The 110,134-nt window shown below is 48.1% G+C and carries 78 protein-coding genes, 1 tRNA gene and 1 pseudogene; 39 read left to right on the top strand and 41 right to left on the bottom strand.

Annotated elements, in window-relative coordinates; translation table 11 throughout:
* Positions 1-72: 72 nt before the first annotated feature.
* Together ACFO3I_RS03455 and ACFO3I_RS03450 are read left to right on the top strand one after the other, a co-directional pair.
* Positions 73-525 (top strand): LabA-like NYN domain-containing protein, encoded by a 453-nt coding sequence (locus tag ACFO3I_RS03455; RefSeq protein ID WP_377331775.1) that lies wholly within the window; start codon positions 73-75, stop codon positions 523-525.
* A 95-nt stretch (positions 526-620) separates the two neighbouring features.
* Positions 621-1,973 (top strand): GGDEF domain-containing protein, encoded by a 1,353-nt coding sequence (locus ACFO3I_RS03450; RefSeq protein ID WP_377331773.1) that lies wholly within the window; start codon positions 621-623, stop codon positions 1,971-1,973.
* 42 nt (positions 1,974-2,015) lie between these two features.
* Here the strand turns inward: ACFO3I_RS03450 and yjgA are convergent, their stop codons facing one another.
* On the bottom strand, positions 2,016-2,543 hold the full coding sequence (gene yjgA, locus ACFO3I_RS03445) for a ribosome biogenesis factor YjgA (protein WP_377331771.1): 528 nt from the start codon (positions 2,541-2,543) through the stop codon (positions 2,016-2,018).
* 128 nt (positions 2,544-2,671) lie between these two features.
* On the opposite strand from yjgA, the gene pmbA reads away from it, so the two are divergent.
* Positions 2,672-4,018: a metalloprotease PmbA gene (pmbA, locus tag ACFO3I_RS03440; protein WP_377331768.1), complete on the top strand. Its 1,347-nt coding sequence runs from the start codon at positions 2,672-2,674 to the stop codon at positions 4,016-4,018.
* A gap of 160 nt (positions 4,019-4,178) precedes the next feature.
* Complete coding sequence (locus ACFO3I_RS03435) at positions 4,179-5,669, top strand: acetyl-CoA hydrolase/transferase family protein (protein ID WP_377331766.1); 1,491 nt, start codon at positions 4,179-4,181, stop codon at positions 5,667-5,669.
* Positions 5,670-5,780: 111 nt separating this feature from the next.
* On the opposite strand, the gene ACFO3I_RS03430 is transcribed toward ACFO3I_RS03435, so the two are convergent.
* The gene (locus ACFO3I_RS03430) at positions 5,781-7,961 is read right to left on the bottom strand and encodes a M3 family metallopeptidase (protein WP_377331764.1); all 2,181 of its coding nucleotides are present in this window, start codon (positions 7,959-7,961) and stop codon (positions 5,781-5,783) included.
* A 451-nt stretch (positions 7,962-8,412) separates the two neighbouring features.
* On the opposite strand from ACFO3I_RS03430, the pseudogene ACFO3I_RS03425 reads away from it, so the two are divergent.
* Together ACFO3I_RS03425 and rnk are read left to right on the top strand one after the other, a co-directional pair.
* Positions 8,413-8,811 (top strand): annotated as a pseudogene (locus ACFO3I_RS03425) (GreA/GreB family elongation factor); the annotation flags it as partial.
* Between the two features lie 90 nt (positions 8,812-8,901).
* The gene (rnk, locus tag ACFO3I_RS03420; RefSeq protein ID WP_377331779.1) at positions 8,902-9,315 is read left to right on the top strand and encodes a nucleoside diphosphate kinase regulator; all 414 of its coding nucleotides are present in this window, start codon (positions 8,902-8,904) and stop codon (positions 9,313-9,315) included.
* 148 nt (positions 9,316-9,463) lie between these two features.
* On the opposite strand, the gene ACFO3I_RS03415 is transcribed toward rnk, so the two are convergent.
* The gene (locus tag ACFO3I_RS03415) at positions 9,464-10,279 is read right to left on the bottom strand and encodes a hypothetical protein (RefSeq protein ID WP_377331763.1); all 816 of its coding nucleotides are present in this window, start codon (positions 10,277-10,279) and stop codon (positions 9,464-9,466) included.
* A 118-nt stretch (positions 10,280-10,397) separates the two neighbouring features.
* Between ACFO3I_RS03415 and ACFO3I_RS03410 the strand changes: the two genes are divergently transcribed.
* The gene (locus tag ACFO3I_RS03410) at positions 10,398-12,398 is read left to right on the top strand and encodes a winged helix-turn-helix domain-containing protein (protein WP_377331761.1); all 2,001 of its coding nucleotides are present in this window, start codon (positions 10,398-10,400) and stop codon (positions 12,396-12,398) included.
* A gap of 49 nt (positions 12,399-12,447) precedes the next feature.
* Here ACFO3I_RS03410 and ACFO3I_RS03405 read toward each other — a convergent pair whose 3' ends face one another.
* Positions 12,448-14,367, bottom strand: coding sequence for a methyl-accepting chemotaxis protein (locus tag ACFO3I_RS03405; RefSeq protein WP_377331759.1), 1,920 nt, complete (start codon positions 14,365-14,367; stop codon positions 12,448-12,450).
* A 160-nt stretch (positions 14,368-14,527) separates the two neighbouring features.
* A complete protein-coding gene (locus tag ACFO3I_RS03400; protein WP_377331758.1) occupies positions 14,528-16,090 on the bottom strand; it encodes an L-lactate permease in 1,563 nt (520 codons plus the stop codon).
* 217 nt (positions 16,091-16,307) lie between these two features.
* On the opposite strand from ACFO3I_RS03400, the gene ACFO3I_RS03395 reads away from it, so the two are divergent.
* From ACFO3I_RS03395 to ACFO3I_RS03365, 7 genes are all read left to right on the top strand, one after another.
* A tRNA-Arg gene (locus ACFO3I_RS03395) sits at positions 16,308-16,384 on the top strand.
* 211 nt (positions 16,385-16,595) lie between these two features.
* On the top strand, positions 16,596-18,188 hold the full coding sequence (gene dptF / locus ACFO3I_RS03390) for a DNA phosphorothioation-dependent restriction protein DptF (RefSeq protein WP_377331757.1): 1,593 nt from the start codon (positions 16,596-16,598) through the stop codon (positions 18,186-18,188).
* A gap of 4 nt (positions 18,189-18,192) precedes the next feature.
* Complete coding sequence (gene dptG, locus ACFO3I_RS03385; RefSeq protein WP_377331755.1) at positions 18,193-19,497, top strand: DNA phosphorothioation-dependent restriction protein DptG; 1,305 nt, start codon at positions 18,193-18,195, stop codon at positions 19,495-19,497.
* Complete coding sequence (gene dptH, locus ACFO3I_RS03380; protein ID WP_377331753.1) at positions 19,478-24,601, top strand: DNA phosphorothioation-dependent restriction protein DptH; 5,124 nt, start codon at positions 19,478-19,480, stop codon at positions 24,599-24,601. Before dptG ends, dptH begins: the two co-directional genes overlap by 20 nt.
* Before the next feature lie 17 nt (positions 24,602-24,618).
* A complete protein-coding gene (locus ACFO3I_RS03375) occupies positions 24,619-24,963 on the top strand; it encodes a hypothetical protein (protein WP_377331751.1) in 345 nt (114 codons plus the stop codon).
* Positions 24,964-25,040: 77 nt separating this feature from the next.
* Positions 25,041-25,655: a hypothetical protein gene (locus tag ACFO3I_RS03370; RefSeq protein WP_377331750.1), complete on the top strand. Its 615-nt coding sequence runs from the start codon at positions 25,041-25,043 to the stop codon at positions 25,653-25,655.
* Between the two features lies 1 nt (position 25,656).
* Positions 25,657-26,826 (top strand): DGQHR domain-containing protein, encoded by a 1,170-nt coding sequence (locus tag ACFO3I_RS03365; RefSeq protein WP_377331749.1) that lies wholly within the window; start codon positions 25,657-25,659, stop codon positions 26,824-26,826.
* A 544-nt stretch (positions 26,827-27,370) separates the two neighbouring features.
* On the opposite strand, the gene ACFO3I_RS03360 is transcribed toward ACFO3I_RS03365, so the two are convergent.
* The 8 genes from ACFO3I_RS03360 to ACFO3I_RS03325 all read right to left on the bottom strand — a co-directional run bounded on the left by ACFO3I_RS03360 (position 27,371) and on the right by ACFO3I_RS03325 (position 36,828).
* Positions 27,371-28,735: a class I SAM-dependent methyltransferase gene (locus tag ACFO3I_RS03360; RefSeq protein ID WP_377331747.1), complete on the bottom strand. Its 1,365-nt coding sequence runs from the start codon at positions 28,733-28,735 to the stop codon at positions 27,371-27,373.
* Positions 28,736-28,737: 2 nt separating this feature from the next.
* Positions 28,738-29,085 (bottom strand): DndE family protein, encoded by a 348-nt coding sequence (locus ACFO3I_RS03355; protein ID WP_377331745.1) that lies wholly within the window; start codon positions 29,083-29,085, stop codon positions 28,738-28,740.
* A complete protein-coding gene (gene dndD / locus ACFO3I_RS03350; protein ID WP_377331743.1) occupies positions 29,085-31,076 on the bottom strand; it encodes a DNA sulfur modification protein DndD in 1,992 nt (663 codons plus the stop codon). The genes ACFO3I_RS03355 and dndD overlap by 1 nt, the downstream gene beginning before the upstream one ends.
* Positions 31,073-32,710: a DNA phosphorothioation system sulfurtransferase DndC gene (locus ACFO3I_RS03345; RefSeq protein ID WP_377331741.1), complete on the bottom strand. Its 1,638-nt coding sequence runs from the start codon at positions 32,708-32,710 to the stop codon at positions 31,073-31,075. Before ACFO3I_RS03345 ends, dndD begins: the two co-directional genes overlap by 4 nt.
* A complete protein-coding gene (dndB, locus tag ACFO3I_RS03340) occupies positions 32,707-33,792 on the bottom strand; it encodes a DNA sulfur modification protein DndB (RefSeq protein WP_377331740.1) in 1,086 nt (361 codons plus the stop codon). Before dndB ends, ACFO3I_RS03345 begins: the two co-directional genes overlap by 4 nt.
* A gap of 141 nt (positions 33,793-33,933) precedes the next feature.
* Entirely contained in the window at positions 33,934-35,796 is a 1,863-nt protein-coding gene (locus tag ACFO3I_RS03335; protein ID WP_377331738.1) for a DNA phosphorothioation-associated putative methyltransferase, read from the bottom strand.
* Between the two features lie 2 nt (positions 35,797-35,798).
* A complete protein-coding gene (locus ACFO3I_RS03330; protein WP_377331736.1) occupies positions 35,799-36,071 on the bottom strand; it encodes a hypothetical protein in 273 nt (90 codons plus the stop codon).
* Between the two features lie 529 nt (positions 36,072-36,600).
* Complete coding sequence (locus tag ACFO3I_RS03325; RefSeq protein WP_377331734.1) at positions 36,601-36,828, bottom strand: helix-turn-helix domain-containing protein; 228 nt, start codon at positions 36,826-36,828, stop codon at positions 36,601-36,603.
* A gap of 152 nt (positions 36,829-36,980) precedes the next feature.
* On the opposite strand from ACFO3I_RS03325, the gene ACFO3I_RS03320 reads away from it, so the two are divergent.
* The 9 genes from ACFO3I_RS03320 to ACFO3I_RS03280 all read left to right on the top strand — a co-directional run bounded on the left by ACFO3I_RS03320 (position 36,981) and on the right by ACFO3I_RS03280 (position 45,322).
* Complete coding sequence (locus ACFO3I_RS03320) at positions 36,981-37,211, top strand: hypothetical protein (protein ID WP_377331732.1); 231 nt, start codon at positions 36,981-36,983, stop codon at positions 37,209-37,211.
* On the top strand, positions 37,204-38,376 hold the full coding sequence (locus tag ACFO3I_RS03315; protein ID WP_377331730.1) for an Arm DNA-binding domain-containing protein: 1,173 nt from the start codon (positions 37,204-37,206) through the stop codon (positions 38,374-38,376). Before ACFO3I_RS03320 ends, ACFO3I_RS03315 begins: the two co-directional genes overlap by 8 nt.
* On the top strand, positions 38,376-38,678 hold the full coding sequence (locus ACFO3I_RS03310) for a hypothetical protein (protein ID WP_377331728.1): 303 nt from the start codon (positions 38,376-38,378) through the stop codon (positions 38,676-38,678). The genes ACFO3I_RS03315 and ACFO3I_RS03310 overlap by 1 nt, the downstream gene beginning before the upstream one ends.
* Complete coding sequence (locus tag ACFO3I_RS03305) at positions 38,675-39,199, top strand: hypothetical protein (RefSeq protein ID WP_377331726.1); 525 nt, start codon at positions 38,675-38,677, stop codon at positions 39,197-39,199. The genes ACFO3I_RS03310 and ACFO3I_RS03305 overlap by 4 nt, the downstream gene beginning before the upstream one ends.
* A gap of 15 nt (positions 39,200-39,214) precedes the next feature.
* Positions 39,215-39,589, top strand: a complete 375-nt coding sequence (locus tag ACFO3I_RS03300; RefSeq protein WP_377331725.1) for a hypothetical protein — start codon at positions 39,215-39,217, stop codon at positions 39,587-39,589.
* A 522-nt stretch (positions 39,590-40,111) separates the two neighbouring features.
* Positions 40,112-40,735 (top strand): hypothetical protein, encoded by a 624-nt coding sequence (locus ACFO3I_RS03295; protein ID WP_377331723.1) that lies wholly within the window; start codon positions 40,112-40,114, stop codon positions 40,733-40,735.
* 132 nt (positions 40,736-40,867) lie between these two features.
* Positions 40,868-42,358: a hypothetical protein gene (locus ACFO3I_RS03290; protein ID WP_377331721.1), complete on the top strand. Its 1,491-nt coding sequence runs from the start codon at positions 40,868-40,870 to the stop codon at positions 42,356-42,358.
* 8 nt (positions 42,359-42,366) lie between these two features.
* Entirely contained in the window at positions 42,367-44,136 is a 1,770-nt protein-coding gene (locus ACFO3I_RS03285) for a S8 family serine peptidase (protein WP_377331720.1), read from the top strand.
* A 151-nt stretch (positions 44,137-44,287) separates the two neighbouring features.
* Complete coding sequence (locus tag ACFO3I_RS03280) at positions 44,288-45,322, top strand: DUF6685 family protein (protein WP_377331718.1); 1,035 nt, start codon at positions 44,288-44,290, stop codon at positions 45,320-45,322.
* A gap of 351 nt (positions 45,323-45,673) precedes the next feature.
* On the opposite strand, the gene ACFO3I_RS03275 is transcribed toward ACFO3I_RS03280, so the two are convergent.
* Genes ACFO3I_RS03275 through ACFO3I_RS03265 form a run of 3 tightly spaced genes read right to left on the bottom strand, consistent with a single transcriptional unit; the run spans position 45,674 to position 52,347 of the window.
* Positions 45,674-49,285 (bottom strand): hypothetical protein, encoded by a 3,612-nt coding sequence (locus tag ACFO3I_RS03275; protein ID WP_377331716.1) that lies wholly within the window; start codon positions 49,283-49,285, stop codon positions 45,674-45,676.
* Entirely contained in the window at positions 49,282-51,780 is a 2,499-nt protein-coding gene (locus tag ACFO3I_RS03270) for a hypothetical protein (RefSeq protein WP_377331714.1), read from the bottom strand. Before ACFO3I_RS03270 ends, ACFO3I_RS03275 begins: the two co-directional genes overlap by 4 nt.
* Positions 51,781-51,786: 6 nt before the next feature.
* Entirely contained in the window at positions 51,787-52,347 is a 561-nt protein-coding gene (locus tag ACFO3I_RS03265) for a hypothetical protein (RefSeq protein WP_377331712.1), read from the bottom strand.
* Between the two features lie 364 nt (positions 52,348-52,711).
* On the opposite strand from ACFO3I_RS03265, the gene ACFO3I_RS03260 reads away from it, so the two are divergent.
* Positions 52,712-54,649 carry an ATP-dependent helicase gene (locus tag ACFO3I_RS03260; RefSeq protein ID WP_377331710.1) on the top strand — a complete coding sequence of 646 codons (1,938 nt, stop codon included), beginning with the start codon at positions 52,712-52,714 and terminating at the stop codon, positions 54,647-54,649.
* 32 nt (positions 54,650-54,681) lie between these two features.
* Here the strand turns inward: ACFO3I_RS03260 and ACFO3I_RS03255 are convergent.
* The 3 genes from ACFO3I_RS03255 to ACFO3I_RS03245 all read right to left on the bottom strand — a co-directional run bounded on the left by ACFO3I_RS03255 (position 54,682) and on the right by ACFO3I_RS03245 (position 57,362).
* A protein-coding gene (locus ACFO3I_RS03255) for an IS3 family transposase (protein ID WP_377331777.1) occupies positions 54,682-55,804 on the bottom strand; the annotation gives its coding sequence in 2 pieces (ribosomal slippage) (positions 54,682-54,913 and positions 54,912-55,804; 1,125 coding nt in all).
* 109 nt (positions 55,805-55,913) lie between these two features.
* Entirely contained in the window at positions 55,914-56,855 is a 942-nt protein-coding gene (locus tag ACFO3I_RS03250; RefSeq protein WP_377331709.1) for a hypothetical protein, read from the bottom strand.
* A 6-nt stretch (positions 56,856-56,861) separates the two neighbouring features.
* On the bottom strand, positions 56,862-57,362 hold the full coding sequence (locus tag ACFO3I_RS03245) for a hypothetical protein (protein WP_377331707.1): 501 nt from the start codon (positions 57,360-57,362) through the stop codon (positions 56,862-56,864).
* A 234-nt stretch (positions 57,363-57,596) separates the two neighbouring features.
* Here ACFO3I_RS03245 and ACFO3I_RS03240 point away from each other — a divergent pair, with 234 nt between their 5' ends.
* Positions 57,597-58,202 (top strand): DUF6988 family protein, encoded by a 606-nt coding sequence (locus tag ACFO3I_RS03240; protein ID WP_377331706.1) that lies wholly within the window; start codon positions 57,597-57,599, stop codon positions 58,200-58,202.
* 123 nt (positions 58,203-58,325) lie between these two features.
* Here the strand turns inward: ACFO3I_RS03240 and ACFO3I_RS03235 are convergent, their stop codons facing one another.
* Positions 58,326-59,174, bottom strand: a complete 849-nt coding sequence (locus tag ACFO3I_RS03235) for an alpha/beta hydrolase family protein (protein ID WP_377331705.1) — start codon at positions 59,172-59,174, stop codon at positions 58,326-58,328.
* A 228-nt stretch (positions 59,175-59,402) separates the two neighbouring features.
* Between ACFO3I_RS03235 and ACFO3I_RS03230 the strand changes: the two genes are divergently transcribed.
* From ACFO3I_RS03230 to nagB, 5 genes are all read left to right on the top strand, one after another.
* On the top strand, positions 59,403-60,110 hold the full coding sequence (locus ACFO3I_RS03230) for a transcriptional regulator NanR (RefSeq protein ID WP_377331703.1): 708 nt from the start codon (positions 59,403-59,405) through the stop codon (positions 60,108-60,110).
* Positions 60,111-60,245: 135 nt separating this feature from the next.
* Positions 60,246-62,732 (top strand): sodium:solute symporter family protein, encoded by a 2,487-nt coding sequence (locus tag ACFO3I_RS03225; protein WP_377331702.1) that lies wholly within the window; start codon positions 60,246-60,248, stop codon positions 62,730-62,732.
* A complete protein-coding gene (locus ACFO3I_RS03220; protein ID WP_377331701.1) occupies positions 62,729-63,427 on the top strand; it encodes an N-acetylmannosamine-6-phosphate 2-epimerase in 699 nt (232 codons plus the stop codon). Before ACFO3I_RS03225 ends, ACFO3I_RS03220 begins: the two co-directional genes overlap by 4 nt.
* The gene (locus tag ACFO3I_RS03215; RefSeq protein WP_377331700.1) at positions 63,424-64,326 is read left to right on the top strand and encodes an ROK family protein; all 903 of its coding nucleotides are present in this window, start codon (positions 63,424-63,426) and stop codon (positions 64,324-64,326) included. Before ACFO3I_RS03220 ends, ACFO3I_RS03215 begins: the two co-directional genes overlap by 4 nt.
* Before the next feature lie 39 nt (positions 64,327-64,365).
* The gene (nagB, locus tag ACFO3I_RS03210) at positions 64,366-65,184 is read left to right on the top strand and encodes a glucosamine-6-phosphate deaminase (RefSeq protein ID WP_377331698.1); all 819 of its coding nucleotides are present in this window, start codon (positions 64,366-64,368) and stop codon (positions 65,182-65,184) included.
* Between the two features lie 472 nt (positions 65,185-65,656).
* Here nagB and ACFO3I_RS03205 read toward each other — a convergent pair whose 3' ends face one another.
* Genes ACFO3I_RS03205 through ACFO3I_RS03195 form a run of 3 tightly spaced genes read right to left on the bottom strand, consistent with a single transcriptional unit; the run spans position 65,657 to position 68,081 of the window.
* Positions 65,657-67,051: a histidine kinase dimerization/phospho-acceptor domain-containing protein gene (locus tag ACFO3I_RS03205; RefSeq protein WP_377331696.1), complete on the bottom strand. Its 1,395-nt coding sequence runs from the start codon at positions 67,049-67,051 to the stop codon at positions 65,657-65,659.
* Positions 67,041-67,709 (bottom strand): response regulator, encoded by a 669-nt coding sequence (locus tag ACFO3I_RS03200; protein WP_377331695.1) that lies wholly within the window; start codon positions 67,707-67,709, stop codon positions 67,041-67,043. Before ACFO3I_RS03200 ends, ACFO3I_RS03205 begins: the two co-directional genes overlap by 11 nt.
* A gap of 15 nt (positions 67,710-67,724) precedes the next feature.
* Positions 67,725-68,081 (bottom strand): diacylglycerol kinase, encoded by a 357-nt coding sequence (locus ACFO3I_RS03195; protein ID WP_377331694.1) that lies wholly within the window; start codon positions 68,079-68,081, stop codon positions 67,725-67,727.
* Positions 68,082-68,349: 268 nt separating this feature from the next.
* Between ACFO3I_RS03195 and ACFO3I_RS03190 the strand changes: the two genes are divergently transcribed.
* The 4 genes from ACFO3I_RS03190 (at position 68,350) to ACFO3I_RS03175 (ending at position 74,575) form a co-directional block, all read left to right on the top strand.
* Entirely contained in the window at positions 68,350-70,167 is a 1,818-nt protein-coding gene (locus ACFO3I_RS03190) for an LTA synthase family protein (RefSeq protein ID WP_377331693.1), read from the top strand.
* A 118-nt stretch (positions 70,168-70,285) separates the two neighbouring features.
* Complete coding sequence (locus ACFO3I_RS03185) at positions 70,286-71,011, top strand: phosphatase PAP2 family protein (protein ID WP_377331692.1); 726 nt, start codon at positions 70,286-70,288, stop codon at positions 71,009-71,011.
* Positions 71,004-72,659, top strand: coding sequence for a phosphoethanolamine transferase (locus ACFO3I_RS03180; RefSeq protein ID WP_377331690.1), 1,656 nt, complete (start codon positions 71,004-71,006; stop codon positions 72,657-72,659). The genes ACFO3I_RS03185 and ACFO3I_RS03180 overlap by 8 nt, the downstream gene beginning before the upstream one ends.
* 65 nt (positions 72,660-72,724) lie before the next feature.
* Positions 72,725-74,575: a BamA/TamA family outer membrane protein gene (locus ACFO3I_RS03175; RefSeq protein ID WP_377331689.1), complete on the top strand. Its 1,851-nt coding sequence runs from the start codon at positions 72,725-72,727 to the stop codon at positions 74,573-74,575.
* Between the two features lie 375 nt (positions 74,576-74,950).
* On the opposite strand, the gene ACFO3I_RS03170 is transcribed toward ACFO3I_RS03175, so the two are convergent.
* The 8 genes from ACFO3I_RS03170 to ACFO3I_RS03135 form a co-directional block, all read right to left on the bottom strand.
* On the bottom strand, positions 74,951-77,272 hold the full coding sequence (locus ACFO3I_RS03170) for an exo-alpha-sialidase (protein WP_377331687.1): 2,322 nt from the start codon (positions 77,270-77,272) through the stop codon (positions 74,951-74,953).
* Positions 77,273-77,491: 219 nt separating this feature from the next.
* A complete protein-coding gene (locus ACFO3I_RS03165; RefSeq protein WP_377331686.1) occupies positions 77,492-78,412 on the bottom strand; it encodes a dihydrodipicolinate synthase family protein in 921 nt (306 codons plus the stop codon).
* Positions 78,399-79,538: an N-acetylglucosamine-6-phosphate deacetylase gene (gene nagA, locus ACFO3I_RS03160; RefSeq protein WP_377331684.1), complete on the bottom strand. Its 1,140-nt coding sequence runs from the start codon at positions 79,536-79,538 to the stop codon at positions 78,399-78,401. Before nagA ends, ACFO3I_RS03165 begins: the two co-directional genes overlap by 14 nt.
* Positions 79,539-79,611: 73 nt before the next feature.
* Positions 79,612-82,320: a TonB-dependent receptor domain-containing protein gene (locus ACFO3I_RS03155; protein WP_377331682.1), complete on the bottom strand. Its 2,709-nt coding sequence runs from the start codon at positions 82,318-82,320 to the stop codon at positions 79,612-79,614.
* Positions 82,321-82,600: 280 nt separating this feature from the next.
* Positions 82,601-83,788 (bottom strand): cyclically-permuted mutarotase family protein, encoded by a 1,188-nt coding sequence (locus ACFO3I_RS03150; protein ID WP_377331680.1) that lies wholly within the window; start codon positions 83,786-83,788, stop codon positions 82,601-82,603.
* Positions 83,789-83,909: 121 nt separating this feature from the next.
* Complete coding sequence (locus ACFO3I_RS03145; protein ID WP_377331678.1) at positions 83,910-86,765, bottom strand: TonB-dependent receptor domain-containing protein; 2,856 nt, start codon at positions 86,763-86,765, stop codon at positions 83,910-83,912.
* A gap of 1,015 nt (positions 86,766-87,780) precedes the next feature.
* Positions 87,781-89,352: a hypothetical protein gene (locus tag ACFO3I_RS03140; RefSeq protein WP_377331677.1), complete on the bottom strand. Its 1,572-nt coding sequence runs from the start codon at positions 89,350-89,352 to the stop codon at positions 87,781-87,783.
* 31 nt (positions 89,353-89,383) lie between these two features.
* Positions 89,384-89,515: a hypothetical protein gene (locus ACFO3I_RS03135; RefSeq protein ID WP_377331676.1), complete on the bottom strand. Its 132-nt coding sequence runs from the start codon at positions 89,513-89,515 to the stop codon at positions 89,384-89,386.
* Between the two features lie 239 nt (positions 89,516-89,754).
* Here ACFO3I_RS03135 and ACFO3I_RS03130 point away from each other — a divergent pair, with 239 nt between their 5' ends.
* Positions 89,755-90,627, top strand: coding sequence for a BrxR family helix-turn-helix transcriptional regulator (locus ACFO3I_RS03130; protein ID WP_377331674.1), 873 nt, complete (start codon positions 89,755-89,757; stop codon positions 90,625-90,627).
* Positions 90,628-90,879: 252 nt separating this feature from the next.
* Here ACFO3I_RS03130 and ACFO3I_RS03125 read toward each other — a convergent pair whose 3' ends face one another.
* The 10 genes from ACFO3I_RS03125 to ACFO3I_RS03080 form a co-directional block, all read right to left on the bottom strand.
* Positions 90,880-92,031 carry a coiled-coil domain-containing protein gene (locus ACFO3I_RS03125; protein WP_377331672.1) on the bottom strand — a complete coding sequence of 384 codons (1,152 nt, stop codon included), beginning with the start codon at positions 92,029-92,031 and terminating at the stop codon, positions 90,880-90,882.
* A 2-nt stretch (positions 92,032-92,033) separates the two neighbouring features.
* Entirely contained in the window at positions 92,034-93,590 is a 1,557-nt protein-coding gene (locus ACFO3I_RS03120) for an AI-2E family transporter (RefSeq protein WP_377331670.1), read from the bottom strand.
* A gap of 96 nt (positions 93,591-93,686) precedes the next feature.
* On the bottom strand, positions 93,687-96,809 hold the full coding sequence (locus ACFO3I_RS03115) for a type I restriction endonuclease subunit R (protein WP_377331668.1): 3,123 nt from the start codon (positions 96,807-96,809) through the stop codon (positions 93,687-93,689).
* A gap of 15 nt (positions 96,810-96,824) precedes the next feature.
* Positions 96,825-98,156 (bottom strand): McrC family protein, encoded by a 1,332-nt coding sequence (locus tag ACFO3I_RS03110; protein ID WP_377331667.1) that lies wholly within the window; start codon positions 98,154-98,156, stop codon positions 96,825-96,827.
* Positions 98,153-100,843: an McrB family protein gene (locus tag ACFO3I_RS03105; RefSeq protein ID WP_377331665.1), complete on the bottom strand. Its 2,691-nt coding sequence runs from the start codon at positions 100,841-100,843 to the stop codon at positions 98,153-98,155. The genes ACFO3I_RS03110 and ACFO3I_RS03105 overlap by 4 nt, the downstream gene beginning before the upstream one ends.
* A gap of 20 nt (positions 100,844-100,863) precedes the next feature.
* The gene (locus tag ACFO3I_RS03100) at positions 100,864-101,892 is read right to left on the bottom strand and encodes a DUF4917 family protein (RefSeq protein WP_377331663.1); all 1,029 of its coding nucleotides are present in this window, start codon (positions 101,890-101,892) and stop codon (positions 100,864-100,866) included.
* Positions 101,892-103,226 (bottom strand): restriction endonuclease subunit S, encoded by a 1,335-nt coding sequence (locus tag ACFO3I_RS03095; protein ID WP_377331661.1) that lies wholly within the window; start codon positions 103,224-103,226, stop codon positions 101,892-101,894. The genes ACFO3I_RS03100 and ACFO3I_RS03095 overlap by 1 nt, the downstream gene beginning before the upstream one ends.
* Complete coding sequence (locus ACFO3I_RS03090) at positions 103,216-104,802, bottom strand: class I SAM-dependent DNA methyltransferase (RefSeq protein ID WP_377331659.1); 1,587 nt, start codon at positions 104,800-104,802, stop codon at positions 103,216-103,218. The genes ACFO3I_RS03095 and ACFO3I_RS03090 overlap by 11 nt, the downstream gene beginning before the upstream one ends.
* Positions 104,803-104,967: 165 nt before the next feature.
* Positions 104,968-105,792: an NUDIX hydrolase gene (locus ACFO3I_RS03085; protein ID WP_377331657.1), complete on the bottom strand. Its 825-nt coding sequence runs from the start codon at positions 105,790-105,792 to the stop codon at positions 104,968-104,970.
* A 15-nt stretch (positions 105,793-105,807) separates the two neighbouring features.
* Complete coding sequence (locus ACFO3I_RS03080) at positions 105,808-106,806, bottom strand: hypothetical protein (RefSeq protein WP_377331655.1); 999 nt, start codon at positions 106,804-106,806, stop codon at positions 105,808-105,810.
* A gap of 249 nt (positions 106,807-107,055) precedes the next feature.
* On the opposite strand from ACFO3I_RS03080, the gene ACFO3I_RS03075 reads away from it, so the two are divergent.
* The 4 genes from ACFO3I_RS03075 to ACFO3I_RS03060 all read left to right on the top strand — a co-directional run bounded on the left by ACFO3I_RS03075 (position 107,056) and on the right by ACFO3I_RS03060 (position 110,051).
* Positions 107,056-107,481 carry a hypothetical protein gene (locus ACFO3I_RS03075; RefSeq protein WP_377331654.1) on the top strand — a complete coding sequence of 142 codons (426 nt, stop codon included), beginning with the start codon at positions 107,056-107,058 and terminating at the stop codon, positions 107,479-107,481.
* A 199-nt stretch (positions 107,482-107,680) separates the two neighbouring features.
* Positions 107,681-108,355, top strand: a complete 675-nt coding sequence (locus tag ACFO3I_RS03070) for a hypothetical protein (protein WP_377331652.1) — start codon at positions 107,681-107,683, stop codon at positions 108,353-108,355.
* A 126-nt stretch (positions 108,356-108,481) separates the two neighbouring features.
* A complete protein-coding gene (locus tag ACFO3I_RS03065; protein ID WP_377331651.1) occupies positions 108,482-109,432 on the top strand; it encodes an FtsZ/tubulin family protein in 951 nt (316 codons plus the stop codon).
* 34 nt (positions 109,433-109,466) lie between these two features.
* Positions 109,467-110,051 carry a helix-turn-helix transcriptional regulator gene (locus tag ACFO3I_RS03060; RefSeq protein WP_377331649.1) on the top strand — a complete coding sequence of 195 codons (585 nt, stop codon included), beginning with the start codon at positions 109,467-109,469 and terminating at the stop codon, positions 110,049-110,051.
* The last annotated feature ends 83 nt before the right edge of the window (positions 110,052-110,134 follow it).

Raw genomic sequence — 110,134 nt, 5'->3', positions numbered from 1 at the left:
TGAGGCCACATCACTATAACGGTGGTTTGGCTCCGAATGAATCCGAGCGCAGATACTGGCTTGGCTACAACGATGTGGCCAAAATTAGTTGACCACTACAGACAGGCGTATGGGCGTAATTTCGATTACAACAAGTTTTGGGCGCGGGTGACCGAAAACCGGCAGGTGGTAACCGCTATTGCCTATGCCATAGATAAAGGCGACAAGAAGCAACGGGAGTTTCAGAATATTCTGCGGGCCATTGGCTTTGAGGTGAAATTAAAGCCATTTATTACCAGAGCCGACGGGTCGGCGAAGGGGGATTGGGATGTCGGTATCACTATCGACGTGCTCGATCACTCAGCGGCTGCAGATGTGGTGGTGCTGGTGTCCGGTGATGGCGACTTTGACCGGCTGGTAGACCGTGTGCGTTCAGTCCCTGGCAAAACTGTTGAGGTGTATGGCGTGCCCGCCTTAACAGCGACATCCCTTATGAACGCCGCCAGCCAGTTTATGCCCATTGAGCAGGAGCTTTTGTTAGGCTAGCTACTTATTGCGGCGGCAGGGCGCAGTAAACAGCGTCACAGAATCAGTGCAGGGGTGGTAGAATTGCCCTGTGCTCTGCTCTTACGGAACTCTTTATGCAGCAATGGTTTAATGTGTCTTTACAGCGAAAAATCAGTGGGTTACTGGTGGTCTTGCTGTCCTTTTTATTTGTAGTGATTCTGTATTCCATCTACAAACTCAAGCTCATCGATGCTGAAATGCACGAAGTGGCCGAAATTGATGTGCCGCTGACTGAGATGGTCAGTGAGCTGGAAATGATGCAGCTCAGGCAGCATTTGCTGATGGAGCAGTTCCGCCTGAATGGCGATACTGCGAAGGTGGCGCTAAAACCAGAACAAGCTTTTGCGGCCCAGCGGGATGGCCTGAAACAAATCCTGGCGAAAGCACAGCGGGTACTGAATAAAAGTTTACAGCGCCATCAGGTCCGTTTTGCTGCTACGGAGCATCAGCAAATTCTGGCCAGCATTGAACAGTTTCATCAGCAAAGTGACAGTTTTGAACAGCAACTGAAGTTGGCTTTGCAGCAAGACCAGACGAATAATGAGCAGTGGCTTAAGTTTGAAGCAGAAGCGGCCACTTTAGATCAGAGTATTGTGGCCATTCTAAGACATATGGAAACGCTGACACTCGAAGCCAGCCGCTATACCGACAAACACGAAAATGAATTTATGCTGGTCAATACCGGACTGGGGCTGTGTGCCTTTGCCATAGGTGTGTACCTGACCTTTTATATCCTGCAAATTTTTCGCCAGCGTATTGGCCGTATTCAGGCTCAAATTAAAAACGTGCAGCAATCAATTGAACAGGGTGAACCCATCAGTAACCCTGAATTTGTTCAGCCAGAGCACAAGGATGAACTGACGGAACTGGAACATGATTTAAAAATGATGGTGCAGCGTTTATCGGAAGAGATCAGTAACAGGCAGGAAATAGAGCAACAACTGCTGGTGCTGGCAACGAGGGACAAGTTAACCGGGGCTTACAACAGGCACAAATGGGATGAGCAATTGCGGATGGAACTGGGCCTGGCAGAGCGTGGTGGTGTGTTTAGTATTGCGCTGTTGGACGTCGACTTTTTCAAAAAGGTGAATGATCAGTTTGGCCATCATACCGGCGACAAAGTGCTGCAAGCCTTAACCGCTAATCTCAGCCAACGCCTGCGTAAAACGGATACCTTGTTCCGCTTGGGCGGTGAAGAATTTGCGATTTTGCTACCTCAACAAAAAGTCGAAATGGCCTGTCAGTTTGCTGAACTGTTAAGAGAACAAGTTGCCAGTTTGCAGGTGCCGGATTTACCCGCTTTTACTATCAGCATTGGGGTGACTCAGTATCAGCCGCAAGACGATGCCGATTCAATTTTAAGCCGGGCAGATCGGGCTTTATACCTGGCGAAGCACTCGGGCCGTAACCGGGTGGAAGCGGGCTGACAAGCAGCTCTTGGATAAACTGCTTGTCAGGGTAGCTGGTGATTACTCTTCCAGAATCGAAGGTTTAATCAGCTGGAACAGCTCGCGAAAGGCTTTGGGCGGCTGGTTTTTTTCCTGCTCTTTTTTCGCGTTGCGAATTAAGGTGCGCAGCTGCTGCACGTCCACTTCTGGGTATTGCTCAACAAATGCTGTCAGCGCGCTGCTGTCGGCAATCAGTTTGTCGCGCCAGTCTTCCACCAGGTGGAACTTGCGGGTGGCGGCCTGGTTGGTATTGCGAATAAGTGCCAGCGCCCGTTCAATCGGTTCAATGTCGCGGGTACGCATCAGGCGGCCGATAAACTGTATATGGCGGCGCAGCGCTTCGCGTTTAGTTTTCAGCTTGTCAGCCAGTGCCAGCGCGTCTTTCAGCTCGTCGTCCATCTCAATTTTGGCGCGCGCTACCGGGCTTAATGCCACCAGCTCTTCACCCAGAGCCTGCAACTGGTGCATCTCCTGCTTCACCTGGGTTTTGCTTTTGCCTTCTTCGACATCCCAGTCATCGCCATGGGTAAAGTCGGTCATATCTGCCATATATCACGCTCTGTAGCCGGTAAAATTGCGCTAAGTATACCGCAACGCCGTTCTGGCAGCGAGTGGGCAAATGACGGCTTGGCGGCGGCTGTGGTAAGCTTTGGCAAAATTTTTTCCGGGTGACCCTTATGAGTACGACAACCACTGAGATTTGGCAGGAACTGGACGAAGTAAAAGCTGCGGTACAGCAGGTGCTGCAGCATGCCAAAACCTTAGGCGCCACCAGCGCTGAGGCCTCAATGAACCGCACCCGTGGCCTGAGCGTAGAAACCCGCCACGGTGAAGTGGAAACGGTGGAGTTTAACCAGGACGGTGGTTTGGGCATCAGCGTCTATGTTGGTCAGCGCAAAGGCTCGGCGTCCACCGCCGATTTAAGCCCGGCGGCGCTGAAACGCACCGTAGAAGCGGCGGTCGATATTGCCCGTTACACCTCAGAAGACCCTTACGCTGGTTTGCCGGACGCGGCGTCGCTGGAACTGAACCCGCCGGATCTGGATTTGTTTCACCCGGCCAGCGTCACCACAGAGCAAGCCATTGAATGGTGTAAAGCCTCGGAAGAAGCTGCATTTGCATTAGACGCCCGTATTACCAATTCAGAAGGCGCTTCTTTTACCTCACATCAGGGGCTGAAGGTGTATGGCAACAGCCATGGCCAGATTGTTGGCTACCCGTCCAGCCGCCACAGCTTAAGCTGTGTGGTGATAGGTGAAGAAGGCGACGACATGCAGCGCGACTACAGCTACAGCGTAGCGCGTGAACTGAGTGAGCTGATGAGCCCTGAACAGATTGGCCGCGAAGCGGCGCAGGAAACCGTGGCGCGTTTAAATGGCCGCAAACTGGGCACGCAAAAAGTGCCGGTGATTTTCCGTGCCGACATTGCCAGCAGCCTGTTTGGCCACCTGGTGTCGGCGATCAGCGGCGGTGCTATCTACCGTAAATCGAGCTTTTTGCTGGATAAAGTCGGTCAGCCAGTCATGTCAGACAAAGTCACTATTCTGGAGCGGCCGCACCTGAAGCGTGCTTTGGCTTCAAGCCCGTTTGACAGTGAAGGGGTAAAAACCTCAGACCGCACTATTCTGGACGCCGGTGTACTGACCGGCTACCTGACCACCAGTTATTCTGGCCGCAAGCTGGGCCTGCCAAGCACAGGTCATGCCGGTGGTATTCATAACTGGCTGGTGCAGCATGGCGACGCCGATTTAGCTCAGCTGTGCCGCGATATGGGCACAGGCCTGCTGGTGACCGAGCTGATGGGCCAGGGCGTCAACACAGTAACGGGCGACTATTCGCGCGGTGCTGCGGGTTTCTGGGTGGAGAATGGTGTCATTACCTATCCGGTGTCAGAAATTACCATAGCCGGTACTTTGCAGCAGATGTTTATGGACATTCAGGCCATTGGCAAAGACGTAGACCCACGCGGTGGCGTGCTGACAGGTTCAGTCCTGCTCGGCCAGATGCAAATCGCCGGGCATTAACCCTTCTTCCATTGGGGTCAGGTCTTGTATTTTGCATTGAAACGCAAAATACAAGACCTGACCCCAACGTACTTCTTTTCAGCGCAATTACGACTTAAGTCTAAATGGCACCTTAGCGGCCAGCCCCTAGAATGACGCCAGTTTTAGTTTGGGGGGCTTTATGCAATTAGAACGGATCCGGCTGGCCAGTTTGCATCAAAAAGTGATGTCGGCCGCAGAGGCAACCGGCTTTATTCAAGATGGGATGACAGTCGGCATGAGTGGCTTCACCCGTGCGGGTGAGGCCAAAGCGGTGCCGCGAGCGCTGGCAGAAAAAGCCCGCATGCAGCCGCTGAAAATCAGCCTGATGACAGGGGCATCTCTTGGGAATGACCTGGACAAAGCGCTGACCGAAGCCGGCGTGTTGGCGCGGCGGATGCCGTTTCAGGTGGACAATACCCTGCGCAAAGCCATCAATAATGGCGAGGTGATGTTTATCGACCAGCACTTGTCGGAGACGGTTGAGCAATTACGCAACCATCAGCTGAAGCTGCCTGATATTGCCGTGATTGAAGCAGTGGCCATTACCGAACAGGGCCATATAGTACCGACGACCTCTGTGGGTAATTCGGCCAGTTTTGCCATTTTTGCCAAGCAGGTGATTGTGGAGATCAACACCTCGCATCAGAGCGAGCTCGAAGGCCTGCACGATATTTATATTCCAAGCTACCGACCGACCCGCACGCCGGTGCCGCTGGTCAGCGTGGATCAGCGGATTGGCGGCACGGCCATTCCAATAGACCCCGCCAAAATTGTTGGCATTGTGTTTACCGAACAACCGGATTCGTTTTCGACAGTGACAGACCCGGATGCAGAAACTCAGGCCATTGCCGATCATCTGGTGCAATTCTTCCGTGCCGAAGTGGCCGCAGAACGGCTAGCGCCGAATCTTGCCCCCTTGCAGGCGGGCATCGGCAGCATTGCCAATGCGGTGATGATGGGCTTGCTGAATTCGGAATTCACGGACTTGTCGATGTATTCTGAAGTGCTGCAGGATTCCACCTTTGCCCTGATGGACGCCGGCAAGCTGACTTTTGCATCGGGCAGCTCGATAACCTTGTCTGAGCGTTGCCACAAGCAGGTGTTTGGTCAGCTCTGCCACTACAAAGACAGGTTGGTGCTGCGGCCACAGGAAATCTCTAATCATCCGGAGCTGGTGCGCCGTCTGGGCATTATCGCCATTAATACCGCGCTGGAGTTTGACCTGTACGGCAATGTGAACTCAACCCATGTCGGTGGCCGCAATATGATGAATGGCATTGGCGGCTCAGGCGATTTTGCCCGCAACGCGCATTTGTCGATTTTTGTCACCAAGTCGACTGCCAAAGCTGGCGCTATTTCCAGTGTGGTGCCTATGGTCAGTCATGTGGACCATACCGAACACGACGTGGATATTCTGGTGACAGAGCAGGGGCTGGCCGATTTACGGGGTTTGGCACCGCGCGAACGGGCTGTGCAGGTGATTCAGCATTGTGTGCACCCGGATTACCGTGCTCAGCTACAGGACTACTTCGACCGCGCTCTCAAGCGTGGTGGTCATACGCCGCATCTGCTGGAAGAAGCCTTTAGCTGGCACCTGAAGCTGGAACAACAGGGCAGTATGAAAGCCTAACTAGCTTGGGGGTCAGGTCCTGTATTTTGCGTTTCAATGCAAAATACAGGACCTGACCCCGTTAAGAAAAAGCCAGTCACGAGGACTGGCTTTTTGATCGCTGGACAGCGCTTAGTTAATGCCGGTTTTTAAGCCGCGGCGGATTAACAGCGCGTCTGTGGTTGGTGCCTGACCACGGAAGGCTTTGTAAGCTTCCATTGGGTCTTTGGTGTCGCCAATCGACAGAATGTTTTTACGGAAGTTAATGCCGTTCTCCAGCTTCAGGCCACCTTGCTGTTGCACGAAGGCGTAAGCATCAGCTGCCAGAATTTCTGACCACATGTAGGCGTAGTAACTGGCTGAGTAACCACCGGCAAACACGTGCGCGAAGTAGGTCGACTTGTAACGTGGTGGGACCGCTGGAAGGTCAATGCCGTGTTTTTTCAGTGCAGCGGCTTCAAACGTCTTCACGTCTTGCAGTGGCGCATCGGCTGGCAGTGAATGCCATTCCATATCCACTAAAGCAGCTGCCATGTATTCCAGTGTGTCGAAACCCTGATTGAAGCTGCGTGACTTGATGATTTTCGCCAGCAGTTCAGCTGGGATCGCCTCACCTGTTTTGTAGTGTTTGGCGTAGTTGCCAATCACGTCCGGGTGCGCCGCCCAGTCTTCCTGGAAGGTGGACGGGAATTCAACGAAGTCGCGAGAAACCGAAGTACCTGACTGAGAAGGGTATTTCACGTTCGAGAACAAACCATGCACGCCATGACCAAACTCGTGGAAGATGGTGGTCACATTGTCATAGCTCACCAGCGTAGGTTCGCCTGCGGCGCCTTTAGGAATGTTCATGACGTTGACAACGACTGGTTTCTTGTTCAGCAGTTCGCTCTGGCTGACAAAAGAACTCATCCAGGCGCCGCCACGTTTGCCTTCACGGGCAAAATAGTCACCGTAGAAAATAGCGATGCTGGTGCCGTCGGCGTCAAACACTTCATAGGCTTTTACGTCCGGGTGGTACACCGGCAGATCAGGGCGTGGTTTTAAGGTAATACCGAACAGCTTGTTCATGGTGAACAGCAGGCCGTCGTTAAAGACGCGGTCAAATTCAAAGTACTGACGTACTTCGTTTTCATCCAGATCGAATTTGGCTTTACGCACTTTCTCTGCGTAGAACTCCCAATCCCAAGGTTGCAGTTCAAAGTCACCACCGGTTTCTTTGATCATGGCCTGAATAGCGGCAGCTTCGTTGTTGGTGTTGGCCACTACGGCTGGCACCATAGACCCCAGCATGTCGTACACAGCTTTTGGTGTTTTGGCCATGGTGTTATCTAACTGATAATCGGCCCAGCTGTTGAAGCCCAGCAGTTTGGCGCGTTCAGCACGCAGTTGCGCTAAACGGGCTACGATAGGTTGTTGGTCTGTTTCACCTGAAGTACCACGGTTGGCTGAGGCTTCCCAGATTTTTTGCCGCAGTTCGCGGTTTTCCAGCTGAGCCAGTACCGGCTGGCGGGTGGTGTTGGTCAGCTCAATAATGAATTTACCTTCCTGGCCACGGGCTTTGGCGCCTTCGGCTGCGGCAGCAATTTCGGCGTCAGACAGGCCGGCCAGGTCTTCTTTTTTATCCACAAAAACAGCGATGTCTTTGGTGATCTTCATCAGGTTTTGCTGGTACTTGTTGGTCAGCTTGGACTGTTCTTCGTTCAGCGCGCGAATTTGGTTTTTCTGTTCTTCCGTCAGCAGGGCTCCTGCGCGGACAAAACCAGTGTAACGGTCTTCCACCAGGCGGGTGGCAGCTTCGTCCAGGCCCAGAGTGGCGCGTGCATCGTAAATGGCTTTAATGCGGGCGAACAGTTTTGGGTTCAGGTTGATATTGTCTGAGTGTGCCGCCAGTTTTGGTGCCAGCTCGCCCTGGATCTTCTGAATTTCCGGGTTGCTGATGGTGCCAGTCATATTGAAGAACACACCAGCCGCGCGGTCTAACAGGTCACCGCTTTTTTCCATTGCCACAATAGTGTTGTCAAAAGTGGCTGGCTCCGGGTTGTTGGCAATGGCTTCAATTTCAGCCAGGTGTTGCTTCATGCCTTCTTCAATAGCTGGCTGGTAGTGCTCCACTTTAATCAGGTCAAATGGTGGCGCTTCGTATTGCAGCGGGCTTTTGGTCAGCAGCGGGTTGCTGCTGGTGGCAGCGGCCGCTTCAGGGGCTGCTGCGGCTTGTTCAGCCACAGCACCGGCAGTTTGTTGTTCTGGTTGTTTTGAGCAGGCGGCTAATACCACCGCGGCGCCAATGGCGCTGGCTAACAGAGTTTTGCGCATCTGGATTCTTCCTTTGGACCTTAAAGAGGTTAAGTTTTTTGTAATGGACTCACTGCAATAATGTAACACTATAACTGGTCGAGTATGCCAAAAGGCACCCCGAAAAAACAGGATTTGCAATCAACGGTCATATTTGCGGGATAAAAGGGTGGCCAGCCGTCGGAACGCCTCTTCGGCTGTTTGCTGCATAGTGGCCACACTCAACTGCAGTGCCTGCTCCGGCACGGGCGCCGGTTATTGATTTCGCCGTTTTGCCTTAGGCTGAGCAAAAAGTCAGACCTAAGTAAGGACTGGCTTTGAATTTTATTCACCAATACCTTATGGTATGCCTAGTGTTCATTTTTCCATAGCCCAGAGACGGAGGTTGTTTTTGTTTAAGCCAGCAATAAAATCGCCGTCTTATCACGCTGCGTTTTCTACCGTCTTCCATTTCTGAGCCGGTTCCATCTGAATGGAACCGGCTGAGCCTTATGCGCTCACTCCCCTTGTTCATTTGAGCCACACTTATGGAAAACGTATGTTTATTAAGAAAAAATCGGGTTCTACCGATGCGTCAGCTATGTTTTGGCTGGCGGCCTCAGCGATCCAACCTTTGCCCCCATGGCAATTGCAGCAGCTGTTGCAGCAGCTGGAATTGCATCAGCACAAAAAACGCACATCGTTAACTGAAAGCGGTATGTTGCCGGGTTGTTCTGCGCGTGTACTGAATTTATCCGATCAGACCGAAGCTTGGCTGACATTAGTGTACCCACAACAGGCCGATCCGGTTCGCGGCTTTATTTCCGTGTTGTCTCCCTTAGGCGCAGTGTTGCTGGGTAAAAATGTCGGCGAGGTCGCTCAGCTGCGGCTGCTTCGCCGCTCTATGCGATTTTTGCTATGTGATTTGATGGCGGTGAAACATCCGCCTGCTTTTACCTTTACCCCAGTGCAGGAGAAAATGATGAATCCAATGTTGCCTGAATTAACCTTGTCCAGTTTGGATCTGGACCGTTTAGAACTATTACTCCGGAGCTTGTCAGCCTCAGATCCCAGCCGGCTGGCCCTTGAACCTGAGTTAAACAGAGCCACAGTGTTAGAGCCTGCTGCTGTACCTGACAATGTGGTGACTATGAACTCCACTATCCGGCTGAGGTTATTAAAAAGTGGTGAAGAGCCTTGCCTGACGCTGGTGTATCCAAAGGACCTGGATGCTTCGGGTCAGAAGGTATCTGTACTGGCTCCTGTAGGATCCGCTGTGTTGGGGCTAAAGGAAGGCGATCGGATCCACTGGCCTATGCCAGATGGGGATATACAGCAGATCCAGGTAGTCCAAGTACTCTACCAGCCGGAGCGCTCTGGCCATCTGCACAGATAACAAAAACACCAGTCGGTACCGCTGACTGGTGTTACCGCCCACAAATTCATTGTTATCACGTCTGAGTATAAGCAGACCAGGCAGGACAGCGTTTTAATCAGGACGACGTCATGGGGAGGTGCTGGTTAAAGATGGGCTGAGCCTCCCCTTATTCAAAAGGGCAACTTTGTTTGCTACTCAGTAACTGAGCTGTGATCTGTTGCAGCTTTGCCTGCTCTGCAGTTGAGCCGGGCAAGCTGCTCTGTTCTGGCAGCAGTTCGGCACTTTGTCCTGTGATCACCTGATACAACACATAAGCGCTAAGTAACGAACCCAACGCATTGGCATGATTGCCGTCATTGCTGTGCAGTCGCGGCACACCGGGCTGAAGCAGGGCCAGATCCCAGACCGGGCCTACCGGGGCGACACAGCTTGATTGCTGCCGGGCTATACCCAGATGCAACTGGTAGACCCGCTGGCCTTCTGCGCTGTCGCCATACTGTGGATGTTCGGGAAACAGAATGGTCTGGCTACCGGCCGCTTTGCCCTTATCCAGCAAAAACTCGGTTTCGCTGGTGGGGTAGTCGACAATGCCGGATTGTGAATACTTTTGGCCCTGCAGGATCAGATGAGTCCAGCCACCTTGCTGAATTTGCTGCAGGGCGCTGCTACTGGCTGCGGCACTGTCCAGAAACACAAAGCCGATAAAACTCAGTTCGTTGTCGTTTGCTGGCAACCCCAACTGCAGTAAACGACTTAACTGAGGCGCAACACCGGATGCGTGGCTGTTGCCAATCAGCAGTACCCGGATTGGCCTGGCCTGTCGCCTGTCCGGCACCTGCAGGTTGGCTGCCGGAGGGGAGATAACCCCGGTGCCAGGTTCTTCACCCGGCACAACGGCCTGACTGCTGCCGCCACCACCACAGGCTGCCAGCAGCAATGCCGACACGGCCCACAACCCCTGTTGAACCCCAAAACCTTGCATAGACTTACTCCTGTTAACGCTTGGATTCAGACTAAAACTGCGGTTGCAAAGCGTCGACAATCAAGCAACAATCTTTTAATAATGAAATAGTAATTTCAAATAAAATCATGGGTTTGCAATGGACTATCAGATAGGCGCTGTCCGGCTCTGTCAGCGCAGCGCACAACTGGAAAAAGACGGACAGTGGTTGCACTGCGAACCCAAAATCTATGCCTTGCTGCTGTATTTCTGCCAGCAGCCCGACCGGGCCATCAGCCGGCAGGAACTGATAGACCAGGTCTGGCAAGGCCGTATTGTCAGTGATGCGGCGGTAAACCGCGCTGTGGCTGAGCTACGCAAACTGCTGGAGCCCGAGCCAAAACAACCAGTGTATTTGCGCACTGTCAGTAAGCTGGGCTATCAGATGACCGGCGTGACGCCGCTGACTGACAGCATGTCACCGGAAGCTGAATTGCCGGCACCGAAGCCGTCGCAGCAGCGGTCCAGAGTTCGTTGGGGGCTATGGGGGGCTGTGCTGCCTGGTTTGGCTCTGCTGTTGGCGCTGATACTGCTATGGCCGGCCAAGCCACCACAGTATCAGCTGAGCGATGCGGAGCCGCTGACCCGGCTGGCTGGTGAAAGCTACAAAGCGCTGGCACAAGGGCCGCAAAAGTTGTGGTTTTTACACAGGGCAGAACCACAGGAACCGCTGCAACTCTGGCTGCAACAGGGAACAGTGGCTAAAGCCGTTACTGCCGACTCGTTTCTGTATCTGGATTTTGCGCTGATCGATGAAGATACCGCCGTGGCCGTGCGCTGGTCGAATGCCGAGCAGCGCCAGTGCGAGCTGGTCTGGCTGGACTTGAACACAGGCCAAAGCCAGCCGCTCAGCCCCTGCCCACAGGCATCGGCTAACCAACTGGCGTACGCCGCCTCATCAGGCTGGCTGTATTTTAATGAACGGCCTGACATTTCGGCTCCTTATGCATTACATGCCTTGCACCTGGCCAGTGGCCAGCGCCGGCAGTTGACGCAACCGCTGGCGGCAGGCAATGGCTCGGGTCATTACCTGTTTGCCTTGTCGGCAGCAGAAGATCAGCTGGTGCTGCTGGAATACCAGGATGGTCAACAAGTGCTGTTAAAGCGGCTGGATGCAGAAGGTCGCGTGCTGCAGCAACTACCTTTGGCATTAATGCCGACTTCAGTGCTCTGGCTGCAGCCGGAGCAGCTGCTGCTGACCACTGCACAGGCGGTGTACCTGCTGAGCCTGACTGATGGCCATTTGCAGTTGCTAAAGCAGGAAGCTGGCTGGTCGAGGTTTGGTCTGCTGGAGTCAGGCAAGCTGCTGGCAGAACGTTTTGATTACCTGAGCCAGATTGAAAGCCACAGTTTTAGCGGCCAACAGCTGGCGTTGTACCCGCAAAGCGCAGGCAGGTTCAGCAGCCCGGCCGTCAGTCCCGACGGGACTCTGGCTTTCGTCGCGGCGAACAGTCAAGGCACTCAGCTGTTTCGCCAGAAACAAGGCATGGCGGCAGAGCCATTGCCTGTGCCGGAGCCTTTGCAATTTGTCTCGGCACTGAGCTGGTCGCCGGATGGCAAGGCTCTGCTGCTGGCGGCCAATGACACCTTGTTTCTTTGGCAGCAGCAAAGCTGGCAGCAGCTGGTTAAAGATAGCTCTGTGGTGCATTACGCTGCATTTGCAACAGATGGTGCCGTGTTGTTCAGTGCGCTGCAACAAGGGATCTGGCGTTTGTTCCGCCTTGAACCCGGCGCTGCCGGGCCAGAACTGCTGCCACCCGCTGAAGGCTACAGCGTTCAGGGGCCTGACCAGCAGGGGTTTTATTACTACACAGCGTTCTCTAAGCCAGGTTTATTCCGCTGGCGGCCCGGTCAGAGCGCCGGGCTGGTGCTGGAGGATTTTCCGGTGCACGGCTGGCAGAACTGGCAGTTGCAGGGCCAGCAGCTGTTGGCGCAGTACAACGGAAGCTGGTGGTTGCAGCCCTTGGGGCAAGGTGAGCCACAACGGCTGACCACTGAAGGGCGGCAATGCCGGTTGCTGGCAGAGCAGGGGCTGGTGTGTGCCCGTAACAGCCACCAACAACGGCAGATCTGGTCGTTAAAACTGCAGCCCGTTGAATAAACAAAAAAAGCCGGGTTGCCCCGGCTTTTTTGATGTTTCGCACCACAGTTTAAATGCGGTAACGGCCCAGAATGGCCTTCAGCTCTGCAGCCAGCTGGCTGACTGCATGGCTGGCTTGTTGGGTGCTGCTGACATTTTGTTTGTGGTTTTGCACCAGGTGCAGCATTTGTTCGGCTTGCCGCTCCACAGTGCTGGCAATGCCATTTTGCTGCGACGCCAGTTCACTGATACCGGTATTGAGCGTGGCAATTTCTTCCGCCGACTGCATGGCCTGGCCAAGCGCAGAGCAGGCATTATTTAATTGCTCAGTACTGGCTTGCAGGCCTTGCTGGTAATGGTTATTCAGCGAGTGGACCTGATGGACACCTTGTTGTAACTGCTCAATCATGCCTTTGATTTCAACGGTGGAAGACTGAGTGCGGGCCGCTAAAGAACGCACCTCGTCAGCCACCACGCTGAAGCCGCGGCCCTGATCGCCAGCCCGTGCCGCTTCAATAGCGGCATTCAGCGCCAGCAGGTTGGTTTGTTCGGCAATATTACTGATCACATCCAACACAGAGCCAATTTGATTGCTGGCATTAACCAGTTGAGAAATGGCCTGTTCGGTCTGCTCCATGTCCTGGTATTGTTGCTGAGTGCTTTGCTCCAGCTGCCGCAGTGACTGACGGGACTGCGCCATCACCTGTGACACCTGCAGACTGCTTTGTCTGGCCTGATCGGTATTCGCACTGACCTGGGCGGACAAATCATACAGCTGGCCCGTGGTAGAGGAGGTGTCGGCAATTTGTTGATGCAACTGTGCCATTTCCTGTTCGGAATGGGTGGATATAGTCGTCAGTTGCAAGGCGGAAGCAGCCATTTGGTTGGATTGGCCACCCAGTTGTTCAACCATCTGATGCAGCTGGTCCAGCAGGGTGTCAAAGCTTTTCGCCATAGCACCAAATTCGTCAGCGCTGTAGGTGGAGAAACGGCGGGTTAAATCGCCTTCACCCTGGGTAATGGCCGTCAGCGCCTGAATAGTCGCCTGCACCCGGCTGACCACCACTTGCTTTAACAGCCAGTAGATAGTCAGCAGCAGCACTGCTGTAATTAGCAGGATCACGGCGCCAATACTTAACACGCTGTAACGGATTAACGCATTCAGTTCTTCATCCGGGTAGGCCAGGGTGACTTTATAGCCCCAGGGGGCAAAGTTTTGCTGCACCAGGTGCCAGTCTTCCGGTTGCTTCAGAATGGCTTCAATTTCTGCATTCTTGTAGTGATCGGAATGAGTTCTGAGCTGGCCTTTGGCGTCCTGCAACGCAATAAAACCGCGGCTGAGAATACGACTGCTGCTGATCAATTTATTTAACTGGTCTAAATCGGCTTTGTAACCGACATAAGCAATACCAATGGTGTTACCAGAGGGGTCGTTCAGTGGTTCATAGGCGGTGACATAAGGGTGGCCCAGAATGTCCACCGCACCATAAAAAGGCTGTTGCTGCAAAATGGCTTTGGCAGCGGCCCCGGCTGGTGCCAGTTCAGTGCCAGTGGCCCGGCCATTTTCTGTCTGCACATTGGTGGAAACCCGGATAAAGCGGTCGCCAGTGCGGCTGAACAGGGTAGCGGTGCCGTCCATAATGTCAGTCAGATCATCCACTAACTGAAATTGATTGGCCTGTGGCTGATTGCCTATCAGTAAATCAGGCACAGACTCCTGCCCTACCTGGGTGTTGCTGCCTGAGCTGACTGCACCTTGCTGTTTAATCCGGTGCAGCAACAGTTTAATGCTGCTTTGCACCCTGGCTGTTAACTGAGAGTCAGTCAATTGCAGCGCCGTTAACACTTCGCGGCTTTGCTGAGCGATTTGCTGGTCTAATTCTTCACGGATTTCTTGCTGTCGCAGGCTTGCGACCAGGACCAGACAAAGCACTGTAATCACCAGGATAAACCCGGCGATTATGCTCATAAACTTATGTTGGATACTCATTAGGGGGGCTCCAGCCTAAAACGTGGTGTAATTATGGTTGGTAAATCTAAGAGTAAGGGGCGTTATTATTCTGAAAAAAATGATAATGCAATTGTTAAGTTAAGTCTATGAAGCATTAGACGATTCTTCCTGCCGTCGCTGCCAGTCCTTAGATTTGGCGTTAAAACCAGTGGCTGGCTGTACCGACCAGCAGCAGGTAAAGCAGCATAGGCAGCAGGGTGTAGCGCAGTATTTTGCCTTCCTGCTGCTGCAGTTTCACCACGGCGCAGGCCGCCACAATATTCACCACACAAATCATATTGCCGGCATTGGCGCCAAGCATTTGCAGCGCTAATACCAATTGAGGAGCGACCCCGGCCTGAGCGGCCACTTCAAGCTGCAGCTGGGCAAACATCAGGTTGGAAAAAGTGGCGGAGCCTGCAATAAAAGACCCTAAAGCGCCCAACACCGGGGCGCACCACAGCCACAGCTGCTGCAAATGACCGGCGGCCCAGTCCGCCAGATAAACTGGCATGGCCGGTAAACCAGACTGATTTAAATCTGAATGAATAAATACCCGCACCATAGGGACGGCGCTGGCCAGTGTCAGGGCGGCCGGGCCAATTTTTTGCAGGCTTTGCCGGCATAAAGCCAGTAACTGCGGGGCCGCACTGCGGTTTTTCGGCAAAAACAGCAGCACAGTCAGGACAAACAAAGTGCCGGGTAAATACAAAGGCTGCAGGCTGGTGGAAATGGCGCTGCCAAGCAGCGCATCAAACTGCCACTGGTAACTTTGCAGCCAGTTTTTCACTGGCAGCTCGGGTAACCGGCTCAGGACCAACAGGCTGATCAGACACAGATAAGGCAGCCAGGCAGCTATGAGTTGCCGTGCAGTGCTGTTTACTGCGCCGTTCATTGAGACGTTCGCTGTGGTGTGACGCTGCTGGCGTAACTTCAATATCACAGCCAGCAGCACCATAGTGCTGAGGGCGGCCAGCACTGTAGGAAACTCAGGCCCGAGCCAGCGGGCGGCCAGCCAGGCACTGAGCGCATAAATCACTCCACAACACAAAGCCCAGGGCAGCGCAGGCCAGAAATAACGCCAACTTTTTTCGGCACTGAAAAACCGGCAATACAGCGCCAGCATATAGACAGGGATCCAAGGCGCTGCCAACAGATCAATGCTGGCGGCCTGTACTGCAATGTCCTGCACCGCCAGAGGTGTGTCTATGCCCTGCGCAATACCCACCAGCACCGGGGTGCCGATGGCACCAAATGACACAGGCACAGAATCGGCAATCAGCGCGAGCGTGACTGCCGCCAGCGGCTGAAAACCCAGGCTGACCAGTAAGGGCGCGGCAATGGCGGCAGGAGTGCCAAAACCAGCCACACCTTCCAGAAAGGCCACCAACAGAAAGCCCACCAGCAACAGCTGTTGCCGGGGATCGGCTGTGAGCTGGCAAAAACTCTGCCGGATCAGGTCAAAGCGGCCTTGCTGCTGCAGCTGGTGCAACAGCAGCATGGCGCCAAACACAATCCACAACACAGAGCAGGCAATCACCCAGCCTTCCAGCACCGCCGCAGCCAGCTGCAACCACTGAACCCGCCAGACCAACGCAGCCAGCAGCGCGGTTCCTGCTAAACCAATAGCCATAGCGAGGCGGGCTGAAAGTTGCAGCACCGCCAGCAGAAACAAAATGCTTAGCACAGGAAACAGAGCAGTGAGTAAATAGAGTGCAGACATAGAAAATCCTTTTCCCGGGGCTTTTCATTACGTTAACGGCATGGGCGACCACAGAAAAGGGTTTTGTGTATTTTTTGTGCGCTGTTTTGCGCCCGGTCAACTGAAGCTACTGTTGCCGTGTTGCTGGTTTTTTGTGCCATCACACTCAGGCGGCGCTATTAAACTAATCAGCTGGCTGGACATTAATAACAAAGCTCCATAAAATGCCCAGCGTCGCGCACCCATAGCTCAGCTGGATAGAGCGCTGCCCTCCGGAGGCAGAGGTCTCAGGTTCGAATCCTGATGGGTGCGCCAATTAAATTAACCACTTAGAGGCAACTCAAGTGGTTTTTTTATGCCCTGTGACCAAACGGTGACCATATTGTGACTTTTCATATTTTTCGAGTCTGCACTTTCAGCTAAATTTTGACCCTTGCCCTCAGTACCTTTTATGGTAATCTCAAATCCATATTGTTTACCAGGGAGCGGTAACAAAGCCGCTTAAATCAATAAGGTAGTTCACTATATGCGGCTTAGAGAAGTTCTTGGAGTCCTTTCCAAATCCTCACCTTATGCAGTTTCGACTGAGAATAAATATACTGAGCCGCACAACCCGCTTGATCAAATCAAGATGGACTTGTACGTCACCATGCCGATTGAGCATAAAGTCGACGAAGTCATTACTTTATTAAACTCAGCACCTAGGCAGGTTTTTTTCTTACGTGGCAGTAGTGGTGATGGTAAGTCTGAATTACTGGTCCAATCTAAAAAGAAAGCGTGTGAGCATGTTCGTTTTCACTTTGATGCTACCCACAGTTTTGACCCGCACGAAAATGCAGTGCAAACCCTGGATAAGCTGTTTGACGAATTTGAGCAAGGTGAGTTTTCTCTAGTTGTCGGCATTAATGTCGGCATGCTCGGTAACTACGAGCAAGAAGGGCGAAATACGCTTTTCAAATCTGCGATAAAAGCGTATCAGCACAATAAGACACAAATGGCGGGTTTTACCTTCGTCAACTTTGAAGATTATCCGAAATTCCAAATCACCCCAAACGGAATCCAGGCCGATTTTGCCCGCAAGATATTGGCCCGTATAACATCAGCCAACTCGTTGTTGTTCAAAACTTTTCAGCAAGAGAGCGCCAATCAGCTGGATGCTGACAGCCTACGTCTGGTTATAAATTATCGCCTACTGTGCTTAGCTGAGGTACAGGACGTTATCGTTGAGTTGCTGTTTAAAGCGCGCTTGGTACGAGATCAATTTCTTACCGCCAGAGGGCTGTTAGATTTTGTCTATCAACTCCTTACTGGTGCGGGCTATTTGTTCGATAACCTGTTTAGCGGTGGTGATAATGAGCTAGCCGATAAGTTGGTGGAGTTTGACCCTGCATTGCTTCGTACAAAAGCGATAGACCGCTTTTTAATGGCAGCAGATCTTAAACTGGAAAATGAGCAATTTGATGCGTTTTGTACTGAAGTCACAGAAAAATATGGTCTTCCCCACCTTTCGAATCCAAAGTCATATATCAGGTTGTTTTACATCCTGAAAAATAGCGAATTAGCGGCTAATTTCCCTCAGCAGTTTCAGCATGATTTTGCGCAGCGCCTGCTAAAAGACTATCTCGATGTTTATCGTTTGCATGTGTTTTATGAAGACACGCCAGCATGTCGGGAAAAACTAAAAGTCTTTTATAACAAGCAGCTAATATCTGCGCTGCGCCTCTATATTAACCGTAATGCTCCACAGCTTTCTAATAAACAGTTTTTGGTAGCACAACTTGATACATACAAAATAGCGGCACAGCTTGATTTAAAACCTGAAATAGTGGCAATTAAAGCTAATTCAGTAGTTAAGCAACATGCTTTTGTGGCTCAGCTTAAAGTTGGGGATGAGGTGTTAGCTATAGAGATCAACATTAACTTATTTGAGCTGTTAGAACGGATTAATGCCGGATACCGGCCGAGTAAGAATGACCGTAGTGCAGTTATTCTGCTTAATGAAGTCGCCAGCAAAATTGCCCTTATCGCCCGCGAATCAAGCGAATTGCTAATAAGTTCAGAGTCTGCACAGTACAAATTCAGCCTGGATGATGACTACATTGAAGCTGAGGAGTTATAACAAGATGCCGTTAAGTGATAATTTAACGCCTCAAATCAATAGTGCCGCAACCTATTTTCCGATCTCTGCCCGCAGCGATAGAAGCAACGAGTTCGATTGGGAAATTGTAAACCGCTTCTTTGTCGGCGATTTATTTTCGATTTCTGCCAACGACAAGAAACTTGCGCAGTTTCAACAACGCTGTAAAGCGCACTTTCTACATAAACTAAGTGACCCGGCAATGTGGGATGTGGTTGAGAGCATTTATTTCTCTAAGCGCAGCATTAAAAATATTGCTCCGGAAATGCAAATTTTTAGCGGCAGTTGGGCCGATGACGCCAACCCTGCGCCAGCCAATCGTATTGCCAATGTGTTAATGACCATGCTGGGTGATCTGCAGCTTAGCGCTTCAGCTGACGTGAGGCTGAACTTTATTGAAAAGGAAATTCGCACTGCTTTTCAAGCCGAATTTAAGCCAGAAAAATCTGCGGTTAAGGGACCGGCGTTATTACCTTACCTGCCGCCACTGGCAGAGGTTTTTAGTGCGGATTTACACTACTTGCTTAGCAAACAGCATTACTTTCTGGCACACCTTACGCACTTTTTGCGGTTCTACGTCTTTATTTACACCTGCCAGATGGCATTATCGATAAACAGCTGGAAGGATGGTGAGCCGCAAAAGCTGAAAAATTGTTATTTTATATTGGATAATGAAAAAGCCAGCAAAGAGCGCAGCATGCTGCGCGAGCGTGGCTGTAAGCAGGTTGAAAAAGGCATAGAGTCTTTATTTCCGGTGCTGGCAATGAACGAGTCTTTGCAAGACAAAGAACTGGGTATAATTCCGCTGTGGGCCTTATACCCGCAGCTAACCGATGATGCGCTAAGCAGATTGGTAGAGTATGCGGTTGCCTTTGCCGCAGACAGAGAGCTTAATTTTGATCCTGCAAATATCACAACATTAGATCAAGCCTTAATAGCATTACTCGATTTATCAAAACGGCAGTTTGATAAGGGCGAGACACGCTCTGCAGCCGGTAATAAATTTATCAATTTCACTAAGTCAGCGTTATGCAGCAACTTTACCCGCACCCGGGGCAGTGCAGGTAAGGTCTTTGTAATTGATCAGGAATACTTATTATTACTCACCAACTTGGCGATTGGCGAACAAAGTAAATTGCGCTTACACGAGTTAATTATTGAATTTCAAAAGCGTGGTGTATTTTTCGACCGGGAAAGCCAAACAGCCTTGGTCGAGTTTTATGAGCGATTGGGTAATGTTGAACGCTTAAGTGATAGCGGGGATGCAGTGTATGTCAAAGCTACAATATGAAGATTTTCTGGTAGCGCGCTTTTGTAACTGGGCAGCGCAAAATCTGCGTATTGGTGAACGTATTCATTTTCGCTCCCCGGATGATGCAAATAGCTTATTGCTATATGAGGCCTTTATCAGGCAGGCGCTGGCAGAGTTTGCGGTTGTCATTGAGCAAAAAACCAGATACTTGCCTTACTTACAGATTGGTAGTTATCAAGTTATTCCGGTATTACATGCCGAGCGTGGAGTTGGTTTTACCGATAGCTATATTTCAACTCTGCGAGACTTGGTTTCTGCGTCACAGGGGCCGTTAAAAAACAGCATTTTGCTGATTATCCATAACTCGTCTTTGGATACGCTAAATAACTCGTCGCGCAATTTGTGTCTGGCCGAGCATGATGTTTGGAACCCTGCAGTCATCCGTGATGCGCTGAAAGATATGATTGATCCGCATGCAGCAAGCCGGACGATTTCAGAAGCGCTGCTGGATCACCAGTTCAATGCAATCCTGGCCGACGGCGCGACCATGTTTGGTTTTCGTGACCTTTACAATGCTGTGCAAGATGGTCATATCGAATTTAAAGAGCTTAACTTGCTGGACGACCCGGCAATTGGCGGTTGGGATAACGCTGCTGCTATCGACAAACGTCTGGCAGAGAATAAAAAGCTTAAAGACCAAATTGAACACCTGGTAGAGCAGTATCCGTCCGAGCTACATGAAAAGTTGAAAGAGCTGGATTTCAGCGAAAAGTTTATAAAACAACATTTCCCGGATGGTGATCTGGCAAGCTGGCGCAGCACGCTGGATTATGGCGAATGTAAAACGGAACAGCAGAAAAACAGAGAAAACCTGCTGGAATTAGAAAGCGAAAGCGTCGATTTCGGCCACAAAGTTTACCCCGGTTCAAAAGCTGATAGCGGCGCAGGTGCCAGAGAGCGCTACTTTATTATTGAAATTCCTGACGCTGAGCCGCAATTCAAACTGAATTTAAGTTTTATTAATGGTCAAATCAAAGACGACCAGGTCAAGCTTAGGCCGCAAGATAAAAACATCTCTGTGACGGTCAATAAGCGCTCAAATAAGCGCAATGTCATTGAAGTCTCCGGCAGCTTTAGCGGCAGCCCAACCTTTTTTAGTCTTGAGCTAAAGCGCAGTAAACCGCAGGAAAATTACCGTTATCGCGTACTATTGTTACCTGCAAACGCTTTTTATGTGCCGGGTTTTGCCACTAACTTTGTATTGGTGCCAGCTAAGAGTAAAATTGTCCTGCAAACCGATAGTACAGCTATGCAGCTGGCTGAAAGTGGCCCTGCGGTAACAATGACAGAAAATGGCCAGGAGTTTGATGTAAATACAACGGGCGCAGTAGATTACGAAACGCTGGTTAATGCGACTGACCGCTTAAACTTTAAAATTCGCAGTGCTGAGCATGTTTTACAGTTTGATGTTGAAGGTGCCGTATCATCAGACTCCCTATCCTTGCCATTGCTGTTAGACAAAGATCTGCACACGCGCTTATTTAACGATGACTTTTACGGTGTGTTTAATCCGATAAACGGCAAGGTAGCGCTGGATGGCAAAGAGCTAAAACCGCGCACAGAGCATCGTAAATTTCTGATTTCTGAAGCCACTTTGTTGCAGCAACAATTACTGTCTGATGCCGTTGCAGGGCGCGCAGCTATTTATCTAAACGATTTAGCTAAGCCATATCCGGATTTATTTGCCGACTACACCGAATTATTTACTTATTTAAACAGCAGGCGCAGTTTGTTAAGCCTGTCTGCTTGGGGAGAGGTCATTGCGGCTATTATTAAGCGGTTGGTAAATAATTACATTACGGCGTTACAGCAAATTCAAACCACACGGTTGTTAAGTGCCGAAGAGCAATTACTGGTTAATCTTGGCTTTGCCAATACTGAAGACGAAGAATATTTAACGCCTTACCACCCGTTAAACCTGGCTTATTTCGCCTCGCTAACCGATGCGCTGCAGGCCGATGACACTAAATCCTACAAAACACTGCCACTACCAACAGTGCGGCGGCTGAATGCCGAAGGTTTATTGCCATTTAACTGGCATAACTACCATGACTTTAGCTACAGCCAGGTCGTGAAAGAAAACCCAATGTGGCTGCAGGTGGTACCGTCCCGCCAAACACAGCTGGATTATATTCAGCGCTTGGTTCGTGACAAAACAAAAGAATTTGTTGAAGCGTTCTCAACCCTGTTTGCCAGTGGCGAGAAAGATACTTTATTGATCAACTCGATTAATAACGGCCATAACAAAGAAGTGTTATTGGGGCTGGTAGAGTTTTTCAAAAAACGCAAACCGGAGCAAACAAGCCGTATCCATATCAACTTGTATGATGAGCAGTTGCAGCATACTTACTTTGATCAGGTGGCCGATGCGGAAACCTTAGACGAAGTAAAACGGCTATGTGAGCTAACAGCTGACAAAGACGATGCCGATAGCGCTATTGATATGCTGCGCAGGCGTATTACCTACAGCAAATTCCGCTTACCACAAGTTGGCGATAGCTTTAACTATGCGCATTTAAGTTTTGTTAGAAACAACACCCCGGTGATGAAATCTCCGGTTGATATTATGGCCGAGAAAAGTGGTATCGCCTGCCATGGCTTACTGGCAGGTGAGACATCTTACAGCGAACAACACGATTACTTTACCACTGCCGGCCTTGAAAAAATTAGCCTGGACGACGCGCCGCAGCTGCAGGTCATGCAAAAGTACAGCGCCCTGTGTAAAGCAGCCTGGCTGGGGGAGAAGTACAGCGAAACCAGCAGCCTGGCGCTTAAAGTGTCAAACCAGCTGCAGCAATTGCTGGAAGCGGTGTATGAGGACAGTATCTGGACCACCATTATCGATCCTAAAGTCACGCTGAAGTTTTTTAAAAGCCAAAAAGATGTGGTGTTAATTCATTACTCAGATAACTATACCAACTCCGCTAACTACGATGCCATTACCGTTACAAAGCGGCGTGATTTTTATGATCAAATTCTGGCGCAAGGTAATCAGGGCCTGATAGACGAGTTCAATGCCTTTAACGGCGAATGGCTGCTGAAAATGCTTACTCTGCCCGACAATGAGCGGCGGGAGAAAAAGAGTATTATCGCCGCTTATAAGTACATTAACTGCCTGTTGTTCCACAGCGATATTACTTGGGTACCGCTAAGCGTGGCAGAAATGCTGCGCGTGGCCGGTAATATTGGCCTGAAAATGAGCGACGCTGACTTTAGTCGTTATTCACAGGGCGTGCGCCAGGGCGCCATTTCGGACGATGTGCTGTTTGTCGGTTTTAAACAGCAGCAAATGTATTTGCTGCCGCTGGAAGTCAAAGTTGGTAAAAAGCAAAAGCATGACAAAGGTGTACGCCAGGCCAAAGAGTTAAAACGTTACTTAGTCGAGCAGCTATTTGGCCGGCCAGACTTAGCCGGTCATTTATACCGTGGTTTATTTATCCGGCAAATTTTTATGCAGATAGATAAATATGAGCTGTACCGCGTATATGCAGAACAGTATTTTACCCCGCTAAAAGCCGAGCGTGAATGGTGGTTACAGGGCGACTATAACCTTGCTGATATCGCAGGCTACCCACAAGGTTTTGTGCTGGCCTTTATCGAGGGAGATTACTGCAACGAGCAATACGAGCTGGACCAGAACATTTTGCAGATCAAACTGCCCAGTGGCTATCAAGCGAAGTTTGTTAGCACGCCAATGCAAACCTTACTAGCCGACTGCAACTGCAAAGCGCTGGGTTTTATTGATGGCAATTACATCCTGCAAGGCGAAACCACGCCGGTTGCCATAGAGTGGACTGCAGAAGCTGTTGAAGTTGAAGAGTATGAAGACGAGAAGTCACCGGTAACCGTCGAATCCGACAACGTTATCGCCTTTCCGGACAATCATCTGCCAGAGCCAGCGCTAAGCAGCCAAGTTGCTCAAACAGAGCCTAACTACGTGCCTGTGGCGGATAAGCTAGAAAATTGCCGGGTGTTAATTGGCCACTCGCCAAAATCACAAGAGGCCATTTACTGGGAGTATGGCCATAAAGATCTGGCTAACAGGCATCTGATAATCTTTGGTAACTCAGGCCAGGGTAAAACCTACTGTATTCAGGGTTTGCTGATGGAGCTGGCGAAGCATTCCATTAACTCTATGGTGGTTGACTACACCAATGGCTTCTTGCCGGAGCATTTAGAGGCGGAATTTATTGGCAGTGTAAAACCCAGAACCGATTTAATTGCCGATAAACCATTAAAACTAAACCCATTTAAAAAACAGAAGAACATCGTAGCGGGTACAGAGCTGACCGATAAGGCTTACGACGTGGCAACGCGGGTAGCATCGGTATTTAAATCGGTGTATTCCAGCATCGGTGATCAGCAGTTGCCAACCTTAATCCGGGTTATTGAAGAGGGGCTGGAAACCTACGGCGAGCAGTATAGCTTTGAGCATATGTTGCAAGCCTTGGAGGATTACGACCAAACCGGTATTAAGGTAGCCAATAAGCTATTGCCATTGGTCAAAGCCAATATCTTTGCCTTTGATAATACTGAAGGCTGGAATGATATTTACCAATCCAAAGACTCGGTATGCCGGCTTATTCAAATGGCGCGTTTATCACGCGATGTATGGCTGGCGGCGGTCGAGTTTATTTTGTGGGACCTGTATTCCTATGCCTGCCTGCATGGCGATAAAAACTCGCCCTTGCCAATAGTGCTGGACGAAGTACAAAACCTGGATCATCGCTTGGAAAGCCCTCTTGGCAAAATGCTGACCGAGGGCCGCAAATACGGTATCTCGCTTATTTTGGCTACCCAAACTATGAGTAACCTAGGTAAAGACGAGCAAGACCGGTTATTCCAAGCTTCGCACAAACTGTTTTTCGCACCAGCCATGACAGAAGTGCAAACCTACGCCAAGTTGTTAGAGCAAGCCTTGCCGGGTTCTGACAAAAAGTACTGGTTGTCTGAATTATCAAAGCTGAAAAAAGGTGAATGTATTTCAGTGGGCATGCACGCTAATGCAAATGGAGTGCTGGTGCAGTCGGCGAGGCATCTAAAAGTGGCTCAGCTAGGTGCCAGGTTGGCCAATAATGAATAAGGACGTAAGGGATTATTGTGGCTAAAGAAAAAATAATGATTGACCGTAATTCAGAAGAAGTTTTGGCTCGTAAACGGGAAATTGCAGAGGCAAAGCGTGCTGCAGAAATTGTTACATTGCGTGAGTGGTACGACACTACACCCGAGCACTCGCCAGAAATTCAAGAGTATATGAAGCACTTTAGCCAGCTTGGACGCTTGGGCAAAGAACTGCACAATCGCGGAGTAAAGCGTGTTACAGAGCGGTTTGGTGATGATGTTAGAACGCTGGTTGAAGCCACTTATGTGAGAGGTGAATTAGATTTAGCCGCACCACTTTGCGCGATGGCCTGTTTATTTAAGAAACAAATGAATACTGTTTAAATTGCTGTGGTGAACAACAGCAAAAGGTATGAATAAGAACTTAATATATCGATTTATCTTGGGGAATTAGGGCTTTTATGGCTGATAAAATAAGCAACCTTAAAAAGGCAGCTGAAGAATGGTTCTGGATGACTTTGGCATCACTTTCACCAATTTTTTTAATCTGGCTTTTTTTCATATTTAAAGAAAATTGGGTAGATTTTAAATTTTTCATTACTAACATATTTCTGGATGGACCTATTTTCGCTTACGTATCAACTCTTTTAGCGCCGTTTCTTTTTATAGCAGCAAAAAAGCTAAGTGGTAGATTTAAAGATGATATATCACTAGGTGGTTTGTCATTGTTGTTTGCTGTCATGGTGACAGTCGTATCAATCATGCTTTTTTATCAAAAACAGGATTCAATGTATCTGAGTCGGGAAGCTAATTATCAGAATAGTGTTATCGTGAAAAATATTCCGCAAGAGTACTTGGAGAATCTTTTAAAAAATATTGAGTTTAAGGGTGAGTCTAGAAGCGAAATTGATTTCAAAGGATGGTTGTCAATACTATGTTACATAATGTCTTTGTCGCTCTATTTATATTCGTTATATATATTGCAGAAAGAAAGATCGCCCACAGACCCTGCTGCATTATCTAGAAAGAATGCAAAAACCTTAAGTCGAAACGTGACTGAGGTATTTGGAGAGTAAGATGAATATACCTATTTCAATTAATGCAATTAAGATTCGTCAGCAAATCGGAGAGTTTTTTGTTGCAAAAATAAAGGCAAGTGACTTAGTTAAAATCACATATTCTGATGTTCGAGAGTTACAGCAGGAGAGAGAAGTAGAGACTTATTTAGGTATTCAAAGGCCATTGAGCGAAGCTCGTGCAAAAGAGATTCAAGACTACGTAAAAAATTATGATGCGACCTTTCCCAGTAGCGTTATTTTACATATAAATCAAGATTTTATTGAGTGGGATGAGTCGAATCTAGTACTGAGAATTGATGTTGGTGGAGCGGAAAGCCCTGCAAAGATACTTGATGGTCAGCATCGGATTGCCGGTTTTATGGATCTTAAAACGGGTAAGCCTTTACTAAACGTTTGTCAATTTGAACGTAATGGTGAGATGTTTGATTTTGAATTTATTATTACAATATTTATTGGTTTAGATCTTTCAGAACAAGCAAATATTTTTTCGACCGTGAACCTAAAACATACTAAAGTCGGCAAAAGCTTGGTCTACGATCTTGAATCATATACTAAGACCAGAAGCCCACAAAAAACTGCCCATGAAATAGTTGTTGCTCTAGACCAAAATAAAAGCAGTCCATTCTATGGTAGAGTGAAAAGGCTTGGTTTTAAAAATGGTAATGAGGAAAATCTAACACAAGCCATGCTCGTTGAAGAGATACTCAAGCTCATATCAAAAGATCCAATGAAAGATAGAGACATTCTGATTAGGCAAGAGAAAAAATCCTTCTCAAGTTTTAGAAAAGCCGAGTTAGAGGTTTATCCTATTGCGGATGGTAAGGTATATAGAGACTTCTTCATAAAAGATGATGACAAGTTTATTATTCTTTCAATTATTGCATTTTTTAAATCTGTGCTGAAAAAATGGCCTCAATCCTGGCTTGTTAGTAATAAAAAATCAGTTTTGAATAAGACAGTTGGTGTGAAGGCTTTGTTTAGGATTTTGAAGTACATTTTAGTAAACGAAATGAAATCTTCTGAAGAGATTGAAGAGCAAGCTGTAAAGGTCGAATTTTACAACAAGTGGCTAGATAGAGTTGAGATTGACGATAACTATTTTAGCGAGCTTGATGCTGTCTCTGTCAGTGAAGGAAAGATATTTAACGCAATAAAAGATTCATTTTAGCGAGGGCTGTCACATTCTACATGCATCACTTATGTGAGCCGCCTAAGCCGCCCATAGCTCTTCATCAGTAAAATCTGGATCACGTTGCTGCTTAGGAAGTAACTCCGTCGCCAGCTGGGCATGCCCAGCCAGGTGACTTAATCTAGCTTTAACGTACCGTTTAACTGCACTTGCTGGCTTTTGTCATAGACAAAACCAGCTTCAATTGATTTGAAAAGGGCGATACGCACTGCTAGGTTGGGAGTAATGCCGTTTAGTACTATATAGCTCCTTCTGCTTTTTAAGCTTATCCGCCATGGCATTATTTTGCCACATAATATTCGGTAGCATTACTCTGCCTCCTGAATGGCATCTTGCCAGAAGTAGTATTTTTTCACCGCAGACTGGGAGTTTACTGGTCAATTTCAAAGGCATGGGAGATATTATGAGAACTGAGGGCAGAGATTTAATTATTAAAACCTATATAGATATTGCTTTGTCAGCTATTTGACAACATTGAGTATATTACCCATAGCATAGTAGGACTTTATACAACTGAGTATCCTCAGATTTTAGGCCTTTGGTATAAGTAGTTTTTAAAAGTTTCGTTGTCACTCAATGCGCTACCAGACTCCCATATTTCAACTTCAGTTAATTTATATCTGGTTGCAAGCAGCTCATGTATATAATCATCACCATAAGTGTAAAAATCTCGTTCAGCTGTCTTTGAGTTATCTATTTTTTTCTTCAGTGAAAAATAGAAGTAACCATCTGGTCCCAATGTTTTTACTAATCGAGAAATTGCATTCTCAAACTCAGATTCATTTAGGTGTAGAAGTGACGCACACGCCCAGACAAGGTCAAATGTGGGTGGGTAATCTATGTCTGCAAAACTTTTTTGTTCACAAAATGCAAAAGGGTATTGGTTGCACAGCTCAACCATTCTTGCCGAAGCATCGAATGACGAAACTTTAAAACCGTGCCGAATAAAGTATTGAGTGTCTCTTCCAACGCCACAACCGGCATCTAGTACGCTGCCACCGTTTGGGACGTAAGCGCGCACTTTTTTATAGATCTCTGTCATATCTATTGAGAAAGTCGAGTCGAAATAACTGCTTGCGTTCTCATCATAGAAAGCGATGGTTTTGTTTTTGACAACCTTTAGAGGTTTGTCATCTACTTTTTTAATTAATCTCAGAAGCTTTGATATTTCACTATTAATTGCACCATTGATTTCCAATGGGAATACAATGCTTTCCAGATCTTCGCTTTGTCCGTGTAGTTTCCCTTCAGACGCAGTCTTAATTACGCGATAATGTGCAGCAAGTTTTCCAAGTAGAATATGCAAAGCTGGGTTATCTACATAACCGCTTTGAGATTCGATAAGGTTAATCACCTTATCTGAAATGATTAATATATGTTTAAAGAGTTCTTGATCACTCTTTTTAAATCTGTCCAATCCTTGTCGTGTATTATCAGGGTTATCAGTAAGAAATCTTAACGTTCTAAAGTAACTGCCTTCGGCTTTAAGTTTTTCCTTTTCTTCTAATGCGAAGTAAGAATAAATAACTCTCGACTCTTCCAGAAGTGAGTTCAAAGGTCCATAGAACTTTTCAATTTTTTCCTTAGCTTTCGCTACTCTGTCTAAATGCTTGTCACGTTCCAGCAACTGCGTCTGGTGTTTGGAATCTTTTGAGTACTTCCTGATTGTTGAGAAAGCTACGGCTAGTGAGAAAATAACGGTTAAGAAAGAACCAACAGCTGTTATATCAGCACCAAAAATTGTTGATGATGGTTTAGAGCTCTGTGGCTCGCTTTTTATAATAATCAGCTCTTTGGAGGCAGATGCATGATGTTCCGATGTGTGATTGTCAGTTGTTACAACCTTATCGAGTGCTATGCCATCTGTTTTTACGAGCTGCTCTGACACGGTTATACCTTGATCTTTGTAGAACTAGGACTGATGCTACCTTCAGATGTTACCGCTATGGCAATATGAGCTGCCCAGGCTGTCCATAACTCTTTATCAGTAAAATCTGGATAGCGTTGCTTAAGTAGCAGCTCAGTCGCCAGCTGGGTCATGCCCAGCCAGGTGACTTTATCAAGCTTTAAGGTACCGTTTAACTGCACTTGCTGGCTTTTGTCATAGACAAAGCCAGCTTCAATCGATTTAAAGAATGCAATACGTGCTGCTACGTTGGGTGTAATGCCGGTTATTTCCTTCTGCCGCTTTAGCTCATCTTCCACGGCTTTATTTAGCCACATGGTATTCGGTAGCATTACACTGCCTCCTGAATTTTGTCTTGCCAGAAGTAGCCTTCTTTTACTGTTGAGCTACGAGTTTGCTGGTTAAACTCAATCTCAAAGGCGTGGGAGATGTTAGGTGCTAAGGCTTGGTAGAAATCTTCATCAACCTCAGTGTCGGTAGACAGCAAAATAACCTGCTCGCTGGCTTCCGGGAAGTAGTTACGCACCAACTTGCCGCGGTGGATAGAATCCAACCGGCCAAGCGGGGTATCTACCACTACCGGTAGTACCCGGCCGGATAATTTACCCAGCGCTTCTAAAATGGCAAAGGCAAAAATCTGCTTTTCACCGGCAGACAGTGATTTACGATTAATGGTAACACCGGCACTATCTACCAGATTTACATCAAAGGTTTTCACGTCAATTTTGGCAGAGAACTTTAAGTCTTCCTTTCTGGCCAGTTTGCGATAAGCATCAATAAATAGCTGCTCTAACTGGGTGACTCTGAGTTTAATCAGTTCTTCTTTAAACTCTGCCAGCGCGCTTTGGCTTTGCTCTACTCGCAATGTAGCTTTATCTGCCGAGTGGTTGTTTTTTAAACCGGCGTAAAGTTTCTCTAATCGCTTGGCGCAGTCAAGCTCGGTTTGTTTATGGGCTTTAGCCTTTAGCATTAAGCCGATATATTCGCGGCTAACCGTGTCACGTTCTTTTTCCAACTGGCGCAAGCTTTGATATAGCTCGCGTAGGGTATCGGCATCAGGGGCGCGCTCAATCCGCACAGATAGCTGATCCAGCTCCGCCTGAACATCGGTTAGTTTCTTATTTAACTTATCAACGTTGGCTTTAGCGATGCCGCCATCGGCAATTTGTGCTTCCAGCAGGGCAAAATCAGCATCAGTGATATCCAACTTTGGCGTTTGCAGGGCCATGTCATTAATAATCTGGCCGAAATAACGCTGCATTTCGTTGTATGCAGCTTCACCTTGTTTATCCAGGGTTGACTGCAAGCGTTGACGTAAACCGTCAAGATGGCTGGTTAACTCGTTGCTAAAAGCCTTGGCTTGCTTAATCTTCTGATCAGCCTGCAGTTGGCTCAGTAACGCTTGCATAGCCGTTGGTGCCAATGCAAGCGGGTAGTTGCCATTTACTTCGCTTTTTAGCTCGGCCTGTAAATCTTGTTTTTTTGCTAACAGGTCATTTAACCTGGCGTGTGCGGCATCTTTATCTTTGGCCCAGACACCGTCGTTTTCCTGAATCAGCAGTTCTTGTCTTTTTATCTCTTTCTTTAAATCGATTATATCTGTTGAGAGTGCGTCAGCTTCGCTACGAAATTTATGACTTAATTTCTTTGCTTCATGTTTTTCAGATTCAGCGACCTTAATTTTATTTAAGGTGTCTTTGTCGGCGGTTTTGCTGCCTTTATCTTTAAGGTAGATATCCAGATCGTTACTTAGTCGATTCAGAATATCGATACCCAGTAAGCGCTGTACAGCCTCTTTTAGGTAGCGGCCGGTATCGTCTTCTGCCAGTTCGGCTATTTTTTCGCCATCAAAGAAAAACAGATCACCAATGCCTGGTGGCACCACTTCATGCAAAAAGGCTTGTACTTGCTCAGTAGTTAGCGTGCTATCTGGCTCACCATTTACTGAAAGTGTAAGGTGCTCGTCAGAATGGCTTTGCCAACTGCGGGTAATCTCATATTGTTTATGCACGCCATGATGAGTATAGGTAAATGCCAGCGTGATTTTAGCGCTACTGGCTGCATCACAGCCAATAGCCGTTTTGTTGATCTGCTCGGCTAAGTACGCTTGGTAGTCTTTCTTGCTGATTACATCGCTAACTGCACGTTTGCCCAATAAGGCTAAGCGAATAGCGGTTAAGATTGAAGTTTTACCGGCCCCGTTTAAGCCACCAAACAGTACTACCGGCTGGTGGTATACGCCAGCTTTACGTGGTGTCAGATCAATATGTTCTGTGCCGTGAAATACGCGGAAATTCTCCAGTATCAATTGCTTAAAAATCATTTAATGCCCTCCGCTTCAAGTAGCGCATTAATCTGCTTAAGCTCTTGCTCCAGCTGTTTTACTTCATTACTTTGCCGTATTTGGTTTTGGCGCATTTTTAAATTGCTGGCGATGATATCTTCAGCGCTTTCCCAGTCTTGCTGGATCAGGCTACCAATTTTGCTGAAAATGCCGCTACGGCGCACCAGTCCACTCATGTTAGTTTCTAAGTCGATTAATTTTTTCAGCATCTGTGGCGATATGCCATGCTTAGGCGCAATTTGGTTTAGCAGCTCGCCTTCGGCCTGGCCAAACTGGTTGGTATCATCAACGCTCCAATCCAACGTCATGCCCAGCTCGGCAAAGACTATTTTTGGCAGCGAGTCATCCCAATCAGGCTCATTCGGGTCATTAAGCCATTCATGGCGCACCGCATGTAATTCAGGTACGGTAATTAACTCGACATTACGCTTGGCATCGTTAAATTGCTTTTGAATACGCAGCAGTAAGCGCATCGCCAATTGCCGGTACTTCAGTTTGTACGGGCCGGTGGTGTAATCGTCGGTTAATACCCGCTCTTTATCTTCTCGCAGAGTTTTAAACGCCAGCCGGCCGTCACGACGGATATGGTTGCGGTATTTTTTCTTCAGCTTAGGTGAAGTGCTGCGCGATAAAATATTGCGGTACTTTAACAATGGCTGCATCCACTCTTCGCCGTTTTGGATCAGGCTTTCCATGGCGCGGTCTTTAGTAACTACTGTGCAGGTCCAGCAGCCAAAACGTGAATTACCACAAGATGGCGTGGTTTCGTCAATTACCAGTGGGCATTCGCCCTGACCAGAAGAATCTTTATACAGGTTCCATAAAATAAGATTACGGCTTCCCCAAGGTGTTTCCCATTCCAGGTCGTATTTGTCTATCCACTTATTTTTGACAATTTCTTTGCCTGCATAGCTGGTTGATTGCGAATCTAAATGACATAAGCGCAGTATTTTCCAGACATCATCAGTATGCCAGGTATCAATAGGGGTGTAGATGAACGCATTGGCTAAAGTGGTATGTACTGCTAAATCTGAGCCGTTGATTTTATGCTTTTTAATTACCTGGGCACGCGAGGCGCTTTCTTGTGATCGCGAGCCCAGTACGACAATGACTTCATTGTAATTACTGACTTTATCTTTAATGAACTTACTGACCGGGTCTATCTTCATCCGCTCGGTACACCAGCGGAAACTGCGCGTCGGCGCAGGGTAGCCCTTACCCAGTAAATTAGCCCAAAAGGTATTATTCGATTCCGGCATTACTTTATGACAAGTGATGGGTAACTCATGACGCTTAGAACCTTGCTCGATAGCCTTTAGTGAATTATTTACATGGTCAACTACCATTGGCGTTTCCACTAAGGTGTCAGACGCTACAACAAATACTGGTTTATGTCGCTGCTCGGGCTTTAATCCTAACAAGGCGAAATACACTAAGGTCATTACCGCAGAGGAGTCTTTACCACCGCTGTAACCAATTACCCAAGGTCTATCATCAGCACGGTAGACGCGCTGAGTATCGGCAACAAACTCACTGAGAAAACGGCCGGTAAATTGCTCGTTTTCAATAAAGTCGATGTAATCCTGTAAGTCGTGCTGATTCAGTAGTTTCATTTACCTAAGTATTCTTTTTCTCTGGCAAGTTCTTGCTCAGAGATATTCATATTAATTTCGCGTTTGATTTGCAGACTGGTTAAGAAAATATTCGTTAACGCCTTAGACAACCTGCCATGTTGCATTGCTCTGTTAGCCCAAGTGGGGTTGCTCTTAGACCAATCAAGCTGACCAATAGCTGCCAACTTTGAGCTTTTTTCAGCGCTAGGGTAACAGAGTAGCTCTTTGCCAACCATGGCTAATGACTGCAAACCAATACCATGGGCAATAATGCTGTCCCGCCTTAACTCAGTGGCAGAGAGTTGCTTGTTTTGCAGTTGTTGCCATTCAGGAATGTAGTCGAATAGTTCGGTCCAGAATTCAGCTACTGCATTTTTTTCTGCTTCTGAAAAGCCTTCTTTGGCACTTTTGCCGGTTAAGATTCGTGAGGCTTGCTTGATACTGCTAAGGGTGAACAGTTTACTACTTTTGACAGGTATAGAGGAACCTTCAAATTCTGTGTAACCTCGAAAAGGCTTACAGTTAAACGCCAGATATCTTGCCAGCTCTGATGCTTGATCTCGGTGGTCATACATGGTTGCCAATGATGGGCTGGGGCGCACGGCGTATTTATTCAGATCGGCAAAGAGCTGTTGGCTGCGTGCTAAACCTTCATCGACAAAAAACAACACAGCGATATTGTCCTGACTTAACTCGGGCCGCTCTTTTAACGCTTCTTCAATAGCCGCGCGGCGGTGCTGGCCGTCATTGATCAATATCTGAGCTTCCATCGGTATGGTTAGTGTGCCTAAATTGCTGCCTTTTACGTGCTCAGTAAAGGTAACAGTTTGACTAACAGAAGCAGTAATCGCTGAAAACACATAGTCTGTTGGCCCATCGACTAAATATCTAGCCATTTCCGGAATGCGGCTTTTGTTAAGCGTGCGCTGTGCCCGCAGCTCAACTGGCAGCTCCTCTTCGTCATATATAAATATTTTCGGTATTAGCCGGAGCGGGCAGGTGGTGATATAGAACGGTTTTTGCGCTTGCTGGCCTCTTACTGCAGGGAAGTTGTAGCTAAACCCGCTATCAGTGTCTGTCATTTGTCCTACCTAGCTTGCTATCAGTTACGTAAAATTATTACGTATGTTACGTAATCTTCCAGTGAAAAATAATCTTGAAATTGGATCTGAAAGATAAAAGCATGATTGTTGGGCGGTTATATATTGTGCTTTTGTTAGTGGTTAGCTGATAAATAGCTGTTTATCGGGCAGTGCTGGACGGTGCGCGGTGTCTACGTAATCGAAAAAGTCGACCCTTTGCTCCGCCATTTTTATTTTCACTCTTTCAGCCAATAAAGGGATGGCTTTGGTAAAGTCGTCATAACCCAGAAGGGTAAGCTTGCCCGATTTTAAGTGGATTTTAATCAGATCAATATCATCCAGCTCGCCATACAATTGCAGTGCAGCGCCGGTATAAACCCGCAGTAACGGGGTTAACTTGGTCAGATAGGTTTTATGAAATGTCAGGCTGTGAGGGGTTTCGTCTTCCAGCTCTAGTTTGCTGGGAATTTGTAGCTGAAGCTTTAGGCAGGAGTCTGTAATAGCTTGCTGATCTGCAATACTAAATAGCAGCTCCTTGGATTGCGTTAACGCTACATTGAAGTTACCGAAGAATGCCTTGATATCACGCTTTAAGCTTTCCGGCTGCTGAGTATAGCTTTTGTACTTTTGAAACTGTGCTAAGGCAAAATACACTAGCATGTCTTCCTTGCGCATAGTGGCGGCTTGCTCTAGCTCTTCCCAGTTGAACCATTTACTTACTAAACGCAGTGCTTTTTTTGGTGAGCCTGCTACTTCGGTTAGTTGCTTGTACTGGGTAAATTCATCCTCAGCTGGCAATCGGCCAAGCTCGAGGCTGCATTTCCAAAACGCCTCGAATAAGGGGTGGTATTGAGTAAACAAAAAGCGTGCCTGGCTCTCAGAAACTGGCTCGGGTGCAGTTAAATGTCGCCATTCGTAATGCCGCTTTTGCCGGCTTTGTTGAAATAGCTGCTCAAGGTTTTTGCAACGAAACACATAAAAAATGCCGGGGCCGATAGCGATGGCATTTTCATCGACCGCGGTTTCGATAAACTCTTTTAACTCGCTTTGGCTGTAATATTTTTGAAAGGTGTTGCGAGAGGTAATAACGCCGTCTTTATAAGATTGAAACTGTGCAATATAACTCTCGTTGGCCAGCATAGTCGACACAACCAGCAGTTTTTGGGTTAACTCCCAGCTACCGAGTAGAGCATCTAAACGCTCGTCTTTATCTTCAATAACATTGATGACAAATCCAATATTTACGATGTCAGAACGGACTTTTTCGGCGTCTGGCCGAAAGTTTGGGTCCCACCCTAACGCGTCTAAGCCATGCGCTTCCAGTTCACGTAAATCATCGCCTCGGCCGCAGCCATAATCAAAAATTGAATAATCTCCCTGCAAAAAGCCATGTTTCACCAGAGTTTTCATTGGTGCAGATAGTTCATGTCGCACAAGAGCGGTTTTGTACCGATCAATATTTTGCTCATCTTCAGCACCGAGCAATGCAGAGCTGCGAAACAAGCGGCCATCAACCAGCTCGTAGCCATGTTTGGCAATCAACCGCTGCCAGCTGGCTTTAAAGCCAATCATTCTTGGGTTGTCATATAAACCTGCCGTTTCACCTTCCAGAGTGATCATGCAAAAGCTTTCATATTCCGGGTGGTCCGGCAAAATAAAGTGTTCTTTACGATGTAGTATGGGCGGATTGTCGTGCTCACCATAGTGAGTAACTCTATGTTGCAGCTTGGCTAAATCTACCGTAACGCTTTGCTGTAGTGCCGGGTAGGCATCGGTGTAAAAGTCGGGGTAATTTAGCAGTGACAAACGAAAGTTAGTTTTAAACAGCTTAACGATATTCCAGTCAGATTCCGGCACTTTAAGTGCTGTAGAAACAACACTGACAAATTTCGCCAACACTGGTGGCAAAGCGTTAAAAGCATCCTTATGGATGTAAATTGCATCTGGTAGTTTTTTTCCAGCATGGACTTGCATTACTAACTGATTAAACAGAGATGCATTCATGGTTAAAGCTTTTTAACTAGGTCTAACACGTTATAGCCATAAGCTCTTTTACCAGGATAACACCTGCCTTTTTCACTTTGATGCATTACTTGTAAATGCCTCAAGGGGTTGTTGGATATGCTAATGTGAATTGGTCTATCTCGACCATAAAAGTAAAGCTTGTCGAAGCTTAGTTGCTGACAAATAAACTGCGCGATGCGCTGCATGTCTTCTTCATAACCGTTAACAACAAAATCGCAGGCTGCACCTGGTCGATTGCAAATTTCGTGTCCCATGGAGTTTACCTCTACACAGGCATGCTGATCTAAACTTGGAGCTGTACCCGCTCGTGACAAGCGTTGTATATACCGACTGAGCTCTGAGCCAGTAAAACCGTAGGTGATGTGTATATTGCCAAAATGTGCTGATACTGGGAGTAGTATCTGATTCGTGAGTTGAGCTAAAAAAAATCTGAAGCCGGTATTGGCTTGTTGTCGCCAGCAAATTGATGCTTGGCTTTGTGCCAGTCTAATAGCTGTCGGTACAACTCTTCGTAGCTTTGCAGCACGTTAAGTCTCATGCTTCTTATGTATGAAGTATAAAAAGCGGTTACCGTCTTTACGATACTGCAACTTTCCAGCTAAACGCATGTGCATTAGATGGCAACCCGAAACTTTTAGTGTCTTTTTTGCCTCTGTGCTGGTGAGCCAAGTGCCGTCATTGTCACTTTTATCTCCCCTTTCGTTAGCCTCCATACGCTTCACTCCGTCTAAAAAAAACCTGAAGAACCACCTTTGTTTTTGGAACTGTGGCCCTGTAAACAGTTCACGATTCGTCAGCGGTATGCGATGCCACTTTATCCAGTTCGACCCCAAAATACACGCAAAGCTTATCCAACACGTCTGTAGTTGTATTGTAGCCTTTTTGGTTCGCGATTTTTGACAGTGTGGTTCTGTGGATCCCTGTGCTTTTTGACAGCTCGTCAAAAGTGATCCGTCTGTTCTCGTTAAATTCTTTGTCTGCAATCAGCTCTTTGAGCCTGAATCTGATCATGCTTTGCCCCTCAATCAACCCCCTTATTCTACACAAAAAACGCGTTTGATCATTAATTGATGTGTAAAAGCTACAAAAGTTGCTTGACAGTGATATTTATATCCGCATAATGATGAGTATGCGCTACATTTGTTTATCAGGAGGTGTTTACGATGCTTAAAACCTACTTAACCACTGAAGAGTTGGCTGAACTCATCAAGTACGACGCCAGAACAATTCGCGAGTCGTTGAAAGACCGGGTGTTGTTTGAAGGTGTCCACTACATCCGTCCATTTGGTGGCCGCAAGATTTTGTATATCTGGGAAGCCATTCAGAAGGACATCAATAAACCTCAATCGAGGACATTCATCCCAATGGCAAATGGAGGTATGGCACATGGGTAGTGTAAGAAAGCGTGATTCCGGCACATTGCAGCTGGATTTCAGATACCAAGGCATTCGTTGCCGCGAGCAAACGGCGCTGCCGGATACGCCGGTAAACCGCAAAACGCTGACGAAGCTGATGGAGAAGATTGAAGCGGAGATCTTGCTGGGCACCTTCGTTTACAGCAATTACTTTCCGAACAGCAAGCTCGTCAGCAAGTTTGAAAAAATGGCGCAGCAACGTTTGGCCGTGAATGCGGCTGGCAAAGAGCCAAAGTTTGCTGAGTTTGCGGACATCTGGTTGGATGAAATGGCGGTCAGCTGGCGGGTTTCGTACCAAGAAACCATGCAGGTGGTGGTTAACAACCGGCTGAAACCTTACTTCGGTAGCAAGTTGATCAGCAGCATCACTAAAGCGGACATCATCCAATTTCGCGCCTCACTCGGCAAAGTACGTCGCGAAGATGGACAAGGGTTGTCTGCCGGCTATATCAACCGGAACATAAAAGTACTTTTTATGATCCTCAATGAAGCCGCCGATCGCTATCAGTTTACTGCGCCCGAGCGTTTAAAACCACTGAAAACCCCGAAGTCGGATGTCGACCCAATGACACTGGAGGAAGTTGAGCAGTTTCTGCGCCATGTCGAAGCCAAATTTCGCGATTACTACATAGTGCGGTTTTTCTCCGGTATGCGTACCGCCGAAATTGATGGTCTGCAGTGGCGTTATATCGACTGGGACAATCGTCGTATTTTGGTGCGTGAAACCTGGGTGAAAAACCGTATGGAGTACACAAAAAACGATGGTAGTCAGCGTGAGATCAATATGACGGAACCTGTCTATCAGGCGATGCGACGTCAGTTGGAGCAAACCGGCAGTAACAAGTATGTTTTTGCTACCCGTAATGACACACCATACAGCCACCGCAACCTCGCGCAGCGTGTCTGGTATCCAGCCCTGGCAGCTGCAGGGCTTCGTGCCCGAACGCCTTATCAAACGCGACATACCACGGCGACTTTATGGCTGGCCGCGGGTGAAAACCCCGAATGGATTGCTCGGCAAATGGGACACACCACTACCGAAATGCTGTTTCGTGTGTACAGCCGTTACGTGCCAAATCTGACCCGTCAGGATGGGTCTGCGGCCGACCGGTTAATCAGTCGTTTTAATGGAGGGGCACAATAATGATCCAGATTGAACAAACTCCGGCATTTAAACGCTATGTGCTAGAAAAAGGCCTAACTCGTCAGGTCCGGCAAATGGCCAGTTACCTGATGACAGCACTCTTCATCGAACCGCATGGTCGCCAGCTTGCATGCATTATCACGCCAAACGTAGCACAGGACAATACCGAGTTAGTGCTCGACTGGGTGCGTCAAGAAGTATGTTGCGTGAGTTGCTGTAAAGAACTGGATTTCACCGAATTGCAACGAAGTTTTGTGAATTGGTTGCTGGACCATGATATTCCAATGGGAGAGCTGCAATGAGCGACTTCAACAGTGAATTCGGTGTATTTCAGGTGTGGTTAGGACATTTCCTGACTACTGCACAAATGTACGATGCAGATCGTGTGTTTCAGCTTGAGCGGTGTCATCAGCGTTTTCACTACCCCTATACTGCGTTTGGGCAACGTGGCTTTCTGCCACTCGACACATTGGCCCAACAGGCTTTTTGCCAAAAACTGGCCCACCGCGGTTGCATCCCCTCGCTGCTGTTATTGGGGCACAGCCTGTCGACGGACTACGGCGACAGCAAACGCGTGATTTGTGATGTCAGCGGCTATCAATATGCATTTCGAGGTATTGAAGGCATCTTGCTGCATTGTGCAGACCCTGGTTTTTGGCAAGAGAGTCAGCTGTTTTTGGAAACTCCACAACTTTATCAGATTTGCAGCTATCTGCAGCGCAAGTGGCAGCCATTGGGACTTAACCACGGGAATCACCCGGTGATTGAGTTTTGTGAAATGCTGACTGAAGGCTTTGCCTTCACCATGCAGTTAGATTCCTAAATATCGGAGAATATGATGCAAAGCTTAATTCCAGTTCCTGCTTACTTCGGTAAAGGCAACAATGAAATTGTCTTGCTTGATCCAAGCCGCCTTGCTGAATGGCAAGGGTTAGATAATGAACAGCCAAAGATCCTCTGCAAGACCATGATCTACGGTAATTACTCTACTGGATGGAGTCTCTATCTGCATGAGCATGGAAACTACCACTGGCTAATGGGAGCCGATGTTGCGGAGCCTTCAGAGCAAGCTCCGTTAGATCTGATTGCACTGTTTGGGCACTATCTGGCGATCATGCCAGGGCAAAAACTGATTTTTTGCAGTGTAGATGTGGCCTGTTTTGCCGTTTCTTTTATTAGTGCATCAGGGTGTTCGGACCATTCAGGGGTGTAACATGTTTTGTTAGCCACAAATCAGCCCTGCCCATGTATCAATGTGGGCAGGGCTTTTTAGCCGGTGAAGGCTATTTACCGTAAGATTCTTTCGTCAGGATTGACAAGCCTTCATGCGGATTAATTCCAATTTGCTCGCAAATGTTGACGAATTCCAAGATATCCATCCTGCGCTCAAACTGCTCAATTTTGGAAATATAAGTCGAATTGGGGTAACCCAAGCGCTCGGCTAGGTCCAGTTGAGTCACCTTTTTGAACTTTCGCTCTGCGATCATCCAGCCAACCAGTTGACGGTAGCGTTCATTGAATATGCTTTTCATAGTTGAAAAACATATTCTTTTGATCAATATTATCGAAATTCGATAATATTATCGCATTAAGCTCGGTCTCATTTAGAGTGCCAAAGTGGCACTTTGCGGCTGGTGCTTGATTGATGTTCGGGTTGGAGTTGTAGAGAAAGCTTGGAGAGCACTCAAAGCACCGCTACTACTCGCTGGTATTGCTGTTAGCAGTGAGGTGAAGGATGGATCTATCAGTAAATTTAGTGGAAGGCGTGATGCTGGAGAGCAGCAAACATTCCAGCACGAGCGTTTATTCCACGGGGCGGGGCACTCGGAATGATCCGGTTCGGGTGCATTCGCAGACGAATACAGTTCAGGAGTTTTGGCTGAAAAAGCTCGACGGGACTGAGAGCAAAATCACGCTGAACAACCGGGAGGTTCAAGCCCGTGAAGGCCACCGCCTGATTTTGCTGCAAGGTGAAAGTGAAGATGGTTTGGTGGGGTACGTGGGTTACCTCAACCTCGACACCGACCGGTACGTTATTTTCAATAACAGCGGTATTGCCAGGGCTTTTGCAGGGCGAGGGTTGCCGTTCTACATCTTTGTATTGCTAGCGTTCATTGCAGGTGGCCTGGTGGTGTTCGCCAAAGGTTTTGCGGCCGGCTTTTTTGCTTGGGCGTTGGGTCTTTTTGCTGCTATTTTCGTCCGTAATATTCATGGTTTTTTCATTGGTTTGACGTTATCGAGTCTGACCAAGCAGGCGGTGCAAACCGCCAAACGTTCAAACTCGTTTACCTCGACTGTGGAGCGTCACTCAGCCTTGAGCGCTCCAGAGGGCGAGTCCCATCCCCGATTACAAAATTAATCCCCTGAGAGACCGATTTGGCAGGAAGTGTGGTGTTGGTGGCTGCAGATGCAGCCCCGCACCCCTTGTGCGGATTGGTCGTAGGGGCTCGTTTCAACGTTTTTTCTGATGACTACAGTTGGAGTACAGGCAATGAAGGACGGTTTTATCACACGGAGCATCGCGTCGGGGGCGGCAGTGCTTGGCTGTAATGCATATGCCACATCCCCTTCGGCACAGCACCACATGCTGGCGTCAATTCAGTATCTGGATGACGGGGCGGGGAAGGTTGGGGTTTATGGCGCCTTTGGTCGAAGTGGCTGCTCGATGCCGGTCAGGTTCGCAGGCCTGTTGGGTCTGGCGTGGTGGCGAAGACGTGCTGACACCAAACCAGGTTCACGATTCGGCGGCCGGTTGGTGGCTGCTGTGGCACTGGCCTTGGGGCTCTCTGCCTGTGGCGGCGGTGGGGGTGAGAGTTCTACACCAACAACTCCGCCGGTGGTGACCAAACCGGATTTAAAGCTGACTGTGGCGGGCACTGCTAATGTGCTGGAAAACACCACACTGGAAGTTCCGGTGACAATTTCGGGGGCGCAAGGAGGCGTAACTGCGTCTGTGACCCGCACCGGTCCGGATGCCTTTGCGGTTACCTCCACCCTTGGCACCACCGGAGGAAAACTACAGCTACAGCTCGGCGACCTGTTCGCGGATTCTGAAGGTACGGTGACGGTTTCCATCACCGATGGCGACGGACGGACCAGTAATGCGACGCTTGCGGTGACCCTCAAAAACTCCCCTGGCTTTCATCGGGTGGTGGCCAGTCTCCCGGAGCAGGGCACTGTACTCAAAGAAGGTGAGTCACTGACGATTCAGTTGCAGTTTGATGGCGCAAGCGGTGCCGTGCAGGTGGTGGCGACCCCGCAATCCAAGGAAGACACCATTACCACCATATCTGAGCTCAGCGCTACTGGTGGTATGGTCACCGTGAATGCTGGCGAGCTGCAGTACCACGACCAGCCGTTCAAACTGACGCTGGCCTTTACCGATGCAGCTGGCCAGACGCTCAACAAAACGTACGCCATTTCTCTGGTGAACCCGTCTGGGGCAGAAGCCATTCAGGCGCTCACCCGGATGATGGCTGCTGCCCCCGCATTTAGTGAGCTTGGCACCGAACGCGAGCTGGTCCGGCGATTGGCCATGCTGGCGGTGCTGAGTAACCCTAGTTATGCGCAACCAGAAAGCACGTTGCTGACTCAGTTTGACAACACGCTTGCAGCTCAGGGGCAGCAGGCTGTGCTGACCGAATGGCTGGCGGCGCATACAGAGGATGCTTCCCGCTATAGCAGTGGAGTCCTTAAAGAAAACTCGGTCAAAGAGGCAACCACAAGCCTGCTGACTCTGTTGCGCTCTCATGCGGCTGTGGTGAACCCGGTCATTGCCGAGGCAGTTGCCGTCACCAATGGTCTGGTGCCCGCCCTGACATTGGATGCGGTGACCTATGACGCCACCAGCAACAAGCTCTCCCGTTTTATTGGCAATAGCGCATTTGGTCAGTACCAAAACGACCAATGGCAATTTGGCAGCAATTACGCATTTTTAACGTCGATTGTATTCCCTGAAACCCAGCAATGCAGCCCAGAATAGGACGTATCATGATGAAACATTTAACGATTATGGCGGCATTTTGGAGTGTGGTGAGTCTCCCAACTTTAGCGCAGCCCCAAGACACCGTGCGGTTGGTGTTCAGTTCAAAGGCCGCTCAGGTCACATCACAGTCTCAAAAGGCCGCACCTGATAACGGCTGTGTCCGCGCACCGCGTGGGGATGCAACCTGGTGTGTCGGTACGGTGCAAAACACGCTTGCCCAGTCCCAGACTGTTGCACCTGCTTTTTATGTACAGGAGCTTCCCGCACAGGGCTACAGCGCCCATGATATCGCCACGGTATTGAATCAAGATGGGCGTTTTGGCTTGGTTGAGGTTGATGTTGAAGTCAGTGTCACCCCGGTCTTTGTTCAGGAGGTGCCCGTGGAGTCTGCGGCGGCTGTGGTCAATGACCCGGGTTTTCCGCTCTATCAAGATGGGCGCTATTTTGCCAACCGCAGCCAGTCGGTTACGGGGAGCGCTATTCTCGATATGTGGGCGGCGATTGGTCTGCCATCGGTGCTGACCCCGAACGAGCCAATCGACCTGCTGATATTGGATTCAGAGTTTGAAACGAGTGCCGATGTGGTGTACCAATCAGGCCGTTCATTCTCCACAACGGCGTTAATCAAAGATGGACCTGCTCAGGTACCAAACGACGACTACAGTATCCGGCCGGAAGTGGATGATGTCTGTGATGCACATGGCTTGCAGGTGACCGCTGTCTCTAGCGCCACCATCAACAACGGTTTGGTGGCTGCGGGTATCACCAATAACGTCAATCGTCACGCGCTCAGGGTCTTGACGTGTGGCACCGGCTTCCTCTCCGATGTGTCGAATGGAATGCTATGGGCGGTAGGGAAACCGTTCACCGGTTCGGAAAATGTTACGCCTTACCAGGGAAGGCCAAATGGCATCATTAATATGAGCCTGAGTGGCAAAACGGAGACCTGTCCAGAGTACATGCAAATTGGGATTGATGCCGTCCGTGCTGCAGGTTTTACTGTGGTCGTTGCTGCTGCAAACAAGTATGGCGATACCAAAGAATACTCGCCAGCCAATTGCCGTGGTGTGGTGGTGGTCGGTTCTGTGAGCGAAAATGGCCAAGTGTCCGCTTTCTCCAATACCGGTGCGGAAGTCAGCGTGATGGCTCAGGGTGAGATGATGCCAATGCCTTGCGAGGACCGGACGGATACATGCTGGGGGGCAGGGACATCCTTCTCCACGCCAGTCGTATCCGGTGTGCTTGCAGCGGTGAAACGTGAGACGGGTGCCGATACAGCGACGCTCAACGTTGCGGCTCGTTTGACGGCCAACCAGGTGGAAGACCCACGGTGTGATACACCCGGCGTGTGTGGGGCAGGTTTGTTTAATGCCATGGGGGTGTATGAAGTGGCAAAAGCGGCCCAAGAGGGGAAGCTGAACTTCATGACCCATGCGCTGAATGGCCGGACCGAGTGTGACAGAACCTGGCTATTGGACCATTTTGGTCGCTCGGCTCTGATTTGCCAAATGTACCAGGTGACGCTGTTCAACAACTACGCCAAAGCCGGGGATACATTCAAAATGTACTCTGTTGCAGATGGTGAGGACTTTTACAGTGCCACCCCAACCCTGGAGGGAGAATTTACGCACAACACCTTTATGTTGAGCAATGTTCAAGTGACTGGTCGTAAATATGGTGCTCAGCTCTGCCGTGATGGACGCTGCAGTGAAGAGATCTTGCCTGTGCACATCGACAATGCCTCTGGTGCTAATCAGTCGACACTCTGCAATTGAATATGCTCTGTTGTCACGGCCTTTCACTGTAGAGGCTGTGACAGTTCCATTTGTAGGTTCTTGGCTTTGGTTATAGTGGCACAAATTCAGTGTGCCACTATAAGTATACTAAAAACGCTGAAACGACATAATAAATACAGGAAAGCTATCTATGACGATAGAATCAAAAAGTAACAGCAATAAACTGCGGCATAAAATTATTCGTTGGCTTTATAACAGAACTCCATATTTACAATCAGATAACTTAAATACGTTGCAGCTAACGCCCCCTAAATTTTACAAACCCAGTGCCGACGCAGGATTGCTCTTTGACTGGCAGCACGAGCTTCATCGTTCATACCCACCTTACTTACCGAATGACATAGCAGAAACATTAAAAACACTAGTTATCACTGAAAAATACGAAGTACACGACTTTGATTTCTCGAACATAAAGAGTCTTTCGGCATCAAAAAGCTTTGGTCCATCACTTTATTCTGCGTGTATTAATGGTAGTTGGTTCGCTGATGCTGCATCTTGGGGCCAAGCTATGTACCCATCGGATAACCTGTCAGGCTTAGATGACACCGATTGGGAGCACAACATTTGGTATATAGAGAATCGAGAGGGTTTTTCGAAAAACAGGCCTATTACCGTCAAATATCTGGAATGGATAAATAGATATGTTGGGATACAGTCAGGCGGATCTCACCATACAGCTATGGTTCTTCACCAGATAAAAAATCAGAAACGAAGCTATAAGCGGCATGCTGTTGTAACAAAATACTCTTTGAGTTCTGTCGATATCGCCAACCTTTTAAAAAATTATTGCATGTTCGTCACTGCCGAGAAATTGCATGCTCCTAAGCTTTCTGATTCAGATGTGACAATAGACCAAGCAGTCAGTGAATACATATCTTCCAATGTTTACACTCTTGCAATACACCGCAGCGTAAACGATGCCGTCATGTGTTTTATTCCATACAAAGACCTAAAAATAGGTAATGATCTTTTTCAACAATGGTATAAAAAGCAAGTGGTTAGAAAAACTGTTATTCCATTACTTGATTTAGTGAATTCTACTTTGGAATACTGTACGACCCCATACATACATGAAATTCATAGATGTCACCTGGGAGATCCATTTAGGACAAATGACAAATTAGCTAAGAGTATATCTACAGTGGCTGTCGAATGTATCAAGTGACGCAGTTTAACAACTGCGCCAAGGAAGGAGATACGTTCATAATGTGCTATGTTGCAAGTCGGCTTAGGCATCGAAAAAATCACTAGTCATTTTGTGCTGAACGAAGCCAAATGGTTTGGCGGCTACTAACTGGAAATTTTGCAGTGGAAGGCTGATTGAATAAACGGTGCTTGATTACTAGTTAGCGGAATATGGATTCGTTGGGTGTGGTGTTCTCTAGTCCCGGTGCCGATTTGAGCCTTTTACGCCATCTCTCAGGTGCTGTCGTCAAACGCCACTTTCGTTGTTGAAGTTGCGTTTCGTCATTGTGAGCTATGTGCAAACCAAAGTGCCGTATCTTAAAAAGGCTGTTCACTCACTGTCGTCAGTTGGTTTGATACCCGGTCCTTGTTCCCACCAGTTTTTATTTTTTGCTTTTCGTTTTTTCTTCACTGTGGAATTCGATAAGTCGTCAAATGACACATCAATAGGTTTCGGATTGATTTGGTCGTTATGAAGTAGCTTCGCGTAAGAGCTTTTTGGAATGTCACCGTTGCCCTCTGAAAATTTGTCAGTAGCCGGGGCATCATCTGGCAAACTCACTTCAATAGATGTTTGTGTCAGTTCCACTGGTAGTGGCAGTTTGGACAGATGTTCGATCGCTTCAATGGGTCGAGCTTGTTGCTGGTTAACTGATATCACTGCAGGTTGGGTTTCTACAACCTGTTGACGTCCGCCATAGTAGAAATACAGCGCCGTCATGGCCACATAAAAGCCGTAATCACCAATGCTGTGGTTTAGATTGCGTCCAGGACCAGTACGCAGTGTCAAAGCGGCATATGGGATATTACTGATGTCTTTGTAAGGCTGTAGCTTCAGTTTGACTTGTTCGCCCAACTGACTGTGGAGTTGCCATTTTGCAGCTAGCTCGGTACGAAAGTTTTCTCCAAATGCTTCATTAAACAGCACATCAATATTCAAGTAATAACGCTTGGGCAGTTGCAGCAGTAGTGGGGTTAAACGACCCACAAAAATCGAAAGCTCACCCGGTTGCCTGAACTGGCAATTGTTCCAACTGACCGGGCGTTCCACGATAAAATGGCCAACTCTCAGAACATCCTGCAGTTGCTCGTGCGACAGCCGGTGAAAAGCTTCAAGCAAGAGGTGTGTCGTTTTGGCTGCATACTGTTTCTTCGGCCAGTCTAGTAGGGCGTAGCTGGCCATGTTCGAGTGGCGTATGGCGCCTGTTTGCTTATCAGTCGTTTTGCGTGCAGCCCGATTTTCCTTTTGCTTACGAGCTTGAAGTAACTTCGTCGCGTTTTCGAATGTATCCTCATCCAAATGCCGGTCTTTGGCCCAACGTCGGGCGTAGTAGCAAAGGGTGTGTAAGCTAAACTCGCCGTTAGCAGACTCGTCTGATGAAACGGCGGATATATCCTCGCTGTCATTATCTATCAGCGCTTTAACATCTTGCCGATTGAAAAGACACAGAGCTTGGTAAAAATCCGCAATTGCGTTGGGATAGCCGTTGGCTTCGGAAGTCGGGTGTAAACGGTTGTGCTCTGCCACATCTGAGCTTTGAGGTGCTGGGAACTGGCTGGCCCAAGGAGCGAGTGCTTCACCGAGTACACCCTGCAGGCCCAACTTTTCCATGCGATGGAAAAAGGTTCGTCTTGGCAGTTTGAGCAAAGTTGCGGTGGTATCCAGATGTAACGCGTAATCACGCCACACTTCGGCGTTATGGCACCAATGCATGGAGTGTAAATAGTGCAGCAATGTCATCGATGGACTTGCGTGACCTGCCATCGTGCTAATCGCGTGCAGTTCACCACGAACACAGGCTGTGCTGGCTTGATGAAAGTAGTGGGCTCGCGCATCTTCTAAATGCTCCATCACATCATGCCGAAGATAAGATGCCAGGGGGTGTTGGTTTGGATATTTATGACGCTGCCAGTACCAGAATGTCCAGGTTACGAAGCTGTGCCGTAGGCGGTGGTAGCGAAAACCCGCATCCTGAGTCACTTGCTGCAAGGCTGCGACAACTGGCAAAAACGCAGTATCACGGTCAAGTGGTCTGTTGGCTGTTAAATCGCTGAACAGGTAATCAGTTGACCCCAGTTGCTGACGTATTTTCAGGAATTCGTTAAACCATGTGCGTTCAGTTGCCGAGAGCAGCCTGCCAAGTGGCAGGTAGCGGGTGGCAGACTGGCTTTTGAGCTGGCGCTCTGCATGTGGTCGTACGAATAGCTCCGTGAGCTCTGATATTTCTTCTGGCAGTTTGCCTGGTGTTTGTATATCAGCCATATGGAGAAAAAGAGCTTCGCTTCGGCGCAAACCACAGCGAAAGCCAAGCACAAGCAGTAACAACTGGATGTGTTCGATATACGGGGTTTTGGAAAACATGCGCCGTTTTTGCAGCAACTCACAAGCGCGTTGATATTCTGAAGGCAGCAAGATGTTGGCATCGACCATCAGTGCAGGGCGCCTGCTGGTTTGCATCACAAAGCTTGAGCAGACATAGCTGGGCTCAACGTGATAAACCTGCTCCAGAAACAGATGAAAATCGCGCAGGATTTTGGCTTTTTTTAATTGAGCACGCAGCGTCGGAGCTTCATCAATGATTTCCAGATAATGCTCATCTAAGGTTGCGGTGTCGAATGTCAGCGGGTTCTGTGCATGAAACGTGCGTCCCAGTGGCAAAAAAATGCTACTTAGGTAAGTAATCAGCGTGCTGGGTTTTAGTTTGCCCGACCATTTATTTTGGGAGGTTAGTCGAAGTGCCGCCCATTCGATGAGCAATCGGGTGATGGGCAACAGCACATGCGTTGATGACGTGGCATGCGCCTTGACCTGTCGGCTCAATTCAGGCAACGAACTGGGCCTTTGACCCAAAAGGTTAGCTTTACCGGCATACTCTGGTTTGTTAAATGAGCCGAGCAGTTTCCTTACAGTTCTGATGACAGCCACGCAGTCGGTGGTTGCTTGATAAATAGTTGTTGCTGATAAAGTGAACTTACTACTTGAAAACTGAGGAGTGCTCATCAGCTCAGTGGGCTCAGCGGAAATCGCCCTGGTTGAATCTTCTTCCTTCGTAGTGGGCAGAGCGACGTAGTGGCCCAGTAACCGCTCGAAAGCTACAGATGTTAATGGCAAATTAGGTTCTTCGCCTTGCAGAACAGGCAGGTGGCAGGCCGTATGGGTAAGTGATAAACGGGCGACAATCGCTCTGGCAAGCAGCTCGGGGGAGAGCTTCGCGAGCACTGTGCTCCCGCTTTGGCGAAGGAAAAATCGCAGGCAAGTCAGCATCGTCAATTGCTTTAACGTCGGCTCCGTGTACCAGCAATTGTCGCTTCGCAGCTGATAGAAACGTGGAAGCAGGGCGCCGCTGACAGGATCTGGGATCCAAGGACTCGTGCTCTCACCTGTTGCGTTAAGCTCCAGCCAGACTACCTGTTTGCTTTGTTTGGGGACTGCAGTTTTCAGTGAGAGCAGCAGGCTTTGGAGTAAGCTCAAGTTCACAAGGCCACCAAAACGTAGTGCGCTGTAGAGCAGTTGACCCAGATAAAATTTAGCGTTTTGGACTGAACCTGGGAGCATGCTTCGTGAGTTGAAGCCAAAATCAGGGTTTTTCAAGAACTGCAGATCAAGCGTATCGATGTGAGTTAAGTACTGGCTGTATTGCTGGCGAAGAGGTGGTTTCGGGCGCTTGATGAGGATCGGGTTTTTAACGCTCAGCTTCTTATCCAATTTTTCGCGATGGGCAAGGATATAGCTATTAAGCTGATGTATCAGTTCGTTCGCAGCTTTGGCTGAGACTTGATGCCCCATATCGTCACGGACGTTTCGGTCATACAATTGCCAAAATATACGACTGTAGTGATGTTGTTCCAGCTTTAGAAAACCATCCATCGCGTCATCTGCTTTTTTACCCGTGACGGACAAAAGGATTTTTTGCAGCTCCTCAGGCAACTCAGCTAATTTCATGTGTGCAATCCTTTCAATGCTTTTATCTCCAGCAGCTTCACGAGGTCATCCAAATGAGGCATTAAGGTGAGTCGTACATCTTCAAATGAAAGTGTGTTGTGCTGATGCCAGATAGTTTCGCCGAGATTGCCGTGCCCCAGTAATGCGTCAATACAAAATGTTGGAACGGATTTTTTTTCAAACCAGGACCGCAACAATTTACGATTACCATTGGGTGGGCCAGAGAAATAGGCCGCCACTTCCTTTCGCAATAAGCTTGGCTTAAACGCCATGATAGAGAGCGGGTAGGTCTTAACTATGGAGCCATTTGCGATTGCGCCGGCGTTGGTAAAAAAGAACGGCTCCGGACCTTGTGCCGCCTGCCACTGTTTCAACAGGCCAATCCGGTGTAATCGCCCGAGCATGGCCTGTACATGTGTGTGATAAGCCTCTGCAATCCTGATGGCTAAAGGATGCAGCGGGATCGTCCTGGTGTGGTATTCGTCGTCACTGTCTTTGTCACGAACCACCGCAACTTGAGCTGCGAGTAAAATATCCCGCAATGGGATAAACCCTTGATGGGTGGGGCGCAGCCCGGTCAGTAATCCCTGTGCGACGATGCAGTAGGCGGTGTAGTGATTGTGAAATTGGACCCAGTCGCTACTGAGTCGGTTTTTCCGCAGGCCCTGCAATTTTTTACTCAAGCCATTCAGCAAGTTGTTGTAGTCATCCAGGCTTGGAGCTTGTCTGCAGCCAAGCTCAATAAGCTGTGGTAGTACTGCCTTATGAAATGCCTTCTCGGCACCAAAACCTGCATCATGCAGTACAGTTTCCACCAGTTTCTGATAACGCGTTTGCAGGAGTTGTGCTGGCAGGGAGGTATAGTAAAGCCTAGCCTGACTGCCGGGCGCAGGTCTATTGAACATCAAGGTTGCGCACGCCGAACCAAACATCGCGCAGGCACGCAAAAACAGGGTGTTGGCAATTTGCTGTACGCTGATTACAAGGCCTGTAGTATCGTAAATATAATTTTTAAGCGTATCAGTGGAATGACTGAACTGGGAATGCCTTAAAGGCTGTCCATGTTCAGCCCATAAATAATGTGAGCCATCCGTGTATTGTGTGAATGCATCTGCCAATAACGCCGGCATAGGCAGCTGTAAGCCTTCAATCTTGTTTGTGGCAACTTCGCTCATCGATTCTGCATAAGGCACTTGGTATTGTGGCAGTGCCATGACTGACCTTGCCAAATCTAATTTCGGAAACTGCGGTGTGGAAAGATTTACAGTGGTCTGTATTAGTCTGTCAGACACATACCCAGTAAAGAATGAGGTGATGGCGACTAGGGCGGCTTCAGCGGCATCTTCAGTCTGTGGTGGGTACTGGCACCAGTTGAGTAATTGAAAAATTTGGCTATTCGTTAAAGCGTGGTGGTCTGTGTAAAGGTACTGGTGCTGTCTTTCGAGTCTGCGCATCACTGATTTAGATAGACGCCTGCCATGAAAAGCGGCGATATATGATTCGAGTGGTTCATGCTCTGCAAAGAGATAAACCTCAGCCTGCTGCTGTTCGAATATCTCTTCCCCAGCGTCTACATGTTCATCGTCTAGCTGTCCCTGTAAGATGGAAAACAACAGGTTATCCTGCTCGCCAGGTAAGGTTTCAACCTGCACCAGGATGTTGTTCTCAAGCGCCGTCACGCCATGGGAAATAACACTGTCACGGTCAAAGCGTTTAACAGAGCGGCGGCCACTGGCTCTTCGCTTTTTTTCATGCCCAAGCGGGATCTCTAAAATTCTGATACAGGTTGAGATTTGATGGTAGATTGCAATAGCGTTCTGTATAGGATCCTTGCTTTCTTTCGCGCCATTTTTCGCTAAGTCTGAGTTGCTCAGCCGGTAGTATTTCCGATAATAGGCGCGGTATTCATACAGCCAGCCAACAAAGGCTCTGAGGTTTTTACATTGGCCGCAGTTTTTCTGTTTCAGCCAAGCGATGGCGACAACATCTTCCGTGAGTTGGCGAAAAAAAAGACCAAGCGTCACAGGCTCGTAGGTTTTGAGCCTTTCTTCATCTCGGACTTTATCTTTGACCAAAAATGGCAAAATAAACAGCACTTGCCGTAGCCACCGATAGAAATCGGCGTTGTCACGATTTAGCAGGTAGTGCAGCGGGTAATACGGATTCTTTTCAAGGTCGCCGTGAAAAAGTTGGCTCAGTTTGGTTTTCGTTTGGTGACGTTTGAACTGTTTGTATTGGGATAACTGCTCGAGGTTGCTGAGTAGTGAATTGGCCTCAGCTTGCGAATGATGAACTAAAGAAACAAATTCATCACTCCGACCAATATCTTCCAGCCAACCATCACTAAAAGTCAGTCGGAAATTCTTTAAAACGGCCTCTATATATTTCAAGGTTGGCGGCGTGTGCAGGGTTCGCAGCAGGTTTGTATAGGCGATTCTCTGCTCATCTGAAGCACTGAGTCGTGTAAAAAATTGGTCAAATTCAGTGATGGCCAACGGTACTTAATCCGATACTTTTGCTCGGTCGGCCAGGCGCCGTTCAGAGCTGTACTTGGGGTATTTGTCTAATACTGCTGATCCCGTGTGTTGGCGGATAATGTCGAGTTGGGCAGCAACTTTGGTTCCTAACGAAAACAAAACCGCACTGCCAGCAATATCGTCGCCAGCGAGTTCTAAAATTTGTTTGGGCCGAAGGTCGGTCTGTTCAATAACCTGAATTTGTTCGAAGACCTGATTCACAGTATTTTGAACGGATGATTCCGCAGACTGCGAAGTTGAAGTCGCCTGCAGGGCGAGAAAAACAGACAGCAGTTCGAATTGACGTAAACCAGCGACAACATAGTAGAGTTGTTTGTCTTCTGATGGGGGGACGCCCGGAGGATAATCGACATCTTGTCGCCGCATGACATGTATTGGGTATAGCTTCAATAATGAAGCTAAGCCTTCCGCCGTAAAATCTCTGACTTGTGCTGTATACATCAAACTACTGATCTGTTTGCTTTTACTGCTTAGCTTCGGATGTATGCCAGATAATTGATGAGTAAAAATGGTAATTAACCGCACTGATAAAACTACTTAGGGCTGTGACAGCCTGTGTACCTGATCCTTTTAAGTCTGAGAATTTACTAAGTTATCAGAAAAAGCAACAGAGAAGTGTGCTGGCAAGGCTTTGTCGATGATCAACCTCAGCGTGGCAAGCCAGAAAGTCACTTTGTAAGTTGGAAGCTTAAGCGGAACAGCGCTTAGAAATAAGGCTTAGCCGTTTTATAGCACTTAGGTTTGGCCGTTTACAGATCGGCCAGTAAAATACATGCACAGTGAGGTGAACTGACTATCCGGATCATCTCTGTTTCATCCGTGACGCCGGGCAATAAAATAATAAGAAAGGTTCTCAGCGCAGTAGGTGCTATGCCAAGGAGTCTTTTGTATGGCCAGTGAAGCATATTGTGGTCCATTGAACCCCGGTCAGCTGGAAGCCGTTACCTTTGAGAAAAAGCATGCGTTAGTTCTCGCTGGCCCTGGTTGTGGCAAAACTAAGGTGATTGTTGCACGGGCTGCTCATCTCATTTCAACCGGTGTTCCACCCGAGCGGATCTTAATCCTGACGTTTACCCGCTTAGCTGCGTCGGAGATTATTGAGCGGGTCGAGCTTGCGATGCGTGACAGTCACATTGGGCTGCGAGGGGCGACATTTCATACTTGGTGCAGCACCATTCTCAGAAATTCACAAGGCCTGTTTGGCCCAATGGACTTCACCGTTATGCAACGGGACGACCAATTGCAACTGTTTAAAATGTCTTTAGCTCGGCAAGCTCCCAAAGGTGGCCTGCCATGCCCGGCCTCCATTTGCGACCTGTATTCCGAAGTCAGAAATACTCTGAAAAAATTTGACCAGGTACTGGCTCGTAGATTGCCTAGGTTCGTCGGCCAGCGTGATGATATTGTTGCTGTCATCCAGGATTATGAAGAGAGAAAACGCCAGTGCAACTATGTAGATTTTGACGATTTGCTGTTTAAAGTCATGCGTAAAATTGAAAAGTCCCCAGAGCATCGCGCTTGGCTTGGGCTGCAGTATGACTATATTTTGGTTGATGAGATGCAGGATACAAATCCGTTACAGTGGGCATTACTCCAACCATTGACTGAGTGGGCGACATTGTTTTGTGTTGGCGACGACGCTCAGTCTATTTACGGTTTTCGGGGCGCTGATTTTCAAAATGTTCACTGCTTTCAAAAGCGATTGCCTGATTCCGCGATACTCAGATTGCAGCAGAATTATCGGTCGACACAGGAAATTCTAGACTTGTCGAACTGGTTAATGTCGGTCAGTCCTATTCACTACGGGAAAAACTTGCGGGCGGTTTGCGGTTCTGGGCACGTGCCGGAGTTACATACGTTTAATGACGCACAGGAGGAAGCCTTTTGGATTGCCAAGGATTTGGTTCGTCGGCATAAATCAGGTGTTCCTTGGCAGAGTCATATGGTGCTCGTCCGCACGAGATTAGATGCAGAAATTATTAAAGAAGCCTTTGCCGAGTATAAGGTCCCGTTTGTTTATTTGAGTAGTACACCGCTTTTTGAAACTGGGCATATCAAGGACGTACTTTCAGCACTTCGAGTGGTGGCAAACCACCGGGATGAACTTGGTTGGATGCGCTATCTGACACTGTGGGCTGGCGTTGGCGAAGTGACCGCAACTAAAGTCAGTAACCAGATGATAGAGCAATCGAACATCGGTGCGTGTCTCGAGCTCCTGAGCAGCGAGAAAAAAATACCCAAAGCCCTTATTGAGGTGCTGCAAGCCATTTTGGCGTTACCGAAGCAGGTGTCAGCAATGATTAAAACTGCATCGACTCTGATGACTGAAATCCTCAAAGAGAAATACAAGGATGATTGGCATGTACGCCAACATGATTTTAATACTGTCCAAATGACTGCGGAATCTTATGTATCCATTTTGGCGTTTCTGGAAGACTATGTACTGGAGCAGTATCGTGCTGCTGTGGATAAGAAAAGTAAACTCCGAGATGCGGTCTGTCTGACGACCATTCACTCTGCAAAGGGTTCCGAGCGAAACGTTTGTTACGTGCCGCAACTTTCCGTAGGAAGGTATCCATCCAAGTCCGCAATCGGTGATGCTGACTCAGTTGAAGAAGAACGACGTGTACTATATGTCGCAGTGACCAGAGCGAAAAAAGAACTTATTTTGACGAGGCATTTACCGTCGGACTGGGAGCTCCAAAAGGGCCGTTGGCCGACAAAGACTAAAGTAGAAAATGGGGAACAGAGTGGACTGGACATCGCCACTCAACTTCATGACTCCTATTTTTTAAAAACACTGCCTTCCTGCTTGGTTAAGCTGTAGTCCATTGCTATTTATGAATCGCCACCAATAAACTAGACACTTTCCAGCCGTTCTTGGTATCGGTTTTCATACTCTACCGGTGACAGCAGATTATTGGAACCATGTTTCCGTTTACTGTTGTAAAACATTTCAATGTAATCAAACACATCACTTCGTGCTTCATCTCTTGTCGAGTAGACTTTCCGTTTGAGCCGCTCACGTTTCAATAGCTGGAAGAAACTTTCTGCTACAGCATTGTCATGACAGTTTCCGCGCCTGCTCATTGCCTTGTAGGCCATGATTTTTCAAGAAGGCCTGCCAGTCATGGCTGGTGTATTGGCTCCCTTGGTCGGAGTGAACCATCACCTGTTTCTTAGGCTGACGTCGCCACACGGCCATCAGCAATGCGTTCAGCACAATATCTTTGCTGATTTGAGAATGCATCGACCAGCCAACGACCTTGCGCGAGAACAAATCCACAACCACAGCCAAATACAGCCAGCCCTCATGTGTCCTAATGTACGTGATATCAGTAACCCATACCTCGTCAGGCAGTAACGGATTAAACTGTCGCTGCAAGCGGTTCGGCGTAATAATATGGCTGTCACCTTTACGTGATCTGGGTTTGCGATATCCAACCTGTGCTTTAAGCGCTTCAGACTGCATCAGTCGGTAAACCCGGTTAATACCACAAGACTCGCCGAAATCTCGCAAGTCGGAATGAATTTTACGGTATCCATACACACAACCCGATTCCAGCCAGAACTGCTTAATTAACCCGCTCAGCCGTCGATTTGCCTTATCGCGTTTCGAAAGTGATGCCTTACTCCATGCATAGTACCCACTGGGGTGCACATCCAGCATGTTGCAAAGCCAGCGCACCGGCCAGCTGTCGCAGTGTTCTTTAATGAAGGCGTATCTTAGTCGGACAGCTTTGCGAAGTACAGTAGCCTTTTTTAGGATTTCTTTTTCCAGCTCTATCTGCTTGATCCGCTTCTCTAATTCGCGGATTTTAAGCTGGTCTGGCGTCATCGGTGTGGCTTTGGGCGTGATGCCTGAGCGCTCTTCACGCAATTGCCGAACCCATTTATCCATGGTGGATTTGCCCACATTCATCGCTGCCGCAGCTTTAGCCACCGAGTAACCTTGGTCCAGCACCAGTTGGGCACATTCCAGACGAAATTCAGGGCTAAAAGTAGGTCTTGTCTTTTGTTCATCATGTCACCTAATTGCTTACGAGGTGCAGCATAACACCTCTAATCAGGTGGCCAAATTCAGTGTGCCACTACACACCGGCATCAACCAGTTCATCATCAAGTTCCGGCTGTAGTACCGAATAAAGCAATTGCTCTGCTTCATCGGGCAACGTTTCAATTTGGATGAGAAGGTCACTTTCAAGCGCTGTGACACCGTATCTTGGAATGTCTCCATCAACTCGTGAATGCCCGGACGGACGCCTATCCCGGATACCGCTACCACGGCGCTTTTTCTGATATCCGATAAGGATTTCGAGAGTTTTAATGACGCGAGTTATTTCATGGTAGAGCGCAATCACTCTTTCCCTTGGGTCTGTGCTGGATTTTTCTCCTGCTCTCTGAAGTTCGGCGTAGGTAAGTGTGTGGTTCTTACGAAAATATGCGCGATACTCGTAGAGCCAGCCAATAAAACAACGAATGTTCTTACATGCTGAGCAGTCTTTTTGTCTTAACCACTGCAAAGCCTGTTCATTAATCGTCATTTCCCGAAAAAAAAGGCCCACAAATTTATATTCGTAGGCCATAAATCGCTGGGTATCCCGGATGCGACCCTGCATAAGAAACGGCAGCACAAACAAGACTTGCCGCAGCCATTTAAAAAAATCTGCATTATCAATACTTAAAATGTAATGGATTGAATAAAACGGATAGTGTGTAAAGCTGCCGCGGAATAAAGTCTGCAAACCTCTTTTACCGGGATGACGCCGATACTTGCGAGCTGACGGTAATTTTTCTTCCAGAGTTTCGGCCAATTCCAGCCATTGATGGGTATGCTCTACAACATTTGCATTGAGGCTAATGTCTTCCAGCCAGGCATCGCTATAGGTGGCAATAAAGTTTTTCAGTACGCCAGCCAATCTTCTCATGTCAGGTGGAGTATTCAGGTGCCGCAAAAATTCGGCGTATTGGATCCGCTCACTATCCGAGATGTCCATTAATGCAAAAACTTCATCAAACTCGGTAAGGTACAACGGCGTTTAATCCTTGCGGCTCTTGCGGTCTGACAAACGTCGGGCAGAGCTGAACTTGGGAAACTGATGCACAATCTCCTCCGGTAAGTTTTCTCTGATTAAGTCCAGTTGAGCGGCTACTTTGGTGCCCAATGAAAACAGAATCGCACTGCCGGCAACATCAATTGCAGCAAGCTGTTGGATGTGTTTAGTTGTGCTTTTATCGTGCACGACCACTGGAATACTGGCTAGCTGGTCGGCTTTTGCCACAGTTTCGGATGCGGCATTTTTCGCATGAAACACAGACAGCAACTCGAATTGCCGCAGACCAGCGATAACCCAATAGTTCGCTTCGTCTTTTTGTTGAACCACATGGATTGGGTAAAGCCCGAGAAGGGTCTCGAGACTATCGACTGAAAAGTCAGCGATAGTTGCCGAATACATTAACTGACTGGTCTTTTTGGTTTGTTCGCTGAGTTTAGGGTGAAGCCCTGCCAACATCTCAAATGGCACGGTGGTTAACTGCATAAGCCCTGTCGTGGATAAAAGTCTGTTTGTGTATCGAATTTAGCAAAGCGGACGGGGGAGAACCAGTGTTTGGGGAATAGAATTGCGGCTCGAATGAATCCTGACTAATTCTTTAGACAGTCTTGAGTTAAACAATTTTCCTCAAATTTCAGGCATATTGAGTTTTTAAAGTTTACAGTGCCAGCGTTTATGTATGAATCTGAACTAAGACTGCTTTTGTCACGCAGTTCCGAAATGTATGAATTTATGGCATCGCATATCGATCAATTGCATCAAATAGGGTCGATACCGGGTCCCAAGTACAATGCTGCCTTTCAGTCTGGTGTGTTGTCATTTGAGCATGGTTATTCGTTACTTAAATTGGTGGATTTGGGGCTAGTGTCTTCCGGATTTGCTCTGATGAGGCCTCAGTTCGAGTGTTTGATTCGTGGTTTTTGGCTGATGTATACCGATACGGATGTCTGGTTAAGCAAGGTCGGATCTTTGGGCAACGTTGGAGTAGACGAGCTAAAGAAATTTGAGCCGCCCATGTTAGCCGATATGTTTAAAGCGCTTGAACGTTCAGAAGCACCCGCACAAATTCTGTCACAACTCAAATCTTACAGAGAGATCAATAACATCGCGTTGAATAGCTTCACTCATGGCGGGCTAATGGCTTTAGTTGGTAACGGGGCCGGTTATAAACCCAAGTCGATATATGATTCTCTTCGCAACAGTAATGCAGTCGCGGCTATCAATTTACAAATGCTATCGATTTTAATCGGCATCGAAGAAGCAATGTCACCAGTTCGAGAGATGCATTGGCGTTTTACCGATTGCCTACCTATTATCCATAATTAGGTGATTTCGCTTGAGGAATCTAAAAACACGACGGCTAATCCGTTGAATATTTTCTGCAGCTTGCTCTCGCGGTTTGATTGATACATACCGAATTTCTTATTCGTATTACTGCGTCAATGACGTCTAATTGACGTCTGACTTGTGGTTTAGGAAAGTATTGATTTTCTGTTTCAAAAACATCCAATGATGATGATTCCATTTCCCTTCGTGAGGCAAGATCGAAAAGTGATCAGCATCGGGCCAGAGCTCTAGCTCATAATTTTTCGGCGCATTCTCAAAGTAGCGTCTGGCTTGGTTCACGTGGACTGTTTCGTCTTTTTCACCATGGATGATCAGGGTGCGAACTGATGGGTCACAAAGCTGAGCTGGATCACAGGAGTGATATCGCTCTGGCCAATCTGAGGCAGAACCTCCCATTAATCGTAAAATTTGTTCTGGCTGAGACAGGTCTTCCGGGTGTGTCAGGCTGAGAACACCACCAACAGATATCGCGTTATGGATCAGCAGTGGGTTTGATGCGAACAACGGGCTGGTGACAGGTATTTGCCGTCTGCTCGCCGCCCACATGGCAAGACAGCCACCAGCTGAGTGGCCGATCACGGATATATTATGCATGTCTAATGCATATGCTTCGGCAAATAGCCGCAGCGAATCGACGGCTGATGCGACATCAGCAAACACACTCGGCCATGGGGCTTTGATATTGGCTCCGACACTATCCATGCGTCGATATTCTATATTCCAAACCGACCAACCAGCAGCAACAAGCTCTGGTATCAGCATGGAGGTGGCGTAGCTGTTTAAGTCATGGTTGTCTTTCCAATAGCCGCCATGAATGAGGATGATAACTGGGGACAAGCCATTCAGTTGTCTTTGTTGCTTGGGTAAATAGAGATCAACAAAATGTTCCGATCCGATACCATAATGGATCCTGATTGACGTTAATTTCTCATCCAAGTGAACTACAGACACAGTCTAAACTCCTAATGGTATGACAGCTGTATAGCCAGTGGCATATAGCATGAAACTCTGGTTAAAAAAACTATCCCCATTGGGTGAAGAGGATATAAAGTCGTCTGAAGCTGATTAATTGCTGTCCAAATGTGAAATTTTTCTTATTCGGTACAATGCTAATCAGAATATCCGATATAATGGTATAATAGCGCAATAGGTGAACGTTTAGCGATAGAAGGAAGCACCATGCCTCTGAGCATTAAACAGATTGTGACAAAGAAAAAATTGTCTGAAAAAGTCGAAGAAGAATTAGAGCAGATGATCCGGCGTGGCGAGCTGGCTGAAGGTGAAGCACTGCCGTCCGAACGGGATCTGATGGAAGCATTCGGGGTAGGGCGTCCTTCAATTCGTGATGCATTATCTGCGCTGGCCCGCAAAGGCCTAGTCCGCATTGCCAGCGGTGAGCGGACCCGGGTAACCCGTCCTTCGGCTGACACCATCATTTCTGAACTGTCTGGCATGTCAAAAGACTTCCTGGCGCAACCCAATGGTCTGCAGTACTTTGACCAACTTCGTAAATTCTTTGAATCAAGTTTGGTGCGATACGCCGCTGAGTATGCGACTGACGAGCAAATTGCGGAGTTGGAAAAGGCGTTAAAACTCAATCAAAACGCTATCAGCAATAACCCTGTCTTCAAAAAGACGGATATCTATTTTCATCGCGTAATTGCCTCTATCCCAGGTAATCCATTGTTTTTGGCAATACATCAGGCGCTGGTGGACTGGGTCATCGTCTCCCGGCCTGATCCGATAAATACCGAAGAATTGAATATGCGTAGCTTTGAAGATCACGCGGCTATCGTCGAGTGCATTAAAAAGCGTGATGTCGAAGGCGCGGATAGAGCATTAAGCCAACACGTCGATTACGTGTTCGACAAGATTTACGGTAGCTAATCACCACAACTGCTCTGACGCGATCGCCAGGTCGCGTTACTTTTCTGTTTTTTTCTTCTGTTCCGACATTCTGACTAGAATTCACCCAATCATAGTGGTATAACAGGTATACAGTATGATTGATTGGTGGATGCAATGCGAAAATTCTTAGTGCTACTTGTGGGAGTGTGGTTACTCATCAGCTCTCCCCAAGTGCTCGCCAGTAATTTTTTAGAATGGAAAAACGACCAGGCCAGTACTTTACAAAATGTGTTTGTCGGAGCTGGCGCCAGTCTTGCTCAGCAACAAGAACAGATGGTTTTGCTGCCGGGTCTACATTCGCAACCGCAACAGATGCTATACCTGCTGGATGGTAAAACAGTACAGCCGGTGATATTGCCTGACAATAAAGCGGTCAGACCTTATGCCGCATCAGTGGTATATCAGAATCAAATTATTCTGATTGGCGGGAAAATAGATGGTGTGAATACATCTATGGTGAATCGGCTACAGGTCTTGGCTGATGCTCTTTCCGTCAGTTCTACTGCTTTACCTGACTTACCAGAGGTTCCGGCTCAGCTCGCAGCATTAGTATTCAAAGACCATTTATATGTTCTGTTTAAATCGGCTGACAAACTGCGTTTTTTAAAACTGGTTTTGGCTGAAGAGCAGAAATCCGGCTGGGTAGAGCTGGCGGCGCCAAGCATTCAAGACACTAAAGACATTACTCTTGCAGTTCAGCACGATGGGCGTGGCAATAAGCTTTATGCCCATTTGAATGCGCAGCAATCGTCTACTTGGGTTTATGATTTGAGTCTGCAGAACGCTGAATGGTCAGTACTAAAAACGCTCAATGAACCGCAGGTCATTATCAAAAGTCTATATCCGTTAGGCCAAGCACATTTACTAGCTGTATCTGAGAAAGGCGCAACTTTTCACTACAACACCATTACCCGGTCTTGGGCTTCTTATGAACAGGCTGAGCCACTAAAAGGCACAATCCTGGCGGATTTGTGGGCTCATCAGACATTAACTTATTTGACCTATGAAGACGGTGATATTCGCCTTAACAAAGCTGTTATCGCAGGAAATGGCCACGAATTTGGCTGGTTAAATATGCTGGTGCTCACGCTTTATTTGGTTGGGGTTGTCTTGCTTGGCCTCTACTTTATGAAGAAAAACAATGACACCAATGATTTCTTCCGTGGGGGACAATCCATTCCCTGGTGGGCGGCGGCTTGCTCTATTTACGCCACAATGCTGAGCTCTCTCACTTATATGGCGTTGCCGGCCATTGTTTATCAAACTGATTGGGTTTTATTAATCGGGATTTTAACGATTGTCGCGGTTGCACCCATCGCCGTGTATGTTGCAGTGCCGTTTTTTCGTCAAATCGATGCGACCAGCGCTTACGAGTATTTATCTAAACGATTTAACATGGTGGTCCGACTCTTCGCCAGTGCACTCTTTACCCTATTTCATTTGAGCCGGATGGGGGTTGTGATGGCGCTGACCGCACTGGCTCTTGCTGCTGTCACACCTTTGACAGCCTCTGAAAGTGTGTTGTTGATGGGCGTGCTGTGCTTGCTGTACTGCACTCTTGGCGGCATTGAAGCGGTGATTTGGACCGATACTCTGCAAACGGTGATTTTGTTATTGGGTGCTGTGGTTTGTTTTGTTGTGCTGGTGTCAGGAGTTGACGGAGGCTTAGCGGAATTTGTCACTGTAGGGTTCTCTGATAACAAGTTTACGTTATTTGATGCAGATTTTAGTGCGAACAGTATTACGACCCTGTCCTTGTGGGTGATTGTCCTCGGTGGCATTGGCCAAAACCTTTCGAGCTATACAGCAGATCAGGCCATTGTGCAGCGCTACATGGTTACCCCTGATCCTGCCGCCGCAAAAAAATCAATTTGGACCAATGCGATTATCGCGGCCCCTGCCTCTGTCCTGTTTTTTTGCATCGGCACTGGCTTGTATTTGTTTTATCAGGCACATCCAGAACAGTTAGATCCGACCAAACAAATTGACCAGATCTTCCCAACCTTTATCGCAACTCAACTACCTGCAGGCCTTGCCGGGTTGATTGTCGCGGGTATTTTTGCCGCCGCACAGTCGACGGTTTCGACCAGTATCAATTCCATCGCGACAACCCTGGTGACAGATTTCGTAAGACCGTTTAATTGGGTGAAGACTGAAAAAGGTTACATGCGCACGGCTCAGTGGCTGACATTTATCATCGGTGTGCTCGGAACTTTAGTGGGATTGATATTTATTGACCCGGCAATTCGCTCTTTGATGGATACCTACTTTGTCATTATTGGCATGTTTATGGGGGCTTTGGGCGGGTTGTTTGTATTAGGTGTTGTGACTCAGCGCGCAAATACAAGTGGCGCAGTGGTCGGCTTGACCGTCGGTGTTGCCATTATGGTGCTGTGCTGGAAGTTCAATCTGGCGAACGGCTACTTGTACTGCACTATTGGCATCGTTTCCTGCGTCGTCATTGGCTACTTATCGAGCCTGGTTTTCAAAGGGCCAAACAAAGATTTAACTGGTTTGACCCTGTTTACGATGCAAACAGAAAAATCAGAGTTATCAGGTGTTTCTGACACACAGCAGCAATCTTCGGCGAGGCAGGTATGACATTTAAAAATACAGAGTTGGAACAACAATTATTAGCAACACTGGACCAGAGTCTGATTGTGTCCTGTCAGCCCGTCCCGGATAGCCCGATGGACCGTGACGATATTGTCCTTGCGATGGCGCTGGCCGCTGTTGCCGGTGGCGCCAAAGGTCTGCGAATTGAAGGGGCAAAACGAGTCCGTTTGGTGGCTCAGCACTGCCAGGTGCCGATTGTTGGCATCATTAAGCGCGACCTGACAGAGAGTCCGGTCCGGATCACCCCTTATCTGGAAGATGTGAAGGCGCTGGCAGATGCAGGGGCAGTGATTATTGCCTTTGATGGCACAGACCGGGTACGGCCTGTGGCGGCTCCTCGTTTGTTAGCCTCTATCCATCAACTTGGTTGTATTGCGATGGCTGATTGCGCTGATGTTGCCACAGGCGTCGCGTTAGCAGCGCAAGGCTGCACTTTTATCGGCACGACATTGTCAGGTTATCTGGGAGAACATACGCCGGCGGAACCAGATTTTGAGCTGGTGCGAGAGTTATCAGCTAAGGGCTTACATGTCATTGCCGAAGGCCGCTATAACTCTCCGCAACTTGCTGCGCAAGCGATTGAGTTGGGGGCGATGTCCGTGACTGTGGGGTCGGCCGTGACCCGCATAGAACATATCACCGGCTGGTTTGCCCAAAGTGTGGAAAGCGTATCACGATGACTAGCACCACAATCGCCATCGATGTTGGTGGCACCAAGATTTCCGCACTATTGATTCAAGATGGAGCAGTCATTGAGCGTCGTAAAGTTGATTCGGTGATCCATAGCAATCTGCATGGCTTGGCGGAGTGTTTGTATCAACTTTGCTCCGGATGGGTGGAACAGGCAGATCACCTGGCGATAGCCTGCACCGGACAGGTTCAACGGGAAGTAGTTGGTTTTTTGTCTGCAAAACAACAACTTCCACTGCAGCAACAGCTGCGCCAATTGTTTAAGTTACCATTAACTATCATTAATGACGCCGCGGCAGCCGCCTTTGCAGAGTTTGTAACGCTAAAAAGAAAGGGGTTCTTTTCCAACAAAACAGAATCCCTAGTCTATATCACGGTGTCAACGGGGGTTGGTGGCGGCATCATGCAAAATGGCCAACTGGTGCAGAGCGATGACGGATTTTGTGCGCATCTTGGCCATGTGACTGTGCCACATGATGGAGAGCCGGTTCGTTGTCATTGTGGTCGCGATAATTGCGTGGAAGCCCTCGCTTCAGGCACTGCGATAGCAAAGCGGGCGAGCTTGTTGCTCGGTCGTCCTGTCTCGACCGCTGAGGTATTTGTCTTGCGCGACCACGAGCCGGCGCTGGAGAAACTTTTAGATGAAGCAGCAACAGCGCTGACCTCTCTAATTGCCAATGCGAAGGCGTGGACCGGCTGCCAGTATGTTGTGGTGGGCGGTAGTGTTGGTGTCTCTGCGCTATTCCATTTAGTGCAACAAAAGCTGTCAAAACTGCCGCCTATTTACCAGGTTACTTTACTAAAGCCAGATGATGGAAGTGATGCAGATGCTTGGGGTGTGTATTGGTATTCACAATGTGAACAGGAACTGGCTGATTTACAGCATTAAAGCTGCAATGCTTGAGAGAGCGTAATCCGAGAGAAAGAAATGCAAATAGTACTTTGTGATGATGCTGACCACGCGGCGCGTGAAGCGGCAAAATGGGTGCAGGCCTTACTGGTGCAAAAAAAGCGACCGGTGCTTGGGCTTGCGACAGGCACCACACCGATTTGCCTTTATCAGCAGCTGATCAGGCTTTATCAGCAAAAGCAGATTAGTTTTGCAAGCTGCACGACCTTTAATCTGGATGAGTACTTTGATATTGCGCCAGAGCATCCACAAAGTTATCGCAGTTTTATGCAACATCAGTTGTTTAACCATGTTGATATCGACCGGCAAAATACTCATTTGCCGGTATGTTTTGACGGGCAGAATCCACGTCGGGTTGGTCTGGAGTATGAACAACGAATTGCGGCAGCCGGAGGCATTGACTTGCAAATCCTCGGCATTGGCAGTAACGGTCATATTGGTTTTAACGAACCAACGTCCAGCCTGGCGTCACGGACCCGCTTAAAGACACTGACCGCGCAAACCCTCAGTGATAACAGCCGGTTATTTGTACCGGGAGAAATACAGCCAACCATGGCGATGACGATGGGGATTGCAACCATTATGGATGCTCGTTATGTCCTTTTAATCGCGACGGGAAAAGCCAAGGCTGAAGCAGTCAGACAAATGGTGTGCGGCCCTGTATCTGCCTATTGTCCTGCCTCAATTCTGCAAATGCATGAACACGCCATTGTGGTGCTAGATAAAGATGCAGCCTCGCTTATCGCTGAGCAGCAATATTTACGGGTCGCAGAGAAGGAAAATCAACGGATGATTGAAATGTATGGCCTACAGTTTATTGCCGATCGTGAAGTTTGATAAGTTCCGGAAGCGCTGAGTATCGTTGTGAAAGGGGGCGCCTACCAGTTTAGTCAGTGTTCTTAAAAAGCTGACTGAGTGCTCCTCTGGTGAATACATACCGTGTATGCTCGCCAGCTGTTACTCCTGTGCTCAAACTATCGTCCAGCTATTTGTATAGATCATTTAAATCTTCGCTTTGTGCCAAAAGCAGAAACTCACTTAAATTCGATTAAATCAACACTTTTTACTGATAGCGGACATTGCTAAAACTGAATGCTCCACGGTTCTCTAAAATTTCAAGACATTCACGCATTGTCAGAACGTGAATACACCGTACACTATCCATTTTTTGTTTCAGCTGATTGCCAGTTATCAGGTCAGAACGAAGTGGCCAAGATTAGTTGACCACTGGACCACTGAAAAGTAATGAAGCGTTAATTGACGCCTTATAAGTCTGATTGGTAAGTATTGCAGGTCGTCTATTTATCAGTTACTCCGTGTTTTCTTGACTCTCCAGCATCACCACAAAGCAGCCGTGATCATTGATTAGCCATGTTAAATTCATCTGATGGAGCTCTATGATTTTGCGAACAACAGACAGGCCAAGACCCGAGCCGGCGATGTCCTGATGCACTGTGGCGCGGAAAAAACGTTCACCCAACCGGTCAATTTCAGGCATTGAATCTTTAGACAATTGATTGGTGATGGTCAGTTTGCTGTCTGTGAGTGTTGAATAATACTCCACCACCACCACGCTATTTGGGCAGGCATATTTTGCGGCATTATCCAGCAAATTGCGTAACACACATTGGAACAACGCCGGTTCTACAGTTATCGTCGCCTCAGCACTCACCCGGATATCCCAACTGACGTTGTCTAAATGCTTGCTCTCAATCTGCCCCATCGCATCCGAAATCAGCCCGAGCAGGGATATTTGTTTTTTCTCCGGATGACTGAGATGCTCAAGTTTCTGCATTTCCATCAATTGAAACACCAGATGGGACAGCCGTTTTGTGCTTTTTTGAATCGCTTGGTTGGCCAGTTGGACCTCATCAGCCGACTGCGCTTTGGCTAAGTTATCCGTGTGCAGCTGCAGAATGCTTAGCGGCGTGCGAAGTTCATGCGAGGCATCGGCGATAAAGCGTTTTTCTTTGCTGATGTAAGATTTGAGCTCCGCCAACAAGGTATTCACCGCATGCTGAAAAGGATGTAATTCCCGGGGAAGTTCCATCTGCAAAGGTTTTAAATCTGCTGGATCTGTGCCAGCAAGTTTTGCTGACAATTCGTTGATTGGTCTTGTGCCCCAATAGACGGTCAGCCACACCAATATAAAAATCGGGATCACAGCGAAGCTGAGTGGAACTAGCTGATCGATGGTCAGATGAAAGCTCAGTTCACCCCGGACATCCTCCCGCTGTGCAGTGAAAACCCAGACCTCTAAATCTTGCGCATATAAACTAAAGCCAACCCACTCATACCCATCGAAATTCACCACATGATAACCTGCGTCCATCGGTTGCAGTGGATGTGTACCGGCATTGGCAGAACGCAGCAATAATTTGCCGTCCTGGCTCCAGACCTGGACAGCAATTTTACTCTCATATTTATGCCCTTCCGGGTGACGCTCCTGCGCGGATGTGCGTTCTATACCATCTTCGATGATCCGCGGGACTTCAATCACATTGTCAAATGCCGGTTTTATCGATGAACTTTCAACTAAAAGGTGTCGCACCAGTCGGGCATATTGGGCAAGCTGGGCATCAAACAACTCATCTAATTCGTGATGTGCACTGTAAAAAGTACTCACGCCGGTCACGATCATCAACAGCAAAATCACGCCGTTAATGCTCAGAAGCAGCATGCGCCGCAAACTTTTAATTTTCATCGTGATTCTTCAGTGTGTAGCCAAAACCACGGATTGTTTTAATCACATAAGTGGCTGTTTTCTTTCGAATGTTGTGAATATGAACTTCCAGTGAGTTGCCCTCGTTGTCACTATTCCAGCCGGTGTTGATTTCCTCCAAATGCTGTTTGGAGACAATTTTGCCCTGATGCAACATCAGCTCTTTGAGTAGCAAAAACTCACGGCTGGTCAGGTGGACCGGTTTATCTTGAAAGGTGCAGCTATGTCGCTGGATGTCTAACAGTAGCTCATGGCTCACCAGAATATCCTGATGCCTTTGCTGATGCCGCCTCAGAATCACCCGCAGACGTGCTTCAATCTCTCTGACATCACAGGGTTTAAGCACATAATCATCAGCCCCTGCATCCAGCGCTTCGATTTTAGTTTCCAGATGGTCCCAGGCGGTTAAAACCAGAATGGGCAGCGCTTGCTGGCTGGCTCTCAGTGTTCTGATCACCGGTAATGCCAAGCCGTCTGGTAAACCAAGGTCCAGGATCATCACATCAAAACTGCTGCTTTGCGCCGCTTGCAGTGCCTGCTTGCCGGAGAGACAATGCTCCACGCGATAATGCAAGCGCTCCAGGGCGACTATAAGCCCCTGTGCCAATAATTGATCATCTTCAACCAACAGAATACGCATAGAGCAAGCTCCGTTTTACCAAAGGATAATCAACCACACGGATACCGCAGCGACCAGCATGGTTAATACTGCGGCTGAGCCGATATCTTTGGCTTTGCCGCTAAGCTCGTGATAGTCAGGTCCAATCCTGTCGACCACAGCCTCAAGCCCGGTATTCAGAAGCTCCACAACCAACACTAAAAACAAGGTTAATACCAGCAAAGCCCTTTCCATTGCGCTGACGTCGACCCAAAGGGCAAAAGGCAGCAATACGACTAGCGCCATCAGCTCTTGTCTGATGGCAGCTTCAGAGCGCCAACTGCTGATAAATCCCTGTTTTGAATAATTGGCAGCACTGATAAGCCTGCGCCAGCCCTGATGATGATTTTTCATATTTCTGCCTCCATTTATTCTATGTTAAATCACCAGCCTTAAGGGAATCTTAAGTTTGGCTATTTACGCTACCTGTAGTTGTGATAAAAGGACGACATGAATGCAGCAAGGTGTGTTTAGTAGGTTAATGAGCGCTTCCATCTGGGGGCCCTATGTTCATCTGGTTCGGATGATTTGGATTGGAATACTCACGCTAAGTCTTAGCCGCTTTGCCTTGGTGCTCTGGCAATATGAGCGGGTGGAGCCAACGCAGTCATTCGGGATGATCATGCTGCAAGGGATTCGGGCCGACTTTATTCTGATGTGCTTATTGGCTGCTATCCCGGTGTTACTGTCGCTGTTTCTGGCTTGGCCGCCGCTCAAACGCAGTTGGTTCCGTTTTACCTATGGCTGGAGTCTCGTGGCTTTAATTGCCGTTGTCTTTCTTGAACTTTCCACGCCGTCATTTTTATTGCAATACGACATCAGGCCTAACCGTCTTTACGTTGAATACCTGAAATACCCCAAAGAAGTGTTTTCGACGTTGTGGCATGGGTTCAGAGTACCCTTACTCCTTGGGATTGCGTTCACCGTAGGTCTGGCTCTGCTGTTTCGGCGTTTATTGCGCGTTGCTGATGCGGATCTGCAGTTATGGCCGGTCAAACTGCATACATTAATCTGGCCCTTGGCGGTCTTTATCGTTTTTGCCGGGATCCGTTCGACCACCCAGCATCGCCCCGCCAATCCGGCTATGTTTGCTATCACCGGGGATGCCATGGTCAATTCACTGGTGATCAACTCTGGCTATTCAGTGTTGTATGCCATCTACAGCCTTAAGCATGAAGCCCGAAGCACTGAAGTCTATGGTAAATTGCCAGAAGATGTGATGATTGCCCAAACACGCGACTGGCCATGGCTGAAAGCCTACCAGTACAACAATCCGGATTATCCGACATTGCACTGGCAGCAAGCGCAAGTGAGCCGGCAAAAGCCACTGAATGTCGTTATTGTGCTGCAAGAAAGCTTAGGGGCGACTTTTGTTGGCTCGCTCGGTGGTGTACCAGTTACTCCACATCTAGAAAAACTGAAAACCGAAGGGATTTGGTTTAATAATTTATACGCCACCGGAACTCGTTCCGTCAGAGGCATCGAAGCGGTGGTCGCGGGTTTTATGCCAACGCCGGCCCAGAGTGTGGTGAAACTTTCCAATAGTCAGCAAGGCTTTACCACGCTGGCATCGGTATTACAGCAGCAAGGTTATCAGACGCAGTTTGTTTATGGCGGGGAAGCCCATTTTGACAATATGCGCAGTTTCTTTACCGGTAATGGTTTTAGCGATATCGTCGATTTCCGGCGGATTAAAGCTCCGCAATTTGTTGGCAGTTGGGGTGCCAGTGATGAGGATTTGTTTAATACTGCACATCAACAATTAATGCAGATGCATGCCAAAGGCCAGCCATTTTTCAGTCTGATTTTCACTTCCACCAACCATGAACCCTTTGAGTTTCCGGATGCACGGATTGAATTGCACGAAGAGCCCAAGGCAACGGCAAACAACGCAGTTAAATATGCAGATTGGGCGATGGGACAATTTTTTGATAAAGCGAAAGCGAGCGCCTATTGGCAGGACACGATATTTTTGGTCGTGGCGGACCATGACAACAGGGTGTATGGCAGTAATTTGATCCCGGTTGATAAATTTCATATTCCCGCGCTCATCCTCGGTGGCCAGGTAAAACCCAATGTGATAGAGCCGCTTGCCAGTCAAATCGATTTGGCGCCCACCTTGCTTAGTTTGGCTGGCGTTTCCGCTTGTCATCCTATGGATGGCAGGGACTTTGTCGCGGATCCAGTAAGCCCAGGACGCGCGCTCATTCAGTTCGATAATCTGTTCGCCTTGATGACAGACGAAGACTTAACCATTTTACGGCCAAATGACACGGCGCTGATTGGTCATTACGATAAGATAACGCGTCAGCTAAACCTCAAATCTGGCGCAGCTGACGAGTCGAAACAACAAAAGGCGTTAGCCCATGTGCAGCTGCCGTCTTACCTGTATCGGGAGCGTAAATACAGCAGCGCGGCTGAGTGTCAGCCTACTCAGTAGTAAACCGGGAGATTATTTTGTTTGCGACAAACTGCGGCTAAATAAATGTTCAACTTAAGTCAATCTTAAGTATCACTCTTTAGGCTGCATGTATCTGAACAGAAAATAATGTCAGGACATGCAGCAACAACAAATCCGCAACCTGTTAAACCTTGTGATCATCCCAACCGGATTGTTTGCTGTTGGTTTTGGCATCTTTTATAGTGCTCAGCTCGATTTTGTGCTGGCTTCTGCCATTTTTGAACTCGAAGGCGGCCAATGGCGCTTAACAAACCATTGGCTGTTCAGTGAAGTGCTGCATAGCGGCAGCCGTCTGCTTAACAACATCATCCTCGCTAATTTGCTGGGTTTTTGGCTTTACCAGCAATTGTCCGGTAAGACCCACTCAGAACGCACCATCGCACTGACCAAACTGGTGGTCAGTTTACTGCTGAGCTTTTCGGTCGTTGCTCTGTTAAAGCGTCTGCTGCCGGCCGAATGCCCGTGGGACCTGCAACAATTTGGTGGCGACTTACCATTTATTGGCGTATTTGCGCAAAGGCCCGCCGATATGCATCCAACCCAGTGTTTCCCAGCCGGACACGCCAGTGTCGGTTACGCTTGGGTTGCCTTGTACTTTTACTTTTTACCAGTGAACGCAAAAAAGGCCCGCATCGGCCTGACTACCGGTTTACTGCTCGGCTTATTACTGGGCGTTACGCAGCAGCTACGCGGCGCGCATTTTTTCTCGCACGATCTGACCACGCTCTGGCTCTGCTGGGTGGTCAGTAGTCTGGTCTATCTGATCTATCCAAATCGCATGACTCAAGCATCTGAAACATCTCAGGAACAGCATTATGTTTAAATACTTTAGCCGCTATTATTCCAGCCTGGTCGTCGCGGATAGCCAGCGCCCGGCACAGAGCTGGCATCCGTTCTTGCTATTGCTGGTTGCTGCTGCAAGCATGACTCTGATGCTCAACGGCCCATTTTTTAGTGCATTACAAACAAATATTCCGGGTCAGGCCGGTTTGCAATTCACCCTGATGTTTCTGGTGTTTCTGCTCAATCTGATGTTGCTGCTATTGATTGCACACGGTCGGATGCTCAAGCCGGTGGTGTTGTTGTTATTTTTTGCCGGTAGTCTGAGCCTCTACTTTAATCAGGCTTTTGGCGTGCTTATCGATAAAGATATGCTGCAAAACGCGATTGAAACCGACCCGGCAGAGGCCCGTGGGTTGCTCAGCGGCGGCCTGGTGTTGCATTTGCTGCAGTGGATGTTGTTTCCGACATTGCTGGTAAGTGTAGTGCGTGTGCAACGATTAGCGCGCAGGATGTATTGGCAGCATTTGTTGGTTGCTGGCCTGCTGTTTACCGTCACACTGACTGCAGTAAGCGCAACTCAATATGCGGAGCTTGCTTCTTTTTTTCGAAATTTCAGAGCGGTAAAACATCTGGCGTTGCCGGTCAGCCCGGTTATTGCCGGTGTCTCTCTGGCTGCGAAATCTGTCAAAGCACAAGTGCCGCAGGAATTTCATGTGCTGGCCAGCGATGCGATGCGTCAGCAGCCAACTGGCCGACCAAAGCTATTGGTACTGGTCGTGGGAGAAACAGCCCGAGCCGATCATTTCCAACTCAATGGTTATCCAAGGCCTACCAACCCTTTGCTCAGTAAACTCCCGGTGCTGAGTTTTACCAAGGTGAGTTCATGCGGGACCGCTACCGCACACTCTGTCCCCTGTATGTTTTCCGTGATGACCCACGACAACTACGTCGAAGCGACGGCAAAAACCAGCAGTAATGTTTTGGATATCCTGCAAGCGACCGGCGTTGCGGCAAGTTGGTTCGACAATAATTCAGGCTGTAAAGGTGCCTGCGACCGGATCCCATCAGAGTTCTTGTTTCAACAGCCTGACCCCCGCTGTAAAGACGGCCAATGCCTTGATGATGTCCTATTAGATGCGCTGGCGCGTGCACTGAAGACGAAGACCGATGGGGATCGCATTATTGTGATCCATCAATTGGGCAGTCATGGCCCCGAGTACTTCAAACGCAGCGCCGGCGCAGATAAAGTTTTTGTGCCGGAATGCGAGGACAAACAGCTTCAGCTCTGCGACCGTGCTGAAATCATCAATGCCTACGACAATAGTATCGTGGCTACCGACCGGTTACTGGCGACTATTATCGCTCAGTTGCAGCAGCAGGAAGATTACAATGCTGCCATGCTCTATATGTCGGATCACGGCGAGTCACTCGGTGAAAACGGCGTGTATTTGCACGGGTTGCCTTACTTTATGGCACCTGAAGAACAAACTCACATACCGTTAGTCTGGTGGATGAGCAGTGGTTATCAGGCCATCAGCAAATTGAATGCCGATTGTTTGGCGCAATCCCGTGACAAATCGCTCAGCCATGATCATCTGTTTCACAGCCTGCTTGGTGTTTTTTTGGTCCAAACCAGTCTTTACCAGCCATCGCTTGATATGTTCAGCGGCTGCAAGATCAGCGATTAGCAAGGACAGATAGCATGGCAGCACTCAATCAACGGCGGTGGGATATGACAATCGGGCAGTTCATCATGGATAAACGTCATAGCAAATATCAAACAAAGCAGGTCATGCTGATGTGCCTGCTGCTCGGTCTGCCCGGTACTGTATTCAGTGCTGAAACCCCTGAGGCTGCAGGCGCGACAGATGTTGTTGAGAGCAATGCCCAACCAGCTAGACACCAACAAGAAGTGACACTGGCAGATTTGTGTGGGATGTCAGTTCCATCAGAGCTATCAGATGAAGCAACCGCTGCTCGCCCCGACTGGCCTTCGACTCTGCAGGTCGGACAAATTAACTTTCGGGTTAACCCGATTTTTGATGAGAGCGACCCCGAGACTTTTTGGCTGCACCGCTTTGCCAACTGGATCCACATTAATTCAAAACCTTGGGCACTGGAGCGGGAGTTGCCGTTTTCGACCGGCGAGAAAATAAGCGCAACAGATCTGCTCGAAGCAGAGCGATTATTAAGACATAAAAGTTACCTGCGTGACAGCCGCATCAAGGTTCTGCCTGAATGTAATGCCGATGGCAGCCGCAATGTGCAGGTAGAGACCTGGGACACCTGGAGCTTGTTGCCAACTCTGGGGTTTGGTCGAAGTGGCGGCAGCAATAAATATTCTTTCGGTTTTAAAGAAGAAAACCTGTTGGGCCTTGGCGTCAGAACCAGCTTAAAGTATCAGTCCAATTACCTGCGAACCGGCTATGAGTTCAGAAATGAAATTCCGTTGTCATTGTTTGAAATCAACGGCCTGGAGCACAGTTATGCCTGGCTCGAATGGGTCGATAACGATGATGGTTCAAAGCAGGCATTGAAGGTTGAACATCCGTTTTATAAGGACGATACCGAGCTGATGTGGCGTTTAGGCTGGATGCGTGACGACCGGCTTGAGCAGATTTTTCATAATAATGTCCTGGAAAATCAGTTTCGCACTGAGCAAAAACAAACTGAGTTGACGTATGGCCGACTGCTGTCATTCAGCGATCAGACCAGCTGGCGTTTATTGCTTGGCTATACCGAAGATAATCATCGTTTTATCGAAGACCCTTTGCAGCAGAGTGTGGCATTACCGCAAGACCGGATCTATCAATATCCATGGGTTGGCTTTGAATACATGGAGCACAAATACAAAACGCTGTCAGATGTCTTCCTGATTAATCACACGGAGGATATTCATCTGGGTTGGCGTCATCAGGTTCGTTTGGGTGTACAAACCTCCAACCTGGCACCGGAGGAACAACTTGGGTATCACTTTGAGTGGCAGGCCAGTAAAGGATTTGGCGATCAGAAGCATCTCACGCTGCTGAGCAGCCGGCTAGCAGTGCAAACCGGCGCAGACAGTGGTGACCAGACTGAACTTCGTTTGGAAATCGAGGATGTATATCGTTTGGCACAACGTTGGGCAATCTATAGTCATCTGAGATATGACCAACGCAAACAGAACTATCTAGACGACCCACTGGCCCTTGGTAGTGAAGACGGCGTTCGCACTGACGGCGGGATCCGGGGCTATCCGGTGCAGTATCAGCATGGTCTTCACAGGACAATTGCCACCGCTGAACTTCGTTGGTACCCGCAGATAACCCTGTATCAATTGCTGGATGTCGGCTTTGTGGCGTTCGCCGATGCGGGCAAGATTTCGGGAGGCAAAGTGATGGATCAACTGAGTCTGATTGATACCACCATGGTACAACAGCGGTTTGACCTGATATCGCCAAATACCCAGCAATCCTGGTTAGGCGCAGTTGGCATCGGGGCTCGCTTTTATTCTGCCCGCTCTGCCAATGACAACGTTATTCACCTGGATTTGGCCAAACCTATTGGTGCAGGCAACGATATCAACTCTTACGAGCTGCAACTAAAAGTGGAGCAGCGTTTCTGACGGCACAAGTCCCGCAGCAGCATCATATTGGCAGGTCAGAATAATTCATGATTGAGCATGTCTCGATAGAATCCTCCTGCTTCACTGACGATATTGTATGTCGCACAAAAAAACGAATGTCTGTAAATAACGCAAAGCAGAGGTTCGTTTTTTCTTGAGTGCCTGTACTGAAAAACTGCTTTTCGCTCAGAGCTACCATCCCAAAACCCCAACAAACTCAGCGCAGGTAGCTGTGGAATGGGGCGCGGTGCTAACGGGGGGCGCGGTAGTGGTTATGTTGGCTTGGTCCGAACGAAAGCATTGTTAATGTGTCCTCAGCAATAATAAAGACGGGATGAAAGGCCCCAGGGTCAATATTACCAGGGCCTTTATGAATCAGAGAAGTTGGCGTAACAGATGGATAGGCAAGCGCATGGTGCGGATTTGACTTGTGTTGTCTTCAAAAATGACCAGTGCCTGAGAATCATTAATCTGAATGATGTCAGAGTAGGCAGAGCCACCGCTGACTAACTGAAGTGGACCTTTCCAGGTCTGTCCTTCGTCAAAGCTGAGCCATAAACCCAGATTGGTGCGCCCGGCATGTGTGGTTAAATCACCGATAGGGTTGGTAAATGCCAGATAACTCGTGCCATTGGTTTGTTCGATGCGGGTAATAGACGCATCTACGGTACCGGTACTGATATTTGGAAAGGCGTTGGCTCCGTTTCCAGTCAACATACTCCAGGTTTCACCACCATTCTGGCTGACAAATTGATAACGCGGTCCATAGTTGACGCCGTTGACGATTTGGTTAAAGTCCAGCCGTACGGTCATCAGCAACCGGCCATCTAATAACTCAACGATATCGGCTTCACTCGGCTCTAATGTCTTCAATGTTGTGCCAGACCACTGATACGGCAGCGGCAACTCGTCTCCGTATTGCCACTGCTGGCCATTATCATCACTGTAAATGGAAACAACATTCAGAAAGCTTTTATCGAGCTGGATCGCAGGGTAAATCAAACGACCATTGTGCTCACCCTGGCTGAATGTTTGCCTGTTGAGTGCGATACCATGTCCGGGCCCTGGATTGATACTTGAATCACCATACTGTGTAAAACCACTACCTTGTGATGTTTTGGTCCAGCCCTGAGATTCCGGCGTGGTCTGATTGGTGGCCGGATTTAATCCGGTTAATGCGGCAGCATCGAATTTAAATGCCAGAGAACTGTTTTTTACCAGCTCGATGTTTGCAATATGCATCCTGCCGTCAATAGCCGCGTCATTGTTGCCAAAACTGACCAAGCCGCTGGTCGCGCTTTGGCCATTCCAGGTCGCGATAGTGAGGCCATCGACTTTCAGCGTTGCAGCTTGTGACGCTGGGTTAAAGGCAATTTCGATATCAAAAAATGCAAAGGGTCTGTCATTTGCAGTTTTTAATGAATATGTATTCGCCAAACCATTCAACTGAACAACCAAATTATCTGTAGCTGTTCTGGCAAATGTTGCCTGAAACAGTTTGCTGCCATTTGACGCAGAGACGATATTCGCACCACCTCCGGCAATACGCAGATTTGCAGTCAGTTGCCAGCTGTCTGTGGGAATGAGATTGCTGGCCCGGCTGAAGATGTGTGAACCGGCTAATCCGACAATTTGCAGTCCTTGTTCTTTAACGCTGGTCGTTGGTAATTGTGTTGGCAGAGACCACGTTTTGCTGACTAAATCGAACTCATTGAACAACAATGCATTGTCCAGCCAGGGTTTGATGACGTCACCGTTTTGAGCGGCATTGGTTGGCCATTTGGCATAAGTGACAATAAGCCTTTGATTGATCTCATCAAGCACCGGGCGGGGATCAGAGAAGTCAAAACCGTTATTGGTGTTTGCTGGAGCAGAGATATTGCTTGATGCACTCCAGGTCAGACCAAAATCTGTGGAGACTCTGGTAATGATATTGTTGGTGTTACTGGCACTTCCCGGGTCACCGCCGCCGATGCGCTGCTCGGCAAAGATCGCCACAACACCGCTGTTATCTTTCGTGGATATCACCGACGGTATCCGGTCTGGTGAAGCAAAAACTGCATCGCCATGCACTTCAAATCGCACGTCCCGATACAAAGCTTTGCCACTGACACCGGAAGAGCCGTTTCCCCAGGTCACAAAGTTTTGGGTTGTACTTGCACCTGGCCAGTCTTTGGCTATCAATTGGCCATCAACATAAAAACTAGCCATGCCGTTGCTGTTTGGCAGGGTGACGATCTCATATCGGTGAAAAGCAGTGGCATCCGCTCCGGTCGCAATCACAAAGGGTGTGGTTTGCGCATGCCCTACCAAGGTGACTTCTAATCTGCCGTTACTTAATGAGACTATCGGGAGATATCTTTTCGCGCCATTGGCGTAGTAATTGGTAAAGTAACCGCCTTCCAATAGCCGCATTTCGGCCATGTAGTGCCAACCAAAGCTACTGGCAGCGCTATGCACTGCTGCGTTTGGCACAATGCGCCATTCACTGCGGCCTCTGGTTCCATCAACCAGGTAAAGTGGCTCACCGGTTGAGGTATCGATAGATCCCGTCCCGCTGAGCGAACGATCTGCAGTCCACCCTTGTGCGGCCGGATTTGGATTGAGATTTCCTGCATCATAACTTTGCAAACTAGCCTGACTTGCAAAAGACAATGTTGAGCAAAGCACAACTATTGCCGTGAAGACATTACGCATGATTTTTTCCTCTGTTGAATATTGAATGACCTGTTCGAATTTGCTTTAGGTGTAATGGTATAACAGGTATGCAAGACAATAGCTTTTGCGCAAAATTTGTTCAACTAAAGTGGCGGATTTTTTTGCTGAAGATGGAGCAAATGAACTAGGTGATGAAATGTATGGAGCTATAGAGGATGGCGAAGACCTGAGACAGATCTTCGCTTATAGGAGCGTTACTTAAGCCAGCTTGATGGCGAATTCAGAGAATTGTATTGCGCTCAGTTCCTGACTCATTTTTTCAAACTCCGCTTCAGTCATATTTTGAAACGGCGTGCGGTTTGGGCCCAAATCTAAGCCCAGCAGACGCATGATTTGTTTGCCAGCTACGATATTGCCGCGGTAACGACAGATCACCTCAATCAGGTCCCACGACTTCTGTTGCAGTTTTTGCGCTAACACCATGTCGCCTTTGCTGTAAGCGTCGCGGATTTGCACGTATAAACCGGCCGCGTAATTGAAAGTGCCACCAATACAACCCTGAGCCCCGCCCATTGCCAGTGACGCTAACAGGGTTTCATCCTGGCCATGCAGGATGTCAAATTTGCCGCCTTGGTAACGATGGCACAATGAATATTCAAACAAACTTTCGAAGGTATATTTAATCCCGGCGAAATTGGGGATGCGGCCATCGACGGCCTTGAGTAATTCAAGCATCGACAGATGAATACCGGTAAAGGCTGGGATATGGTAATAGTAAAACGGCAGCTCAGGTGCTCCAGCTGCTATTTCGGCACAATAGTCAGCAAGTTCTTGAATGCGGTTAATTTTGGGAAACGTTGGGCCCATCACGCTGGTCGCATAAGCACCAACTTCAGCAGCATGGGCAGCTAACTGCTTGCTGGCTTTAACGCTGTTTCCGCCAACATGGACTATTACTTTAAAGCCTGCTGGTGCCGCCTTGCACCAGGCTTGCGCCGCGATCATCCGTTCTTCTTCAGTCAGCATTTGTCCTTCGCCGGAAGAGCCGTTGATAAATACCCCTTCAATTCCATTGTTTGCCAATGTTTGTGCATACCGTGGGATCACGTCTAAATTCAGCTCACCATTTTTCTGAAAGGCGGTAAACGGGGCGCAAATGAGGCCATTAATTTTGTTCATACGATGTCTCTTGAGTGGGGAAAAGGGAACGGCCGCGAAGCCAGGTATTGTGTAAAGTTAAGGTCCCGTCCGTCGACGATGTCAGCTGGACTAAATCAGCGCGGCAACCAGGCTTGAGTTGACCAATTTCAGCAGACCTGTCGAGAAATTGTGCGGGATAAAGACTGGCCATCCGTAGTGCTTCAAGTGTCTCAACCTTTAATGTGCTGATGGTGTAATTAATGGCGTCCAGCATACTGATGGCCGCCCCAGCCAGTTGCCCTGTACTGCTTTGCAGTCTCTTGTTGTGCAGGGAGATTGCGTGATCTTCGAACCGAAACTCTTGTTGCGGTGCATCTGGTGTCCACATGGCATCAGTCACCAGCAGCATTTTGCCGCGGGGTTTGAGTTTCAGCGCCAGCTGTGCACATTGCGGATGTACGTGATGCCCGTCAGCGATGAGCCCGCACCAGCTTTTTGGATCTGTTAGTGCAATGCCGACCATGCCCGGTTCTCGCGAAGTCAGTGGGGACATTGCATTAAAAAGATGGGTAAAGCTGGTTGCGCCAGCGTCTAACGCTGCCTGAGTTTGTGCTGCTGTGGCGTTGGAATGTCCGAGGCTGACCAGCACTTGTTGTTTCACTAATACTGATATTTGTTCAGCCGTAAAATTTTCTGGAGCCACAGTGATAAGCACAGTGCCAAGATCTTTTCGGCGGTACAGCGCCAGTTCGTGATCTGCCGCAGGCCTGAGTACCGAAAGATTGTGAATGCCCCGCTTCACATCATTCAAATGCGGGCCTTCAAAATGGATGCCGATGATGCCGGGCATGCCAGAGCTGAGGGCTTGGCTTATCGCAGTCGCCCCTTGCAAAGCAACCTCGTAATGACTGCTGATGATGGTCGGTAACATGCTGGTGGTGCCATAACGGGCATGGGTTTGTACCATGTGCTGCAGCGTTGTTACGGTCGGTGCCTGATTAAATAACAGTCCACCGCCACCATTCACCTGACAATCAATAAACCCAGGCGCAAGCAAACCTTTGAGTCGAACCTCAGTGGCTCCGCTGACAGTATCCAAAGCACGGATATAACCGTCTTCGATACTGAGTGGTCTCTGCTGATGAAGTTGTTCACCATCAAACAACTGGTCGGCAATAAGTGTCAGTTTCATAGTATTTCAGCGTTGGCAGTAAAAAACTGCCAACGCTGTCCAGGGCTTAGAATGTGACATGAACGCCGGCATAAAATGCCCGGCCAGTGAGATCAAACGCAGTCCCGTTAGTCAGGGTGCCGGCTTGCTGATACTTGTGGTTTGCAGTCAGCATCGGTGGCATCACGTCGAAGAGATTGTTGACACCAAAGTGCGCATTCATTTGCGGTGACAGCTGGTAACTTAAGCGCAGATCGTTGTAGGTCCGCGACGGAACGTTGTTCAGTGCTTCCGTCATGATCTTGTTGTTGTTACGATCTTTTGTGCTATCCCAATAGCGTAACTGCCAATACAGATTCCAGTCTGCCAGGGTGTAGGATGCGCTGATATTAAAACGGACTTTCGGGAATAAGACTTCGCCGTCCAGTTGCTGCACGTCGCCACTGGCGATGCCGGTGATCTCATACTTTTGCAGGAAGTTCGCTGCAGCAGCCAGATAAAGTTCGCCTTGGCCGAGCACAGTTTCGTAGCTCGATTCAAAGTCGATCCCCTGGGTTTCAATGATGTTCTCATTGCCGGAAGCGGCATTCACATCTAGCGCGGCGCCGGTGCGGCCGTCTCTGCGAACTAGCCCACCACAATTAGGATCAAAGGCTGACTGTGTCACTGAATAACAGCGATTGAGAATGACAGTCCGGTCGGTTTTATCAATCGCGTCATCGATTTTGATATCGTAGTAGTCGAGTGAGACCTGCAGGTTATCAATGGTTTCGGGAGTAAAGACCAACCCGGCAGTTAAAGTATCTGCCTGTTCTTCCTTCACATTGGTAGAACCGCTTAACAGCCCCTGCGTATTCTGTCTTTCGACCTGCGTTAAAGTGAAGGCGCCGTCAGTCTGGATCCGCTGAGCAATAGCGGCAATAGACCGGCAGTTTTGCGCAATGTTGCCAGTGCTTGTTGCATTGATCCCGTTACATGGATCTGTAACGAACGCTGATGTAGCCGTTCCGCCCGCATACAGGTCACTGACATTCGGTGCCCGTACGGCTGTTGCTACTGCACCGCGTAAACGCCATGAACTGCTCAGTGGGGCGTCAACACCAATAGTCCAGTTGCTGGTTTTTCCGACAGAAGAGTAGTCACCGAAGCGGACTGCCAAATCAAGATTCAGTTGTTCCAGTAACGGTACGTGCAACTCACCAAATACATCAACGACGTCAAATTGTCCTTCAGTTCTGGTGATTTTATTGCCGCGGACAATGCCGGCTTCGCGCAGTGGGTCTGGCGTCTCTTTGCCTTTTTCTTCCCGGTATTCTAAGCCGGTCGCGAACGCCAGATTACTCACGTCGCTGCTGATGGCAAAATCGAGGTCGCCAGCCACTATGGCGTTGATATCGAATTGCTCGACAGAGCCAGTCAGGCCTGTGGTTGCGGCTAGGTACTTCACAGCTTCTGCGGAGATCCCGTCAATCTTAAACGGGTTAAATGGCACACAACCACTGATTCGGGCTAATGGATCTGCACATTGGAACCCGCCGCTGCCATTTGATTGCACATCAAGTGCCTGACGTGCGCGGGCCAAATTAATATCCCCGTGGTTGACCTGATTCTGATCGGTGACGCCATACGTGGAAGTCAGGTTCAGCGTCATAGAGTCGCTGAGGTCATATTCGTAGTCAGCTGCAACCCGGAAGGTACTGCGGGTGTTTTCGGCGCCGCGGTCGCCGAATTCATATAAGCGGCGGAAGGTCACACTGACATTATCCAGCTTGGTGATGCCGTCAGCCAGCAAGGCATTACCTAATTTGGTGCCGGCAAACCAGGGATGATTGGCAATAGAGATACCAGTACTACCACCACGTGAAAGTAAAAAGATGTCGTTGCGGGTATCCAGTGGAATGGGTTCAAAACGTGCTCTGGAGTCGACCCGCGCATAGTTCGCACTAAAGCGGACCCGTGAATCTTCGTTTAAATCCATGCTAAGGCCAGCTGCAGCAAACATTCTGTTTAACGGCGTCAGCATCGAACGGTAGTCGTGGAAGTTAAAGGCGTCTGATGTATTGACGTCATTGGTGGGGGTGTAAAGCGTACCATCGCCTTTGTATTTACCGACACGTGCGCCAAAGATATGTGATGAGCCAACAAATTGTGGGGTATCCAATAAACCATCTTTATTGGTATCGACAGCGTCTTTGTGCACTCGTGAATAGTCACGATCTGTTGCCATCAGGCCTTCGTCGTCGGAGTAGCCGATGGAGAACCAGCTATTGCCACCCTTAAAGTTATTGCCAAAAGTTAACTCCAGATCGTGGGTTTTACGATCGGCCGCCGCACTTTGGCCAGCTCTGGCTTTAAATAGTACGCCTTCAAAATCCTTTTTCAGGATAATGTTAATAACACCGGCAACAGCATCTGATCCGTAAGCCGCCGATTGCCCGCCGGTCAGAATTTCTACCCGGTCAATCAGGCTGGTTGGAATGGTATTTAAGTCCACGCCATAGCCGGCACCGACCGACATCCCGGAGACATACCGAATACCGTCCACCAGCACTAGCGTGCGCGATGACCCCAGATTACGCAGGGCTATAGTATTTAAACCGGAGCTCTGTTCACTGATATTGGAGCTGGACGACGTACTGTCACCAACCACGGCAGGGATTTTGCCGAGAAAGTCACCGATATTGACTGCACCAACACCTTGAATGTCTTCCGAGTCCATCACTTTGATTGGTGAAGGGGAGTCAAAGTTACCTTTGGGAATGTGTGAGCCTGTCACAGCAATTTTCTCGATTTTTGCTTCTTCTGCAGGTTTTGTTTCGGCTGAAACAGAAGCAGAAGCTACGAGGACTCCGACGGTAATGAGTGATCGCTTGAATACATGATGGAGTGATGCAAACTGATTTTGCTGATTGTTCAACATGTTAAACCTCACTTCTGGCAATTATTATAGTGTTATGTGGCGTACCTGTTATACCAGTATACATCCAATCATCCAGCTTTCAATCGTTGTTGACGTTTTTTTCTACAGAAAATTGATTTGTTGCGGAAAAGCGGTGCTATGGCTGGGCTATAACACCCCGGTAAACCATCGGAGATCGTACGCCCGGCTTGGTTTCGCCACCGATCCAATAAATATGTTGCTCTGTTCTGGCAAGAGTGAGTGGCCCGGCTCCGCCGGTAAACGGCACCAGATCTGGCAGGGCGTTCCATTGGTTGGTGCGACTGTTAAAGACTAACTGCCGCCGGCTAAAATTGATTTCTTCCGTTGTGAGGTTGAAATAGCGAGTTTTACAGGCTGCGAGCTCTTCACCTTGCAGTTGGGAAAACTGAGTCAGCGTGTTGTTGAATAGTTCCAGGTTGACTCCGCCGAGCAGGAGTATCTGGTGATCGTTAAGAACTGTTGCTGCCCCCCCTGACACTGAAAATGCTTGGTGCTCAAAGGTAACATCAGGTAGTTGTGACCATGTCCGGGTTTTCATATCAAAGGCCCAGGCATCCGTTCGGGTGAAGTTATTTTCTGAGCCTTTTGGGTCGATTCCCCCAAACAGATAAAACGTATCAGAGAGCTGCTCTGCCGGAAACTGCACTCGTGCAGGACCCGGAATGGGTTCTAATTCCTGACACTGGGACGTTTCTAAGTCGAAACGGCAGACGCCGGCGGTTGGTTGGCCATTGCGCTCCCCGCCAAATAAAAAGAGTTCCCCCTGGTACCATGTCGCAGCACCAGAATGCCAGCTAAAGGGGAGTTGTCCCCAAAGTTTGATTGTCGGCTCGCCAGCAACAAGACTGACCTCGAGGATGCTGGATAATGCCCCCTGAGCATTCTGCCCGCCGACTAGCAGAACGCTGTGCTCGGTCTGGACCAATGCACCATGTGCAACCGGGTAGGGTAATTGCAGGTGCTGCATCGTTTGCAATGTTGAGGCTGCGGTGTCGAAAAGCCACATATCGCTGTAATAGGCTTTGGTAGCCTGGTCAAAAAATGGATGACCAGCAGGAAAATTCGCCCCGCCGGCAACCAGCAAATAGTTGCCAATTATGCCAGTAAAGGCGGCTGAGACGCCGAGGGATGCTGGCGTGCCTTGTGGGGCAGGTAGTTTGCCATAGACGCTCCAGCCAATTTGCTTGGTAGAATTGTGGTTAACAGGCATCTGTGCCTCTTGATTTGTTGGATGAGGAACATGGGGCTGGCAACCATAAAGAGCGCAGAACGTCGCACTGACGCAAAGCAGTAAAAGTTTCATACACACCTCATGGCAGCTGCCCAAACATCAATAAAAAACAACTAAGACCTAACCTCCGCTAAGTCTTAGTTGAAAAGCCAGCACTATTTCCAGGGACTGCACCGGCTTGGCAGTGGTTGCATCAGAACTGATATTTCAAACCAGCGAAATATTGACGCCCGATGACGTCATAAGCGCGGGCTTCAGTGTTGGTGCCTGTGCTAAAACTGTCAGGACGAGCATTGATATCAGGTTCAACATCAAACAGGTTGTTGGTACCGATATAAACGTTGAAGTCTGCTGCCAGCTTATAGTTCAAACGTAAGTCGACGTAAGTCACGGCATCCATCGTGTTTAAATCGTCCGACAGATTGGTTGTTCCTAGGTAAGACTTGGTTTCATTGCGATAGCGCAGCTGAGTGAAGAGATTCAGCTGGTCGGTGACATCGTAGGAACCGTTAAAGGTCAGGCGCATCTCAGGGTAGAGCGGACGCCCGACAAATTTCTCTACAGCGCCATTGGCATCAGTCACGTCGAATTTACTCAGACTGTTGGCGATGACATTCAGTCGCAGTCCCTCATTCACGTAAGACACTTCAACATCGACACCGGCAGTCTCAATTTTGCTGGCATTAATCAAAGTTGAACGTAAATTCAAAATGGGGCCGTCGTTGCTATCCCGCAGCAAATTGCCGCCACAGGTGGCATCAAAACCAGAAGCTGCAACGTCATAACAGCGTTTCACAAAGACATCAGGCCCTACCCTGGTAATGCCGTCTTCGATCTCAATGCCGTAGTAGTCGACAGACATTGACCAGTCATCAGTCAATGAATAGACTGCGCCCAACGTGATGGAATCGGCCGTTTCTTCTTTCAGAGCAAGCGAGCCAGTTTGCAACAGGCGCGTGTTGTTGGCTTCAGATGCCACCAGGTTAAACGCACCTTTAGACGCGATCCGCTGATTGATTGCTGCGATAGAGCGACAGTTTGTGGCAATGTTGCCGGTGCTGGCTGCCGTCACACCATTACAGGGGTCAACATTACTCGGAGCTGTTGATGTGGCACCGGTAGAAAATAAATCGTTGATATTCGGTGCTCTTACTGAGCTTGAGTATGCGGCACGAAGTTTCAGGTCATCGGTCACTGGAGCGTCTGCGCCGAATCTGTAGGTAAAGGTGTTGCCCACTGTGGAGTATTCACCTGCCCGCAGCGCCAAACTGAGATTCAGCCACTCGGCGACCGGAGCCTGAAATTCGGTAAATGCCTCTACGACATCAAAGCTACCGACGATGTCGGCGATCGCCAGGTCGCGTGAAATACCTAACTGCCGGAAGCTATCCGGAGTCTCACGGGCTTCTTCTTTGCGCCATTCCAAACCACCTGCGAAACTGACCGGACCGTCAGACAGTTCAATCGGCAGGTTACCAGCTAACACGCTGCTGCCGACAAACTGACGTAACTCACCTGATTGACCGGTATCAATGGCCATGTATTTGACTGCTGCCGGAGAAAATCCGGTCACGCCAGATTTACCAAGCAAACTATCCACAGTGTTAAACGGGTTCACCGGCACACAACCCTGGGCACGTGCTGTAGCATCCACGCAGCGGTAGCCGCCTTTTCCGTCGGATTCAATTTTCATGGCTTCGCGCAACTGGGTTAAAGCGACGTCACCGGTTTTATTCATGGTCTGGGAGGTCATACCAAACACGATACTATTGGTCCACATCATGTCATTGGCTAATTCAGTGCTGATGCTGCCCGCGGTACGGAAGGTATTCCGCCGCTGTGATACTACTTGTGGTCCAAATTCAGTCATGCGGCGGAATGTCGCAATACGGTCAAATGAAGTGTTGCTGCCCATCACACTCAATAATTGTTTGCCAGCGCTGCTACCGACAAAATATGGGCTTGTTGCGATGTCGATACCGCTGGTACCGCCGGAACCGACCATAAAGACGTTATCCCGTACGCTCAAGGCGATGGGTTCTAATTGCGCTGTCGCGGTGGTTTGTGAGAAGTTGATTTCCAGTTCAGCACTGGTGTCGTCTGAAATATCGAAAGTAGAGCCACTGGCGATATGGAAGCGTTTGTAAGGCGAAACGATTTTCCGCGATGCGTGTTGATTATCAAAATCGCTGGTACCATTGGGGACAAAATTGCTGTCCATCACCGGCTGATTAGTATTAAACGGCTGGCCGTTACCGAAAATAAACAGGTTGCCAAATGATAAGGCGGCACCAGGGACATGAGCAGGGCCGTTGCGGCGGGCGATAGATTCCACAATGCCGTCTTTATTCGTATCAATAAAGCTCAGTTCGTACTTAGCGAAATCGCGGTCCGCTGAATTAAGACCGTCTTGATTGGCTACGCCGACAGAGACCCAGGCATTCCCTGCATCGAAATTCTTACCGTAGGTAAAATCGACGTTTTGGCGTGCAGCACCACCTTGTTGGGAGTCCGCGCCAAAAGCGTTGATTTCGGCACCATTAAAGTCTTTTTTTGTGATGATGTTAATGACACCAGCCACGGCGTCAGAACCATAGATAGCAGACTGGCCGCCTGTTAATACATCAACCCGCTCGATGATTGAAGTTGGAATGGAGTTTAAATCAACGCCATAACCCGAGTTCGCTGAAACCCCGGACACGTAACGCCGGCCATTTACCAGTACCAAAGTGCGGGCTGAGCCTAAGTTGCGTAATGACGTGGTACTGACACCGATGTTACTGGCGGTGCCACCGAATGGCAGGTTGTTACTCGAAGCACTCAGTTCTGAAGTGATCGACGGGACCCGATTTAACGTGTCTTCGACCGAAATAGAGCCGGTACCTTCAATTAAGCTTGCATCAACTTCCGTGATTGGCGCTGACGACGTGAAGTTTGCGCTACCGCCGCGCATGATGTGCGAGCCAGTGACCTGAATTTTTTCGATTTCTTTGGATTCTGACTTTTTGGCGTCAACTGCCTGCGCCATGCCCTGAGCGGATATGGCCATCAGACTGATTGCTAAAAGTGACTTTTTGAAGTGTGTTGACTTGTTTCCTGTGCGTAGTACGACGGCCTTCATTGGGGCTCTCCTGTAAGTAAATGGTTATGACAGTTTAAGTACTACATAACTAGCATTTTACGCAGTTATACTATTAACCTGTTATACCAGTATATGTGTTGTTTTTTTGGAAAGTCAAAGTTATTTGTTCGTGGTTTTTTCGGGATCTGTTGTTTTGTTGAGGAGTAACAGGGATAGCTGGCAGATGATTGGCGACTGGGGTTCAGCTTTGGTCATGCCTCAGATAAACCTTCATTGGTGAGTCTGACTACATCACGAGGTCAACCTACCTGACTTTTTGGGTTCACCGGCTTTCACTTCTCAATGCTTGCGCACAAATCAGCCATTTGGATGACCGTTAGCCTGTTCAACCGCGAGTGACAGGAATGAAGTTGTTCATTGATGAAAATCTGCCATTCATCCAAATGGCAGATTTGCACACACGCATTGACAAGCTCAAGCCTGGTGAACCTGAAAAGTCAGGCGAGGGCAGGTGTCAAAAATACAAAAAATCAAAGTGCAAATTTAAAGCGGGAGTGAGACCGAAATTATCGGCAATCGACGTTCTCAGTCGGTGTAAAGTGTAAGTTGACACAGAGATTGAAGAACAGTAGAGCAATAGCGCATTCCTTTATTTATATGGTATTATCATGGTTAAATGTAATCCTGATATGGTTGCTTATTCGAACCTGAGACCCATAATGGAATGTTCTCCGGAGGCAGAGGTCTCAGGTTCGAATCCTGATGGGTGCGCCATATAAATCAACCACTTAGAGGCGACTCAAGTGGTTTTTTTGTTTATTGTGCCTTCATTGTGCCGTGAATGTGCCCTAAGCCCAAAAAGTTATCCGGCCTACCAGTCCGGTTTAGACCTCTGCCTTTTATCTGCAAGTGATAATGATAAAAGTCAAAAAGCGCGTCTCATCATAATTACTTCTGCGAGCTCTTCTGTTGGTTTAAGCAGCTACTGACGAACGGCTACACCGCCCCTTAATGCCAGCTTCTGTACCCAACCAGGCACTGCTTGTGCTTTTGGTGCCATGCGTTTGCCGCCGGAGAAAGTTTGCTTTTGCTCTGTGCTCAGCATCAGCGGTGCGGCGGCATAACCTCTTCTGGCAGCGCTTTGCAGCAATTGTTTTGGGGTTTTGCTGAACGCAAGCGGCGTTTTCTGGTTGTGCAGCTTTAATAGCGCTAACGCAATATCAAACTCCATTTCTGCAAGATGCTGGCGATCTTTTTGCTCGTCCAATTGTGCTAAGGCAGATGGTGCAACCTGAACAAGCTCTGCAAAACGTTCGGCCGCCAGCAACACATTAAAAGTGTTCACTGCGGCCTTACAGTAGGCCGGCACTTTGCGGTAATGCAACAACACTAAATCTGCAGCACCTTGAGTGTTCTGAGTAAAACCCAAAATACCAAGCTGCTTACACATTCCTTCAATATAACCAAGGCCAGGAATGCCCATACCACGCGCTTTTACCCAATAGGTTTTCAGTTGTTTGAGCAGCTCCGGCTCACGTTGATGTTGCTCAGCATCCAGGCTGATATTCGCTACCAGAATCGCCATACGGGTTAACAGTGCATGCGGCTCGTTAAACTGAATGCCAATGGTTAAATAATGATTGAGCTGGTCGTGGCAACGGTTCCCCCAATAATCCAATAACCTTTTGATGGCCCCATGATGGCCGGCTTTAGCCGCTTTATCGTAGTGCTGCAGGGCTTTCTCTAACTGTTGCTGACGCTCAAAAACACGGCCGGTTAATTCATCCAGCGCGGCACCAGGTTGTAATTGCTGAAAGCGTTTTAGCCAGGTTAATAACAACGGCAAATCAATATCAGCATGTGTTTTGGCAAAGGCCAATTCCGTCAGGAACTCTAACGCATCGCTACTGCCCAGCTGCAAACCACGGGTTAACCAGTACACCAAATCATTGTGTTGAAGTTGAGGTTGCACACTTTGTTTCTGGGCGTTACGTGCAGCTGGCTTTAATAAGCGGTTTGCTGAAGATAATGCTAAAACCTGCCTGGCAATCTGAGCACAAGCATCACCATCTTGCGCCATTGCAGCCTCCAGCACTGTGCGCAGGTTCAGCTTTGGATAGGCTTGCCACAGTGGGGCGGCAAACTCCGCATTATGGAAACGGGCGGTATAGCAGGCAAGGTCAAACATGCACTGTAAAATACTGATTTGCTGTCCCCTCTCCAGCGGCTGCATGGTGATATGACGGCCCCTGGCATCTCGCTGAATGTGCACCGCCTGATTGGTGTGTTGGCGCAGTTGCATCAACTGCTGTAATAAAGCTTCGGGGAAAACCTTTTGCTGGCTCAACAGCTCCAGTTTTTCACACAAAGTGGTTTCGAGCAGCAACACAATACCGTGCAAATCGGCAAAATCATGGCACCATAATTCCAGCGCCAGCCGAATCTTTAATAAAAAACAGCAGCTGTCATCTGCAAGGTAGCGCCCGGCGTCGGTGAGCATCTGCGCCAGGGCTTTGTTGTATTGAGCGACAAAAATAAAGTTACTTGTTTGCATAAGACACCCCGGCTAGCTGCTGCATTGTTGGTTAATCGGTGAAGAAGTTGGGCATCCATGCCCCAGTCCATTGTTCATCCTTGTGTTTTGCCATCCTGGCATAGCCCTGCAATTCATTTTGGCTTTCCACACCACCTTGTGTGGCCTGGCATTTTCTTTCCATGCTGCCTGCTTCCCGCAAGCTGTGTTCCTTCGCCGAGCATGCTACCAAGCCTAAAAAACAGCGCCAGAACTGGGTTTTTACTCATGTATGGTTTTCGTACAGCAGCACGTCCCACAAATGCACTGTAAATTTATTCATGTCGCCTTTTCAAACAGGTGGAGAATGTTGGCGATTGACCGTAAAGCGGGAACAGCATAAATTCGCTGTTCTAAACAGCGAATATTAAAAGGATTTATTGCATGTCTGAGGTTGCAAACAGCGCATGGCCATACAGTTGGGAAGTGATTATGCGCTACCGCTTGATTGAAATTATCGCGTTATGGGAAGGACGTCTTACCTCAAACCATTTATGCCATAGCTTTCAAATTCAGCGGCAACAGGCGTCAAAAGACATCAATCGCTACAACAAAGAAATTGCGCCCGGCAATTTGGTGCTGGACCGTAAACTGAAAGGCTATAAACCTTCTTCCAGCTTTAAACCTGTGTTTACCAAAGGCCTGGCTGATGAGTACCTGCATGCAATGGCCAGCCGACGCGAAATTGCCCACACATTCAGTAGCCTCGACCTGGGCTTTGACCAAACCGAAATGCTGCACCCGCCGATGCGGCAGGTAAACCCGGATATTTTACGGGCACTGGTGCAAGCCGCCCGCGACGGCCAAAAAATAGATATGGGTTATGTTTCATTAAAATCACCCGACGAGGAAAGCCGCATCATTACCCCGCATACGCTGGTGTTTACGCCACTGCGCTGGCACGTGCGCGCTTATTGTGAGAAAAACCGCGACTACCGCGATTTTGTGCTGAGCCGTTTTCGCAGTATTCATGGAGTGGAAGGCTCAAGCGACAACTTAAAAGAACAAGACGAGCGCTGGAATACCCTGGTGAATATTGTGCTGAAACCAGATCCCCGCCTCACCGATTACCAACGCAGCATTGTGGAACACGACTACGACATGACCGACGGCAAACACGTGATCAGCACCCGCTCGGCGCTTATTCCTTATGCCATACAACTGCTGAATATTGATTTAAGTAAACTGGACATCAAACCAGAAGCGCAGCAGATTGTGGTCGACAACTTGGATGAAGTAGAAAAGCACGCGTTTTAAGCGAATAGCCAATAGCGCCGGGTAAAAAGGAGTATTCAAAGCATGAAAGTTATTTTCTCGCACGGTAAAGAAAGTGGCCCCTAGGGTTCAAAAATCCGCAGCTTGGCAACTATTGCTCAGCAGCTGCAATGCACCGTTGATAGCATTGACTACACCGACCTGACAAACCCGGAACAGCGGGTAGCCCGTTTAACCGCTTTACTGCAACAACAAAACGACGATTTGGTACCAATTCACGAGAACCAAGCGTCGCTATACAGTGCCCGCATATGCCAAGTAACCCATAGCTGCAGCGAGTATTATCACAGCTCCACTAAACGACCAAACAACACCATTAACTCTTCGTATTAGGATCAACTCTTTGCGTTCAAATTCGTTATTAAGCTTATCAATCAACTGATTAAGAACTTCAACGTCCTGCGAATGTTGTTTTGCATTCTCACCAAGTTGTTGATGCAATTGAGCATGATCAGTCGTCAAAGTAGATAATTTGTGGTTTTGGTTCTCGACTTCACTAGACCAGTTTTGCTGATGCTGACTTAAGCTTGCAAAAACTTTATCTTTATCTAATTGCCAACGTTGATCATACTCAACCTGCTGCTGTTTTACATTTTGCATAGTGAGTGATAGGGAGTCCGAAACTCTTTGTTCAAACGTGGCGAGGGTCTGTTGTAATTGCTCTTCAACCTGAGCAATTTGTTGCATACTTTGTTGTAAGGAAAGTTGCATCTGCTGCTGATGAGCATCAAGACGATTCGAGGCTTCAATTTTGAATGTGTGGAGTTGTTGAGTTTGTTGACTGACTAAATCTGCATACTCAGCTTCAATAGATTGTCTAATTTTATCAATTTCCACCATGCGATCTTCAAAACTCATGATTAATGAGTCTCGTGTTTCTTTAACATCATTGGCGATTCTTATAAGCTTCAGCGCACCATCCTGAGTCAATCCTTTTAACTCAAAATAATCGTTCACTAATTTTTCAAGTTTATTATTCTGCTCTTCAAGATTAAATTGCTGCTCTTGCAGTTCTTTATCATTTTTGGCCAGTTTTACTGTCTGTTCTTTGATCTTATGTTGTTGTTCAGACAGTTCATTTTGTTGGATATTCAGCTGTTGAGATTGTGCAACAGAGATAACCATCAGTTGCCCCAGTTTTTTTGAAAAACTAGCTTGAAGCTCTGCTGCTGACAATTGTGCATCTTCTAACTCGTCTTTGTTCCACCAACGCCCCACAAAATTTCTTTTTTCGTGCTTTTCTCTCGCGGTTTTTAAACCATCCAGTTCGTCATAATCTTTTTTAAAACCCTCTAACAAAGCCTTCATATCTACTTGATCAATAAGGTCTTGCGGGATATTTACCTGAGACATAGTTTTAACGACTTTAGCAAGTTCCGTTTTCATTCTTATTTGTCCTTATGTTCTTCGAAATTTTGCATTAATAGCTCTAATTCGTCTTGCTGACTTTTAAATTTATCGATGCCTTTTTCCAAGTTAATAATGGTTTTAGCACGGTTATCTAAGATGCGTTTACCAATATCAACAGCGGCAGTCGTGTGGTCCAAAGACAAACGGAAATTATTTTCTATTGCGCCATATTCAGTTGCGATCTGTTGGTACTGAATCGAACACTGATATTGCGATTCAACCCAATCTGCCATGAGATGAATATTCTTTTTCATCTCAGCAAGATTTGCTTCCTGGGCTTGCAGCAATTCAGTCCCTGTAGTTGATAACCAATCAAAGAACCGGTCAATTCCGAATATTACTAATGCTGTAGTTATCCCAGTTAAAATACCCGTAACCGCGAGAGAAATAACTTCGGCCATTGGAACCAGAATTGGGATGGTCATAATAAAGCCCTTGATGGACTCTTCTAACAACATGCCCAGCCCCATAGTGACAACACCGGCAAATATCTTGGCAACTTGACGACAAACTTCGCTAAAAGGTTGATCTTTCGGTGGGTTGACTAACAGCTTGATTGCGTCCCATAAACCTTTCATACCTTCACGAATAATGGTGACTACTTTTGCTGAAGTTGTAATAACAGAGTTGATAATAAACGTAAGTAAGTTGCTAACAAAACCCTGCACACCGCCCTGTAGAGCAGATTGCAATGCATCTTTTAGTTTTGCTATCACGCGGTTTGCAACACGTTTAAATGCTGCAATTAAGCGGTCAATTAACGATTCATCATCTGGTTGGTTTATTAATTTTTTTATTTCAACAAATGAACCATTAATAAACTCATACAGGAGGGTACCAAGGGCTTGCCGTAACGCGTTTTTACCAGCTTCTTTTACACCGGTTACAGCCAATTCTTTTCCATGATATTTAATCCTGTCGGATGTCGTAGGCATATGCTGATCAATCGACTCCCGCGCTTTATCTATGATCGGTGTTACAATTTCTGGGTCATATCCATTTTCTTCAGACAACGCTCTCTCGGCAGGTTTATCGCTTTTTTCTCGATTATTCTCCATAGTTGTAAAGTGAAGATTATCTTTCTCTGATGCTATTTTTTTGCGGGTGTTCTTATCCAGCATCCAACCACCTTTTCGATGAATTTCAGCAAGTGGAATTGTATGATCTGCTTCCGCATTTAAAAATTGCTTTCCAGAATTCGTTGTTCTTCGAGTTGGTTCTATTTTGCCGGTATATTCGTCTACAAAGACCTGACTATCCATTGTGCCGTTTTGTACCGCTTCCCTCATTTTATCCTTTTTCGCTTGGGTATAGTCATAATCAGCATCACGACCATACTCTTCTGTACCTTTTGCAAAAATCCCTTGGTCGGCATTATGTTGAGTAGTTACATTCCCCCCAGCTTTATCTTCAAACATCGCCGGAGTTAAGCCAAATGGGCCTATTACTTGTTGCAAAACTTGCTGCTGACAACTGTTTAATAGTTCTTGCAGTCTTTGCTCACGTAACTGACTTTTAGTTTGAGCTGTATTCATTGTTTGGTCCTTCACGCTCTTTCCTTCATTGCTAATTAATTCAAATATTTTTCAACGCGAACGTTAATAGGGATTCACGCATCTGGCTATATTTCGTTAAACCCACTCTTCCCCAAGGCTTTCCGCCTGCGACAACACCAGCTGCACCGCATCATCTGCCATATCTGGCGGATACTTGTACTTGCGCAGAATCCGCTTCACCATCAAACGCAAACTGGCGCGCACGCTTTCGCGTTTACTCCAATCGATGGTGATGTTTTTACGCAGGTTATCGGTGAGTTCGTGGGCGATTTTCTTCAGCGTTTCATCGCCCAGCTGCAGCACTGCTGCTTCGTTGTTGGCCAGTGCGTCGTAGAACTTCACTTCGTCATCGGAAAGGCCAAGCGCTTCACCGCGTTTGGCGGCTTCTTTGAACTTTTTGGCCATTTCGACCAATTCTTCCATCACTTGCGCAGTTTCAATGCTGCGGTTTTGGTAACGGGTAACGACGTTACTGAGCAACTCTGAGAATTTCTTCTGCTGAATGAGGTTGGTGGAAAAACGGGATTTGATCTCGCCTTCCAGTAACCGTTCCAAAAGTTCGACCGCCAAGTTTTTCTCGGGCAGGTTTTGTACTTCCGCTAAGAAGTCATCATCGAGCAGGCCTATGTTGGGTTTATCGAGGCCGACCGCAGCGAAGATATCGACCACCTGATCGGACACAATGGCCTGACCAATGATTTGCCGGATGGCGAGGTCTTTTTCTTCGTCGCTGCGTTTTTTATCCGACACATCCTTTTTGGTCAGGATGACTTTGACGGCCTGCAAGAACGCTACTTCTTCGCGCACGGCTTTGGCTTCATCCATGGTGCAGCACAAGCTAAAGGCTTTGCTCATGGCCAATGCATTGTCGGCAAAACGCTTCTTGCCATCTTTGATGCCAAGAATATGGTTGGCGGCACCAGCCAATAATTTGTGGCTACTGGCCTCAAAATCGCTGTAGTCAAAACCATGCATCAGGCCGCGCAGGATATCGAGTTTTTCCTCAAGCACCGCCCAGGCTTCAGCTGTATCGACCGTTGGTTTACCTCGGCCATTACTAGCGGTGTATTCCTTCAGGGCTGATTTCAGTTCGTTGGCAATGCCGATGTAATCAACAACCAAGCCACCTTGTTTGTCTTTAAATACGCGGTTTACCCGTGCAATGGCCTGCATCAGGTTGTGGCCTTTCATCGGTTTATCCACATACAGCGTATGCACACAAGGCGCATCAAAGCCAGTGAGCCACATATCGCGCACAATGACCAGCTGCAGCGAGTCTTTCGGATCTTTAAAGCGCTTTTCTAGTCGCTTTTTCACTTGTTTCGGGTAAATGTGCGGGCGAAGCAAAGCTTTGTCGCTGGCAGAGCCAGTCATGACGATTTTGATCGCCCCCTTTTCTGGGTCTTCATCGTGCCACTCGGGTTTAAGCGCGACAATAGCATCGTACAAGTGCACACAGATCTCGCGGCTCATCGCCACCACCATGGCTTTGCCCAATTGTGTCTGATTGCGCTCTTCAAAGTGGGCGACCAAATCTGCGGCCACTTTAGCAATCCTTGGCTCGGCACCGACGACTTTTTCCAGCGCCGCCCAGCGAGTCTTCAGTTTGCTTTGCTGCGATTCTTCTTCATCTTCAGCCAGCTCATCCACTTCCTCATCGATATGCGGTAACTCATCGGCTTTTAAGCTGAGCTTGGCCAAGCGTGATTCGTAATAAATGGCCACAGTCGCGCCATCTTCTTTCGCTTGCTGCATGTCGTAGATGTGGATGTAATCACCAAACACAGCGCGAGTGTCGCGATCTTCACTGGAAACTGGCGTGCCGGTAAAGGCCACGAAGGTGGCGTTGGGCAATGCGTCGCGTAAATGCTGGGCGTAACCGACTTGGTAGACATATTTGCCAGACGCTTCGCCGACAGATGCTGCTTTCTCTTTAAGCTTGGCTTCAAAACCATACTGAGTACGGTGCGCTTCGTCGGCAATAACCACAATGTTATGCCGGTCGGATAATAGCGGAAACACATCTTCATCTTCGCCAGGGGCGAACTTTTGAATGGTGGCGAAAACGATACCACCGGATGGCCGGTTACTTAGTTTTGCACGCAAGTCTTGCCGTGTTTCCACTTGCACTGGCTGCTCACGCAATAAATCTTGTGCCAGTGAGAACACGCCAAACAATTGGCCATCCAAATCATTGCGGTCGGTAATGACCACAATGGTCGGGTTTTGCATTGCCGCTTCGCGCATCACTCGGGCGGCAAAGCAGGTCATGGTGATACTTTTACCACTGCCTTGGGTATGCCAAACCACACCGCCTTTGCCTTTTTTCGCGGATTGATTATCAGAGCGCGAAGCGGTAACGACTTGCGTAATGGCGGCACGCACCGCATGGAATTGGTGATAACCGGCGATCTTTTTCACCAAAGTACCGTCATCTTCAAACAGCACAAAAAACCGCAAGTAATCGAGGAAATACTCAGGCGCAAATACGCCGCGCACCATGGTTTCCAGTTCATTAAATTGGCCCAGCGGGTCGAGTTTCACACCATCGATGGTACGCCACTGCATATAACGTTCAGCGTTACTGGAAAGCGACCCCATCCGTGCTTCCGAGCCATCGGAAATCACCAGAATTTCGTTGTACTGGAACACATCAGGAATTTGTTCTTTATAAGTCTGAATTTGGTCGTAAGCTTTCCAAATATCAGCATTCACATCGGCAGGGTTTTTCAGCTCTAACAGCACCAATGGCAAGCCGTTGATAAACAGAATAATGTCGGGCCTGCGCGAATGTTTTGGGCCTTTTAAGGTGTATTGATTAACCGCTAAAAACTCATTGAGGCCTTGTCGGTTTTCCCAATCAATCAGGTAAACAAAATCACCACGGGTTTCGCCGTCTTTTTGGTATCGAACAGGAACACCATTCACCAACAAGTTATGAAAATGCCGGTTTGCGGTGAGTAGCGCAGGAATGCCTAAATCCAACACTTGCTTGATGGCATCTTCACGGGCCACCAATGGTATTTGCGGGTTAATGCGGGCAATGGCATAACGCAAACGCTCAACCAACACCGGTTGAACATAATCGGCTCGCTCAGGCACAGGGCCATCGGGCGCGATATTGTAACCACAGATATGGGTGTAGCCGGTTTCAGTGAACCACTGCAAAACTTCCTGTTCGAGCTGATCTTCGGTCATCCTTCGTCCCTGTTTTTATGCCGCTGCAGTACTTGCTTGTTTGATACCTTGTTGCAACGATGAAATCAAGTTTTTCGCAGCATTTTCATCTTCTAAATCATAAGGTAACGCCAATAACTGCAAGTCTGAACTAAACGAGAAGTGCAGTGGTTCAGCGTTGGCCGGAAACTTATCCCAGGCTGGGTAAATCAGTACTAAGGTGCCTTGGCCATTCAGGTATTTATGGCCATAAGCAAACATCTGATAAAAATCTTGTTGGCTCATGCCATAGTTTTTATCTCGTGAGTCCAGGTATAACAGCTTCCATTTTGTGTCTAGAATCCAGCGCTGATAAGCCTGATTAGAAGATGCAAGCCTTAATGATAAATCTGGCTCCAAGCGGAATATTTCATTTTGCAAATGCGAACAGAGATAGTGTGATGCAAGCTGTGGTCTAAGCTCGTTCCCTCGCCCTGGTAGATTGGCTAAAGCTCTGCTCAACTCAACTGCCACATAACTCTCAAACAACTTTTCCATTGGGAATAACAAACTTAAGCCGCGCCAGTCGCCCTGAACTGCGATTGGCACATGCTGGTTTAACACAAATTCGCACCATGGCTTGATGGCTTGGTAATGCGCCATCAGGCGACTGTCTTGCCAACGCTGAAAATCATCTGTGATGTCAGTCGAATCAGGTAAATCATGCAGCAAGCTTTGTAATTCATGCGCCAAACGCCAGTTTTCACTGTCTTGTGTGGTCACGCAAATTTTCAATAACGCGGTTTTGAGCAACCGGTTTTCGGGGCGGTCCGCACTGAATACATCATGTTGAATATGAAACAAATGCTCGCGGCCTGGTGCTTGCCGCAGTTGTTTTTGCACATCCAAACGCCCACGTAAAAAACGTTGTTGCTCTTCTATGCGCTGATATTCAAAGCGCAGCCCTCGCTTAAATAGAAAATCCAGTTCTTGTAAGAACTGTCGCATCAGCCATTCAGGTAAGGCAGTATCAAAACGCTCGATACTGGCGTGGCTCGAATCCCTGCTTTTGATATCCAGCGCGTTACAAATCAGCTTACATAACAGCCGCCTGGCACTATCAATACAGTTCGTTGCGCTTCGATGTTTTGGCAGGATCTCAATCACTTGGCCGCAGGGCGACTCCAGTACGCCAACAAAGTTATCAAGGCGCAGCCATTGTTGATTATCCAGTTCCAACAGGACCAAACCATTGGCACGAAATTGCTGGCCAAGTTCGACTAACCAGCGAAAAGCACTGGCCGTGATCTGTGCCCGGTCTAGAGTATTTTCGGCAAGCTCAGCAAATGTTAGCCGGGCGTATTCGCGCACAACGACGGCTTTACTCATTGTGCAACGGTCTCGTCCTGATAAATCAGCTGGTAAGATTCGACGCTGTCAAATGCATCCTGATTGATTTCCCAGCGGTCCCGCGCTTTGATTTGCGACACGCCTTTAAATAGCTCTGCAATGGGTTTACCGGCGGCTTTTCGGATAAAAGCGGATTCTGGTACTTTGTTCTGATCATTGAGCACCCAGGCGATACGCTGCCAGTCTTCAAAAAAGTATTCCTGCAACAACGGTAATACCTTGTGCTGAAACACCTGTGCTAGTTCAGCAAGACTTGCAGTTTCTGGTGCCTTGACAGGCCGGTGATCAGGATGCAAATGCATAAATGACGCATGGCCAATACAGTGGTCTTTATCTAACAACACACTGATGCGATCATTGATGGTTTTAAGCATCAACTCGAGATCAATATTTTCGACGAACACTTCTGCCAGTAATTCTGGCTGCGGTGGCATTTCGATAAAATCAAAGCGACGGCGCAGCGCTAAATCCAGTCCCGCTAATGAGCGGTCAGCAGTATTCATAGTGCCAATAATGTAGAGGTTATCCGGCACCGCAAACTTGTCGCCCGTCAGCGGCAACACGACCTCTAACGGCTCGTTGCCGCCCAGGCGTTTGGACGGTTCAATTAACGTAATCAGTTCACCAAAAATACGGGAAATGTTACCCCGATTGATTTCGTCGATGACCAAAACAAAGTTCTGGCGCTCGACAGCCGCAGTGTTTTGCTGCTCGCCCAAGGCTTTGATATGGCTTATCAAACTTTCGTAATAAGGCTGTAAGCCTCCTTTAATCACTCGCTGTTGGTTAAACACTGCTTGTAAGGTACTCACAGACAGCGAATGAACCGAGTCACCACTGCTTTTATCAAATCGAATCGTATTGTCATCAACTTCCGTGATTAAAAAAGTTGAACGACGGGTGGTTATCGTTACCCCCTCAGCATTACCAGATAATTGTTCCAAGAACAGCTCCCAGCAGCGCTCGAAAGAGGTGCTGATTGCTTGCTGACCAGTGTGTTGGTTGTCTTTGGCTTTTTGTACCAACTTTTTAAATACACCGTTTTTCGGCGCATACTGAATTTTTCCGCTATCGCTGCTGGCTGTGAGCCCCTCAACAAAGTCTTCATAGCTATAGCTTTGGTGAAAGGTCACAAAAACAATACGACCAGCATCGGCTAACGCCTTGTACTTCACCTTCAGTTCGTCGCGGTTCTTCCATCTAGCGCTCGGATCAGCTGCCCTTACAGCAGCTTCCATCGTGATAAAAGTCTTACCGGTACCAGGCGGGCCGAAGTAGATTTGGTTTAATGGGGCTGAATGTACAGTTGGCATTGGGCTGTCCTTTTCCTCTGCTTCTTCAGAGAAATCAGTTTGAATTTTTGCTTCTTTACTTCGAGCCGACAGCGCTTCAAATAACTGCCAAATGGCCACGTTATTTTCTGCAACTTTTGTCATATTGACACCGGCTTCCTGCAAGCCAGTAAAAATCCAGGCATTTTGAGTTGGCCAGTCGTCAGGCAAAAGCACATCTAAGGTAAACTCCTGCTGTAAGCACTTCAGCACTTTTTTACAGTTAGCTGGGCCAACGATTGTGCTGTACTGCTCAGCTGCAAATGCTGAAAATACACGATTAATCACCACCTCATAGGTCTTCGCAAATGCGCCTTGTGTTACTGCTGCTTTCCAAGTTTTGAAGACACTTTGATGAGTTTCAGCCGATGGCGAAGTTCTGATTGACTCCGCAACATCTCTTAAAAAGACCTTTTGTTTTTCGAATGCTTCTTTGGGTAAAACGCCCGGCATCACTGAACAGATACCGTTATAAGGTGGAGCCCATAGCCATTCCAGCATATCATCACCAATCGGTGTTGCACTTTGCTTCAGTTGCTGGATTTCTCCCAGTCGTTCTTTGAATTTCGGTAGCCACTCACTTCTTGAATTCACTTCATCTTGCTGAGTCCACTCAATAAACTGCCGCAGACTATGCACATCACGACCAGCTTGCCATTGAGTATTCAACTCAGTCGCCAGACTCTGTGGTACTTCAACACCAGAGGTAATGGGTGTCCAACGAAATGGCTTGTTCTGTTTATCATTGAAGCGCTCAAGTAATAATAACGGTAGTAAGCCATCGCCACATGTCCTGCGTACTTCATCAATATCTACTTTGATATAACGCCAAGTTTTATTAGTGTCAGCCCAGTATGGAGCTACAAATGATGTTTGGGATACAGTGCCCTTGGCAACAATTCCCCGCGGATTCTGACCTAATTGCATTATGTAAATGGTGTCGCCAACTTGTGGTTGGGATGAATGACAAGACCATTGAATATCTGTCCCCACAACAACTTGATCAGAGCCGCCTTCTTTCGCGTTGGCAGGGTTCCAGGTAAGCAGATAAGACTTCGTCAGATTTTCCGCCGGTACAGATTCTACATATTCAGCCCATCGTTTAAGGGCATTTATGACAACATTATTCCCCCTAAGACCTATCTCCTCATATGCCCCTCCATGGTCAAAATCTGCGATTATTTGTTGTAACGCAGCAACATCTGAGATTGACCAAACCACTTGCTCACCATGGTGAGATGCTTGATTAACACCTGAAACATAAGAGTTTATTGTGTTGCCAGTGTGGCCTCGATCATGAAGAAACTGCTTAAATCCTTCCTTACTGAATGTCATTCAATTTCCTCATCATCGTTCTATAAATCAACATCATCAGCAACTACCGGGTTCTTCCAACAGCCAGAGCTTCGTGAATCAAAAAACTCAACTTGTGCAACGCCGATTGACAGAAGCTGTTCTTCAATACGTGCAGCATCACGCTGGTGCTCTGGGCATAGAGGATAAAGCGATACAGCAACACGTCTTGGTACACTTCGTTTTAGTTGATGTAATAAATGCGCTTCTTGCTCACCTAAGCGCCAGCCGTAAATCACCAACGTAGATCCAATATCCGGGATGGCATTAAAATACACTTCGGATAAATAATTAGATGCTCCGATGGCTTCTCGCTTCTGTACGCTAGTGCCTTCACTGACAAACATTGGTACATATCGACCGTTTTCCCAGCCAGCAATAATTTCCTCGAGTAAACGGCCACCATCTGCTGTGATTTTCAGCTCTCTATCATTTGGATTACGTGCGAGAACCAAATTGCCATGCGGGTAAAAAAATATAGTGACAGTTTGATTGCGTCGAAGGGGCTCACGTAACCTCGCCCAGTCATCATCCAAAGCACCATTGACTAAGCAATCTTTAAACCTGTGCTCGCCCGCTAAAGCATCGTTACCACGAAGAGCTGCCCAGTAAACAATAAGGTCGTAGTTAAGAGACAGTACTGTTTTAAACCGACGCATAAATTGGTATATGGGTTCAAGATTTGGCAAAGCTTCGGCGTGAGTTAGATGCGTTGCTCGTATAGTTTCAATTAATGCTGTTCTAACCTGCTGATAGGCAGCATCAACTACTTCTGACTCAATTCCTAATGCCTGATTGACCTGCTTTGCCTGCCATAGTTTTCTGAGCACATACTCAAAATCAGTAGAATTATCAAAACGTTCAAAAACTTGCCGCACCGGTTCAGTTAAAAAACCACGCTCACTTGCAGCTGCAAACAACGACGAATAACTAAAGCGAGGGTCAACAGCAATACTGGCGCCATTACCTAACAACAAACCGTCATTGTAATGTTCTGCGATATCAGCCCATTGGTGTATCTGAACAGGCATCAGCTTATTCCCTCGATTGCGGCTTGTGCTTCGGGTAGACGCAGTTGGCCTGAAATTAGGCGGGGTAACAACGTATCACGCATATGTGCCAAAGTTTTAGCTTGTTTATGATTAGCTGAAATGCTCTGTTGGATCGGAGTAACTACCTGAGAAAACGCTGTAGCTATTGGTTTATCCGGTATCGCTAAATTAAAACTGCCCAAAACATCATTTTGAACCCGCTGGCGTCCGCTCGTACCGGACATACTCCGGATTGCAAACTCTCTAAATACAGATTGCCGCGCAAGTAGATAGCCATGGAAATCAGGCAACGGTGCTTTCGGTTTCAGAACAACAAATTCAGTAGATCCCCAGCCCGTTTCATTTGGTTCGAGAAAATCAACAAATGCTGTTTTGCCATTTTCAAGGCATGGGGTAATGCGGGCTAATAATGTATCGCCGTTACAAAACTTAGTCCCAGAGCCAAACTCTCGATCTATAACTTCCCCAGTGACATGCCCTTGAGTTTGAACACTAGCCATATCTAAATATTTTGCGACCACGCCTTTCTTTAACAGCCGTTTCGGATTGATTTCGTAAGCCTCATCAAGCGTTATCCAACTCCATCCCTCAGGGATTGGGCCTTGGGGGGAGTCGGTGAAGGTGGCTGGGAATAGGGCTTGAATTTCTGGGGGCAGGCTTGGAGATTGCGTGCCTGCGTTGGCGTGCACCGGATCAAAATCCACAAACCACGACTTAAACAACGCCTGCGCAATCGCCTCTAAAGTGGCATTGGTTTCGCGGAGTAGAGTGATGCGGTCGTCATGCGCTGTAAGGATTCTTCCTATTTCACCTTGCAGCCATATAGGAGGCAGGCGAAATTCATAATCACAAATACGGCTGGGAGATGTATGCTTTACCGTCGAACCAGTCGCTGTTGACACAACCCAATGACGATAGTCAGCTGTTCTCATCAAATAGTGCAAGAAATCTAATTCTACTGGAGCGTCTTTCTTTATCTGAACTAAGCCAACTCGCTGATTATGAAGCCATATTGTACCCTCTGTTTCTGGGACCATCGCGGCATACCCCAGCGTATCTGCTGCTTTACTCAAATCTGTCATAGTGACAATTAAATCGCCATTTTTTAGCACGTACTCCTTGGGATATTCGCCAGAATAGAACTTGCCTTTCCCCAATTGAAATCCACCGCCGATTGCAAAGTTTCCTGGCGTTGTCAATTGAAGTTCAGTCGGCTCATCACTGAAGAATTCGCCCTTAAAAGCAAAACCATGCTTAACTGTAATCAAGTCGGACAGTTTTACTAATGGCCAATTTTGGGGCTCAAAACTCATAACCCAGCCCCCCCAACTTCTGCCGGATTAACTGGTCCAGTTCTGCGCCCTTGGCCATTTGTTCAGCTAGTTTCTCAGTGAGCATGGTCATTTTGTCGGCAAAAGCTTCGTCGCAATCTTCCACTTCTTCTGCGCCGACATAACGGCCTGGCGTTAGCACATGGCCATGCTCGGCAATTTCGCTGAGCGGGACGCTGCGGCAGAAACCGGCGATGTCCTGATAACCTTGCTCAAAGCCTTCAACGCCGGACATATCTTCACTCTTTGTAGAAGAGAGGCGCCATGCTTTGGCGGTATTGGCAATACGGTCAATGGCGGCTTGGTCCAGCTCGCTTTGCACACGGCTAATCATCCGGCCCAGTTTGCGAGCGTCTATAAACAACACTTCGCCTTTGCGTGCGGTTTTTTGTTTGGTTAAAAACCATAAACACGCTGGAATTTGGGTGTTAAAAAACAGCTGGCCTGGCAGGGCGACCATCACTTCCACCACGTCGGCGTCAACCATGGCGCGGCGGATATCGCCTTCGCTATTTTGGCTGGATGACATCGAGCCATTGGCCAACACAATACCGGCGCGGCCAGTTGGTTTTAAGTGATACAACATATGTTGCAGCCACGCATAGTTGGCGTTGCCTTGTGGCGGAGTGCCATACATCCAGCGTGGGTCGCCTTCTAAACTGCCATGCCACCAGTCGCTGATGTTAAATGGCGGGTTGGCGAGGATATAGTCGGCGCGTAAATCGCTGTGCTGGTTTTTGGTAAAGGTGTCGCCTGGTTCACGACCTAAGTTAAAGTCGATACCGCGAATGGCGAGGTTCATTGCCGCCAAGCGCCATGTGGTCGGGTTGGATTCCTGACCATAAATCGACACATCACCCAGCTTACCGCCATGCGCTTCGATAAACTTTTCCGACTGCACGAACATACCGCCCGAGCCACAGCATGGGTCGTACACTTTGCCTTGGTGCGGGTCGAGTACGGCCACTAAGGTGTTGACGATAGACTGTGGCGTATAGAACTGCCCGCCTTTTTTGCCTTCTGCGCTGGCGAACTGGCCTAAAAAGTATTCGTACACTTGGCCTAAGATATCGCGGGCTTTGGATTGGTCTTCGCCAAAACCGATGGTGGAGATTAAATCAACGAGCTCTCCGAGCTTGCCATCTGGTAGCGGGGCACGGGCGTAGCGTTTATCCAAAATGCCTTTGAGGCTTGGGTTTTCCAGTTCAATGGCGGCTAATGCATCATCAATGCGTTTGCCGATATCGGCTTGCTTGGCATTGGCACGCAAGGCTTCCCAGCGGGCAGTTTCCGGCACCCAAAACACGTTGGCCGATTTGTAGTAGTCGCGGTCTTCCAGCTCAGCATCGATATCATCAGAGCTTGCATCAGCGAAGTAGAGTTCATCGCTCTCATCTGCCAAACGCTTACGCAGCTCCGCCTGACGGCTTGAGAACGAGTCAGAGATAAATTTTAAGAAAATCAGGCCAAGGGCAATGTGTTTGTATTCAGCTGCATCGACGTTGGCGCGTAGTTTGTCGGCGGTCGACCAGAGTGTTTTTTTGATGTCTTGGAGCATGGAAAATCCTTGTTAAAGCCCGTTGCAGCAAATGTGGCGAAGGCTAATGCTGCCGTCTAATTAGTTTGCGGGCTAATGTACCTAAAAAATTGAATTTCGCGAATGATAAATAGCTGAAACCTGGCAATATTTAATGCCAATAGCCTATCACGAACCAAGCCATATTCATTCAAACCTGATATGAACAGCACTTTCCAACATGCTTTTAATCCGCTTTTTGTCTTCTTTATCATCCACTGCAGCATACTGCTCCGGGTTTCGGTTTACTAAAGCGTGGGTGGCTCTAAAGCTGCCGTCGGCAAGCTCGGTCAAATGTATTTCGTCGATACAAACGCCTGTCCAGCTGCGGTGCTGGTACAGCACGTTATTATCAAAGTAGCTGAACCATTTTTCTTCCATTTCCTCTGGAATTGCACCCTGCATCAGCGCCGCGGCCTGCATCCGGCTAAAAGTAAGATTAAGCTCAATACGGCTGTGGGTACCTGGTAGCGCTTCGGTTTGCCAGTCGGTTTTTACTGCCGGAAACTTCCCCAACAAACAAAGCGGTAAGCAGGTTAAAAACCAACGCTCTGCCGCGTCCAGTATGGCGAGGTCGCGCTGCCGGCCCAGCTTGTTGGTAGAAAGCGCAACTCTTGCTTTGGCCTGACTGAATGAAAACCATTGAATTTGCTGTGTTTCCCAACTGAACGCTTCTTGCCGTTGGCCTTCTTCTGCACGCATCAGAAAAAATGCCGAGCTGCTGTTGCCACTTTCAAATACTCCCGGTAATACCCCGATAATGCGCGCGCGGTAACCTGTTTCTTCATAAAGCTCGCGTAGCGCCGTATCGGCTGGCTGTTCGTTGGCGTCGGGTTTGCCTTTGGCAAAGGTCCATACATAACCGTCAAAATGATTGCTGGGTTCACGCAGCAGTATTTCACCCCGCGCATTTATCAGCACAGCACCGTATGCCTGTGCTGCTGCAATTTGCCACTGTTGCTGCTCTGCCATGGTTTGTTCCTGCATTTAGGGTTGGTTTAAGTCTGCAATAAGTTGCCTGACTTCGGGCCTGGCTCTGCCGTAGCTAACAATCTGCACATCGAGTGCACAATGCTGATACAGCCGAATCGCCCTTTGAATGGCTGCCACAATCCATTCGGTTTTATTGCCAAAAGCGCCCCCTCCCAGCAACGTTAAAAACACTTTGTTATTGCCGGTGGCAACGGCATTGATAACGGCTGCAGCGAATGTGGCTTCGTAAGCGGCATCCAGTATTAATTGTGCAAACCGCACCCATTGCTGACTTTCAAAAGTGCAATAAGCCACCGGCAAAGCAGAACAATAAGCCTGGGTAACCAGATGCTGACAGTGCGGCAACGTTACTTGTGTATTGGACTGAATGCCGATACGAAGTTGTGACCTGAGCTCATCTAAAGCCGCTTCACTGCATTGGCTTAGCCGCAGATCCAGCACGTTTAAGCCTTGTGCTGTTGGCAGCACATAACCATTTTGCATACGCCAATATTGTGTTTCGGTATTGCCAACTGCTGCGGCGAAGTCCGACAGCATATCAAGTTGCCGGCTTTTGCTTTGGCCAACCTTGCCATCTACCTCAACAAAATAATTGCGATAAATAGTGTCGGCGCCACAAGCAATAGCGCAGGCCGGGCCCTGGGTACGGTCGTACTGGTAATTGCTGATACCATGCTCGGGATTTTTATCTGGTGACACCATTTCCAGCAAATTAAATTGTGAAGCCACCTGAAAGAATGCACCGGCGTTGCTAGGGTCGCGATGTAATGCCTGCACATCTGCGACGGTTTCCGATAGCCTGAGTTTACCTGCCAGCGCCTGCTGCAACGGCTTCACCATTTGCCGCAACTCGGCAAGCTTTGGCGTGCTGAGCTCCCCACACACAAAAGCCCGGCCATTCATGTTGTTGTATAGCTGCCCATTTGAATAAAACAGCTGAGAGTAGATTGTTGCCGCATCTTCGGCAAAACCTGTGAGTTCTTCAAACCACATATATTGTTTACTCCCTGCAAGCTTTTAATGCGCTTAGCCTAAAGCAAATCTGCAGAAAACAAAGACTGGATGAAGATACATGTATTGTTCCCATACATCACTTTTTGCCAGCATCTGCTGCCACGGTGTTTTTCGGCACAAAAGGCTACACAATCACTTCAGGTTTTTTATTGTTCAGATCGCTTTTTGTTCAGGCAACTTTCAACATTACTGGCAGTTAATTGGGAAACACTTTTTGGAGCTTTGCTGATGCGTAAAACATACATCTTCGCTGCGCTGCTGCTGGCTCTAAGCTTTGGTGCACTGGCGGCCAACACCCAGCCAAACGGCACCACAAAAAACCTTGCCAGCAAAACCTACGACGCCAAAGGCAAGCTCGTCAGCAGAACATCAGCCACTGGGCAACACTATGATGCAAAAGGCAAATATCTAGGAAAAACCACCACTCAAGGCAAACACCATGACGCTAAAGGCCGTTATTTAGGCAAAACAGTGCAGCTACAGCATGGCAGCAGAGAATACGATGCCAAAGGCAAATTTCAGGCAAGAACCACCAGCAACGGCCGCAGTTACGACGCCAAAGGCCGCTATCAGGGCACTGTTAAACCCAATGGCGTAAAGCTGGATGCAAAGGGCAGGAAGGTTGGTGTGGTGAAAGTTCCCCCTGGGCACTAATGCAGTATTGTTTAACTGCTTTTGTTCACGAAGCATCAATGATTGGCAAAAAATTGACGAACTGGTATTGCATGCCTCCGGACACTTCACTTGCATTTTCGGTTTATAAAACTCTGAATTAAAAGACTACAAATCAGTATTGTGATGTCTAGCAGAACTATGGCAAAATCAAACTAAAATAGGAACAAATGAGAAGTTCATGAGTAATTCAATCGTTTCGCTGTCTGAACAGGCATTTTTTACCATCATCACAGCAGCACTCGAAGCTTTTCAAGTTGACCATTCGAAACTGGAAGACGGTACAGAAATTCATCTGGAGACTTTTGGTAACTTATGGGGCCACGAGACTGCATTAAATAACGGCGCTGTTGTCTATCACGTCACAAGTGCAGATGTATCCACTTCGGCATCCCGTGAAAAAACGATGGTTACCCCCAAAGATGAGGCTTATGCGTTAAAAAGTAACTTCATCAATTATTTTTTTCCTGAGCTCAAATACTTAGGTGATTATCACAGCCATCCATACAGTTTTGCACAGGACAACGTAAAGACCGAGTTAGATCTCGAACGTCAGCAGTTATACCACTTCTCGACCGGAGATTTTAATTCGGTGAAGTATGAGCAGGAAGAAAATAACAAAGATTACCGGGTGGGTTTAGTTGTCACTGTCTATCAGCGTGATGAGCCAACAAAACGAGCAGATCAGTGGATGGACGATTTAAGCTGTATTCGTTTTCAATACGATAATCTGACACTCTGGGTGAAGGCTTATGTTTGGGCAGGAGATGACTATCGTAAACGCGCAGACAAGAAAGTGAACCTGATTTGTCCAGCTTTGGGGTTTGCTCTTAGAAATATTAAAGTGTCCGAATAACGAGTTTGTTCACCTCAAAGCAAGGCTTTGATGGTGCACTGACGCTGTTTTCAACTGAAGCTGCAGCACTGCGACACATTATGTCGCGCCTTTCTTTAATCTACTTAAGATAATAAAGGAGGGCTTATGGCTGAAGCGAAGATTGTAATTCTGGGTGTCGGTGGGCTGGGTTGTGCCGCGCTGGAACATTTAGGGCAGTTTGTTTTACAGGGTAATGTCCGGACTGTGGCGGCAAGCACATCAGCAGCTGAATTACGGGCAGCCAGTGCAGAGCATAAAGTTTTATTGGGTTTTGAACTCGCTGGCGGCGAAGGTTGTGGCGGCAATAGCGAGCTGGCTCGTGAGGCAACTATGTTGTCGAAGCAGGATCTGCTCGAAACCCTGGCTGACACTGATTTAGTTCTGATGATTGCAGGCATGGGCGGTGGACATGGTCTCGGTGCCGCCCCTGCCATTACAACCATGCTGGCTGAATTAAAAATTCCTGTCTTGGCTTTTGTGGCCACTCCCTTCAATTTTGAAGGAAAACGCCGCAACCAATTGAGTGAACAAGGTATAGCTGCGCTGTTGCAAACCGGATGTGCCGTAGTGGTACTGCCTAATGATCAACTTTCAGCAGCGCTGGGTGCAGGTTTTAGTCTGCAACAGGCTTTTTCGGCAATTCATCAGGTTTTATATCAGTTGTTATGTGCACTGCTGGAAATGCTGTCTGAGCTGGGCCTTATTAATCTTGATTTTAATGACTTTGTGCAGGTAATTTCACACAATGGACTGGCTGTTGTTGGTATTGCTGATATAGCAGCAGAGGACTCAATACCGATGATTTTACAGCGTTTGTTAAATAACCCCTTAATCAAATGTCAGTCGGTTCATTCTGCACAGGCCGCTCTGCTCCACCTTGCCGCTGATAACACATTTAAGCTTGAACAGTTTGAAGCAACTGGCAGCTATCTGGCGCAGCAGATACCTTCGGCCAATCTGATATTGCAGGGTTTAACCCTCAGATCTGACAGTGCCAGGCGCGGCAGTGTTTTGCTATTGGCCTGCGGTATCAGGCATCACCAACCTCTGTGCTGAAAGTGCATCCCAAGGCAATGAAACAAGGAATTTTATGTCAGCGTCATCGAGCCAAACCACTATAGCCAGGCACTGGGAGTTATTAAAACTGTTGCCATCCCATGGGCCTGGACTTGAATCAAAAGTGTTTACGCAGAAACTGGCCGATTCCGGTTTTCAGATATCCAAACGCACTGTCGAAAGAGATTTACAGGAGTTGTCGGCTATTTTTCCCATCCAGTGTAATGACAAAAGCATTCCCTATGGCTGGCATTGGCTTGCAGGGGCTGGGCTTCATTTTTCCGCGTTGACGGTCACTGAAGCCTTGAGCTTGGCTTTAGTCGAAAGTCAGGTACGTCAGTTATTACCCGCCCCATTATTAAGTAGCATCGCCCCGCTTTTTGCTCAGGCCAACCAAAAATTGAATGCGTTAAAACAAAGTGTGGCAAACACAAAGAGCCCGGATAAATTTGTTTCAGTGACGCCCACCATGCCCCTACAACCTCCTGCTTTAGATGAACAAATATTGCGTCAGCTCCAGCAGGCCCTGCTCGATGAAAAGCAGTTGGATGTCCGATACCATTCCCTGCATAAAAACAGTATTAAATGCTATAGGCTAAACCCTGCATGCTTCGGCTGATTCCGATCACTCATTTCGGTCCAATCCGATCACCCATTTCGGTTTAATCCGATCGCCTATTTCGGTTTTATCCGATCACTTTT

Origin of the sequence: Rheinheimera marina (assembly GCF_042654345.1) — a bacterium.
In the GTDB taxonomy this organism is placed as follows: domain Bacteria; phylum Pseudomonadota; class Gammaproteobacteria; order Enterobacterales; family Alteromonadaceae; genus Pararheinheimera; species Pararheinheimera marina.
The sequence above is the reverse complement of the archived record's forward strand: the minus strand, read 5'-3'. Positions and strand labels throughout refer to the sequence as shown.

Bases quoted from the DNA above. Each gene is read 5' to 3' on its own strand.
- dptG (WP_377331755.1), top strand. From the start codon at position 18,193: ATGCCGTTAAGTGATAATTTAACGCCTCAAATCAATAGTGCCGCAACC.
- ACFO3I_RS03290 (WP_377331721.1), top strand. From the start codon at position 40,868: ATGAAGGACGGTTTTATCACACGGAGCATCGCGTCGGGGGCGGCAGTG.
- ACFO3I_RS03115 (WP_377331668.1), bottom strand. From the start codon at position 96,809: ATGACCGAAGATCAGCTCGAACAGGAAGTTTTGCAGTGGTTCACTGAA.
- ACFO3I_RS03405 (WP_377331759.1), bottom strand. From the start codon at position 14,367: ATGAGTATCCAACATAAGTTTATGAGCATAATCGCCGGGTTTATCCTG.
- ACFO3I_RS03315 (WP_377331730.1), top strand. From the start codon at position 37,204: ATGGGTAGTGTAAGAAAGCGTGATTCCGGCACATTGCAGCTGGATTTC.
- ACFO3I_RS03085 (WP_377331657.1), bottom strand. From the start codon at position 105,792: ATGGCAGAGCAGCAACAGTGGCAAATTGCAGCAGCACAGGCATACGGT.
- rnk (WP_377331779.1), top strand. From the start codon at position 8,902: ATGAATCCAATGTTGCCTGAATTAACCTTGTCCAGTTTGGATCTGGAC.
- ACFO3I_RS03370 (WP_377331750.1), top strand. From the start codon at position 25,041: ATGGCTGATAAAATAAGCAACCTTAAAAAGGCAGCTGAAGAATGGTTC.
- ACFO3I_RS03245 (WP_377331707.1), bottom strand. From the start codon at position 57,362: ATGCAGTTAACCACCGTGCCATTTGAGATGTTGGCAGGGCTTCACCCT.
- ACFO3I_RS03225 (WP_377331702.1), top strand. From the start codon at position 60,246: ATGCGAAAATTCTTAGTGCTACTTGTGGGAGTGTGGTTACTCATCAGC.
- dndD (WP_377331743.1), bottom strand. From the start codon at position 31,076: ATGATTTTTAAGCAATTGATACTGGAGAATTTCCGCGTATTTCACGGC.
- ACFO3I_RS03095 (WP_377331661.1), bottom strand. From the start codon at position 103,226: ATGAGTTTTGAGCCCCAAAATTGGCCATTAGTAAAACTGTCCGACTTG.
- ACFO3I_RS03170 (WP_377331687.1), bottom strand. From the start codon at position 77,272: ATGCGTAATGTCTTCACGGCAATAGTTGTGCTTTGCTCAACATTGTCT.
- ACFO3I_RS03140 (WP_377331677.1), bottom strand. From the start codon at position 89,352: ATGCAAACAAGTAACTTTATTTTTGTCGCTCAATACAACAAAGCCCTG.
- ACFO3I_RS03450 (WP_377331773.1), top strand. From the start codon at position 621: ATGCAGCAATGGTTTAATGTGTCTTTACAGCGAAAAATCAGTGGGTTA.
- ACFO3I_RS03070 (WP_377331652.1), top strand. From the start codon at position 107,681: ATGAGTAATTCAATCGTTTCGCTGTCTGAACAGGCATTTTTTACCATC.
- ACFO3I_RS03200 (WP_377331695.1), bottom strand. From the start codon at position 67,709: ATGCGTATTCTGTTGGTTGAAGATGATCAATTATTGGCACAGGGGCTT.
- ACFO3I_RS03180 (WP_377331690.1), top strand. From the start codon at position 71,004: ATGTTTAAATACTTTAGCCGCTATTATTCCAGCCTGGTCGTCGCGGAT.
- pmbA (WP_377331768.1), top strand. From the start codon at position 2,672: ATGAGTACGACAACCACTGAGATTTGGCAGGAACTGGACGAAGTAAAA.
- ACFO3I_RS03435 (WP_377331766.1), top strand. From the start codon at position 4,179: ATGCAATTAGAACGGATCCGGCTGGCCAGTTTGCATCAAAAAGTGATG.
- ACFO3I_RS03125 (WP_377331672.1), bottom strand. From the start codon at position 92,031: ATGAAAACGGAACTTGCTAAAGTCGTTAAAACTATGTCTCAGGTAAAT.
- ACFO3I_RS03185 (WP_377331692.1), top strand. From the start codon at position 70,286: ATGCAGCAACAACAAATCCGCAACCTGTTAAACCTTGTGATCATCCCA.
- ACFO3I_RS03120 (WP_377331670.1), bottom strand. From the start codon at position 93,590: ATGAATACAGCTCAAACTAAAAGTCAGTTACGTGAGCAAAGACTGCAA.
- ACFO3I_RS03075 (WP_377331654.1), top strand. From the start codon at position 107,056: ATGCGTAAAACATACATCTTCGCTGCGCTGCTGCTGGCTCTAAGCTTT.
- ACFO3I_RS03455 (WP_377331775.1), top strand. From the start codon at position 73: ATGTGGCCAAAATTAGTTGACCACTACAGACAGGCGTATGGGCGTAAT.
- ACFO3I_RS03240 (WP_377331706.1), top strand. From the start codon at position 57,597: ATGTATGAATTTATGGCATCGCATATCGATCAATTGCATCAAATAGGG.
- ACFO3I_RS03105 (WP_377331665.1), bottom strand. From the start codon at position 100,843: ATGACATTCAGTAAGGAAGGATTTAAGCAGTTTCTTCATGATCGAGGC.
- ACFO3I_RS03190 (WP_377331693.1), top strand. From the start codon at position 68,350: ATGCTGCAAGGGATTCGGGCCGACTTTATTCTGATGTGCTTATTGGCT.
- ACFO3I_RS03215 (WP_377331700.1), top strand. From the start codon at position 63,424: ATGACTAGCACCACAATCGCCATCGATGTTGGTGGCACCAAGATTTCC.
- ACFO3I_RS03300 (WP_377331725.1), top strand. From the start codon at position 39,215: ATGCAAAGCTTAATTCCAGTTCCTGCTTACTTCGGTAAAGGCAACAAT.
- dptH (WP_377331753.1), top strand. From the start codon at position 19,478: ATGTCAAAGCTACAATATGAAGATTTTCTGGTAGCGCGCTTTTGTAAC.
- ACFO3I_RS03295 (WP_377331723.1), top strand. From the start codon at position 40,112: ATGGATCTATCAGTAAATTTAGTGGAAGGCGTGATGCTGGAGAGCAGC.
- ACFO3I_RS03145 (WP_377331678.1), bottom strand. From the start codon at position 86,765: ATGGCCATATCCGCTCAGGGCATGGCGCAGGCAGTTGACGCCAAAAAG.
- ACFO3I_RS03230 (WP_377331703.1), top strand. From the start codon at position 59,403: ATGCCTCTGAGCATTAAACAGATTGTGACAAAGAAAAAATTGTCTGAA.
- ACFO3I_RS03430 (WP_377331764.1), bottom strand. From the start codon at position 7,961: ATGCGCAAAACTCTGTTAGCCAGCGCCATTGGCGCCGCGGTGGTATTA.
- ACFO3I_RS03060 (WP_377331649.1), top strand. From the start codon at position 109,467: ATGTCAGCGTCATCGAGCCAAACCACTATAGCCAGGCACTGGGAGTTA.
- ACFO3I_RS03415 (WP_377331763.1), bottom strand. From the start codon at position 10,279: ATGCAAGGTTTTGGGGTTCAACAGGGGTTGTGGGCCGTGTCGGCATTG.
- ACFO3I_RS03220 (WP_377331701.1), top strand. From the start codon at position 62,729: ATGACATTTAAAAATACAGAGTTGGAACAACAATTATTAGCAACACTG.
- ACFO3I_RS03365 (WP_377331749.1), top strand. From the start codon at position 25,657: ATGAATATACCTATTTCAATTAATGCAATTAAGATTCGTCAGCAAATC.
- ACFO3I_RS03130 (WP_377331674.1), top strand. From the start codon at position 89,755: ATGTCTGAGGTTGCAAACAGCGCATGGCCATACAGTTGGGAAGTGATT.
- ACFO3I_RS03305 (WP_377331726.1), top strand. From the start codon at position 38,675: ATGAGCGACTTCAACAGTGAATTCGGTGTATTTCAGGTGTGGTTAGGA.
- ACFO3I_RS03325 (WP_377331734.1), bottom strand. From the start codon at position 36,828: ATGATCAGATTCAGGCTCAAAGAGCTGATTGCAGACAAAGAATTTAAC.
- ACFO3I_RS03320 (WP_377331732.1), top strand. From the start codon at position 36,981: ATGCTTAAAACCTACTTAACCACTGAAGAGTTGGCTGAACTCATCAAG.
- ACFO3I_RS03280 (WP_377331718.1), top strand. From the start codon at position 44,288: ATGACGATAGAATCAAAAAGTAACAGCAATAAACTGCGGCATAAAATT.
- ACFO3I_RS03100 (WP_377331663.1), bottom strand. From the start codon at position 101,892: ATGCCTGTTCAGATACACCAATGGGCTGATATCGCAGAACATTACAAT.
- ACFO3I_RS03195 (WP_377331694.1), bottom strand. From the start codon at position 68,081: ATGAAAAATCATCATCAGGGCTGGCGCAGGCTTATCAGTGCTGCCAAT.
- ACFO3I_RS03330 (WP_377331736.1), bottom strand. From the start codon at position 36,071: ATGGGACACGAAATTTGCAATCGACCAGGTGCAGCCTGCGATTTTGTT.
- yjgA (WP_377331771.1), bottom strand. From the start codon at position 2,543: ATGGCAGATATGACCGACTTTACCCATGGCGATGACTGGGATGTCGAA.
- ACFO3I_RS03150 (WP_377331680.1), bottom strand. From the start codon at position 83,788: ATGAAACTTTTACTGCTTTGCGTCAGTGCGACGTTCTGCGCTCTTTAT.
- ACFO3I_RS03285 (WP_377331720.1), top strand. From the start codon at position 42,367: ATGATGAAACATTTAACGATTATGGCGGCATTTTGGAGTGTGGTGAGT.
- ACFO3I_RS03410 (WP_377331761.1), top strand. From the start codon at position 10,398: ATGGACTATCAGATAGGCGCTGTCCGGCTCTGTCAGCGCAGCGCACAA.
- ACFO3I_RS03135 (WP_377331676.1), bottom strand. From the start codon at position 89,515: ATGGAAAGAAAATGCCAGGCCACACAAGGTGGTGTGGAAAGCCAAAAT.
- ACFO3I_RS03275 (WP_377331716.1), bottom strand. From the start codon at position 49,285: ATGAAATTAGCTGAGTTGCCTGAGGAGCTGCAAAAAATCCTTTTGTCC.
- dptF (WP_377331757.1), top strand. From the start codon at position 16,596: ATGCGGCTTAGAGAAGTTCTTGGAGTCCTTTCCAAATCCTCACCTTAT.
- ACFO3I_RS03400 (WP_377331758.1), bottom strand. From the start codon at position 16,090: ATGTCTGCACTCTATTTACTCACTGCTCTGTTTCCTGTGCTAAGCATT.
- dndB (WP_377331740.1), bottom strand. From the start codon at position 33,792: ATGACAGACACTGATAGCGGGTTTAGCTACAACTTCCCTGCAGTAAGA.
- ACFO3I_RS03090 (WP_377331659.1), bottom strand. From the start codon at position 104,802: ATGCTCCAAGACATCAAAAAAACACTCTGGTCGACCGCCGACAAACTA.
- ACFO3I_RS03205 (WP_377331696.1), bottom strand. From the start codon at position 67,051: ATGAAAATTAAAAGTTTGCGGCGCATGCTGCTTCTGAGCATTAACGGC.
- ACFO3I_RS03355 (WP_377331745.1), bottom strand. From the start codon at position 29,085: ATGCTACCGAATACCATGTGGCTAAATAAAGCCGTGGAAGATGAGCTA.
- ACFO3I_RS03175 (WP_377331689.1), top strand. From the start codon at position 72,725: ATGGATAAACGTCATAGCAAATATCAAACAAAGCAGGTCATGCTGATG.
- ACFO3I_RS03260 (WP_377331710.1), top strand. From the start codon at position 52,712: ATGGCCAGTGAAGCATATTGTGGTCCATTGAACCCCGGTCAGCTGGAA.
- ACFO3I_RS03165 (WP_377331686.1), bottom strand. From the start codon at position 78,412: ATGAACAAAATTAATGGCCTCATTTGCGCCCCGTTTACCGCCTTTCAG.
- ACFO3I_RS03080 (WP_377331655.1), bottom strand. From the start codon at position 106,806: ATGTGGTTTGAAGAACTCACAGGTTTTGCCGAAGATGCGGCAACAATC.
- ACFO3I_RS03310 (WP_377331728.1), top strand. From the start codon at position 38,376: ATGATCCAGATTGAACAAACTCCGGCATTTAAACGCTATGTGCTAGAA.
- ACFO3I_RS03335 (WP_377331738.1), bottom strand. From the start codon at position 35,796: ATGAATGCATCTCTGTTTAATCAGTTAGTAATGCAAGTCCATGCTGGA.
- nagB (WP_377331698.1), top strand. From the start codon at position 64,366: ATGCAAATAGTACTTTGTGATGATGCTGACCACGCGGCGCGTGAAGCG.
- ACFO3I_RS03065 (WP_377331651.1), top strand. From the start codon at position 108,482: ATGGCTGAAGCGAAGATTGTAATTCTGGGTGTCGGTGGGCTGGGTTGT.
- ACFO3I_RS03345 (WP_377331741.1), bottom strand. From the start codon at position 32,710: ATGAAACTACTGAATCAGCACGACTTACAGGATTACATCGACTTTATT.
- ACFO3I_RS03110 (WP_377331667.1), bottom strand. From the start codon at position 98,156: ATGAGTAAAGCCGTCGTTGTGCGCGAATACGCCCGGCTAACATTTGCT.